The sequence below is a fragment of the Paracoccus pantotrophus genome (assembly GCF_008824185.1).
Lineage (GTDB): Bacteria > Pseudomonadota > Alphaproteobacteria > Rhodobacterales > Rhodobacteraceae > Paracoccus > Paracoccus pantotrophus.
The window spans coordinates 137501-251652 of record NZ_CP044423.1; the positions used below are offsets into that span (position 1 = coordinate 137501).

At 65.3% G+C, this 114152-nt stretch carries 96 protein-coding genes, 1 tRNA gene, 2 rRNA genes, 6 pseudogenes and 1 riboswitch (2 of these 106 running past the window's edge); of the genes and pseudogenes, 72 read left to right on the forward strand and 33 right to left on the reverse strand.

Annotated features, from left to right (window positions below; translation table 11 throughout):
- The 23 genes and pseudogenes from ESD82_RS00675 to hypE all read left to right on the forward strand — a co-directional run.
- Positions 1-2752, forward strand: a 23S ribosomal RNA gene (locus ESD82_RS00675) (it extends 85 nt beyond the left edge of the window).
- Between the two features lie 99 nt (positions 2753-2851).
- Positions 2852-2966: ribosomal RNA gene (gene rrf / locus ESD82_RS00680) — 5S ribosomal RNA — on the forward strand.
- A gap of 59 nt (positions 2967-3025) precedes the next feature.
- Positions 3026-3102, forward strand: a tRNA-Met gene (locus ESD82_RS00685).
- Between the two features lie 331 nt (positions 3103-3433).
- Complete coding sequence (locus ESD82_RS00690; protein ID WP_147428532.1) at positions 3434-4768, forward strand: PAS domain-containing sensor histidine kinase; 1335 nt, start codon at positions 3434-3436, stop codon at positions 4766-4768.
- On the forward strand, positions 4765-5754 hold the full coding sequence (locus ESD82_RS00695; RefSeq protein ID WP_147428530.1) for an NADH-quinone oxidoreductase subunit B family protein: 990 nt from the start codon (positions 4765-4767) through the stop codon (positions 5752-5754). Before ESD82_RS00690 ends, ESD82_RS00695 begins: the two co-directional genes overlap by 4 nt.
- 23 nt (positions 5755-5777) lie before the next feature.
- A complete protein-coding gene (locus ESD82_RS00700; RefSeq protein WP_167521709.1) occupies positions 5778-7211 on the forward strand; it encodes a nickel-dependent hydrogenase large subunit in 1434 nt (477 codons plus the stop codon).
- 20 nt (positions 7212-7231) lie between these two features.
- Complete coding sequence (gene hypF, locus ESD82_RS00705; protein WP_407672797.1) at positions 7232-9478, forward strand: carbamoyltransferase HypF; 2247 nt, start codon at positions 7232-7234, stop codon at positions 9476-9478.
- A gap of 202 nt (positions 9479-9680) precedes the next feature.
- Positions 9681-10765: pseudogene (locus ESD82_RS00710) on the forward strand (hydrogenase small subunit).
- Between the two features lie 3 nt (positions 10766-10768).
- Positions 10769-12562: a nickel-dependent hydrogenase large subunit gene (locus ESD82_RS00715; RefSeq protein WP_147428523.1), complete on the forward strand. Its 1794-nt coding sequence runs from the start codon at positions 10769-10771 to the stop codon at positions 12560-12562.
- A gap of 15 nt (positions 12563-12577) precedes the next feature.
- Positions 12578-13162 carry a HupE/UreJ family protein gene (locus ESD82_RS00720; RefSeq protein ID WP_147428520.1) on the forward strand — a complete coding sequence of 195 codons (585 nt, stop codon included), beginning with the start codon at positions 12578-12580 and terminating at the stop codon, positions 13160-13162.
- Between the two features lie 4 nt (positions 13163-13166).
- Positions 13167-13913, forward strand: coding sequence for a Ni/Fe-hydrogenase, b-type cytochrome subunit (gene cybH / locus ESD82_RS00725; RefSeq protein WP_147428518.1), 747 nt, complete (start codon positions 13167-13169; stop codon positions 13911-13913).
- 247 nt (positions 13914-14160) lie between these two features.
- Positions 14161-14778, forward strand: coding sequence for a HyaD/HybD family hydrogenase maturation endopeptidase (locus tag ESD82_RS00730; RefSeq protein ID WP_147428516.1), 618 nt, complete (start codon positions 14161-14163; stop codon positions 14776-14778).
- Positions 14778-15089: a HypC/HybG/HupF family hydrogenase formation chaperone gene (locus tag ESD82_RS00735; protein WP_147428514.1), complete on the forward strand. Its 312-nt coding sequence runs from the start codon at positions 14778-14780 to the stop codon at positions 15087-15089. Before ESD82_RS00730 ends, ESD82_RS00735 begins: the two co-directional genes overlap by 1 nt.
- 3 nt (positions 15090-15092) lie before the next feature.
- Complete coding sequence (locus ESD82_RS00740) at positions 15093-15512, forward strand: thioredoxin domain-containing protein (RefSeq protein WP_147428512.1); 420 nt, start codon at positions 15093-15095, stop codon at positions 15510-15512.
- 12 nt (positions 15513-15524) lie between these two features.
- Positions 15525-16358, forward strand: a complete 834-nt coding sequence (locus ESD82_RS00745; protein WP_147428510.1) for a hydrogenase expression/formation protein — start codon at positions 15525-15527, stop codon at positions 16356-16358.
- Entirely contained in the window at positions 16355-17218 is an 864-nt protein-coding gene (hybE, locus tag ESD82_RS00750) for a [NiFe]-hydrogenase assembly chaperone HybE (RefSeq protein WP_147428508.1), read from the forward strand. Before ESD82_RS00745 ends, hybE begins: the two co-directional genes overlap by 4 nt.
- Positions 17215-18117: a hydrogenase expression/formation protein HupK gene (locus tag ESD82_RS00755; RefSeq protein ID WP_147428506.1), complete on the forward strand. Its 903-nt coding sequence runs from the start codon at positions 17215-17217 to the stop codon at positions 18115-18117. The genes hybE and ESD82_RS00755 overlap by 4 nt, the downstream gene beginning before the upstream one ends.
- Positions 18110-18451, forward strand: a complete 342-nt coding sequence (gene hypA, locus ESD82_RS00760) for a hydrogenase maturation nickel metallochaperone HypA (protein WP_147428504.1) — start codon at positions 18110-18112, stop codon at positions 18449-18451. Before ESD82_RS00755 ends, hypA begins: the two co-directional genes overlap by 8 nt.
- Positions 18451-19380: a hydrogenase nickel incorporation protein HypB gene (hypB, locus tag ESD82_RS00765; protein WP_147428502.1), complete on the forward strand. Its 930-nt coding sequence runs from the start codon at positions 18451-18453 to the stop codon at positions 19378-19380. The genes hypA and hypB overlap by 1 nt, the downstream gene beginning before the upstream one ends.
- 3 nt (positions 19381-19383) lie before the next feature.
- Positions 19384-20865: a sigma-54-dependent transcriptional regulator gene (locus ESD82_RS00770; protein WP_147428501.1), complete on the forward strand. Its 1482-nt coding sequence runs from the start codon at positions 19384-19386 to the stop codon at positions 20863-20865.
- Positions 20866-20867: 2 nt separating this feature from the next.
- Positions 20868-21152, forward strand: coding sequence for a HypC/HybG/HupF family hydrogenase formation chaperone (gene hypC, locus ESD82_RS00775; RefSeq protein WP_147428500.1), 285 nt, complete (start codon positions 20868-20870; stop codon positions 21150-21152).
- On the forward strand, positions 21149-22285 hold the full coding sequence (gene hypD, locus ESD82_RS00780) for a hydrogenase formation protein HypD (RefSeq protein ID WP_147428499.1): 1137 nt from the start codon (positions 21149-21151) through the stop codon (positions 22283-22285). Before hypC ends, hypD begins: the two co-directional genes overlap by 4 nt.
- 15 nt (positions 22286-22300) lie before the next feature.
- Positions 22301-23356 (forward strand): hydrogenase expression/formation protein HypE, encoded by a 1056-nt coding sequence (gene hypE, locus ESD82_RS00785; RefSeq protein ID WP_147428498.1) that lies wholly within the window; start codon positions 22301-22303, stop codon positions 23354-23356.
- Positions 23357-23957: 601 nt separating this feature from the next.
- Here hypE and ESD82_RS00790 read toward each other — a convergent pair.
- Complete coding sequence (locus ESD82_RS00790; protein ID WP_208852039.1) at positions 23958-24491, reverse strand: IS110 family RNA-guided transposase; 534 nt, start codon at positions 24489-24491, stop codon at positions 23958-23960.
- 11 nt (positions 24492-24502) lie between these two features.
- Here ESD82_RS00790 and ESD82_RS00795 point away from each other — a divergent pair.
- The 9 genes and pseudogenes from ESD82_RS00795 to ESD82_RS00835 all read left to right on the forward strand — a co-directional run bounded on the left by ESD82_RS00795 (position 24503) and on the right by ESD82_RS00835 (position 32427).
- Positions 24503-25545 (forward strand): annotated as a pseudogene (locus ESD82_RS00795) (IS5 family transposase).
- Positions 25546-25937: 392 nt separating this feature from the next.
- Positions 25938-27896: a methyltransferase domain-containing protein gene (locus ESD82_RS00800; protein WP_147428497.1), complete on the forward strand. Its 1959-nt coding sequence runs from the start codon at positions 25938-25940 to the stop codon at positions 27894-27896.
- Entirely contained in the window at positions 27896-28573 is a 678-nt protein-coding gene (locus ESD82_RS00805; RefSeq protein ID WP_147428495.1) for an AzlC family ABC transporter permease, read from the forward strand. The genes ESD82_RS00800 and ESD82_RS00805 overlap by 1 nt, the downstream gene beginning before the upstream one ends.
- Positions 28574-28596: 23 nt before the next feature.
- Positions 28597-28887 (forward strand): AzlD domain-containing protein, encoded by a 291-nt coding sequence (locus tag ESD82_RS22530; protein ID WP_083539366.1) that lies wholly within the window; start codon positions 28597-28599, stop codon positions 28885-28887.
- A gap of 434 nt (positions 28888-29321) precedes the next feature.
- On the forward strand, positions 29322-29750 hold the full coding sequence (gene tnpA / locus ESD82_RS00815; RefSeq protein WP_197029475.1) for an IS66-like element accessory protein TnpA: 429 nt from the start codon (positions 29322-29324) through the stop codon (positions 29748-29750).
- The gene (gene tnpB / locus ESD82_RS00820) at positions 29747-30094 is read left to right on the forward strand and encodes an IS66 family insertion sequence element accessory protein TnpB (protein WP_011746417.1); all 348 of its coding nucleotides are present in this window, start codon (positions 29747-29749) and stop codon (positions 30092-30094) included. Before tnpA ends, tnpB begins: the two co-directional genes overlap by 4 nt.
- Before the next feature lie 62 nt (positions 30095-30156).
- A complete protein-coding gene (locus ESD82_RS00825; RefSeq protein WP_011746418.1) occupies positions 30157-31785 on the forward strand; it encodes an IS66-like element ISPpa5 family transposase in 1629 nt (542 codons plus the stop codon).
- The gene (locus ESD82_RS00830; protein ID WP_011746419.1) at positions 31785-32081 is read left to right on the forward strand and encodes a hypothetical protein; all 297 of its coding nucleotides are present in this window, start codon (positions 31785-31787) and stop codon (positions 32079-32081) included. Before ESD82_RS00825 ends, ESD82_RS00830 begins: the two co-directional genes overlap by 1 nt.
- A 52-nt stretch (positions 32082-32133) precedes the next feature.
- On the forward strand, positions 32134-32427 hold the full coding sequence (locus ESD82_RS00835; protein WP_167521680.1) for an HNH endonuclease family protein: 294 nt from the start codon (positions 32134-32136) through the stop codon (positions 32425-32427).
- A 65-nt stretch (positions 32428-32492) separates the two neighbouring features.
- On the opposite strand, the gene ESD82_RS00840 is transcribed toward ESD82_RS00835, so the two are convergent.
- The 3 genes from ESD82_RS00840 to ESD82_RS00850 all read right to left on the reverse strand — a co-directional run bounded on the left by ESD82_RS00840 (position 32493) and on the right by ESD82_RS00850 (position 37056).
- Complete coding sequence (locus ESD82_RS00840) at positions 32493-33833, reverse strand: tyrosine-type recombinase/integrase (RefSeq protein WP_147428491.1); 1341 nt, start codon at positions 33831-33833, stop codon at positions 32493-32495.
- Positions 33834-33979: 146 nt separating this feature from the next.
- The gene (gene nrdD / locus ESD82_RS00845; RefSeq protein WP_244314473.1) at positions 33980-34318 is read right to left on the reverse strand and encodes an anaerobic ribonucleoside-triphosphate reductase; all 339 of its coding nucleotides are present in this window, start codon (positions 34316-34318) and stop codon (positions 33980-33982) included.
- A 200-nt stretch (positions 34319-34518) separates the two neighbouring features.
- Positions 34519-34731, reverse strand: a riboswitch (cobalamin riboswitch).
- 246 nt (positions 34732-34977) lie between these two features.
- A complete protein-coding gene (locus ESD82_RS00850; RefSeq protein ID WP_147428489.1) occupies positions 34978-37056 on the reverse strand; it encodes a TonB-dependent receptor in 2079 nt (692 codons plus the stop codon).
- Between the two features lie 358 nt (positions 37057-37414).
- On the opposite strand from ESD82_RS00850, the gene ESD82_RS00855 reads away from it, so the two are divergent.
- Positions 37415-39082 (forward strand): (2,3-dihydroxybenzoyl)adenylate synthase, encoded by a 1668-nt coding sequence (locus ESD82_RS00855; protein ID WP_147428487.1) that lies wholly within the window; start codon positions 37415-37417, stop codon positions 39080-39082.
- Complete coding sequence (locus ESD82_RS00860; RefSeq protein WP_147428486.1) at positions 39079-39531, forward strand: chorismate mutase; 453 nt, start codon at positions 39079-39081, stop codon at positions 39529-39531. Before ESD82_RS00855 ends, ESD82_RS00860 begins: the two co-directional genes overlap by 4 nt.
- Here ESD82_RS00860 and ESD82_RS00865 read toward each other — a convergent pair.
- From ESD82_RS00865 to ESD82_RS00880, 4 genes are read right to left on the reverse strand one after another with little or no spacing between them, the layout of a single operon-like run.
- The gene (locus tag ESD82_RS00865; protein ID WP_147428484.1) at positions 39466-40443 is read right to left on the reverse strand and encodes an ABC transporter substrate-binding protein; all 978 of its coding nucleotides are present in this window, start codon (positions 40441-40443) and stop codon (positions 39466-39468) included. The two genes, ESD82_RS00860 and ESD82_RS00865, sit on opposite strands and share 66 nt — an antisense overlap.
- Positions 40444-40456: 13 nt before the next feature.
- Positions 40457-41491 carry an iron ABC transporter permease gene (locus ESD82_RS00870; protein WP_147428482.1) on the reverse strand — a complete coding sequence of 345 codons (1035 nt, stop codon included), beginning with the start codon at positions 41489-41491 and terminating at the stop codon, positions 40457-40459.
- Complete coding sequence (locus ESD82_RS00875) at positions 41488-42486, reverse strand: FecCD family ABC transporter permease (protein WP_024845256.1); 999 nt, start codon at positions 42484-42486, stop codon at positions 41488-41490. Before ESD82_RS00875 ends, ESD82_RS00870 begins: the two co-directional genes overlap by 4 nt.
- Positions 42483-43262, reverse strand: coding sequence for an ABC transporter ATP-binding protein (locus tag ESD82_RS00880; protein WP_024845257.1), 780 nt, complete (start codon positions 43260-43262; stop codon positions 42483-42485). The genes ESD82_RS00875 and ESD82_RS00880 overlap by 4 nt, the downstream gene beginning before the upstream one ends.
- A gap of 88 nt (positions 43263-43350) precedes the next feature.
- Between ESD82_RS00880 and ESD82_RS00885 the strand changes: the two genes are divergently transcribed.
- The gene (locus ESD82_RS00885) at positions 43351-44592 is read left to right on the forward strand and encodes an NtaA/DmoA family FMN-dependent monooxygenase (RefSeq protein ID WP_072462914.1); all 1242 of its coding nucleotides are present in this window, start codon (positions 43351-43353) and stop codon (positions 44590-44592) included.
- On the opposite strand, the gene ESD82_RS00890 is transcribed toward ESD82_RS00885, so the two are convergent.
- A complete protein-coding gene (locus ESD82_RS00890; protein ID WP_167521681.1) occupies positions 44532-50246 on the reverse strand; it encodes a non-ribosomal peptide synthetase in 5715 nt (1904 codons plus the stop codon). The two genes, ESD82_RS00885 and ESD82_RS00890, sit on opposite strands and share 61 nt — an antisense overlap.
- Positions 50247-50345: 99 nt before the next feature.
- On the opposite strand from ESD82_RS00890, the gene ESD82_RS00895 reads away from it, so the two are divergent.
- From ESD82_RS00895 to ESD82_RS00910, 4 genes are all read left to right on the forward strand, one after another.
- On the forward strand, positions 50346-50594 hold the full coding sequence (locus ESD82_RS00895) for a phosphopantetheine-binding protein (RefSeq protein ID WP_036697886.1): 249 nt from the start codon (positions 50346-50348) through the stop codon (positions 50592-50594).
- 250 nt (positions 50595-50844) lie between these two features.
- Positions 50845-52647 (forward strand): ABC transporter ATP-binding protein, encoded by a 1803-nt coding sequence (locus ESD82_RS00900; RefSeq protein ID WP_083413869.1) that lies wholly within the window; start codon positions 50845-50847, stop codon positions 52645-52647.
- On the forward strand, positions 52644-54431 hold the full coding sequence (locus ESD82_RS00905) for an ABC transporter ATP-binding protein (RefSeq protein ID WP_147428478.1): 1788 nt from the start codon (positions 52644-52646) through the stop codon (positions 54429-54431). Before ESD82_RS00900 ends, ESD82_RS00905 begins: the two co-directional genes overlap by 4 nt.
- Positions 54432-54815: 384 nt before the next feature.
- The gene (locus ESD82_RS00910) at positions 54816-54980 is read left to right on the forward strand and encodes a DUF2274 domain-containing protein (RefSeq protein ID WP_456152424.1); all 165 of its coding nucleotides are present in this window, start codon (positions 54816-54818) and stop codon (positions 54978-54980) included.
- On the opposite strand, the gene ESD82_RS00915 is transcribed toward ESD82_RS00910, so the two are convergent.
- From ESD82_RS00915 to ESD82_RS00945, 7 genes are all read right to left on the reverse strand, one after another.
- Positions 54937-56448 (reverse strand): FAD-dependent oxidoreductase, encoded by a 1512-nt coding sequence (locus ESD82_RS00915; protein ID WP_147428474.1) that lies wholly within the window; start codon positions 56446-56448, stop codon positions 54937-54939. The genes ESD82_RS00910 and ESD82_RS00915 overlap by 44 nt on opposite strands.
- 7 nt (positions 56449-56455) lie before the next feature.
- Positions 56456-57553, reverse strand: a complete 1098-nt coding sequence (locus tag ESD82_RS00920) for an ABC transporter ATP-binding protein (RefSeq protein WP_074991250.1) — start codon at positions 57551-57553, stop codon at positions 56456-56458.
- Between the two features lie 5 nt (positions 57554-57558).
- Complete coding sequence (locus ESD82_RS00925; protein ID WP_074991252.1) at positions 57559-58437, reverse strand: carbohydrate ABC transporter permease; 879 nt, start codon at positions 58435-58437, stop codon at positions 57559-57561.
- On the reverse strand, positions 58427-59323 hold the full coding sequence (locus ESD82_RS00930) for a carbohydrate ABC transporter permease (RefSeq protein ID WP_147428472.1): 897 nt from the start codon (positions 59321-59323) through the stop codon (positions 58427-58429). The genes ESD82_RS00925 and ESD82_RS00930 overlap by 11 nt, the downstream gene beginning before the upstream one ends.
- Positions 59324-59408: 85 nt before the next feature.
- Positions 59409-60683 (reverse strand): ABC transporter substrate-binding protein, encoded by a 1275-nt coding sequence (locus tag ESD82_RS00935; RefSeq protein ID WP_322789426.1) that lies wholly within the window; start codon positions 60681-60683, stop codon positions 59409-59411.
- A 48-nt stretch (positions 60684-60731) separates the two neighbouring features.
- Positions 60732-62039, reverse strand: a complete 1308-nt coding sequence (gene hisD / locus ESD82_RS00940) for a histidinol dehydrogenase (RefSeq protein ID WP_147429165.1) — start codon at positions 62037-62039, stop codon at positions 60732-60734.
- Between the two features lie 105 nt (positions 62040-62144).
- Positions 62145-63947 carry a thiamine pyrophosphate-binding protein gene (locus ESD82_RS00945; RefSeq protein ID WP_147428468.1) on the reverse strand — a complete coding sequence of 601 codons (1803 nt, stop codon included), beginning with the start codon at positions 63945-63947 and terminating at the stop codon, positions 62145-62147.
- Positions 63948-64099: 152 nt separating this feature from the next.
- Here ESD82_RS00945 and ESD82_RS00950 point away from each other — a divergent pair, with 152 nt between their 5' ends.
- The 4 genes from ESD82_RS00950 (at position 64100) to ESD82_RS00965 (ending at position 68174) form a co-directional block, all read left to right on the forward strand.
- Positions 64100-64942: a helix-turn-helix domain-containing protein gene (locus ESD82_RS00950; RefSeq protein WP_104494057.1), complete on the forward strand. Its 843-nt coding sequence runs from the start codon at positions 64100-64102 to the stop codon at positions 64940-64942.
- Positions 64943-65065: 123 nt separating this feature from the next.
- Positions 65066-65761, forward strand: a complete 696-nt coding sequence (locus ESD82_RS00955) for a hypothetical protein (RefSeq protein ID WP_147428466.1) — start codon at positions 65066-65068, stop codon at positions 65759-65761.
- Positions 65762-65780: 19 nt separating this feature from the next.
- The gene (locus ESD82_RS00960; protein WP_147428464.1) at positions 65781-67148 is read left to right on the forward strand and encodes an aspartate ammonia-lyase; all 1368 of its coding nucleotides are present in this window, start codon (positions 65781-65783) and stop codon (positions 67146-67148) included.
- Between the two features lie 24 nt (positions 67149-67172).
- Positions 67173-68174 (forward strand): glycoside hydrolase family 3 N-terminal domain-containing protein, encoded by a 1002-nt coding sequence (locus ESD82_RS00965; RefSeq protein ID WP_074991146.1) that lies wholly within the window; start codon positions 67173-67175, stop codon positions 68172-68174.
- Positions 68175-68492: 318 nt separating this feature from the next.
- Here the strand turns inward: ESD82_RS00965 and ESD82_RS00970 are convergent, their stop codons facing one another.
- Positions 68493-70082: a GMC family oxidoreductase gene (locus ESD82_RS00970; protein ID WP_085502670.1), complete on the reverse strand. Its 1590-nt coding sequence runs from the start codon at positions 70080-70082 to the stop codon at positions 68493-68495.
- 191 nt (positions 70083-70273) lie between these two features.
- Between ESD82_RS00970 and ESD82_RS00975 the strand changes: the two genes are divergently transcribed.
- Together ESD82_RS00975 and ESD82_RS00980 are read left to right on the forward strand one after the other, a co-directional pair.
- Complete coding sequence (locus ESD82_RS00975) at positions 70274-71155, forward strand: sugar phosphate isomerase/epimerase family protein (RefSeq protein ID WP_085502671.1); 882 nt, start codon at positions 70274-70276, stop codon at positions 71153-71155.
- Positions 71156-71218: 63 nt separating this feature from the next.
- A protein-coding gene (locus tag ESD82_RS00980) for an IS5-like element IS1248A family transposase (protein ID WP_114669439.1) occupies positions 71219-71976 on the forward strand; the annotation gives its coding sequence in 2 pieces (ribosomal slippage) (positions 71219-71540 and positions 71540-71976; 759 coding nt in all).
- Between the two features lie 2 nt (positions 71977-71978).
- Here ESD82_RS00980 and ESD82_RS00985 read toward each other — a convergent pair.
- From ESD82_RS00985 to ESD82_RS01015, 7 genes and pseudogenes are all read right to left on the reverse strand, one after another.
- Positions 71979-72283 (reverse strand): annotated as a pseudogene (locus ESD82_RS00985) (transposase); the annotation flags it as partial.
- A 142-nt stretch (positions 72284-72425) separates the two neighbouring features.
- Positions 72426-75137, reverse strand: coding sequence for a CoA-binding protein (locus tag ESD82_RS00990; RefSeq protein ID WP_147428462.1), 2712 nt, complete (start codon positions 75135-75137; stop codon positions 72426-72428).
- 11 nt (positions 75138-75148) lie between these two features.
- Positions 75149-76423, reverse strand: coding sequence for an ATP-grasp domain-containing protein (locus ESD82_RS00995; RefSeq protein WP_147428460.1), 1275 nt, complete (start codon positions 76421-76423; stop codon positions 75149-75151).
- 76 nt (positions 76424-76499) lie between these two features.
- Positions 76500-78005, reverse strand: coding sequence for a tripartite tricarboxylate transporter permease (locus ESD82_RS01000; RefSeq protein ID WP_074991326.1), 1506 nt, complete (start codon positions 78003-78005; stop codon positions 76500-76502).
- A gap of 1 nt (position 78006) precedes the next feature.
- Positions 78007-78564 (reverse strand): tripartite tricarboxylate transporter TctB family protein, encoded by a 558-nt coding sequence (locus ESD82_RS01005; protein ID WP_147428458.1) that lies wholly within the window; start codon positions 78562-78564, stop codon positions 78007-78009.
- Positions 78565-78567: 3 nt separating this feature from the next.
- Positions 78568-79539, reverse strand: coding sequence for a Bug family tripartite tricarboxylate transporter substrate binding protein (locus tag ESD82_RS01010; protein ID WP_244314475.1), 972 nt, complete (start codon positions 79537-79539; stop codon positions 78568-78570).
- 62 nt (positions 79540-79601) lie between these two features.
- A complete protein-coding gene (locus ESD82_RS01015) occupies positions 79602-80675 on the reverse strand; it encodes a 4-oxalomesaconate tautomerase (RefSeq protein WP_074991330.1) in 1074 nt (357 codons plus the stop codon).
- A 46-nt stretch (positions 80676-80721) separates the two neighbouring features.
- Between ESD82_RS01015 and ESD82_RS01020 the strand changes: the two genes are divergently transcribed.
- Together ESD82_RS01020 and ESD82_RS01025 are read left to right on the forward strand one after the other, a co-directional pair.
- Positions 80722-81678, forward strand: a complete 957-nt coding sequence (locus ESD82_RS01020) for a LysR family transcriptional regulator (RefSeq protein ID WP_244314476.1) — start codon at positions 80722-80724, stop codon at positions 81676-81678.
- A gap of 99 nt (positions 81679-81777) precedes the next feature.
- On the forward strand, positions 81778-82047 hold the full coding sequence (locus tag ESD82_RS01025; protein ID WP_244314477.1) for a universal stress protein: 270 nt from the start codon (positions 81778-81780) through the stop codon (positions 82045-82047).
- Between the two features lie 49 nt (positions 82048-82096).
- On the opposite strand, the gene ESD82_RS01030 is transcribed toward ESD82_RS01025, so the two are convergent.
- The gene (locus tag ESD82_RS01030; RefSeq protein ID WP_147428456.1) at positions 82097-82561 is read right to left on the reverse strand and encodes a serine hydrolase; all 465 of its coding nucleotides are present in this window, start codon (positions 82559-82561) and stop codon (positions 82097-82099) included.
- On the opposite strand from ESD82_RS01030, the pseudogene ESD82_RS01035 reads away from it, so the two are divergent.
- The 3 genes and pseudogenes from ESD82_RS01035 to ESD82_RS01050 all read left to right on the forward strand — a co-directional run.
- Positions 82560-82805, forward strand: a pseudogene (locus tag ESD82_RS01035) (IS21 family transposase); the annotation flags it as partial. The gene ESD82_RS01030 and the pseudogene ESD82_RS01035 overlap by 2 nt on opposite strands.
- A complete protein-coding gene (gene istB, locus ESD82_RS01040) occupies positions 82802-83566 on the forward strand; it encodes an IS21-like element ISPve1 family helper ATPase IstB (protein WP_114669629.1) in 765 nt (254 codons plus the stop codon). The pseudogene ESD82_RS01035 and the gene istB, both read left to right, overlap by 4 nt.
- Before the next feature lie 444 nt (positions 83567-84010).
- The gene (locus ESD82_RS01050) at positions 84011-85276 is read left to right on the forward strand and encodes a LysR family transcriptional regulator (protein WP_147428452.1); all 1266 of its coding nucleotides are present in this window, start codon (positions 84011-84013) and stop codon (positions 85274-85276) included.
- A gap of 50 nt (positions 85277-85326) precedes the next feature.
- Here the strand turns inward: ESD82_RS01050 and ESD82_RS01055 are convergent, their stop codons facing one another.
- Positions 85327-86178 carry an HpcH/HpaI aldolase family protein gene (locus ESD82_RS01055; RefSeq protein ID WP_011749535.1) on the reverse strand — a complete coding sequence of 284 codons (852 nt, stop codon included), beginning with the start codon at positions 86176-86178 and terminating at the stop codon, positions 85327-85329.
- Between the two features lie 26 nt (positions 86179-86204).
- On the reverse strand, positions 86205-87179 hold the full coding sequence (locus ESD82_RS01060; RefSeq protein WP_147428450.1) for an ABC transporter substrate-binding protein: 975 nt from the start codon (positions 87177-87179) through the stop codon (positions 86205-86207).
- Positions 87180-87437: 258 nt separating this feature from the next.
- On the opposite strand from ESD82_RS01060, the gene ESD82_RS01065 reads away from it, so the two are divergent.
- The 6 genes from ESD82_RS01065 (at position 87438) to ESD82_RS01090 (ending at position 94271) form a co-directional block, all read left to right on the forward strand.
- Positions 87438-88195, forward strand: a protein-coding gene (locus ESD82_RS01065; RefSeq protein WP_147427659.1) for an IS5-like element ISPso2 family transposase whose coding sequence is annotated in 2 segments (ribosomal slippage) — positions 87438-87762 and positions 87762-88195 — 759 coding nt in all. Because the reading frame shifts where the segments join, the coding sequence is not laid out codon by codon here.
- A 70-nt stretch (positions 88196-88265) separates the two neighbouring features.
- Complete coding sequence (locus ESD82_RS01070; protein WP_147428448.1) at positions 88266-89297, forward strand: amidohydrolase family protein; 1032 nt, start codon at positions 88266-88268, stop codon at positions 89295-89297.
- Complete coding sequence (locus tag ESD82_RS01075; RefSeq protein ID WP_147428446.1) at positions 89294-90967, forward strand: thiamine pyrophosphate-binding protein; 1674 nt, start codon at positions 89294-89296, stop codon at positions 90965-90967. Before ESD82_RS01070 ends, ESD82_RS01075 begins: the two co-directional genes overlap by 4 nt.
- A 326-nt stretch (positions 90968-91293) precedes the next feature.
- Complete coding sequence (locus ESD82_RS01080) at positions 91294-92175, forward strand: amidohydrolase family protein (protein ID WP_147428444.1); 882 nt, start codon at positions 91294-91296, stop codon at positions 92173-92175.
- Positions 92103-93089, forward strand: coding sequence for a substrate-binding domain-containing protein (locus ESD82_RS01085; RefSeq protein WP_244314478.1), 987 nt, complete (start codon positions 92103-92105; stop codon positions 93087-93089). Before ESD82_RS01080 ends, ESD82_RS01085 begins: the two co-directional genes overlap by 73 nt.
- A gap of 240 nt (positions 93090-93329) precedes the next feature.
- Positions 93330-94271: a porin gene (locus ESD82_RS01090; RefSeq protein ID WP_151208806.1), complete on the forward strand. Its 942-nt coding sequence runs from the start codon at positions 93330-93332 to the stop codon at positions 94269-94271.
- On the opposite strand, the pseudogene ESD82_RS01095 reads toward ESD82_RS01090, so the two are convergent.
- A pseudogene (locus tag ESD82_RS01095) lies at positions 94223-95052 on the reverse strand (IS5 family transposase). The gene ESD82_RS01090 and the pseudogene ESD82_RS01095 overlap by 49 nt on opposite strands.
- Positions 95053-95140: 88 nt before the next feature.
- Positions 95141-95293, reverse strand: coding sequence for a hypothetical protein (locus tag ESD82_RS21665; protein ID WP_167521679.1), 153 nt, complete (start codon positions 95291-95293; stop codon positions 95141-95143).
- A 30-nt stretch (positions 95294-95323) separates the two neighbouring features.
- On the opposite strand from ESD82_RS21665, the pseudogene ESD82_RS01100 reads away from it, so the two are divergent.
- The 3 genes and pseudogenes from ESD82_RS01100 (at position 95324) to ESD82_RS01110 (ending at position 97730) form a co-directional block, all read left to right on the forward strand.
- Positions 95324-96266 (forward strand): annotated as a pseudogene (locus tag ESD82_RS01100) (IS5 family transposase).
- A complete protein-coding gene (locus ESD82_RS01105) occupies positions 96263-96487 on the forward strand; it encodes a DNA methyltransferase (protein ID WP_028710700.1) in 225 nt (74 codons plus the stop codon). Before ESD82_RS01100 ends, ESD82_RS01105 begins: the two are co-directional and overlap by 4 nt.
- 331 nt (positions 96488-96818) lie before the next feature.
- Positions 96819-97730, forward strand: a complete 912-nt coding sequence (locus ESD82_RS01110) for a GNAT family N-acetyltransferase (protein WP_167521682.1) — start codon at positions 96819-96821, stop codon at positions 97728-97730.
- Between the two features lie 19 nt (positions 97731-97749).
- On the opposite strand, the gene ESD82_RS01115 is transcribed toward ESD82_RS01110, so the two are convergent.
- The gene (locus tag ESD82_RS01115) at positions 97750-99033 is read right to left on the reverse strand and encodes an NAD(P)/FAD-dependent oxidoreductase (protein WP_147428440.1); all 1284 of its coding nucleotides are present in this window, start codon (positions 99031-99033) and stop codon (positions 97750-97752) included.
- Positions 99030-99695, reverse strand: a complete 666-nt coding sequence (locus tag ESD82_RS01120; protein ID WP_147428438.1) for a haloacid dehalogenase type II — start codon at positions 99693-99695, stop codon at positions 99030-99032. Before ESD82_RS01120 ends, ESD82_RS01115 begins: the two co-directional genes overlap by 4 nt.
- A gap of 194 nt (positions 99696-99889) precedes the next feature.
- Between ESD82_RS01120 and ESD82_RS01125 the strand changes: the two genes are divergently transcribed.
- From ESD82_RS01125 to ESD82_RS01170, 11 genes are all read left to right on the forward strand, one after another.
- On the forward strand, positions 99890-100252 hold the full coding sequence (locus ESD82_RS01125) for a cupin domain-containing protein (RefSeq protein WP_147428436.1): 363 nt from the start codon (positions 99890-99892) through the stop codon (positions 100250-100252).
- Positions 100236-101342 (forward strand): acetylornithine deacetylase, encoded by a 1107-nt coding sequence (gene argE, locus ESD82_RS01130; protein WP_147428434.1) that lies wholly within the window; start codon positions 100236-100238, stop codon positions 101340-101342. The genes ESD82_RS01125 and argE overlap by 17 nt, the downstream gene beginning before the upstream one ends.
- 115 nt (positions 101343-101457) lie before the next feature.
- Entirely contained in the window at positions 101458-102261 is an 804-nt protein-coding gene (locus tag ESD82_RS01135) for a GNAT family N-acetyltransferase (RefSeq protein ID WP_028710694.1), read from the forward strand.
- Positions 102262-102275: 14 nt separating this feature from the next.
- Positions 102276-102752 (forward strand): aminotransferase class III-fold pyridoxal phosphate-dependent enzyme, encoded by a 477-nt coding sequence (locus tag ESD82_RS22385; RefSeq protein WP_276510794.1) that lies wholly within the window; start codon positions 102276-102278, stop codon positions 102750-102752.
- Positions 102753-102784: 32 nt separating this feature from the next.
- Positions 102785-103648, forward strand: coding sequence for an aminotransferase class III-fold pyridoxal phosphate-dependent enzyme (locus ESD82_RS22390; RefSeq protein ID WP_276510795.1), 864 nt, complete (start codon positions 102785-102787; stop codon positions 103646-103648).
- Complete coding sequence (locus ESD82_RS01145; protein ID WP_147428431.1) at positions 103648-104559, forward strand: 2-hydroxyacid dehydrogenase; 912 nt, start codon at positions 103648-103650, stop codon at positions 104557-104559. Before ESD82_RS22390 ends, ESD82_RS01145 begins: the two co-directional genes overlap by 1 nt.
- A gap of 178 nt (positions 104560-104737) precedes the next feature.
- Positions 104738-105469, forward strand: a complete 732-nt coding sequence (locus tag ESD82_RS01150; RefSeq protein ID WP_147428429.1) for an HAD-IA family hydrolase — start codon at positions 104738-104740, stop codon at positions 105467-105469.
- Positions 105470-105524: 55 nt separating this feature from the next.
- Entirely contained in the window at positions 105525-107138 is a 1614-nt protein-coding gene (locus tag ESD82_RS01155; RefSeq protein ID WP_147428428.1) for an ABC transporter substrate-binding protein, read from the forward strand.
- 64 nt (positions 107139-107202) lie between these two features.
- Entirely contained in the window at positions 107203-108162 is a 960-nt protein-coding gene (locus ESD82_RS01160; RefSeq protein ID WP_147428427.1) for an ABC transporter permease, read from the forward strand.
- Positions 108162-109010, forward strand: coding sequence for an ABC transporter permease (locus tag ESD82_RS01165; protein ID WP_028710688.1), 849 nt, complete (start codon positions 108162-108164; stop codon positions 109008-109010). Before ESD82_RS01160 ends, ESD82_RS01165 begins: the two co-directional genes overlap by 1 nt.
- Positions 109007-110665: an ABC transporter ATP-binding protein gene (locus ESD82_RS01170; RefSeq protein WP_322789427.1), complete on the forward strand. Its 1659-nt coding sequence runs from the start codon at positions 109007-109009 to the stop codon at positions 110663-110665. The genes ESD82_RS01165 and ESD82_RS01170 overlap by 4 nt, the downstream gene beginning before the upstream one ends.
- 106 nt (positions 110666-110771) lie before the next feature.
- Here ESD82_RS01170 and ESD82_RS01175 read toward each other — a convergent pair whose 3' ends face one another.
- Positions 110772-111266, reverse strand: coding sequence for an Lrp/AsnC family transcriptional regulator (locus ESD82_RS01175; RefSeq protein WP_197029447.1), 495 nt, complete (start codon positions 111264-111266; stop codon positions 110772-110774).
- 155 nt (positions 111267-111421) lie between these two features.
- Between ESD82_RS01175 and ESD82_RS01180 the strand changes: the two genes are divergently transcribed.
- Positions 111422-112747, forward strand: coding sequence for an NAD(P)/FAD-dependent oxidoreductase (locus ESD82_RS01180; RefSeq protein WP_147428426.1), 1326 nt, complete (start codon positions 111422-111424; stop codon positions 112745-112747).
- Between the two features lie 2 nt (positions 112748-112749).
- Here the strand turns inward: ESD82_RS01180 and ESD82_RS01185 are convergent, their stop codons facing one another.
- On the reverse strand, positions 112750-113844 hold the full coding sequence (locus tag ESD82_RS01185; RefSeq protein ID WP_147428425.1) for an NAD(P)/FAD-dependent oxidoreductase: 1095 nt from the start codon (positions 113842-113844) through the stop codon (positions 112750-112752).
- Between the two features lie 100 nt (positions 113845-113944).
- On the opposite strand from ESD82_RS01185, the gene ESD82_RS01190 reads away from it, so the two are divergent.
- Positions 113945-114152, forward strand: the start of a protein-coding gene (locus ESD82_RS01190) for a LysR family transcriptional regulator (RefSeq protein ID WP_147428424.1). The gene runs 674 nt beyond the window's last position; the window shows 208 of its 882 coding nt (coding positions 1-208); it begins with the start codon at positions 113945-113947; its stop codon lies beyond the right edge, outside the window.

Here is a 114152-nt window from a genome sequence, read left to right on the forward strand (position 1 = left end):
GCTGAGAATAAGCTTTGATCCATGGATCTCCGAATGGGGAAACCCACCTGAAACTCGATTGTTGTTACCCTTGGGTATCAACAATTGGGTTAACCAGGTACTTATCACCTGAATACATAGGGTTTTAAGAGCGAACCCGGGGAACTGAAACATCTAAGTACCCGGAGGAAAGGAAATCAACAGATACTCCCCCAGTAGTGGCGAGCGAACGGGGACCAGCCGAGCCGTGAGAATGACCAGAATGGCCTGGAAAGGCCAGCCATAGCGGGTGACAGCCCCGTATGGGAAGTTTGATCGGACGCATTAAGTAGGGCGGGACACGTGAAATCCTGTCTGAAGATCGGGGGACCACCCTCGAAGGCTAAGTACTCCTTGCTGACCGATAGCGAACCAGTACCGTGAGGGAAAGGTGAAAAGCACCCCGACGAGGGGAGTGAAACAGTTTCTGAAACCGGACGCCTACAAGCAGTCGGAGGGGCCTTGCGCCCTGACGGCGTACCTTTTGTATAATGGGTCAACGACTTGGTCTATCTAGCAAGCTTAAGCCGTTAGGTGTAGGCGCAGCGAAAGCGAGTCTTAAAAGGGCGCATGAGTTAGATGGATCAGACCCGAAACCAGATGATCTAGGCATGAGCAGGCTGAAGGTTGGGTAACACCAACTGGAGGGCCGAACCCACACCTGTTGAAAAAGGTCGGGATGACTTGTGCCTAGGGGTGAAAGGCCAATCAAATCTGGAGATAGCTGGTTCTCCGCGAAAGCTATTTAGGTAGCGCGTCAGACGAATTCTCCCGGGGGTAGAGCACTGCATGGATGATGGGGGCCCACAGCCTTACTGAGTCTAAGCAAACTCCGAATACCGGGAAGAACTATCTGGCAGACACACGGCGGGTGCTAACGTCCGTCGTGGAGAGGGAAACAACCCTGACCAACAGCTAAGGCCCCCAATTCGTGGCTAAGTGGGAAAGCATGTGAGACTTCCAAAACAACCAGGAGGTTGGCTTAGAAGCAGCCATCCTTTAAAGATAGCGTAACAGCTCACTGGTCTAGTCAAGAGGTCTTGCGGCGAAGATGTAACGGGGCTCAAGCCACGAGCCGAAGCTTTGGGTGTGCATTTATGCACGCGGTAGCGGAGCGTTCCGTGATATAACGCCATCCGACTTCAGCTTTCCCTTGGGAAAGCCTTGGTCGGACAGGCGTTTACTGTGAAGCCGGGCCGTAAGGCATCCGGTGGAGTGATCGGAAGCGAGAATGTTGACATGAGTAGCGACAAACAGGGTGAGAGACCCTGTCGCCGAAAGTCCAAGGGTTCCTGCTTAAAGCTAATCTGAGCAGGGTAAGCCGGCCCCTAAGGCGAGGCCGAAAGGCGTAGTCGATGGGAACCAGGTTAATATTCCTGGGCCAGGAGATGGTGACGGATCGCAGGTGTAGTTCCTCCTTATCGGATTGGAGGGGCTGCTGAGCGGTTCCTGGAAATAGCCCTCCACAAGACCGTACCCTAAACCGACACAGGTGGACTGGTAGAGAATACCAAGGCGCTTGAGAGAACCACATTTAAGGAACTCGGCAAAATACCTCCGTAAGTTCGCGAGAAGGAGGCCCCGTTGGCAGGCAACTGTCGGCGGGGGGCACAAACCAGGGGGTGGCGACTGTTTACTAAAAACACAGGGCTCTGCGAAGCCGTAAGGCGACGTATAGGGTCTGACGCCTGCCCGGTGCCGGAAGGTTAAAAGGAGAGGTGCAAGCCTTGAATTGAAGCCCCGGTAAACGGCGGCCGTAACTATAACGGTCCTAAGGTAGCGAAATTCCTTGTCGGGTAAGTTCCGACCTGCACGAATGGCGTAACGACTTCCCCGCTGTCTCAAATGTGGACTCAGCGAAATTGAATTGTCTGTGAAGATGCAGACTTCCCGCGGTTAGACGGAAAGACCCCATGCACCTTTACTATAGCTTCGCACTGGCATCAGGATTGCGATGTGCAGGATAGGTGGTAGGCATCGAAGCGGGGACGCCAGTTCCCGTGGAGCCATCCTTGAGATACCACCCTTCGCACTCTTGATGTCTAACCGCGGCCCGTTATCCGGGTCCGGGACCCTGCGTGGTGGGTAGTTTGACTGGGGCGGTCGCCTCCCAAAGAGTAACGGAGGCGCGCGAAGGTTGGCTCAGAGCGGTCGGAAATCGCTCGTCGAGTGCAATGGCAGAAGCCAGCCTGACTGCAAGACTGACAAGTCGAGCAGAGACGAAAGTCGGCCATAGTGATCCGGTGGTCCCGAGTGGAAGGGCCATCGCTCAACGGATAAAAGGTACGCTGGGGATAACAGGCTGATGATGCCCAAGAGTCCATATCGACGGCATCGTTTGGCACCTCGATGTCGGCTCATCTCATCCTGGGGCTGGAGCAGGTCCCAAGGGTATGGCTGTTCGCCATTTAAAGAGGTACGTGAGCTGGGTTTAGAACGTCGTGAGACAGTTCGGTCCCTATCTGCCGTGGGTGTAGGATACTTGAGAGGAGTTGCCCCTAGTACGAGAGGACCGGGGTGAACGTTCCACTGGTGGACCAGTTATCGTGCCAACGGTAGTGCTGGGTAGCTATGAACGGACAGGATAAACGCTGAAGGCATCTAAGCGTGAAGCCCCCCTCAAAACAAGGTATCCCTTGAGAGCCGTGGAAGACCACCACGTCGATAGGCCGGAGATGTAAGCGCAGCAATGCGTTCAGTTGACCGGTACTAATCGCTCGATAGGCTTGATTTGATCCGGAAGAAGACAGACCTTCTTCCAAAAGCATCCTTGGACAATGTCTTTCCAGGTTCCCAAAAGAACCGGAAAACGCCGATCTCGCTCCTTTTCCGGTCTGGTGGCCAAAGCACGAGCAAAACACCCGATCCCATCCCGAACTCGGCCGTTAAGTGCCGTCGCGCCAATGGTACTGCGTCAAAAGACGTGGGAGAGTAGGTCACCGCCAGACCTGAAAAGAAGCGAGCATCTCTCAGAACGAGAAGCACCGCAAAACCGCGATGCAAATGGCGCGGGGTAGAGCAGCCCGGTAGCTCGTCAGGCTCATAACCTGAAGGTCGTAGGTTCAAATCCTACCCCCGCAACCAAAATTACTGATAGATATCAGTGCATTAGGCCTCCTTCGGGAGGTCTTTTGCATTTGAGCAAAAAACACTCCGGAAGCATATCGGAAGCAGTTGCGCGGAAACCACGACGCAAGATCGGCGGGGTCACATTAACGTGATGGAAGTCGTCGACGGGTAATTGATGACCCCACTTCATTGAATTGATGGGTTCCTGACGCTTGATGCGTCCGCGAGAAGGCCAGCGAGCGCAGATAAGTCGTAGTCCGCCGCCCGGGTGCAGCATAGGCTTGGGATACTACCAGGCTTGACATGCAGGATGGAAAGATGCGCAAGGAGGGGAAGAGGATTGCAGATGCCACGGGCAATGGACGCAAAGGACGACAGGGCGGGTGCTGCGCTGACGGATGCGGCCTGGTCCGATGTGCTGATTGCGGTGGATCGCACCTATGCCGAGCTGATCGAACATCAGGAGCGGCTTGAGGCCCAGAACCGCGAGCTTGAGGCGCTGCGTCAGTTCCTGTCCTCGGTCATCACCTCGGTTTCCGATGTGCTGATCGTGCTGGATCGCGACGGGCGGGTGGATGAGGTCAATGCCTCGACCTGTGTCTGCACCGGGCTGCCTGTCGCGGCCCTGGTCGGCCGGAGCGTGGCGGATCTGGTGCGCGAAGAGGATCGCGCGGGTCTTTCGGCCCTGATTGCGGAGATTGCGCGCACGCGGGCGCCGGGGCGGATGGAGCTTTCGCTTGTGAGTTCGCGTGAGCCGGCCCCGGTCGAGGCGGTCCTGTCGCCGCGCCTCGATGATCGCGGCCGGATCGAGGGGCTGGTGCTGACGGGGCGTCCGGTGGGGGAATTGCGCCGCGCCTATGCCCAGCTTGAACGCAGCCATGCCGAGATGAAGGCCGCTCAGGCGCAGCTGGTCCATGGCGAGAAGCTGGCCTCATTGGGGCGTTTGCTGGCCGGGGTGGCGCATGAGCTGAACAATCCGATCAGCTTTGTCTATGCCAATGCCCATGCGCTGGAACGCTATGCCGCCAAGTTCGAGACCTATTTCGAGCGGGTTCAGGCCGGGGCAGACAGGGATGAACTGGTCCGCCTGCGGGAGGAATTGCGGCTGGACCGCGAGTTGCGCAACCTGCGCGAGGCGGTGCAGGGCGCGCGCGAGGGGGCCGAAAGAGTGCGCGATATCGTCGAGGATCTGCGCCGCCTGTCCTCGGACGGGGGCGGAGAGATGGCGGCCTTCGACCTGGTCGAGACCGCCCGCACCGCCGCCTTCTGGATCATGCGCGGGGCCGGCCACAGCACCGTGCCCGAGATCCATGCCGAAGGGCCGGTGATGGTTCTGGGGCATACGGGCCATATTCAGCAGGTGGTGATGAATCTGGTGCAGAACGCGCTGGATGCGGTTTCGGAAACCGCAGCCCCGCAGATCGCCCTGCGGATCATGCGCGAGGAAGGCCGTGGCGTGCTGGACATCCACGACAACGGTCCGGGCATCGACGAGGCGACGGCCGCGATGATCTTTGACCCGTTCTTCACCACGAAACCCGTGGGAAAAGGCACCGGACTTGGCCTGTCGATCAGCCTCAAGATCGCCGAGGATCATGGCGGCAGGCTGAGTTACAGCCCCGCCTCCGGTGGTGGCGCGCTGTTTCGGCTGGAGCTGCCGCTGGCAGGAGAGGACGCATGAACATTCTGTGGCTGCAAAGCGCCGGTTGCGGTGGCTGCACCATGTCGCTGCTGTGTGCCGAGGGGCCGAATGTCTTTGACCTGCTTGCCGGGGCGGGGCTGACCTTTCTGTGGCATCCGGCGCTGAGCCTTGAAAGCGGCGCCGAGGTGCGCGGGATTCTGGCCAGCCTTGTTTCGGGCGAGGTGCCACTGGATATTCTCTGCGTCGAGGGCGCGATCGCGCGCGGGCCGCGTGGTACCGGACGCTATCAGATCCTGTCGGGCACCGGGCGTCCGTTGCTGGACTGGTTGCGGGACCTGGCGCCGCTGGCGGCCCATGTGGTGGCGGTGGGCACCTGTGCGACCTATGGCGGCGTGACCACGGCAGGGGGCAACCCCTCGGATGCGGTGGGGGTGCAATATGACGGCGCCCATCCCGGCGGCGCCCTGCCGGCCACGTTCCGCGCCCGTGCCGGTCTGCCGGTCATCAACATCGCCGGCTGCCCGACCCATCCCGATTGGGTGACCGAGACGCTTTTGATGCTGGCGGCGGGCAGGCTGGGGGCCTCGGATCTGGATGCGCTTGGCCGGCCCCGGTTCTATGCCGATCATCTGGTCCATCATGCCTGCCCGAAGAACGAGTTCTACGAATACAAGGCCAGCGCGCGCGCATTGTCGGAAATGGGCTGCATGATGGAGCATCTGGGCTGTATCGGCACACAGGCGGTGGGCGATTGCAATATCCGGCCCTGGAATGGTCAGGGCAGTTGCACGCGCGGCGGATATCCCTGCATCAACTGCACCGCGCCGGAATTTGAAGAGCCGCGCCACCTGTTCACCGCCACGCCGAAGATCGCCGGCATTCCGGTTGGCCTGCCGACCGATATGCCCAAGGCTTGGTTCATGGCGCTGGCCTCGCTGTCCAAGGCCGCCACGCCCGAACGGATCGCGAAGAATGCCGTGGCTGATCGTATCGTCACCCCGCCGACGCTGAGAAAACCCCGATGAGCGGGGCAGGGGGCGAAACGGGGTTGGGGCAGTTGATCGTCGGTCCGTTCAACCGGGTCGAGGGCGATCTGGAGATCCGGCTGGACATCGCAGAGGGGCGGGTCAGCGCGGCGCGGATCAACTCGCCGCTTTATCGCGGGTTCGAGCGTATGCTGCCCGGCAAGGATCCGCGCGACGCGCTGACCATCGTGCCGCGGATTTGCGGTATCTGCTCGATCAGCCAGTCGGCGGCGGCGGCGCGGGCTCTGGCCATGGCAGTGGGCGAGGTCCCCGAACCGCAAGGAGAGCGGATGGCTGCGCTGATCCACGCGGTCGAGAATGTCTCGGACCATCTGACGCATTTCAACCTGTTCTTCATGCCTGATTTCACCAGACCCCAATATCAGGCGCGGGGCTGGTATGATCGGGCGGTGGCCCGGTTCACGGCGATGGAGGGATCGGCCCTGAAACGCGCGGTCGAGGCGCGGGCCGGGTTGATGCATGTTCTTGGGCTGATGGCCGGGAAATGGCCGCATACCCTGGCGATCCAGCCCGGTGGTGTCACGCGCGCCCCGTCCGAACGCGACCGGCTGCGTATTCTGGCCAGCCTGACGGCCTTTCGCCGCTATCTGGAAGATACGGTCTTCGGGGCAGCGGTCGAGGATTTCGCGGCCCTTTCCTCGGTCCCGGCGCTGATGGGATGGCAAGGGGGCGATGCCGGCCTGTTCCTGCGCATCGCCGCCGATCTGGATCTGGCGGATCTGGGGCGCGGCTCGGGGCGCTATCTGTCCTTTGGCGCCTATCCGCTGGAGGGCGGCCACGGTTTTGCCCCCGGCATCTGGGATGGCGGGGCGCAGCCTCTTGACATCGCGGCGATCAGCGAGGATTTATCGCATAGCTGGATGCTGGGGCCTGCGGCGCATCCGGCCCAGGGTGTGACCGATCCCGACGAGGATATGCGTGACACCGCCTATAGCTGGTGCAAGGCCCCCAGACTGGCCGGACGCACCATGGAAACCGGCGCGCTGGCCCGGCAGGTGATCGACGGTCATCCGCTGGCGCTGGATCTGGTCCGCGATGGTAACGGCGGCGGCGGGGTGCTGGCGCGGGTGGCGGGGCGTCTGCTGGAACTGGCGCGCAGTCAGGTTCTGATGGAGGATCTGGCGCGCGGGATCGTGCCCGAGGCCCGCTTCATGGCCGGCCCCCTGAAAATCAGCGACGGGATCGGCGAAGGGCTGGTCGAGGCCGCGCGCGGTGCGCTTGGCCATTGGCTGAGGATCGAGGGCGGGCGGATCGCCTCGTATCAGATCGTCGCTCCGACCACCTGGAACTTCAGTCCGCGCGATGCCGGTGGCGTGCCCGGCCCGGTCGAGGCAGCGCTTGAGGGGCTTGTGGTCCAGCCGGGCGAGACGACCCCGCTCAGCGTGCAGCATGTGGTGCGCAGCTTTGACCCGTGCATGGTGTGCACCGTGCATTGAGGAAGGAGTGCCTGCCGGATATGACTTTGCCGACCATGGAACAAGGCTTCGCCATCCGGGTGCGCGGGCAGGTGCAGGGGGTCGGCTTCCGGCCCTTTGTCTGGCGGCTGGCGCGGGCGGCGGGGTTGCGCGGCGACGTTCTGAACGATGCCGAAGGGGTTCTGATCCGTCTGGTCGCGCAGGATTGCGGCGATTTCATCGCGGCCTTGCGCGCGGATAGGCCGCCTCTGGCCAGAATCGACGCGATCGAGGCCGTGCCACAGGTTTTTGCCGCGATGCCCGAGGGGTTTTCCATCGCGGCCAGCGCGGGCACAGGCGCCGAAACGCGGGTCACGCCCGATGCCGCGACCTGCCCGGAATGCCGGGCCGAGATCTTTGCGCCCGGCAGGCGGCAGGGCTATGCCTTTACCAACTGCACCCATTGCGGGCCGCGCTATACGATCCTGCGCGAACTGCCCTATGACCGGGCGCGAACCACGATGGCGGGCTTTGGTCTTTGCCCCGATTGTGCCGCCGAATATGCCGATCCCGCCGACCGCCGCTTTCACGCGCAACCCATCGCCTGCCCGGCCTGCGGCCCAAACCTGTGGTATGAGGCCGGGGGAAAAGAGGTCGCGGGCGATCCGGTCGCATTGGCGGTGGCGGCGCTGAAGGCGGGGCAGGTCGTCGCGGTCAAGGGGCTGGGCGGTTTTCACCTTGCCTGCGATGCGGCCAATGCCAGGGCCGTGGCGCTGTTGCGGGCGCGCAAAAGGCGGCCGTCGAAGCCCTTTGCCCTGATGGGGACCGAGGCGATGATCCGCGCCCATGCGACGCCGTCCGAGGCTTGCTGGCGATTGTTGCGCGACCCGGCGGCGCCGGTGGTGCTGGTGCCCGCCCGGGGCACATTGCCCGAGGATGTGGCGCCGGGGATGCGCGCGCTTGGCGTCATGCTGCCCTATACGCCCCTGCATCACCTGCTGATTGCCGCTTTCGGGGGGATGCTGGTGATGACCTCGGGCAATCTTTCGGGCGCCCCGCAGGTCATCGGAAATGACGAGGCGCGCAAGGCGCTGGCGCGCTTTGCCGACGGTTTCCTGATGCACAACCGCGAGATTGCGCGGCGGCTGGATGACGGGGTCGAGCGCGCCGAGCCGCCGATGGTGATCCGCCGCGCCCGTGGGCGGGTGCCGGGCACGCTGCCCCTGCCGCCGGGGTTTGACGCAGCGCCGCGGGTGCTGGCCTTTGGTGGTCAGATGAAGGCGGCGATCTGCCTGACCAAGAACGGTCAGGCGATGGTGTCGCAGCATCTGGGCGATCTGGACGATGCCGAGACCGCGCTGGAATACGACCGCACGCTGCGCGATCTGGCGGCCCTGTTCGACCATGCCCCCGAACTGGCTGCCTGCGACCCGCATCCGGGCTATCGCGCGACGGTCACCGCCGAAGGCGCAGGTCAGCCGCTGATGCGGGTCTGGCATCATCATGCGCATCTGGCCTCGTGCCTTGGCGATAATCTGTGGCCGCTGGACGGGGGCAGGGTGGCCGGAATCGTGATGGACGGGCTTGGCCTTGGACCGGATGGCACGATCTGGGGCGGAGAGCTGTTGCTGGGCGATTACACCGGGTTCGAGCGCCTCGCCCATCTGGCCCCCGCCCCCCTGCCGGGCGGCGACCGCGCCAGCCGAGAGCCCTGGCGCAATGCGCTGGCCCGTCTGGATCAGGCGGGGCTTTCCGCCGTGGCGGACCGGCTGTTCCCCGACGCGCCCCGCGCCCTTCTGCGGCAGGCGGTCGGTGCGGGGGTGAATGCGCCGCGATCATCCTCGGCCGGGCGGCTGTTCGATGCCTTTGCGGCGCTGGCGGGCTTTGCCGGGGCGCAGAGTTACGAGGGCGAGGCCGCGATGCGGCTGGAGGCCATGGCGCGCCCTGCTGCGCCCTATCCCTTTGACTGCCGGGATGGGATCATCGACCCCGCGCCGATGTTTCGCGCCGCCGCGGCCGATCTGGCGGCCGGGCGCGATCGAGGCGACATGGCGGGGGCCTTTCACGCCGGGCTGGCGCGTGCCTTCTGTGCGCCGGCCCGCGCGCTGGTCCAGGGCGGCCGGGCGCGGGCGGTGGCCCTGTCGGGCGGCGTGTTGCAGAACGCATTCCTGTTGCGCGAATGTCTGGCGGCGCTGGACGGTCTGCCGGTCCTGCTGCATCGCCAGATCCCCGCCAATGACGGCGGGCTTGCTTTCGGTCAGGCGCTGGTTGCTGCGGCGCAGCGCATGGCTGCGGCGAAAAGCTTGTAATCGGCGGGCGCGCCCTCTGGCTGAATCCTGACCATCCGGGCGACGCGGGATTTGTGGCAGTTGATTGAAAAGACGCCATAAAATGCGATTTCCCATCTGCGACATTCTGTCATTGCCCTGCGCCCCCCTGCCTTGGCATGCCTTGAAAGACCACGCGAAGGTCCGCGCTGCCGGGCCGCCAGGCTGAGAGGAGGAGGACGTCTTGTCGCAAATCGAGACTTTCTACGATGTCATGCGCCGGCAGGGGATCACCCGCCGCAGTTTCATGAAATATTGCTCGCTGACCGCGGCGGCGCTTGGCCTCGGCCCGGCCTTCGTGCCCAAAATCGCCCATGCGATGGAAACCAAGCCCCGCACGCCGGTGATCTGGGTGCATGGTCTGGAATGCACCTGCTGTTCGGAAAGCTTCATCCGCTCGGCCCATCCTCTGGCCAAGGATGTCGTGCTGTCGATGATCAGCCTTGATTACGATGATACGCTGATGGCCGCCGCCGGCCATGCCGCCGAGGCCGCCTTCGAGGACACCATCCAGAAATACAAGGGCCAGTATATCCTTGCCGTCGAGGGTAACCCGCCGCTGAACGAAGACGGGATGTATTGCATCACCGGCGGCAAGCCCTTCGTCGAAAAGCTGCGCCATGCGGCCAGGGACGCCAAGGCGATCATTTCATGGGGGCCTGCGCGTCCTATGGCTGCGTTCAGGCCGCCGCGCCGAATCCGACGCGGGCGACGCCGGTCCACAAGGTCATTCTGGACAAACCGATCATCAAGGTGCCGGGCTGCCCGCCCATCGCCGAGGTGATGACCGGCGTCATCACCTATATGCTGACCTTCGACCGCATGCCCGAGCTTGACCGCCAGGGCCGGCCAAAGATGTTCTACAGCCAGCGCATCCACGATAAATGCTATCGCCGCCCGCATTTCGATGCCGGCCAGTTCGTCGAGCATTGGGACGATGAAAACGCCAAGAAGGGCTATTGCCTTTACAAGATGGGGTGCAAGGGCCCGACCACCTATAACGCCTGCTCGACCGTGCGCTGGAACGAGGGTGTCTCGTTCCCGATCCAGTCGGGCCATGGCTGCATCGGCTGCTCGGAAGACGGGTTCTGGGATCAGGGTTCGTTCTATGACCGGCTGACCAATATCAAGGCTTTCGGGGTCGAGGCCAATGCCGACAAGCTGGGCGGCGTTGCGGCGGGTGCGGTCGGTGGGGCCGTTGCGGTCCATGCCGCGATTTCGGCGCTGAAACGGGCGCAGAAAAAGACCCAGGACAAGGTGGAGGCCTAGACCATGACGATCAACACGCCGAATGGCTTTACCCTCGACAATTCCGGGCGCCGGATCGTGGTGGATCCGGTCACCCGGATCGAAGGGCACATGCGCTGCGAGGTCAACGTGGATGATCAGGGGGTTATCCGCAATGCGGTCTCGACCGGCACGATGTGGCGCGGACTGGAGGTGATCCTGAAAGGGCGCGATCCGCGTGACGCCTGGGCCTTTGTCGAACGGATCTGCGGCGTCTGCACCGGCACCCATGCGCTGACCTCGGTGCGTGCGGTCGAGGATGCGCTTGGGATCATGATCCCCGACAATGCCAATTCGATCCGCAACATGATGCAGCTGGCGCTGGAGATCCACGATCATGTCGTGCATTTCTATCACCTGCATGCGCTGGACTGGGTGAACCCGGTCAATGCCCTGCGCGCCGACCCCAAGGCGACCAGCGAATTGCAGCAGATGGTCTCGCCCTCGCATCCGATGTCATCGCCGGGCTATTTCCGCGATGTGCAGAACCGGCTGAAGAAATTCGTCGAATCCGGGCAGCTGGGGCTGTTCAAGAACGGCTATTGGGACAATCCGGCCTATCTTCTGCCGCCTGAAGCCGATCTGATGGCGACGACGCATTATCTGGAAGCACTTGATCTGCAAAAGGAAATCGTCAAGGTCCACACGATCTTTGGCGGCAAGAACCCGCATCCGAACTGGCTGGTGGGCGGGGTGCCCTGTCCGATCAATATCGACGGCACCGGATCGGTCGGCGCGATCAATATGGAGCGGCTGAACCTCGTTTCCTCGATCATCGACCTGTGCGACCAGTTCAACAAGAACGTCTATATTCCCGATGTGATCGCCATTGGCGGCTTTTACAAAAGCTGGCTTTACGGGGGTGGGCTGTCGTCGCAGGCGGTCATGGCCTATGGCGACATCCCCGAAAACCCGAACGACTTTTCGCCCGAGCAGCTGCACCTGCCGCGCGGCGCGATCATCAACGGCAACCTCAATGAGGTGCATGACGTCGATCCGCGCGATCCCGAGCAGGTGCAGGAATTCGTCGATCATTCCTGGTATTCCTATGGCGAGCCGGGGCGCGGCCTGCATCCCTGGGACGGGGAAACCAATCCGAAATTCGAGCTGGGGCCGAACCACAAGGGCACGAAAACCCGCATCGAACAACTGGATGAATCCGCGAAATATTCCTGGATCAAGGCGCCGCGCTGGCGGGGGCACGCGATGGAGGTCGGCCCGCTTGCGCGCTATATCGTCGGCTATGCCAAGGGACACGAGGATATCCGGGATCAGGTCGATGGCCTGCTGCGCACCATGGATCTGCCCTTCGAGGCGCTGTTCTCGACTTTGGGGCGCACGGCGGCGCGGGCGCTGGAATCGGAATATTGCGGGCGCCTGCAGCGGCATTTCTTCGACAAGATGGTGCAGAATATCAAGAATGGCGATCAAAGCACCGCCAATGTCGAGAAATGGGACCCCTCGACATGGCCGAAAGAGGCCAAGGGTGTCGGCATGACCGAGGCGCCGCGGGGCGCGCTTGGCCACTGGATCCGCATCAAGGATGGCCGGATCGAGAATTATCAATGCGTGGTGCCGACCACCTGGAACGGCTCGCCCCGCGACAGTCAGGGCAATATCGGGGCCTTCGAGGCCAGCCTGATGAACACGCCGATGGAGCGCCCGGACGAGCCGGTCGAAATCCTGCGCACGCTGCACAGTTTCGACCCCTGCCTTGCCTGCTCGACCCATGTCATGTCACCGGATGGCGACGAGCTTGCCACCGTCAAAATTCGCTGAGAAAGGGACGATCCAATGAAAAAACTGACGCTGGCCGCGCTGGCCGCACTCATGGGCTCACCCGTTCTGGCCCATACCGGGGTCGGAGAGACCTCGGGCTTCATGGCCGGGCTCTCGCATCCGATCTTTGGGCCGGATCACCTTCTGGCGATGCTGGCGGTGGGGCTGTGGTCGGGCTTTGTCCTGCCGCTTCGCTTCTGGCTGGGGGCGGCGACCTTCATGGGCGCGATGGCCGTGGGGGCGTTGATGTCATGGGCCGGGCTCCCGATTCCGATGGTGGAAACCTGGATCGTGCTGTCGGTCGTGGCGTTCGGTCTGTTGACGGCGCTTTCGCGCCGCGGGCAATCCGACCAGATCACCTTTGCCTCGCTGGCCGCGATCGCCCTGTTCGCCATGTGCCACGGCCATGCTCATGCGACCGAGGCGCATGGCAATGCGGCAGGCTATATGCTTGGCTTCCTGATCTCGACGGCGGCGCTGCATATCGTCGGCATTTTCATCGCCCGCACGATCTCGAACGCCACGGCGGCCAGAATGGTGCAGGCGGCAACCGGCACCGGGATCGCCATGGCGGGCCTTGCCCTGATGGCCGCCGGGTGATGCCATGAGCGACATCCATTCCGGCGATGATCCTGTCTTCGAGGGCCGCCCCCTGGGCGCCCCCGATCGGGCCAGCCGGCAAACCTCGGTCTATGTCTACGAGGCGCCGGTCCGCATCTGGCACTGGATCAACGCGGCCTGCATCATGGTCCTGTGCGTGACCGGCTGGCTGATCGGCAGCCCGCCGCCCTCGATGCAGATCGCCGAAGCCTATGACCAGTTTGTCTTCGGCTATATCCGCTTTGCCCATTTCGCGGCCGCGATGATCCTGACGGTCGGCTTTTTCGGCCGTCTCTACTGGGCGTTGATCGGCAGCCACCATGCAAAGCAGCTTTTCTATGTGCCGATCTTCTCGCGCCGGTTCTGGGCAGAGCTGCTGTTCGAGCTGCGCTGGTATTTCTTTCTGGAAAAAGAGCCAAAGAAATATGTCGGCCACAACCCGCTGGCGCAGCTTGCGATGTTTCTGTTCATGACGGTCGGTCTGACCTTCATGATCGTCACCGGATTTGCGCTGTATGCCGAAGGGGCGGGCAAGGACAGCATGTTCCATGCCGTCTTCGGCTGGGTTCAGGACCTTGTTCAGAACACCCAGCGCCTGCACACGCTGCACCATATCGGCATGTGGTGGATCGTGATCTTCATGATCATCCATATCTATGTGGCGATCCGCGAAGACATCATGTCGCGCCAGTCGATGGTCTCGACGATGATCTCGGGACACCGCACCTTCAAGGATGATCGCCCCGACTGAACGCGGCTGGCAGCAACTGGAAGGATCATTTCCGGTTTCAGAGCCAGACGGCAGGTCACTTGCCGCACCATATCCCGAAATCCCGCCCGCATTGGCGGGATTTCGTTTTTATATCATTATCTTGCAAGGAATTTCGAGGGTTGCGACTTTTTGTCTCTGCTTTCGGAACTGGTGGCTATACTTTCGGCCCATAGGGGTGGGGCACATGACCGCACCGCCTGCCAGCAATGCTTCGGGGAGGGGGCAGATGCCAGCGGAAGCGCCTGCAAATATCCTTGTTCTGGGGATCGGCAATGTGCTTTGGGCCGATGAGGGCTTCGGGGTGCGCTGCGTCGAAGAGATGGCCGCGCGCCATGCCTTGCCCGAACGGGTGAGGCTGCTTGATGGCGGCACGCAGGGGCTGTATCTGCTGCCCTTTCTGGAAGAAGCCGACGCGCTGATCGTCTTTGACGCGGTGGATTACGGACTGCCCCCCGGCACGCTGAAGCTGGTCGAAGGGGCCGAGGTTCCGGCCTTTCTGGGCGCCAAAAAAATGAGCCTGCACCAGACCGGCTTTCAAGAGGTGATCGCCACCGCCCAGCTGCTGGGGCGTTGCCCGGCGCAGCTGATGCTGATCGGCTGCCAGCCGGTCGAACTGGAGGATTACGGAGGAGGGCTCCGCCCCGAAGTGGCCGCGCAGATCGGCCCTGCCATTAAGATTGTGCTGGCGAAGCTGGCCGAATGGGGCGTTCAGGCCGGCGAGGGCGCGACCTCGGGCCAGCTTGCGGATCCGGCGATCCGGCGCGAGGCCTATGAGACGGGCCGCCCCGCCGCCTCTGATGCCTGCCGCGAGGGCGATGCGCGCTTTTTCCCGGGGGCCGGCTGATGTGCATGGGCATCCCGATGCGGCTGGCGCAGGTCGACGGCATCGCCGGGCAAAGCGAGGGCGGCGATCTGATCGACCTCAGCCTGACCGCCGATGCGCAAGCCGGCGACTGGGTGCTGACCTTCCTCGGCACGGCGCATGAGGTGATCGACGCTGACCGCGCCGCACGGATCGCGGCGGCATTGCAGGGGTTGCGGGCGGTCATGGCGGGGGGCGACGCTTCGGGCGCCTTTGCCGATCTCGAGGGTCGCACCCCGGCGCTTCCGTCCCATCTTCAGGTGGCGCTGGCCGCAGGCCACAAAACGGGTTGACCCATGCATGACCATTCCCACCACATTCTGCACAGCCCCGGCGGGGGCGCCCTGCACCCGCTGCTGGCGCGGCTGGAGGCCGAATTCGGCTGGCCACGCCTGCATTCGCTGCATGACGTCGCAGAGTTTACCACCCGTCCCGGTCTGCATTGCCTGTTCGTTCCGGGCGACCCCGCCCGCAATTTGGAGACGGTGGACGCGGCGGTGATCCTGCCGGAACTGCGCATGGCCTTTCAGAACGCCTTTGATTGCGCCGTGGTGGATGACGCCATCGAAGCAACGGTCCGCGAAACCCACAGGGCACTGAAAACGCCTGGGTTTCTGTTCTTCCGCGATGCCTCTTATCTTGGCTCGATCGAGAAGATCCGCGACTGGGACGATTACATCGTCCGCACCAGCCACATCCTCTCGCTGCCGGGTTGAAAGGCAAAGACAATGGCCCAGAATTTTCACCTGCCCCCTGTTGGTTTCGGCCCCGGATCGCAGCCCGACGATGGCGAGGGGCTGGAGTGGCTGCCGCTGCCCTCCGGGATGCGCACCTATGACATGCATCTGCCCGAGGTCGGGAATGTCGCGCCTCTGGCGCCCGCGCTGGCGATGCTGGCCGAGATCGCCGCGGCCTGCGATCGTGTGGCCCAGGGGGCGGCGCCGGTGTCGTTCGATCTGTCCGCGCTGGATGCGGCCAACCGGGCGCTGATGGCGGAAACGCTGGGTCAGGGCGAGGTGTCGCTGCGCGCGCGCGGCGTGCCGGCGGTGGCCGTGCAGGAAAGCGTCTTTGCCGGGGTCTGGGTGCTGAAGGCCGAGGGGATCGACCGGGTCGAGGTCGCGCCCGTGCCGCAGCTTGCCCTGACGCGGGCGTTCCACGCGCAGCGCCCGGCGATCGGGGCCTTGGCCCCGCGCGCGCCGGGGGTGGTGAACGCCCCTGCCTTGCTGGCTGAACTGATGGACAAATCCCTGTCCTGGCGCGGCCCCGGTGATCTGCATGTGGTGAACCTGACCCTGCTTCCGCATACCGAAGAGGATCTGCTCTGGCTCGATCAGGCTCTGGGCGAGGGGTCGGTGACCATCCTGTCGCGCGGCTATGGCAATTGCCGCATCACCGCGACCGCGCAGGATCGTCTGTGGCGGGTGCAGTTCTTCAACTCGATGGATGTGCTGATCCTCGATACCTTCGAGGTGACCGCCATGCCCGAGGTGGTGCTGGCCGCGCCTGAGGATCTGGCGGACAGCGCGGGCCGCATTCGTGAAGTGCTGGGGGCGATCCGATGAGCGTCGAGACCGCACGGGGCGGGTTCGAGGGGTCTTATCTGGGCGCCAATGACCGGATCAGCCCGCAGGCGATCATGGAATGCAAGATCTGCTGGACCAGCTATGACCCGGCCGAGGGGGATGAATACCGGCAGGTTCTGCCCGGCACGCCGTTCGCGGCCTTGCCCGCCGACTGGAAATGTCCCGGCTGCGACGCGCCGAAGGAACAGTTCATCGTGCGCGAGGATCCCGGCTCTGACGAGATGCGGATCGCGGCCGAGATCGAGCGGCGCTGCGCCCGGCTGGTCGCCGACTTCCGCGAGGTCTTCAACGCAAAGATGCGCGACGTGCCGATCATCAATCAGGCGCTGCATGTCGAGGCGCTGGCCTTTCGTCCCTGGCAGGGCGGCTTTCTGGGGGTGCTGATCGCGCCCTGGTTCATGAACCTGATCTGGCTGCCGGGCGAGGATCAGGACTGGTCGGCCCTGAAGGCGGGCGAGAAAGAGGTGGTCGCCTTTCCCTCGGGCGAATATGAATTCATCCATAACAGCCGTGAGATGACCGGCCCTTACAAGGCCTGTTCGCTGTTCTCGCCGATGGCGGATTTCACCAGCCAGCTGCAGGCCGTCGAGGTGGCGCGCGCGGTGATGGTTGAGCTGTTCAAACCCGAAAACCGTGACGGGACCGACCGCGCCGCCGAGATTCGCGCCGCCCGCGAGGCCGAGCTTGCGCCGCCGTCCGAGGTCGCATCCGAGGCCGGACCGGCGTCAGATGCGCCGATCCCCGATCCGCGCCCCACGCGCCGGGCGCTGCTGACTGGCGGGCTGGCCGCTGCTCCGGCAGAGGGCGACGATCCGGGGATATCCGGGGGCGCGGAATGATCTCTGCCGCTGTCAGCTTTCGCCTTTTGCCCCGCGACGGAGGGCTTGCCCTTGCGCCGGGGGCGCAGGCGGGGCTGGCGGTGGATGCGCTGATGACGGGGCGCAGGGTGGATGAGGTCAGGCAGATGCTGCCTGCCCTGTTCGGCCTGTGCCGGTCCGTGCAGGAATGGGCTATGGCGCTGGCGCTTGGGCTGCCGCTGCCGCCCCTGGACGATCTGCGCCGCGACATGATTCGCGACCATCTGGCCAGGCTGTGCCTGCATCTTCCGCCGCAGCTTGGGCTAGCGCCCCTGGCGTTGCCGCAGGGCTGGCAGGCGGGGGCGCGCGCGCTGCGGGTGGCGCTTTTCGGGCAGGATGGCCTGCCCGGACCCGGTGATCTGGCCGCATGGAGCGCGGGCCCCGCGCCGTTTGCGCGCCTTGTCGCGGCGGTTCAGGGGCATTTCGCGCCGGGTGAGGCGGTCAGCGATCTGCCGGCGATGACGGATCCGTTCGGCGACGGCCCTGTCGAGAACAGCCTTGCCACCCGCCATGCCGGACATCCGCTGCTGATGGCGGTGCGGGGCGCATATGGTCACGGGCCTCTGGTGCATCTGTTGGCCCGGCTGGTCGATCTCGACGCCCTGTCGCGCGGGGCTTTCCCGCCGCCCCGCCGGATCGCGCAAGGGGCGGCGCTGGTGCCCTGTTCGCGTGGTCTCTGCGCGCTTGAGCTGCGGGCGGTCGGCGGCATCGTGACCCGCTTTTCGCGCCGCACGCCCACCGATCACCTGCTGATGTCGGGCGGGCTGCTGGCGGCCAGCCTTGCGACACTTCCGCCGCACAAGGCGGACCGGGCGCCTTTGCTTGCCATGATCCTTGATCCCTGTATCCCTCTGCATCTGGAGGCCGGACCCCATGCATGAGATGTCGCTTTGCGAAGGGATCCGCGGCATTGTCGAGGATCAGGCCCGCCGCCACGGTTTTTCCCGCGTGACCCGGATGCGGCTGGAAATCGGGCGCTTTGCCGGGGTGGAAAAGGCCGCGCTGAGCTTTGCCTTTGACGTGGTCATGCGCGGCAGCCCGGCCGAGGGCGCGGCCCTGGAAATGATCGACCTGCCGGGCCGGGCAATGTGTTTCGACTGTGCCGAACAGGTGGAATTGGACGACCGCCTGTCGCCCTGCCCCCTCTGTGGCGGTGGCAGGCTGATGCCCGAGACGGGGGACGAAATGCGGATCAGGGATATGGAGGTGATCTGATGTGTGGGATTTGCGGTTGCGGCAGCACGGTGACGGTGGACGGGCGCGAGATCAGCCATGACGAGGCGCACCGGCTGGGCCTGGCCCATGAGCACGCGCGGGATCACAGCCATGGCCACGGGCACAGCCATGCCGCGAATGGTCACGCGCATGACCATGGTTCCGGCGATCACCACCACCATCATCATCATCATCACGACCATGCTCCGGGCCATGGTCACCATCACGACTACGGCGCGGGCGCGGCGGGTCTGTCGGTGCCGGGCCTGACCCAGCAGCGGCTGATCGAGGTCGAGACCTCGCTTCTGGCCCGCAATGACGGGTTGGCTGCGGGTAACCGGCGGGTGCTTTCGGCGCTGCGGGCCTTTGCGGTCAACCTTGTCTCATCGCCCGGTTCGGGCAAGACCACGTTGCTGTGCCGGACCATCTCGATGCTGGAAGGCCAACCGCTGGCGGTGATCGAGGGCGACCAGCAGACCGAGAACGATGCCGACCGGATCCGCGCCACCGGCGCGCGAGCGATGCAGGTCAATACCGGCAAGGGCTGCCATCTGGATGCGCAGATGGTGGGCGGTGCGATGGATGCGCTGCGGCTGGAACCGGCCTCGCTGCTGTTCATCGAAAATGTCGGCAATCTGGTCTGTCCTGCGGCTTTTGATCTGGGCGAGGATGCCAAGGTCGCGATCCTGTCGGTGACCGAGGGTGAAGACAAGCCATTGAAATACCCGGATATGTTTACGGCCGCAAGGCTTGCCATCCTGAACAAGATCGACCTTACCCCCCATTGCGATGCCGATCCCGAGGTCTATGAGGCCAATCTGCGGCGGGTGAATCCCGGCATTGACATCCTGCGCCTTTCGGCCCGCACCGGCGAGGGGATGCAGGCCTGGATCGACTGGCTGCGCGCCGGTCTGGCGACAAAGGCCTGAGCCATGCCCACTCCGCGCCCCTTTGTCCTGCTGGTGGATGACGAGCCGCATTCGCTTTCGGCGATGCGCATGGCGCTTGAGGATGAGTTTGAAATCCTGACCGCCCCGGATGCCGCCGCCGCCGCCCGGATGATGGAAGAGGAATGGGTGCAGGTGGTGGTCTGCGACCAGCGGATGCCCGGCCAGACCGGGGTGGAGTTCCTGACCGGGCTGCGCGAGCGCTGGCCGGAAACGGTGCGGCTTCTGATAACCGGCTATACCGATCCCTCGGCCATCGTCGATGCGATCAATCTTGCCGGCATCCATCAGTTCATCGCCAAGCCCTGGCATCCCGACCAGTTGCTGATGGCGGTGCGCAATGCGGCGCAGCTTTTCCATCTTGCGCGCGAGAATGAGCGTCTGGCGCTGGAGATGCGCCGGCTTGCCTCGACCTCCGAAACCCGGCTGGAAAAGCGCCGGCGGGCGCTGCGTCAGGGGCAGGGCTTCGACAGCGTGCTGCGTGCGCCCAACTCGCCCATGAACGCCACGGTTGATGCGGCGCGGCATTATGCGGCCTTCGATGTGCCGGTGCTGCTGACGGGCGAGCAGGGCACCGGCAAGGAACAGCTTGCGCAGGCGATGCATCTGGCCTCGCTGAGGGCGGACCGGCCCTTTTACGCGCTGGATCTGACCGGAATGCCCGATGAGCTGGTCATGGTCGAGCTGCTGGGCGCGCGGCGCGGGGCGGTGGCCGGGGGAACCAGCCGGATCGGCCTGATTCAAAAGGCGGATCGCGGGACGCTGTATCTGTCGGGGATCGAGACCATCACGCCCGAATTGCAGCTTGTGCTTTTGCGCATCCTGTCCGGGCGCGGCTTCACGCCGGTCGGCGGGCAAGAGACGCTGACCAGCAATCTGCGCCTGATCGCCGGCGCCGGCACGGATTTGGCGGCTCTGGTGACCGAAGGGCGGTTTCGCGCCGACCTCTATTACGCTCTGGCGGTGGCCGAAATTGCGGTGCCGCCCCTGCGCGCGCGGCGCGGCGATATCGCCATGCTGGCCCAGCACATGCTGGCCGAGCTGGCGGCCCGTCATGGCAAGCTGGTGCATGGTTTTGACGGGCCCGCGCTGGAATTTCTGGAAAGTTACGACTGGCCCGGCAATCTGCGCGAATTGTCGAACGAGATCACCCGGATGCTGATCCTTGCGCAAGACAGCGTTCTGGGCGCCGATCTGATCTCTCGCCCGATCCTGCAGGGTCCGCCGGGTGAGGATGGCGCCGGCCGTCTGACCCAGGCGGTGCTTGCCGGCGCCGGCAGCCTGAAAGAGCGGGTCGAACTGATCGAAATGCGTATCCTGCGCGAGACGCTGACCCGCCATCGCTGGAACAAAAGCCGCGCGGCGGCCGAGCTGGGTGTGTCGCGGGTGGGCCTGCGCGCCAAGCTGGACCGCTATGGCGTCAAGGACCCGGCCGAGCGTCAGGCCACCCCGGAAGAGGAGGAATAGCCATGTGTCTGGGAATTCCCGGTCGCATCATCGCCATGACCGATCCCGCGCGGATGATGGCCATGGCCGAGGTCTCGGGCGTGCGCCGCGAGGTCAATATCGCCTGCGTGGCCGAGGGGCCGCCCGAGGGGCTGATCGGCCGCTGGGTGCTGATCCATGTCGGTTTCGCCATGAGCCTGATCGACGAGGACGAGGCGGCGCGCACGCTGGCCGCGCTGCAGGAACTGGGCGAGGCGCAGGAGGCGCTTGAACAGATGGCCGAAGCCGACCGGGAGATGGCACGATGAAATTCGCTTCGGAATTCCGCGATCCCAAGGCGGCGCGCGCACTGCTGGCCGCGATTGCCCGCCGCGCCGAGCAGATCGGCGCCAGCCGCGAAAAGCCGGTGCATATCATGGAGATCTGCGGCGGCCACACCCATTCGATCTTTCGCTATGGTCTGGACAAGCTGGTGCATGAAGGCGTGGAATTCATCCACGGCCCCGGCTGTCCGGTTTGCGTTCTGCCGCGTGCGCGGATCGACGAATCCATCCAGATTGCCAGGCGTCCGGGCGTCATCTTCACCACCTTTGGCGATGCGATGCGGGTGCCGGGCCGGTCGCAATCGCTGTTGCAGGCGCGGGCGGCGGGGGCGGATATCCGCATGGTCTATTCGCCGCTGGATGCCCTGGCTCTGGCCCGGAAATACCCCGAACGCGACGTGGTGTTCTTTGGTCTGGGCTTCGAGACGACGACCCCTTCGACCGCGCTGGCCATCCAGCAGGCCGCGCGGGAGGGGTTGGGCAATTTCAGCGTCTTCTGCAACCATATCACCGTGCCCGAACCCATCCACGCCCTGCTGAAGGATCCGCATATGGTGCTGGACGGGTTCATCGGGCCGGGTCATGTCTCGATGGTCATCGGCGTGCATCCCTATGATTTCATTGCCCGGGACTTCCAGAAACCGCTTGTCGTCGCAGGGTTCGAGCCGACCGATCTTCTGCAATCGGTGCTGATGGTGCTGGACCAGATCGCCGAGGGGCGCGCCGAGGTCGAAAACCAATATGCCCGCGTGGTCCCCGAGGAGGGCAATCCGGTCAGTCTGGCCGCCATTGCCGATGTTTATGAACGGCGCCCCAGCTTTGAATGGCGCGGTCTGGGTGAGATCGACGCCAGCGGATTGCGCATCCGCCCGAAATACGCAGCCTTCGACGCCGAGGAAAAATTCGGCATCGGCTATGCGGTGGCGCGCAACCCGGCGCCGGAACCCGAGGGCTGCGCCTGTGGCGCGGTCATGACGGGGCGGCTCAAACCGACGGCCTGCCCGCATTTCGGCAAGGGCTGCACGCCGGACATGCCGCTGGGGGCGCTGATGGTCAGCTCGGAAGGGGCTTGCGCGGCCTATTGGCAATATGGCGGCGCGCGGGTCGCGGCGGAATAGGGGGCGGGCCAGACCATGAACGCAATTGCTTTCGGAGTGCTGCGCGACAGCCATGTGACCCTGTCGCATGGCGGTGGCGGCAAGGCGATGGCCGATCTGATCGAGACCGTCTTTTTTCCCGCCTTCGGCCCCGGTTCGGGCGAAGATCAGGCGCGGCTGACGGCGGATGCGCTGTGTGAACCCGGCGCGCGGCTGGCCTTGACCACCGACAGTTTCGTGGTCACGCCGCTGGAATTTCCCGGCGGCGATATCGGCAAGCTGGCGGTCTGCGGCGCGGTGAACGATCTGGCCGTCGGCGGGGCACGACCGCTGTGGCTGTCGGCGGCGTTCATTATCGAGGAAGGCTGCGAGATCGCGCTGTTGCAGCGCGTGGTCGCCTCGATGGCGCGTGAGGCGGCGCTGGCCGGGGTGCGGATCGTGACCGGCGACACCAAGGTCGTCGGGCGCGGATCGGCGGACGGGCTGTTCGTCACCACCTCGGGCGTCGGCGTGATCCCGGCGGGGCGCGATCTGGCTGCGGCGCGGATCAGGCCGGGCGATGTCGTGCTGGTCAATGGCGTGCTGGGCGATCATGGCGCGGCCATTCTGGCGGCGCGCGGCGATCTGGCGCTGTCGACGGATCTGGTCTCGGACTGTCAGGGGCTTGGGCATCTGATGGAGGCGGTGCTGGCCGTCGCCCCCGGCACCCGCGCCGCTCGCGATGCGACCCGCGGGGGGCTTGCCGCGGCGCTGAATGAAATGGCGCTGGCGGCAGGGTGCGGCATCGAGATCAGGGAAGAGGCGCTGCCCTTGCGCCCCGAGGTGCGCGGGGTCTGCGAAATTCTTGGCCTTGATCCGCTCTATCTTGCCAATGAGGGAACCCTGGTCCTGTTCGTGCCCGAGGCCGAGGCTGAGGCCGCGCTGACTGCGATGCGTTCCCGCCCCGAAGGGCAGGGCGCCGCAATCATCGGCCGCGCCGTCGCCGCATCCGAGGGGGGCGCCCATACGGCCCGTGTGCAGATGGTGACCTCCTTCGGCGGGTGCCGCATCGTCGACCGCCTCGTGGGCGAACAACTGCCGCGGATCTGCTGAAACGGACCCTTGCCGCCCTTGCGCGACCTCGGCAGCCCGGACGGGGTGCAGTGAGCCTGTTTCGTCATATTTGGCCGCTTTTGCACCGAGGAGAAAACCCTGCACCAACATAGGCGTAAAACCGTATGTCCTTTTTCGGCTGAACTGTGGCGGGTGGTCGCCCTGCATTGGCTGCTTTCAAAGAGAGCTACTCGATAGGCTCCGCCTCAAGCCAGGAGGATTAACCATGCAGGGGAATAGCGAACATTCCATCGGATTGAATGTTTCGAAGAATAACCACGTCATTGCAGTGGCCGAGGGTGGTCGGGGCGTGTATGGATGTATATGGACCTCGCCTGATTGCAACGGTCTGGTTGGCTCTGGTTCAGAACTCGCCATTGCGGACGTATATCCGGCTTCTGTGAACGGCCCGATCCTTCGTCGCCGCGAGCCCCGATGGATTTCCGCGCGCTTCCTCCTCAATGCCCCCGTGACATCGGCCTCCGCCGTGCCGGTCCACACATCAGGTTCTGGAAGCGATGGGAGCGACTCTTTCACCATCTCCAGCCATGTTGCTGCAATGTTCCGTTAGCCTCCGTCCCGTGACGATCGCGCAGCCGGTTCAGCCAGCCGCGGCGACTTGCGCCGGTCGATAGTCTTCGTCACCTGCAAGAAGCGACCACACGACCCGGGCGTTCTTGTTCGCCAAAGCGACAGCCACGATGTTCGGATGCCGCGGTTCCCGCATACGATCAATCCACTGGCTTCTGGGATCGGTCTTGCCATGGGCTTTGCCGAGAACGGCGCGCGCGCCGTGGATCATCAAAGTGCGCAGGTATCGATCACCCCGTTTGCTGATGCCGAACAGGCGAGACTTCCCGCCACTTGATCGCTGTTTCGGAACCAGTCCGAGCCAAGCGGCAAACTGACGCCCGTTCCTGAAGCAGCTCCGGTCGCCGACCGCCGCGACCAGTGCGGTTGCAGTGACCGGCCCGATGCCCTCGACTTGCCCGATACGCTGGCATGCCTTGTCGGTTCGGAAAACAGCGCGGATCCTGCGACTGCAGGACGCGATGCGCCGATCAAGTCTGGCCAGTTCCTCATGAATTTCCCGCGCGAGGTCGCGAATCAGGTGGCTGGTATCACGGGCAATCACGGCGCGTGACAATGGCGCATATGGGTTTCTTTGATCTTTCAGACCGCTACGCAAGCCTGGATGCCAAGCGTGACCCGCTGGTCGAGATCGATGCCATCGTGCCGTGGGAGGAGTTCAGGCCGACGCTTGAAGGTGTCTGGCGCACGCCTGAGGCGGCGCGCAAATCGCGGGCTGAGCGCAAGCCGATGGACGCGGTGGTGATGTCAAGACGCTGCTTCTGGGCGCCCTCTACAACCTGTCCGACGACCAGATCGAGTATCAGGTCCGCGACCGGCTGTCCTTCATGCGGTTCCTTGGTCTGGGGCTGGAGGACCGCGTACCCGATGCCAAGACCGTCTGGCTCTATCGCGAGGGGTTGGCGCAGGCGGGCATGGTCGAGGCGCTGTTTCAGCAGTTCGACGGCTATCTGGCGCGGCAGGGCTACATCGCGCGGGGCGGCCAGATCCTGGATGCCTCCATCGTGCCGGTGCCGAAGAACCACAACACGCGGGATGAAAACCGAGCGATCAAGGCCGACGAGGAGCCCGAGGGCTGGTCCGACAAGCCGGCCAAGCGATCGCAGAAGGACGTGGATGCCCGCTGGACCAAGAAGCACGGGAAATCCCACTACGGCTACAAGAACCATGTCAACGTGGACCGCCAGCACAAGCTGGTGCGGCGTTACCATGTCAGCGATGCGGCCCTGCATGACAGCCAGGCAGTGGATCATCTGCTGATGAAGGGCAACACCGGCGCAGGGGTCTGGGCTGATCCGGCGTATCGGTCCGCAGAGATGGAGGCGAGGCTCCGCGCATCCAGGCTGAAGAGCCACGTCCACCGCAAGGGCAAGCGGGGCAAGCCACTGACCGAACAAGGCATGGCCAGCAACCGGACGAAATCCACCGTGCGTGCCCGGGTCGAGCATGTCTTCGGCGCGCAGACCAACGACATGGGCGGCACGCTGGTGCGCACCATTGGCTTGATGAGGGCGAAGGCCAAGATCGGGATGAAGAACCTCGCCTACAACATGCGTCGCCTCGTCCAGCTGCGCAGTCTGAACCCCTGCCCGGCGTGATCCGGGCGTGGACGTCAGGCCGAGAGGGCCGAAGCACGCCGTGACCGGGCGGAACGGCGGCTGATCACGCCCCCGAACATCCTGACAAGCCGTTCTCGGCAGGTTTCAGGCAGCGAGGCAGGCCTCGATCAGCGGGAAGCGGTGAAAAATCGAGGTGCCCTACAGATACCGGACAGCCTGTCCATATCCGGGGATATCCCCCGGCAGTCACGCCATAGGGATATTCTGCATCACCTGTCCGTGAAGGGGCGGAGGCGCGGGGTCGTAAGAGTTTTCTGTGCTCGTGGTCGCGGCCAGAGAAAACGTCCGACCAGACGAGATTGCTGGGGTTTCATCATACAAGATTTTCCGCCATAATGGAAAAGTGATGATGGTCGCAAGGTCGCGAGGCAATGACGTTTAATCCTTCCTTATCGAGTGCGCTCGGAAGCAAGCTTTCACAACTTCGTCGCAAACGGGGTCTGACCCTTGATGGCCTGGCCGAGCTCAGTCTGGTCAGCCGCGCAGCAATTTCAGCGCTCGAACAGGGTAATGGTAACCCACGTGTGCAAACCCTCTGGAATCTCGCTGATGCACTGGGGGTTAATTTCAGCACGTTGCTTGATGACTCCACCGACACAATTGTTTCCGATGAAGACGGAATCAGAGTTCGTCTGCTCGAACGGCAAACCTCCCCCAAGATGGTGGAAGTCTTCCTGATGGAGCTTCCTCCAGGTGGGGCTCGTTATGCGAAAGCTCATCCCAGGGATGTTCGCGAGCACATCGTCGTGCTGGCAGGAGAAATGCGGGCAGGTCCCAGCGAAGCTCCCAGCCTTCTGAGGTCGGGTCAGTCAATTTCGTTCGCAGCCGACACGCCCCATCTGTATGCCGGAGGCGAGAGCCCGTCGAGGGCTATCGTCACGGTAGTCTATCCGGAGCCGAGCTACGCATCTGGCCCTGATCGCGATCTGGCATGGCCCGGAAATGCGGGAGAATGGGATGCGGTTTCAGCCCTGCTCGCGCGCGCCGCAATCGAGGTGCAGAACGGCCTTGAAGTCAACGTGACCACGTTCGGACCGCCGGTTCCCGAGGCAAAGCGAGCGCATCGCGAGCTTGCTAAAGTCGTCGAAGGGCTTTTTCCATCACCGGTAATCCGACGGTTTGTGACCTGCGAACTTGGCCCTTCCGTTGTGTCGCTCTACCGGCCTGCCCAAATGTCGCATCTCGGCGCGTGTCCTCCCACTTTTTCGAGTAATCTTGCAAGGAGATGCTGGGGTTATGCAGAAAGCGCGCTGGAACCTGCCTCCGCTTCCCGGGTCGAGGAGTGGAGCAAGCTGTCGCTACAGCCGGGACCGATCGTTGAGACCTCATTGCTGGCCGAACTATGCACTCGTGCCGGTCGCGCAACCGTACCTTACGGGGTTGGCAGTTCGTTACATGAAAAGACTGTCAGGGCAGATGCGTCTCAAAGGCTTTTTGAAGCCCGTATCGATGTAGATGCATATGAAAGCTATGAACTGGTCCACCCTGCCTATGCACGGCAAACGCTGGCGGTTGCGGCCCAGCTGCCAGCCGAAACAGAGCAGGCCGGACCTCGGATACTCGACATAGGGACCGGCCCCGGACTGCCGTTAGCTATGTTGCTGGAATTGCGGCCTGATATTCGTGCCGTGGCCGTCGATCCGAGCGACGTTGCGTTCGGCCACCTGTCGAGGCGATTTTCTGGGAATGGCAATGTTGAGGTAATTCACGGCTCCGTCACGGAGTTAGGTGAGCCGGAAAAGCCGTTCGATTGCGCGGTTTCCATCGGAGCATCGCATCACCTCGATACGGCCGCGTTTCTGTGTTCTATCCGAGATCAATTGAAATCAGGCGCACGTTTAATCATTGCCGATGAATTGATTGCGCCTTACAACACGCTCGAGCAGCGTCAGTGCCGATTACTCAGGCATCACCTTTGGTACGTGCTGGATACGCTGGTCAGCCTGCCAAGCGATGCCGATTCCGCCGATGTACGCACGGCCGAGCGGCTAGCGACGGTTCTTCCGCTTGCGTCAGCTTTCGCCCACAAGGGTAATCACGATGCAGCAATGCGCCTGACCCGTGACGTTTATGAGGAGGTCAGCGAGTTGAAGCGGCCTGTGGTCCCTTCGACCCCTCTCGCGGTATTTTCACGTTTCCATCTGCTTGAGTTGCAGGCCCTGATTGCCGGACTGGATTACGAGGTCGAGCAGAAAACCCATCCCGGCCGTTTCATCGCGCTGGCAAATGCCTGCGGTCTGGATCTGGCACACCACCGGAGAATATATGCCACCGATGGCGACGGACATCTGGATGGTGGGACGCATCTTTTCGTATTCGAGGCCCGCTAATGTCTTCGATTTCCTCTTTTCTCAATGGTGTTCGTGCGGCGTTGCCGATAGCAGCTGCCTATGTGCCGGTGGCATTCACACTGGGCGCCGCCTCATCCCAGCTGGGATTTGCGCCCGTAGAGAGTGCGTTGTGGTCTCTGGTGATGTTCTCAGGAGCGAATCAAGCGCTTCTGCTGAGTTCTCTGGTAGCAGGGACCCCGCTTGTTCTGGTCGCCTTCTTATGTGCAATTGCCAGCTTCAGGCACATTCTCTACGGAATTGTGCTGGCGGACCGCGTACCAGAGGAATCAGCCGTCAGGTTCCTGTTCGGCTATGGACTGACAGATGAAGTATTTGCTACTGTAGTCGGCACGGATCGCGATTCATCCCGAAAACTGGCGGTTAACTGGCTTATTGGTCTGGCGCTGACCGCACTTGTAGTCTGGGTGATCGGCACAGGAGTTGGCAGTACCGTTGGCGACGCGCTTGAGGCTGCCTCACCGAAGGTCCAGGGTGCCCTGAACTTTGCTCTTCCTGCCCTGTTTCTTGCGCTTGTTTGGTCAATGGCAAGTCGCAGCACCCTGGTCCGAATGATGATGGCAAGTGCCATTGCCATTGGCTTCGTCAGCTTCGGCCACCCGCAGTTGGCGATCCCGGCTGGCGCTGTTGCGGCCCTTTTTCCGGTGCGTTCCCAATGATTATGGAATTGTGGGTCGCTATCATGGCAATCGGGGTTTGCACGGGCGCAACCCGCATCGCGCCATTGTTTTTTGCTGGACGCAGGAAGGAAAATGACGTCCGGCGTCCAGCGTGGCTGAATTCCCTGGGCCCGTGTTTGCTCGCTGCTATGGCCGTCGTGGTTATCCTGCCTGCAGTTCAGTCTTCGGTGCGAGAAGAATCGATAACGCCCACTGCCATATCCTTTGCGGTTGTGGCGGCAGTTATGATTATTCGCCGTGACCCCGGACTGGCGACAATCGGAGGGATGCTCGCATATTTCCTGCTAAGTTAGACCTATGCACCGCCGCCAGATGCACGGCACAAGTGTCACGCTGACTTGCGGATAAAATCCAGTAGCAATTTCAGTGCGCTAGCTTTCGTCTATGGGAATCGAACTCGACAAGCTGGATTAAAAGACCGACCTGATGCTCAAGCATCATGGCGGACGCGACCCTTATCGTGCTGATGCCGGCTCTGGAGTAGAGGACGCATGCGCTCTTGGCGTGTGGTGTCTGATGACGGTCAGGCCTTCCTGATGCACTGGTGTTTTCGGTGGGTGAAATCAGCGGCGCAGGTCGTTGGAGATCGGCCCGGCGCGCTGGCCAGTCCAACGGCTGATTGTGGAGGTAGCAGACGGCCTCTTCAAAGGGGGAAACCGATGGAGCAGGAATAGTAACGGCCCGATTGTTACCGCCTGCCTGAGTTTGGGCTGATGGATTAAGGCACGTGCATAGTGACGTCGTTAATGACGTGTCTTATGCGGGTGTGGGGATGCGGGGCGATATTCTTGGACTGGAGCGGCGGCGGCGGTGGAGCGACGAGGAGAAGCTCGAGATCGTTTTGTCGGTCGGCGTGGACGGGGCGACGGTGACGCAGGTTGCACAGCGGCACGATGTGACGCGGCAGCAAATCTATGCCTGGCGGCACCAACTGAAGAAGAAGGGCGTGGTTTCGGCGTCTCCGGAGACGCTGTTTCTGCCGGTTGGATTGGACCGGCCCACGGAATTGGTGATGCAGACAGCGGCCATCTGCACAGGAGCGCCTCGGCCTGCCCAGATCGAGTTGCAGTTGGCGAATGGTCGCTGCCTGCGCTTCGATCCGGCTCTGGATACCGTGACGCTGACACATGTGATCCGTGCGGTGGAAGGGGCATGATCGGGCCGGGAACCGGCGTTCGTGTCTATCTGGCCTGCGGCGTGACCGACATGAGGAAGGGAATCTCCGGGCTGGCTGCACTTGCCCAGGATGTTCTGCGCCAGAAGCCGGCCGGCGGTGCGGTTTTTGCATTCCGCGGGCGTCGCGGCGACAGGTTGAAATTGCTTCATTGGGATGGTCAGGGCTTCTGCCTGTATTACAAGGTGCTGGAGAAGGGGCGCTTTCCCTGGCCGATGCGCGGGGATGGTGCGGTTCGCCTGACCTCGGCGCAGCTGGCCATGCTGTGGGAAGGCATTGACTGGCGCAGGCCGGATTGGGGCGCGCCACCGGCCCGGGTGGGCTGATTTACCCTGCTAAAACGCCTTGTTTTTATGGCAATTTTGCCTGCCTTGTGGTAGGTGGGCGCATGTCGAATGCGGCCCAGACCCTTCCTGATGATCCGGCGCTTCTGAAGTCGCTGATCGCGGCGTTGCAGGCGGAAAACGCGAAGATCTCGGCCACGTTGCGCGCCCATGACCAGTTGATCCAGTCCCTGCGGCTGCGCATTGCCAGGCTGAAGAAGCAGGTCTTCGGCCAGTCCTCGGAAAAGATCGAGCGCGAGATCGAACAGCTGGAGCTGGCGCTCGAGGATCTCATGATCGCAGCGGCCGAAGGCCAGCCTGACGTCGTGAACGACGGCCAAAACGATGATGGGTTGGAAACGGCACCTGCCGATGAAGCTGCCGAGCGCCCATCCCGCCGACGTCCCCGGGTCTCGGACAGCACGCCGCGCGAGCGGCGGGAGCTCGACCCCGGCAGTTGCTGCCCCGATTGCGGCGGCGATTTGCGCCTGGTGGGCGAAGATGTCAGCGAGATGCTGGATCTGATCGCGGCACAATTGAAGGTTGTCCAGATCGCCCGCCTGAAAAAGTCCTGCCGCCGCTGTGAACGCATGGTGCAGATGCCGGCCCCCAGCCGGCCGATCCCCGGCAGCATGGCCGGTGCGAACCTGCTCGCCCACATCCTCGTCTCCAAGTTTGACGACCACCTTCCGCTTTATCGCCAGCATGAGATCTTCACCCGGATGGGCGCCGACATCCCGGACAGTACCTTGGTCGACTGGTGCGGTCGCGCCATGAAGGTGCTGGCACCGCTGATCGAGCGGATCGAGGTGGATGTGATGGCCAGCGACCTCCTTCATGCCGATGACACACCGATCCGGGTGCTGGATCGCGCGGGCCGCGACAAGGGGGTGGGCAAGGGTGTGAAGAAGGGCCGGATCTGGGCCTATGTCCGCGATCAGCGCCCTTGGGCAGGCGCCTCACCGCCCGGCGCGGTCTATGCCTTCGCGCCCGACTGGAAGGAAGAGCACGTCCACGGCCATCTCGCCAACACCCGCGGCATTCTCCAGGCCGATGGCTACAAGGGTTATGCCAAGCTCTATGAACCGGAACCCGACGGGAAGCCCCGCCTTCGGGAGGCCGCGTGTTGGGCTCACCTGAGGCGTGACTTCCATGATGAATGGACCAAGACCAAATCAACGATCGCCCGCGAGGCACTCGACCGTATCGGCGCGCTCTATGACATCGAGCGGGAGATCACCGGCCATCCCGCCGATATCCGCCTTGCCGCGCGCCGGAAACACAGCGTTCCGAAGGTCGAGGTCTTCTTCGCCTGGTCAGAGCAGCAGCTCTCGCGGATCCCCGGCAAGGGCGATCTGGCCAAGGCCTTTCGTTACGGGCTGAGCCGCCGGGACGCTTTCAGCCTGTTCCTTGAGGACGGCCGGGTGGCGATCGACAACAATCCTGCCGAGCGCGCGCTGCGCCCGATCGGTGTCGGGCGCCGCAACTGGCTCTTCGCCGGTGCGGATACCGGAGCCGAAACGCTGGCCCGCGCCATGACCATCGTTGAAACCGCCAAGATGAACGGCCTGGACCCCCAAGCCTATCTGGCCGACATCCTGGCCCGCATCCATGATCACAAGATCAATCGGCTCGACGATCTGTTGCCCTGGAACTGGTCGCCGCTGCCCTCCGCCCTGCACGAGGCCGCCTGATGGCAACCGTCACCCACGTCTGCACCCTCGACTACATCGCAAAGATGCTGGGCGAAGACCCCGAGCTTCTCAAAGCCATCGTCTACAACGACGACAACCTGACCTATGGCTCGATCATCAGCGTCTATACCGGCCCGGATGACACCGTCACCGCCCTGACCGATGACGGTATCGATGAACTGAAAGACATGCTCAGGGACGCGCGCATCACCACCGAAACCTGGCACGCGTTCCTCGACGACTTTGTCGATGACGCGGAACTCGTCGCCCGCATCAAGGCTCAGTCGCCGCGGTAACAATCGGCCGGTTACGAAAGGCACGCCGGTTTGCAAGGACAAAACTCGGGTGTTGGATATCGCAAACACCACCTTGGAGCATATTTATCCGCAGAAGCTCGATGCTAAGGACCGTGTCGCAGAGCTAGAACCGGTCAAGCATGCGCTCGGAAATCTGACCATCCTCGGTCCGGGCGAGAATGATGCGGCCGCGAACAAAAGCTTCCCCGACAAGCGTAAGGCGTTCGAGGAGTCCAACCTTCGCATCAACCGGCAGATCGCGAAGAATATGACCTGGACGAAAGCGGATGTCGATAAGCGCACAGGGTTGCTGGCCGAGATCGCGGAGAAGATCTTTGTACCTTAGCGGCACGTTACTCACGCCATAGTAGTGCGGGTCGCACGCTGGCGGCTGTTGGATTCAGTTAAATGCTACGCCTCGAGTGAAAGGTAAGCACGTGAGTTCGATTCCGTGAGTAGTTGCTTAATCGCATTGCGTCGCGTTTGACGATCCAGCGTGTAGGTGTTCCGCCTGAACTCGATCCCTTCGAGTAGGGCCTTCACGTATCCAGATACCATGTCCGCAGCCATGATCAGCGTGGAGTCGAGCGTGTGGACGTACTTACTCGTGACCGATCCCTTTGCATGTCCAATCAGTGCGGCGATCGTGATCTCTGTGAAGCCAAGGTCGTTCGCGATGCTCGCGAAGCTGTGCCGCAGAACGTGTGGGGTCACGTCCCAAAGCTGCGTGTCTTTGAACATCTTCCTCCAGCTCTGCGGGAAGTTCCCGACGGCGTTGTCCAACCCCTTGCCGGGAAAAACATACGTGCCCGTGCGTCGCTTCCGTTCGTTCTCGAGATACTCAACAACAGGCAGTCCCACAGGACGAACAGAGGAACCCTCCTTGCTATCGACCAGCCGTAGGCAGCTACCCTCAAGATCGACCTCGCTCCATTTGAGATTTATGATTTCTCCGCGACGGCAGCCAGTAAGCGCGATCAGCCTGAGGATATCAGCGTGTATGCGGTAGTGCTCGCTCTCCTGGGCCTCCCGAAGAATGCCGCCTAAAATCCGGTATTCTGCTTCGCTGAGCCGACGGTCGCGAACCTGATATTTCGGTTTGCGGAGACCATGCGTCGGGTTGTGCTCAATCACGCCGGCCTCGACGGCATAAGAGAAGATTCCGCCAAGCAGACCCATTGTCCGGATGGCGGTGCCGCGGCCGCCGCGGACGATGGCCTTGCCGCGAAGCTTTTCGGTTTTCATTGTTACGCGTGTCTTGCCGGCGATGATGTCCTTCATCAGATTGTTCATGTCCGGCTTGGTGATGTCCCGCACACGTCGTGTCCCCAGAAGGGGAATGATGTGTCTGCGGATACGACCAACATCGGTGGCGATGGTAGTCTCCTTCTTCGGCCTGCCACCTTTTCCGAGAATGAGGCCGGCTTCCATGTCGGCTATGTACTGCTCGCAGAGTTGCTTGATAGTGACTGCCTTGCGATCTTCTTCTCGTTCTTCTGCGGGATCCTCACCTTGAGCAACCCGGCCGAGTTGCGCTTTCGCCTCACGACGCGCGGTCTCGGGTGTCCACACGCCATGAAGGCCGATCGTGTAGCGGCGCGAGCGGCCACGAGACCGGTACTGAATCACATAGCTCCGCTTCCCTGACGCGAAGATGCGAAGGCCAAATCCTGGGAGTTCATCGTCCCATATGACGTAGTCCTTGCTGCCTATCTCGGCCGTATCGACGAGCCGCTTAGTGATCTTTGCCATGCTCCAAGTCCCTGCCGAACCCGACATTCGCGTAAGCACCACGTAAGCACTTGGCGGCAAATTCGGGCGTATTCTCGGATAGGGACTTCGGAGACATGATCCTGAAAATCAATGCATCTCAGATAGTTATCGTGTTCCGGCGTGCCCTATCGCGCAATTCGGATAGGGCAATGAACCAGCTCGGTCAGCAAGGTGCGCAGCGACCAGCCGGCGCAGTAGCCGGCCAGCATGTCGAGGTCGTGGATATGCAGGTCGCCCCGGCGATGCGCCTCGCCCACGGCGGGCGGATAGACATGCGACAGCCAGTAATTGGCCACCACCTTGCCCGAGACGTTCAGGATCAGCCCGCCGAGCGAATAGTCCTGATTGGCATTGGCATTCACTCGCCAATCGGCGCGGTCCAGGTATTCGTTGACCGACGAGGCGACATCGACGGCGACATCCCTTGCCGGCGCGATGGGCGGGGGCGTAAGCGGCGCCGGCATCAACGCGCCCTCCCTTGCCTGCGGCTTGCTGCCGCCCTTGCGGTGCTGCGGACGGCGGCGCCGGCCTCGGCAGGTCTGGTGGTGAAGGATGGCCGCATCTGTTCCCCGTGCTGCTGTGGGCGGGGCAGGCCAGGACGCATGGAGCCCTGCGGCGACAAGGCCGCATTGCCAGGCGCACCGCCGGGACACCCCGCCCGTGGTTCATCGTCATCGTCACGGCAGGTCTCCTGGCTCGCAGGTCGCGGCCCTTGCCGGCCTTCCCAATGCCGTGCGGCACCAGTGGCGTGATCCGGCGCAGGCTCGCTGCTTACAGTTGCGGGGGCAGCGCCGGCCTTGCTCCGAAAGGCGCACCGGCTTCCCTCTTCGCTTTCGGGCCGGATCGACCCGAAAGAACCGTGATGCCTACATATAGGGATTAAGGCGCCGTATCCGTCAAGATGTTGTATTGACCTGCGACACTTTGTCCAAGAGAGGAAGTCAGACCGCTCACAACAACGGGTGCAGCGGACCTGAAGCAGGCCGATACGGTTTTGTACATGCAAATTTTCTGCTTGTGGTAGAGCGTCGTACAATTCGGAACCGGCCAGTCCAGGCCCGATGGATCAGCAGGCTCTTAGAGAAGATGAATGCCCCGATCCTTGTCGGGGCATTCGTTCGCATCAGAAGGTCATCTTCAGGCCGATACCCAGCTCGCGTGGCTCGACCACGGTGGCCTCGAAGCCGCCGATCGAGCGGCTGGCCCGCAGATAGGTCACCGAGCGGTCGTCGAACAGGTTGTTGACATAGGCGAAGGCCTGCAGGTTCTCGCGCGGTTGCCAGGTCAGCCGGGCATTGGCCACGGTATAGGAATCGACCCAGGTGTCGCGGTCCTCGTTGTCGTCGGAATAATAGCCGTCGGTATGGCGCAGCTGGCCGCTGAGCCGCCATTCCGGGGTGATGTCCCAATCGGCCGCCAGCGAAAGCGTATAGTCCGGGGACCGGCCGAAGCGATGGCCCTGGTAATCCGCCGCCGCGCTGGTGAAGCGGCTGATCTCGGTATGCAACAGGCCCAGCCCCGCCTTGACCCGCAGATTGTCGCGCAGCAGATAGTCCATCCCCAGTTCCAGGCCATAGGACTTGGCGCGCTCGGCATTGACGGTGATCGAACTGCCGATGTTCTCGGGCAGGCTGGTCACGACATAGCGCTGCGCATCATGGAGCTGGGTGTAGAACAGGTTGCCGGTCAGTTCCAGCCGGTCGTCGAGCAACCGGGTGCGGCCGAAGATCTCGTAGTTCCACGAGGTCTCGGCGTCGAAGGGCACGTATTCCCCGCTGGTCAGGTTCAGCGTCACCCCGCCTGGGTTGTAACCCTTGCTGATCATGGCGCCGATGCGGGTCGATGCGTCCAGGTCATAGGCCAGCGCGATCCTGGGCAGCCAGGCGTCGAAGCTTTCGTCGTAATCCAGCACGTTCGGGGTAAAGCTCGACACGCCGCGCCGGGTGATGTCGTCGCGCTGATAGCGCAGCCCGCCGGTCAGGCTCCAGCGGTCGGCAAGGCGCCAGGTGGTTTCGGCGAATATCCCCAGGCTGTCCTTGCGGTCGTCATAGGTGGTGGTGCCGCGGTAATCCAGAAGCTCGTCCGAATCGGTGCGCGAGACGAACAGTCCCGCTACGCCGCTGAACTGGTCTTCGGGCGTCCCGAAGGTTACGCGCGTCTCGTTCGAGGTCACGTCCTGATCCAGGATCGCTGTGCCCGCGCTGACCGGCTCGGTCGAGCGTTTGACCCAGATGTCGGAATATTGCAGCTGGTTGAACAACGTCCAGCCATTGCCGAATTCATAGCTGACATCAAGGATGGTGGTGTTCGTGCGCAGCCGCCAGCTGGGATTCGAGGCGGTGGCGCTTTCCAGATCCTCATAGGGCTCGGTCGCGGCTTCCCAGTTCGGCCGGTTGGTCAGGCTGTGCGAGAAGGTCAGCTTGCCCTCGAGCCCCGGGATCTCCTGCGGCTGCCACAGCAGCTTGGCGCGGATGGTGCGGGATTCATGGTCCTGGTCGGTCGAGCCGACGGCGAAATCCGGGTTGGTATAGTCGATGTAATTGTCGCGCGCCCAGTAGTCGACGGCGATGCGCCCGGCCAGATCCTCGGACAAGGGCCCCGAGGCCATCAGGCTGGCGCGGCGGCGGTTGTGGCTGCCATATTCCAGCTGCGCGGCGCCCTCGGGCTGGAAAGTCGGATCCTTGGTCTTGACGATGATCGCCCCGGCGATCGAGTTCGCGCCTTGGGTCGCGGTCTGCGGGCCGCGAAAGACCTCGATCGACTCGACGTCCCAAAGCGCCTGGCTGCCCCAGACGATCTCGTTATAGCCCAGGTAATGCCCGTCCAGATTGAAGGCCAGCCGCGGGGCCGTGCCGCCGAAGAAGGCCACCGCGCCGGAATTCGGACCCTCGCTGTCCTGCCCGCGGATGGTGGGGGCGCCGCCTTGGCCGCCCGAGGCGACATAGGTCACGTTGGCGATGCCCGTCGCCGCATCGGCGGTGCTGTCCTGCCCGCCGCTCTCCTCAAGGTCGCGCGTGGTCAGGACGGCCACCGAAGAGGCGGTATCCTTGATGCTGCGCGCCTGCTTTTCGCCGGTCAGGACGATTTCGTCCAGCCGCACCGCCTCGGCCATGCCCTGATTGTCCTGAGCCAGCGCGGGGGCCGTGGCCAATGCCAGCATGGCGACCGTGCCAAGCAGCACCGGGATTTTATGTCCATTCATCTCCAAACCCTATCCAGATCTACTGCGGGCTGGCGAATGCTGGCTGCCATTTGCGATTCCGTTCCCCCGGCGGGAAACCGCCGAGCGACAGCGCCGGGTTAACCGATTGACAAGGCTTGGGGCAAGGGCGGCGGCGCCTGGGAATCCAGGGCGTGACCCCTGCGCCACAACCTGCGCCGCAGGATCACTTTACACCCATCTGCAGTTGTGCGACAGTAATCCGATAAAAAAGATAAGATACCGTGCGTTCAGCCCTCCGCCAGTCGTCACGGTCGGGATTTCGGCGGAGCGGACATGGTCCTCCCTATCAAGGAAGATTTGCCCACCCTTCGCCAGCGGATTGCGAAAGGAGATTGCTGTGGCAGATCACGCTCTGGACTGGCAGGCCCGCTGCCCGTTCTGGCCCCGGGACGTTGCTGACCGTTACCGCGAGGCCGGGATCTGGCGATACGAGACATTCTTCGACCTTCTGGCGCGGCAAGCCGGGCGGCTGGGTCGGCGGATCGCCCTGATCGACGGAGAGCGGCAGATCGGTTACGACCGGTTGCACCGCGATGCGCTGGCATTGGCGGGCGGGCTTTCGGCGCTGGGACTGGTCCGCGGCGACCGGGTGGTGGTGCAATTCCCCAATTGCGGGGAATTCGTCACGCTGTTCTTCGCGCTTTGCCGGCTGGGCGTCGTGCCGGTGCTGGCCTTGCCCGGGCATCGCGACCTTGAGCTTGGCCAGTTTGCCGATTTCACCGGCGCCCGCGCGATCCTGACGGCGCAGGAGCCCGAGGGGTATGACATGGTGGCGCTGGCCCGGCGGGTGCAGGCCAAGGTTCCCTCGGTCCGGCATGTGGTGGTGCTGGGCGACAGCCGGGACGCGACGCCCTTCGACAGCCTGTTCCGTCCCGATCTCCCGTTGCCGGCCGGTCCCAATGCCGAGGACGTGGCCTGCTTCCAGATCTCGGGCGGGACGACCGGCGTGCCCAAGCTGATCCCGCGCCGGCACATGGAATATCTTTACAACATCCGCATGGCGGTGGCGGCCAGCGGGCTGGACGGCGATACGCGCTATCTGTGCGTGCTGCCGATGATGCACAACTTCCCGATGGCCTGCCCGGGTTTCCTGGGCACGCTGCAGGCCGGGGGCACGGTGGTCGTCGCACCCGAACCCGAGGCCGGGATCTGCTTCGACCTGATCGCCCGCCATCGCGTCACGATGACCGCGCTGGTGCCGCCGCTGGCGCTGCTGTGGCTGGATGCGCAGGCCGGGCTGGGGGCGGACCTGTCGTCGCTGCAACTGCTGCAGGTCGGCGGCGCCAAGCTGAACCCGTCCAGCGCCCGGCGCATCCGGCCGGAGCTGGGCTGCCAGCTGCAGCAGGTCTTCGGCATGGCCGAGGGGCTGGTCTGCTTCACCGCGCTGACCGACAGCGAGGAGCGTATCGTGAACACCCAGGGCCGGCCCATGTCACCCTGGGACGAGCTGCGCATCATCCGCCCGGATGGGCGCGAGGCCGCCATCGGCGAGCCGGGCGAGCTGCAGGTCCGCGGCCCCTACACGATCCGCGGCTATTACGACATGGCCGGGCACAATGCCCAGGCCTTCACCGCCGACGGGTTCTATCGCTCGGGCGACATCGCGCGGCGCGATGCCGACGGCGCGATCACCGTCGAGGGGCGGGCCAAGGACCAGGTGAACCGGGGCGGCGAAAAGATCGGCGTGGACGAGGTCGAGGATCTGCTGGTCGCCCATGCCTCGGTGCTGGATGCGGCGGTGGTGGGGCGGCCCGATGCGCTGATGGGCGAAAGGCTTTGCGCCTTCGTGCTGGCCGCGCCGGGCACCACGCCCCGGCCAGGGGCGTTGCGCCGCCATCTGGCCGAGGCCGGGCTTGCCGCCTTCAAGATCCCCGAAGAGGTGATCGTGCTGGATCGCTTTCCGCAAACCGGCGTCGGCAAGGTCAACAAGCGCCAGCTGCGCGAGCAACTGCGCGAGGCGCATTTCCCCGATCCCGTCGCCGCGCGGCAGGAGGAGCGTGCATGAGCCCGGCCGTCGTGGCGCCCGAGGATCTGGCGCCGGACCTGGTCCCGCCGGAAGCGGTGGCGGGGCTGGGCGACGTCCGGCGCGGCATCGACCTGATCGACGCCCGCATCGTCGGGCTGCTGGGGCTGCGGCTGCGCTATGTGCTAGCCGCGGCGGACTTCAAGCCCGACATCGCCTCGATCCCCGCGCCGGAGCGGGTGCGGCAGATGCTGGACGAACGCGCGGCCTGGGCCGCCGAGGCGGGCCTCGCCCCCGATTTCATCGGCCCCCTGTTCGGGCAGGTGGCGGAATGGTTCATCCGCCAGCAGGTGGCGCATTGGCGGGCCTGCCGCGCAGAGCGGCCGGCCGCAGACCGCCGGTCGTCGGCCCCGGCGCCCTCGCCGTCAGCGCGGCCCGCCGGCCAGCCAGCCCTCGACCGCGTCGAGCGTGTGCATGGCGCTGGCGACTGAAGGGCTGGTGATCCTGGCGGAATCCAGGAACACCATCCGCCCCTCGCGCGCCGGGGCCATGAAACGGTCCCAGCCGGGCGAAAGGCGGTCCAGCGCCGCGCGCGCGGCCGCCTCGTCCCGCGCCGGGGCGGCGAAGCTGGTCATCACCAGCAGCAGGTCGGGGTTCAGGCCGGCCAGGCTTTCGGCCCCGATGGGCAGGATCAGCATCGAGCGCGACTGCCGGGTCGAGCCCTCGCCGGCGATCTCGGCCCGGCGATAGCCCAGGTCCTCCAGGGCCTGCACCGCGCCGGACATGCCGGCCACGACATTGGCCTGGTCGGTCAGCATGACGATGAGATAGGTCTTTTCCCCCGGCGCCTTGGGCAGGCGGTCGGGAAACCGGCCGCGCAATCCGTCAAGCCGGGCCTGATAGGCGGTCCTGAGTTCGCGAAAGCGGTCCTCGCGATGCAGGACGCGCGCCAGCTCCTCCTGCACGCTGAAGCCGTGGGCGGTCGCGGCGCTGCTGTTCTGCAGATAGACCGGCGCCGCCTGGGACAGGGCCTTGGCCTTGCCGGTATCGTAATCGGTGCCGATGATCAGGTCGGGCCGCAGCGCGCGCAGCTTTTCCAGGTTGATGCTGCCCACCGGGCCGATCCCGGGGATCGGGTCGGCATCCTTGGAACGTCCCAGCATCTCGTGCAGGAAATCCACCGCGGTCAGGCTGGAGCCGTCGTCGCCCCGGCCGTAGATTCCGACGACCGGCACGCCCAGTTCGATCAGCGGCACCGCCAGCACCGGCTCGTGCAGCGCCACGACGCGCTGCGGGTCGTCGGGGATCCGCACCTGCCGCCCCGTATCGTCGGTCACCTCGGCGGCCTGTCCCGTCCCGATGGCGGCCAGCGCCACAAGGGCGGTCATCAGCAATCGGCGCATCTCGTCCTCCTTTTCAGCTTGAACTCATCCGCAGGAACAGCCGCATCCGCATCGCCAGCACGAAAAGCGGCGCGCCCAGCGTCACCAGGACCAGCCCGACCGGCAGGCCGATATCGGTGCCGGCGTTGCGCGCCAGCATGTCGGCCGCCGTGACCACCAGCCCGCCGGTCAGCGCCGCCAGCACCAGACGCGCCCGGCCCGAGGCGGGCGACAGCGCCGCCGCCAGCTGCGGCGCCATGACCCCGAGGAACATCAGCGGCCCCACCGCCGTCAAGGCGGCCGAGCTCAGCAGCACCGCGACGATCAGGACCGCCACCCGCGCCCGTACCGCATCCAGCCCCAGCGCCATCGCCATGGGCGTGCCGAGGTCGACCAGCCGCAGCGCCCGGCCAAGCAGCAGGATGGCGATCGGGCTGGCGGCGAACCATGGCGCCAGCATCGTCACCCGCGGCCAGTCGGCCAGCGCCAGCGACCCGGCCATCCAGCCGGCCAGCGCATGCGAGGTCTCGGGCGGGGTATAGAGGACCAGCACCGCCGTCACCGCCGAAAGCGTCGATTCCAGCGCAATGCCCATCAGCAGCACGGCCAGCCCCCCGGCATGGCCGCGGACCAGCGCCAGCAGCAGCGCCGCGACCGCAAGGCCGCCCAGCAGCGCCGCGCCCGGCAGCCATGCCGGCGGCAGGCCGGGGGCCAGCACGGTCAGGACCATGATCGCCACCATCGCGCCCTGCGACAGGCCCAGCAGGCCCGGATCGGCCAGCGGATTGCGGGCCAGCGATTGCAGCATGGCGCCGGCCAGCGCCACCGACCAGCCCGCCATGAAGCCCAGAAGCAGGCGCGGCAGCCGCACCTGATAAAGCGCAAAGGCCTGATCGGCATCCAGCGGCGCCAGCAGGTCCAGCCGCGTCTCGCCCCAGGACAGCGAAACCGCCCCCAGCCCCAGGCTCGCCAGCGTCATGGCCAGCGCGGCGGCCAGATTCGCCAGTCCGATCTGCATCCCGCCCGGCAGGCGCAGCACGCGGCGGCCGTCCAGGGCGCGACTGCTCATGCCTCGGCTCCGCGCAGGTAGAAGCGGCGCACCATCAGCATGAAGGCGATGCCGCCCAGAAGCTCCAGCACGACGCCGGTATGCAGCGCCAGGGGGGCAAGCGCCATGCGCGCGATCAGGTCGGCCAGCAGGCACAGGCAGGCCCCGGCCAGGGCGCAGCCCGGCAGCAGCGCCCCGAAGCGCGCGCCGGTCAGCGGCCGCACCAGATGCGGCACCACCAGTCCCAGAAACCCCAGCGGTCCGCAGATCGCCACCGCCGAGGCCGAGGCCAGCACCGCCGCCCCCAGCGCCAGAAGTTGCGTGCGCGCCACGTCGATGCCCAGCGAGGCGGCCTTCTCGGCCCCCAGCGCCAGCAGCGACAGCCGGCGGGCCAGCAGCAGCATCGCCGCCATGCCAAGCGCCGCCAGCCCCCAGAAATCCGCCAGCCTTTCGGCATGGACATGGCTGACATTGCCGCCCAGCCAGCCCAGGTAATCCTGCCGCAGCGCCGGATCGGACAGCAGCAGCGCCTGCGTCAGCCCGCCCAGGAACATCGAGACGATCGCGCCGGACAGGATCAGCGCCAGCCCGCGCGGATCATGCGCATGGCCGGCCAGCCGCGCGACGCCGAGGCTGGCCAGAAAGCCCAGGCCACCGCCCGCCAGCGCGGCCGATCCCTGCGCCCGCGGCTCCAGCCCCAGCAGGAAGGCGCCGGCCACCACCGCCAGCGCCGCCCCGGCATTGATCCCGACCAGCGAGGGCGAGGCCAAGGGATTGCGCAGCACGCCCTGCAGGACCGCCCCCGACATGGACAGCGCTGCCCCGGCCAGCATGGCGATCAGCGCGCGCGGCAGGCGCTGGTAGATCACGATGACATCCGCCTGCCGCGTCTCGTCAAAGCGGGCCAGTGCGGCCCATATCCCCGAGGGCGGGATCCAGCTTTCGCCCGCCGACAGCGCCAGCAGCAGGCAAAGCGCCAGCGCCAGCGCCGCAAGGACCGGAAAGCCGCGCCTCATGCGCTGGACTCCGGCAGGGCGGGCAGGCAGATCCGCCGCCCCTCGTGGCGGATGACCTGCGCGTCGAGGTCGAAGACCTCGCGCAGGTTCGCGGCGTTCAGGACCTCGGCCACCGGCCCCGAGGCGCGGGCCTCTCCCCCCGACATCATCACCACCTCGTCGGCGAAGCTCAGCGCCAGGTTCAGGTCGTGCAGGACCGAGACCACCGTGCGGCCATGGCGCCGCGTCAGGTCGCGCACCAGCCCCAGCAGGGCATATTGATAGGTGACGTCCAGGTGGTTCACCGGCTCGTCCATCAGCACGACGGGCGTGTCCTGCGCCAGCACCATGGCGATGAAGGCGCGCTGCCGCTGGCCGCCGGACAGGGCGTTGACCGGCAGATGCGCCTGATCCTGCAGCCCGACAGTGCGCAGCGCCTCGCGAAACAGCAGCCGGTCGCGGTCGTCCGGCCCGGCGAAAAGCCCCTGCCGGGCATGGCCGCCCATCTCGACCAACTCGCCCAGGGTCAGGTAGTCGGGGCAATGGTTCTCTTGCGGCAGCCAGGCGATGCGCCGTGCCAGCGCCCGGCGCGGGATGCGCGCCATGGGCACGCCGTCCAGCGTGACGCGGCCGGCCTGGGGACGCAGAAAGCCCATCACCGCCTTCAGCAGCGTCGATTTGCCGCAGCCGTTCGGCCCGACCAGCGCGGTGAAGCGCCCCGGCGCGAAGCTGGCGTCCAGCCCGCGAATGACCGGCTTTCGGCCATAGCCGACCGTCAGGCCCTGGATGCGGATCACGTTTTCACTCCGGCTGGCAATCGCGTCCTCCGGTTCGTAAAGTAAAACACTCGGAATTATCCAGACGCAATTTCACGAGGAGCATGCGATGGCGCGGATGCTGCATATCGGTCTGGCCCTTGCCCGGACCTGGGGGCCGCCGCCGGCCCCGGACCAGGCGCTGGCGCTGGATTGCGCGCTGGCGGTCCGGGCCGAGGCCGCGCATCTGGACTTCGTCTTCAAGCCAGACAGCCTTTACATCGACCCGAAGGGGGCGGGGCCGCGCATCGCGCGGGCGGCGCTGGATCCGACGCTGGTGCTGACCGCCGTGGCCGGGGCGACGCGGCGGATCGGGCTGGTCACGACGGTCTCGACCAGTTTCAATCCGCCCTATGTCGCCGCGCGGCAATTGCAGACGCTGAACTGGCTCAGCAACGGCCGGGCGGGCTGGAACATCGTCACCGCGCTGGATGGAGAGCGGAATTTCGGCCTTGCCGCCATGCCCTCGGCGGCCGAGCGTTACGCCCGCGCGGCCGAGTTCACCGATGTCGTGCGCCGCCTTTGGGACAGCCACGGTGCCGAAGGGCTGGCGGCCATCGACCATTGCGGCGCCTTCTATCAGGTCGAGGGGCCGCTGAACGTGCCGCGCCATCCCGCGCGCGTCGCGCTGTTCCAGGCCGGCGCCTCGGCCGAGGGCCGCGGCTTCGCCGCCTCGGTCGCCGATGCGATCTTCGCCTCGGTCCCCGACCCTGCCGCGGGGCAAGAGCTGCGGTCGGACCTGCAGCGCCGGGCCCGCGCCGCCGGCCGCGACGACGCGCCGCGGCTGCTGCCGGGCTTTCACGCCTATCTGGCGCCCAGCCGGAGCGAGGCGCAGGAGATGTTCCGCGAGGCGCAGGCCCGCCGCGATCCTGCCGCGCTGCGGGCCAAGCTGGGGGCGCTGGTCGGCCGCGACCTGGGCGACTGGCCCGAGGACCGCCCCCTGACCCCCGCGGACCTGCCGGCCGGGGACGCGGCGCTGCGCAGCCGCACCCATTCGGGGCTGCTGCAGCGGCTGATCCGGCAGGAAAGCCCGCCCCTGCGCGACCTGCTGCTGCGCCCCGAGGTCGCCAATTCCGGGCACTGGACCTTCGTCGGCACCCCGGCCGAGGCCTTGGCCGAGATCGCCGCCTGGTCGGATGCCGGGGCCATGGACGGCTTCATCGCCCTGCCGGGCGGCAGCGGGGAATCGCTGGACCTGCTGCTGTCCGAACTGATCCCGGCGCTGGCCGAGGCGCGGCGCTTTCGCCACGCCTATGCCGGAGAGACGCTGGCCGCGCATCTGGGGCTTGCCTCGCCGGCGTCCAGCGGCTGATCGTCCTGCGGCTGTGCAAAGCGGGCCAGCATCGCCTCGACCGCTTGGGTGATCCGGCGGATTTCGGCGGGGCCGTAGCGGTCGGCGCGATGGCTTAGCATGATGCGCAGGCCGGCGGTCTCGTCCGCCACGTCCTCGACGATCTCGAATTGCAGGCCCAGCAGCGATTCCGCCTTGTCCGGGTCGATCTGCCGGTATTCGACGCGGCTGCCGTCCATCAGCGCGATGGCGCCGTTCATCCGGTTCCGGGCGTGGATCTGGATGAAGACCTCGAACATCTCGTCCAGCCGGGTGACGGGATTGCCGGTCAGCGCCTCGCCCACCAGGTCCAGCGGGACCTCGGAATGCGGCAGCGAGCGGGCGATGCGGTCGCGGACCTGCGCGATCAGCGCGGCGGGCGTGTCCTGCGCCCCCAGCGCCAGCCGATGCGCGGTCATGGTGGTGAAATAGCCCACCGTGTCGAACCAGGCCGGATCGTTGCGCCCCGAGGCCGAGGTGCCGATCACCAGGTCGCCGATGCCGCCCAGCCGCCCCAGCGCCGCGCCGATCGCCGCATAGGCCGTCGCGAAAAGCGAGGCCGCGTTGCGCCGCGCCGTGGCGTAAAGCCCGCGTGCGACCTCGGCCGGCAGGTCGATCCGGGTCCAGCCGCCCTGCGGGTCCTGCCCGCCCGGCGCAGCGCCGAGGATCGGGCGGGCACGCGGTGCGCCGCGCAGGTGATCCAGCCAGTAGTCCAGATGCGCGCGGTCCGTATCCGCCGCCCTTTGCGCGGCGGCGAAGCGGTGGAAGCCCGGCGGCTGGTCGGGCCAATCCGGCGCCAGCCCCGCCGCGCGCTGGCGATAGGCGTGGCCAAGCTGGTCCATCAGCAGGTTCAGCGACCATTCGTCCAGCACGATATGGTGGAACAGCATGGACAGCACCTGCTCGTCCCCCTCGCGGAAGAAGCGCAGCCGCAGCGGCAATTCGCGGGCAAGGTCGAAGACATGGCCGGCCTCGGTCCGGCGGTTTGCCTCGCCCGCCTCGGCGCTGATCCAGAACCAGCGATAATCGCCCAGCCGCTCGACCGGGACCACGTCTTGCAGCGGCTGGCCGTTTTCCTCGCGGAAATGGCTGCGCAGCACGGGATGGCGGCGGATCAGGTCGCCGAAGGCCAGCCCGAAGACCGCTTCGTCCACCGGGGTCGGGAAACGCAGGGCAAAGGGCAGATTGAAGATGCCGCCATAGCCGAAGGCGGCATAGGCCTTCCACAGCGATTGCTGCGCCAGCGACAGGGGCGCCGCCTGGGGTTCGGCCGCGTCGTCCCCGGCTGCGGGCATCGGCGCGGCCGGCGCGCTGCGGGTGGCGATCCCGGCCAGCGCGAGGGCGGTCGGATGGCGGAAGATGTCGGTGAAGCGCAGGGCGATGCCATGCTCGGCCTGCAGCCTGCCGATGATCCGGGTCGCGACCAGAGAATGCCCGCCATGGTCGAAGAAATCGTCCTCGGGCCCCATTCCGGGCGCACCGAGCGCCTCGCGGAAGGCGGCGAGGATCAGGCCCGTCAGCGCGTCCGCCGGCTCGGCACCTGGCGCTTCTGGCGGTGCGGTTGGCTCGGGGCCGGGCTGGCCCGCGATCTGGCGCGCGCGGCGGCGGTCGGGCTTGCCGTTGGCCGACAGCGGCAGCGCCGGGATTGCAAGGATGCGGTCGGGAAGGTGCGATTGCGGCAGCCGTTCGCGCAGGAAGGCGCGCAGCGCGGCCGGTTCGGGCAGGTCGCGACCGGCGACCAGCGCGGCCAGCACCGTCTCGCCCCGCGCGTCGGGAATGTCCACGACCAGGGCCTGCGCGACGGCGGGATGGGCGGCCAGCTCGGCCTCGACATCGGCCAGCGAGATGCGCACGCCGCGCACCTTGACATAGCCGTTCACCCGGCTGTCGAACAGGATGGTGCCGTCGCCGCGCAGCCGCCCCAGGTCGCCGCTGCGAAAGGCGCGGATGCCACCGACCTCGGTGAAGTCGGTCTGTTCCAGCGCGCCGTCGCGCAGATAGCCGAGCGCCAGGTTCACGCCCGTGGTGTGGATGCGGCCGGCCACGCCCTCGGGGCAGGGTTCGCCCTGCGGGTTCAGCAGCAGGTAGCGGTTGCCGGGCAGGGCGCGGCCATAGGGGATGATGCGGTCGTCCTCGGGGCCGATCCGGTGCCAGATGCTCCAGATCGTGGTCTCGGTCGGGCCGCCCAGCGACCACAGCGCCGCATCGGGCCGCAGCCGGCGCAGCCGGTCGATCACCGCCGGCTTGATGTAGTCGCCGCCCTGCGCCACCAGCCGCAGCGAGGCCAGCCCGTCATCCGGCGCGCAGGCCAGCAGCATCTCGACGATGGCGGGGACCGAGCACCAGACGGTCACGCCGTGGTCGCGCACCAGACGGTTCCAGGCAAGGGCGTCCTTTTCCTCGGCCGGCGCGGGCATCACCAGCCGCGCGCCGGCGGCCAGGGTGCCGAACAGGTCGAAGACCGACATGTCGTGATGCAGCGGCGTGACCGAGATCACCGCGTCCTCGGCACCGATCCCCCAGGCATCCAGCGTATGGCCGATGACATTCGCGGTGGCGCGATTGTTCAGCACCACGCATTTCGGCCGCCCGGTGGTGCCCGAGGTGTAAAGGTAATAGGCGGCCGCTTCGGAACGGGACAGCGCGGCCAGTCCCTGCGGGATCGGGGCCGGGTCATGCGCTTCGAGGGTGCGGGGCGAGGCCAGCGGCCAGCCGGGCAGGTCGGTTGCGGCCACGACCAGCCGCGGCGCGGAATTGCGCAGCAGGTAGTCGCGCCGCTCGGGCGGCGCGGCGGCGTCGATGGGCACCCAGACCAGCCCCGAGAAGGCGCAGGCCAGCGTCAGCACCAGATGCTCGGGCCCGCGCGGCAGGCAGATCGCGACCATGTCGCCCGGCGCGAGCCCGCGCGCGGCCAGCCCGGCCATCACGCGCCGCACCCGCAGGCCAAGCGCGCCGTAGCTGGTGCTGCGGGTGTCGCAGATCAGGGCCGTGCGGTCGGGATCGCCGTCGAACAGCTGCGCCGCGATGCGCTCCAGATGGCCGGGGCCGGCATGTTCCGCCCCGGCGGGGGCCGCGGGTGGCGGCGGCAGGAAATCGGCGCCGGCCAGGGTCAGCTCGTCCCGCCCGGCCAGCGCGGCGAAGGCGCGGGCGGCGGCGTCCAGCAACGCGCCGACGACCGCAGGCTCCAGCGCCTGCTCGACGTGATCGGCTTGCAGCAGCAGCGCACCCTCCGCATCCAGCGCCAGCCGCAGGTCCAGCGCGACCTGCGGGGTCTGCACCAGCCCGTCCACCAGCCGCAGCCCGGCATCGGCGGGCACCCGGTCCCAGCCCATGCCGTTGGTCAGCACCACCGGCAGCGCGATCCGACCGCCGTTCTGCGCCAGCAGCAGCCGGCTGAGGCCGACCCCCGACAGACCGGGATGCGCCATGCCCTCCAGCAGGTCCTCCTGCAACCGGCGGGCATGGTCCAGGAAGCCGCCCCGGTCGGCGCGATAGTCGACGGCGATGAAGGACGAGCGGTTGGCCAGCGCCCCGCCCGGCGGTGGCGCCACCGGCACCGCGACACAGGGCGCCAGGTCCGGGGTCCAGCGCGCCAGCACCTCCAGCACCACGGCCATGGCGATGCTGTTGCGGGTCAGTTTCTGCGCCGCCGCCAGCCGGGCCAGGCGCGCCAGCTGATCGCGCGGGATGCGGCGGCTGTCGCGGCGCCAGCGCGGGCGGTCGATGCCCTCCGGCGGTTGCCGCCAGGGCAGGCGCGGCGGCCCTTCGACCCCGGCCAGACGCGCGCGCCACCAGTCGGCATCGGCGGCGCGGTCGGATTGTTCGGGCGGCGGCTCGGGCAGGGCGGAGGCCGGCGGCAACCCGGGCGCCAGCAGTTCGGCGATCACCTGCGCGATCCCGGCGCCGTCCAGCGCCAGCGCGTCCATCTTGACCAGCAATGCCTGTTCCCGGGGCCGGGGCAATTGCACCAGCATCAGCCGCCACAGCAACCCGTCCAGCGGCAGCGATGCGCGGGCGAACTCGTCCTGCAGGGCAGAGAGCTGCGCCTCGGCCTCATCGACGGCCAGTCCCGAAAGGTCGATCCGTTCCAGCGGCGGCTCGGCTTCGTCCAGCACGCGCAGCGCGGAATGGGCAGGGTCGAGCCGGCAGCGCAGCGCCTCGTGCCGCTCGATCAGCGCCTTGGCCCGAAGCGCCAGGGCTTCGGCATCCAGCGGGCCGCGATAGCAGCGATATTCCTGCATGGCGGTGCGGCCCAGCGGCAGCTCGGCCTCGCGGCCCAGCAGATAGGCCTTTTGCAGCTCGCCCAGCCGCCGCATCCGCATCGGTGCCGGCAGCCAGTCCGACAGCGGCGCCGCCGCCAGATCGGGCGCATCGGCCAGCCGGCACAGCGCCGCGTGGCAGGCATCGAAACCGGTGCGGACCCAGTCGCCGGGCAGCGCGTCAAGCCGCAGGTCCCAGTTCAGCAGCACGCCCTCGGCCAGCGATGCGACCTGCACGTCCAGCGCAACCTGCGGCGCCTGCGAGACGCTCCAGACCAGTCGCCCGAACAGCCGGCCGACGCGGGGGCTCAACAGCTGGCGCTGCGCCCCGTCCAGGTCGAGCCCGCTGGTAAAGACCACCGGCGCGGATTCCACGCCCTGGCCGCCGCGTGACATCTCGCGCAGCACGGCGACGCCGGGGCAGGCCTGATGCGACAGCGCCTCGGCGATCTCGCGCCCTGCCTCGCGCGCCAGTCCGGCCAGCGTGGCCTCGGGCCCGACCCGCAGGCCGAGCGGCAGGATATTGGTGAAATCCCCGACCAGCCGCGAGGCGCCGCGCATCACCGGGGCGCGGAAGAAGCCCGGCAGCGTCAGGCGAAAGGCCCGGTCGCCCGTCGCCCGCGCCAGCACGGCGGCAAAGACCGCCAGGTAAAGCGCGGTCTGCGTGACCCGCAATTCACGCGCAAGCCCCCGCAGCGCCGCGGCCTGCGCCGGCGGCAGCAGGGCCGAGATCCGGCTGCTTTCCGGCGCGGCCGCCCCGTCGCGCAGCGGCAGCGAGGGCGCCGGCGGCATGTCGCGCAGCCGCGCCCGCCACCAGTCCCGATCCGCCGCCTCGGCCGCCGGGTCGGGGGGCAGCCGGGCCAGGTAGTCGAAATAGCAGCCTTCGGGTTCCTCGACCGCAGCGATCCCGGCCGGATCCTCGTAAAGCCGGGCCAGGTCGTCCATGACCAGCCCGAAGCAGGAGGGATCGGCCGCGATCATGTCCAGGTCGACATGCAGTCGCTGTTCGCCGCCCGGCAGCAGGCTGAGCAGGAATTCCGCCGCCTCGCCCGAGGCGATGTCCAGCCGCTGATGCGTCATCCGCCGCCGCGTCGCGGCCAGCCGCGCCTGCGCCTGATCCGGCGCCAGCGCCCGCAGATCCTCGACCCGCAGGGCGTGGCGGTCGTCCAGCGGCTGGATCACCTGCTGGCCTGCGGCCGTGACCCGCAGCCGCAGCATGGGGTGCCGGCGGAACAGCCCGCGCACCGCGCGGTCCAGCCGCTGCGGCTCCAGCCCTTGCGGCTGGAATTCGGTATGCAGATGCGCGGATACGCCGCCACCCGGCCCCTTCCAATCGCGCCCGGTCCAATAGGCTGCCTGCATGGCGGTCAGGTCCATGTTCATCCCCTTGCGTCTGGCGATAGTGGTTGATAAAAATACTCAACTAATGGCGGTGTCAAGGAAAGGCTTGGCCGCGCAGGACAGGACGGGATCGAAATGAACGACATCGGATCTATCGAAACGCTCGGCCGGGCATGGCTGGAAACGCGTGTGCAGGCGCTTGTCCCCGACGAGGCGGAGATTGGTTCCGATGAAAACCTGCTGTTCCTGGGGCTGGATTCGCTGTCGGTGCTGAAGCTGGTCGCCGAACTGAAGCAGGCGGGCATCACGGTCAGCGCGCGGGAACTGCTTCAGGAGCCCAGCATCGAGGGCTGGTGGCGCCTGATCCAGGCGCGGCGACCCTAGATCACGACCTGCGATCGGGTTGACCGTTCGCTCGGACGGACGGCCCCGACGCCCGCCTGACCTGAACGGCATCGAACAGGATGGAGTCCATGGCTGTGCCCACAACCTTGTCGACGAACGCCCCCCGATATCGCAGGACGGTCAACCGTCGGGTCCGCGGAAGCGATCCGGCGACGGGCTCTGACCTGTCTGCCCCAAGGGCCGGGATAGCCCTCATCCGGCCCCTCTGCATGCCAAGGGAGCAGGGCGCATGAGAGCTGCCAGCCATGCCGCAAGGCCAGAGCGCGGGGATGACGACGACCGGGCCTGGGCCATCATGGAACCCGTAGGTCGCCAGATCCGCCTTGCCATGGGGTTGGGCGCGGTCTCGGGGCTGGCGGTCCTCGCTACGATGATCTGCCTGGCGATGACGGTGCTGGCGCTGCGCGATCATCCGGGCCAGGTGCCGTGGGTCTGGATGCTGGGTGCTTTGGTGGGGACGGTCGCCAGCTATCTGACCCGGCTGGGTGCGTTCAACCAATCCCACTATGCCGCCTTCCGGCTGGAGCGTATCCTGCGAAGCCGTCTGGCCGAGCGGATGGCGGAGGTTCCCCTGGGCTATATCCAGGCCCAGGGTGCCGGCGGGCTGACCAAGGTAGTCCATGACGACGTCAAGGCTTTGCACGTCTTCGTCGCTGACAGCACGCCGCTTTATGCCCGCGCCTATGTCACGCCGCTGGCCACGGCGGCGATCCTGTTCTGGCTCGACTGGCGGATGGCGCTCGCGGTGCTGGCGGTTCTGGGCCTGGGCATCCTGTCGATGCGTGGCGCGCAGAAGCGCCGACGCAACATGGCGCGGCTTTACAACGAAGCGCGCGAGAAGGTCAGCGCGGCGGTGGTCGAGTTTGTCCAGGCGATGCCGGTGGTCCGCAATTTCGACACCGGCCACTCCAGCTTTGGCCGGTATCAGCAGGCGCTTGACGCCTATCTGGCGGTGCTGGCGCGGTGGTATCGCGATTCCGGCCGTTCGGTCCGCATGACCTGGGCAATCCTCAGCCCGCTTCCGACGCTGGCCGTCGTGCTGTGGCTGGGGCTCTGGCGGGTCCGGGAGGGCGACCTCGACGCGGTGCGGTGGCTGGCAATTCTTCTGCTATGCACCGGGATGGCCGAGTCGGTCATGCCTATGATGATGCTGCGCCACATGATCGACAAGGTGCGGCTGTCGATCGCGCGCATCCATGATGTGCTGGCCGCGCCGCTGCTGCCGGTCCCGGCGCAGGGCCACTTGCGCCGGCCGGCGGATTCCAGCGTGGTCTTCGACGACGTGAGCTTTCGCTATGGCCCCGACGAGACCGAGGTGCTGCGCCATGTCAGTTTCGTTGCCGCACCCGGCAGCGTGACGGCGCTGGTCGGACCGTCCGGCGCGGGCAAAAGCACCGTTGCGCGGCTGATCCCGCGGTTCTGGGACGTGACCGGCGGCCGCATCCTGATCGGCGGGGTCGATATTCGCGACATGGGCGCCGACGACCTCATGCGGCAGGTGGCCTTCGTCTTTCAGGATACCTTCCTGTTTTCCGACAGCATCGCCGAGAATATCAGGCTCGGTCGTCCCGATGCGACCGATGAAGAGGTGATCGCCGCGGCCCGCGCCGCGCAGGCGCATGATTTCATCGCGGCACTGCCCCAAGGTTACGACACGCCGGCCGCCGAGCGGGGCGCGCTGCTGTCGGGCGGCCAGCGACAGCGCATCACCATCGCACGTGCGATTCTGCAGAACCGGCCCGTCCTCGTTCTGGACGAAGCGACGGCCTTTGCAGATCCGGAAAACGAGGCCGCGCTGATCCGTGCGCTTGGCGAACTCACCCGTGGCAAGACGGTGATCACGGTCACCCACCGCCTGCAAAGCATCGTCCATGCCGACCAGATCCTGGTCTTCGATGCGGGCCGGCTTGTCCAGACGGGTCGCCACCACGACCTGCTGGCGCAGCCGGGGCGCTATGCACGGCTTTGGGCCAGCCATGCCGAGGCGCAGGCATGGACCCTGGGACACATGAGGAAGGGAGCCGCCGAATGACCGGGCGCACCATCCCGGCCGGCCGCCCCGGCCCAACCGCGATCCGCGAGACTTGGCGCCAGTTGCAGGACAGCGTGGGCGAGGACGCCCCGCGCTTGCGGGCGGCCATTCTCGGCCTCTTGCTTGCCGCAGCGCTGCAGGGGCTGGCGCTGGCGGCCATCGCGCCGGTCATTGTCGCCGCCTTCGACGGCAGGGACTGGCCGGGTGCACTGCGCTGGCTGGGGATCTGCACGATCCTCATGATCGCGGCGACGGCGACAAGGTGGTGGGCGCAGGGCTTCGACTTCAACGGCCGCATGGCCGCGGCCACGCATCGTGTCCGGCTGCGGTTGGGCGAGCAGATGCGGCGCATGCCGCTGGAGACGCTGCACGGCCACCGCACCGGCGAGCTGAACTCGATGGTCATCAACAACGTCGATGAAAACCTTCTGACCACGCTGACCATTCTCAACCTGATCTTCATCTCGGTCGTCACGCCGCTGGTGACGGGGCTGGCGCTGTTGGCGTTGGACTGGCGGGCGGGGCTGCTGATCCTGGTCGTGTTTCCCGCCATCCTGCCTTTGTATCGCTGGCGCCGGCCCGCGATCGGACGCGGCAAGCGCATTCTGGGCGCCGCCCACCAGCAGGCGAATGCGGATGTGCTGGAATACACGCAGGGCTTGCCCGTGTTGCGCGCCGCGTTGCAGGCCGGAGCGCGCGCCGGCAGGCTTGAACGGACATTCCGCAAGCTCGAGGAGATCCAGATCTACGGGCATCGCAAGGGAGAAAAGCCGAATCTCATCGTCTCGACCGTCGTCGAGGTCGGGCTGGTCCTGATGCTTGGGCTCGGCGTGGCCTACGTGGTCGCGGGGACGATGGATCTCGCGCTTTTCGCCGCGCTTCTGGTGATCGTGGTGCGGCTGTCCGAGCCGCTGGCGACCTTCATCCTCTATACCGCGATCCTGGAACTGGTCGAGGCAGCCCTGGACCGGATCAAGGCGCTGCTTGCCATTGCCCCCCTGGATCAGGCATTGCCCGCGCGAACGCCGGCACACTGCGGCATCAGATTCGAAGCTGCCAGCTTTGCCTATGCAGGGGCCGATGCCCCGGCCCTGCGCGATGTCGATCTGACGATCCCCGAGGGCAGCCTGACCGCACTCGTCGGTCCCTCGGGATCGGGCAAGACCACGCTGGCGCGACTGATCCTGCGCCATGCCGATCCCCAGAAGGGCCGCATCCTGATCGGCGGGGCGGATCTGCGCCAGATCCCCGAGAGCACCCTGCGCGGGATGCTGTCCGTGGTGTTCCAAGACGTGCATCTGTTCAACGACACCGTCATGGCCAATATCCGCATGGCCCGCCCGGATGCGACCGAGGCCGAGGTCCGCGAGGCTGCCCGTGCCGCGCAATGCCTCGATTTCATCGAGCGACTTCCGCTGGGCTGGGACACGCCCCTGGGCGAGATCGGCAGCCGCCTGTCAGGCGGGGAGCGTCAGCGCATCTCGATCGCGCGCGCGCTTTTGAAGGACGCGCCGATCCTGATCCTGGACGAGCCGACCGCGGCGCTGGATACCGAAAGCGAACGTGCCGTTCAGCGCGCCATCGATGCCGTCGTGCGCGACCGCACGGTCATCGTGATCGCCCATCGGCTGTCGACCATCGCAGGCGCGGATCAGATCGCCGTCGTGGATGACGGGCGCATCGTCCAGCTCGGCACGCATTCCGCGCTGCTCGCACAGCCGGGCCGCTATCTCGCGATGTGGGAGGCGCAGCAGGCGGCGAAGATCTGGTCGGGTCGGGCGTGATTCCAACACCCCCCGATCATGCAATGATGCGTCGTCAGGAGCCGGAGGTCGCCGCGTCAGGGCGCTGGGGAAGACTCGATCATGCCGGTGCTGCAGCCCCTGCCTGCGCTGATTACTGCTCCGGTGCCGGTTTGCGGGCGATCATCGCCGGACGACTGATGCAAGGGAACAGGCCGATCGAGGCAAGGGCGGATCACGCGGCGGGTGTCGGCATCGCTGAACAGGGCGTCCAGTTCGCGGCCTTACCGCCCTTGCTTAGACCAAGGTCATATCAAGGTTTGCCTTGGCCGTGATTTGAGTATGATCAGGTCATACCGAAGGCTGCATCATTACTGTCAAGTGAAGCTGACCGTCGAACTTCCCGCCGGCCTGCACAGGGATCTGATGCTTTATGGCGAGTTGCGTATTGGAGAGCATGGGCCGGTCCCGCCGCAGAAGCTCGTGGTGCCGAGGCTGGAGCGGTTTCTCGCCTCGGATCGTGGCTTTGCCAAGGCGCGCCGGAGTGTCAGAGCTGGGCATCGAGCTGGCGCATCGCCTCGCCTGCCTTGAGGGCTAGCGCGGCGATCGTAAGGGCCGGGTTTACCGCGGCCGAAGTGGGAAGGACCGAGGCGTCGGTGATCCATAGATTGGGAATGTCGTGGCTCCGGCAGTCCAGATCGACGACGGAAGCACGCGGATCGGCACCGAGGCGCGCGGTGCCGCATTGATGTGAGGTGGTCTTGTTGCCGAATATCCGCACCATCACCACCGGGAATCCCGCCCGCTTCATCACCTGCCTGGTGCGCTTGATCAACAGGTGATGCGCATCCATGTTGGAGCGCTGCCAGTCCATGACGATATCCTCGCCCCGAACCAGGACACGACTGTTCGGATTGGGCAGGTCCTCGCTGGTCAGAAACCAGCCGAAGGCGCGGTCGGCCATCAGCCTTGCCAGGAAACGCGGCATGGCCGGCACCTGCGCCTTGAGGATATTGCCGGTGATCCGTCCCAGAAGCTGCACATTGCCAAGCGGCGCATGAACCTGCGGATCGTCGTTGTAGAAATCGTTGAAGAACAGCGTTTTCTGATAGATCGAGTCATTTCGCAGAAACGGGTTCAGCGTGATCATCGCGCTGGTGTTATGATTCATGAAGTTCCGGCCAAGCTGGTCCGAGCGGTTGCCCAGCCCAGTCGGATGCGCCGCGTTGGCCGAGCGCAGCAGCAGTGCCGCCGATTGCACCGCCCCCGCCGCCACGGCGAAATGCCGCGCGGTCAGGCGCTCCTCTCGCCCGTTGCGGCGAAGGACCGCCGCAACCACCTCGTGCCCATCCGCGTCGGTTTCCAACCGCATTACCTGCGCGCCGGTGATCAGCCGCACGTTGGGATACTTCAGCGCATCGGCCAGCGGTCCAACCTCGGCATCGATCTTGCCGGCGCCGCCGGTATTGGGGAAGGCGTCCCATCCGGTCCGGCCGCGCTTCAGCCAGGCATCGATGTCGATGGCCAGCGGCAGGCTGGCGGGATGGACGCCCGCCCGCTTCAGCCGCTCGCGCACCAGTTGTAGCGCCGGCTCGTCCGGGACCGGCGGAAAGGGAAACGGACCCGACCGGGGAGGCTCGGTCGGGTCCTGCCCGGTCGCGCCGCGCACCTTGAAGAGCGCCTCGGCCCGGGCATACCACGGCTCCATGTCGTCATAGGACATATCCCAGCCGGGCGAGGTGCCCTGCAGATGCGGTCGCGCCCTGAAATCCTCGACGCGGTAGCGATACATCACCGCGCCGTAGAATTTCGAGTTGCCGCCGACGTAGTAATAGTTCCCCGGCAGGAATTTCTTGCCGTCGGAGCCGATCCATTCCTCGTCCGAGCGATAGAAGCCCCGCTCGAAGATCGCCACATCGTCGCGCGCCTCGGCCGTGTCGGCCAGATGCTCGCCGCGTTCCAGGATCAGGATACGCGCACCCGTTGGAGCCAGCGCCGAAGCGAGCGTGGCGCCCCCGATGCCCGAACCGATGATGATGACATCGCTGTCCGTGCTCATGGTCACCTCAGTCGATGCGGATTTCGGTCTGCGGATCGAACAGAACCACCTTGGCCATCTCGACCGCAAGCCGGGCGGTCTGGCCCGCTTGCGCGGTGCGCGGTGCAAGCCGGGCGATCACCTCGACACCGCCCAGGGTGAACATGGCAAGCGTATCGGGACCGGTGGGCTCGACCACCTCGATGGCGGCCTGCACGGCCTGCTGGCCCGGCTCGGCGACGGAAAAACCCTCGGGTCGGATGCCGACCAGCACCGGCTTGCCGGCATATTGCCGTCGCGCGGCCTCGCTGAGCGCCACGCCGGAAATGCGCGACCTGCCGCCATCGGGCTGGTCCATCTCCAGCTCCGGCCCCGCGGCACCCTCGATCAGGCGGCCCGGGATGATGTTCATCGCCGGCGAGCCCACGAAACGCGCCACATAGACATTGGCCGGCCGGTCATAGACCACCTGCGGCTCGTCCAGATGCTGCACGATGCCGTCCTTCATCACCGCGACGCGGGTGGCGAGCGTCATCGCCTCGATCTGGTCATGCGTCACATAGACGATGGTGGTGCCCAGCCGCTGGTGCAGGCGCTTGATCTCGGTGCGCATGTCCACGCGCAGCTTGGCGTCCAGGTTCGACAGCGGCTCGTCGAACAGGAACAGCTTGGGATGACGGACCAGCGCGCGGCCCATGGCGACCCGCTGTCGCTGCCCGCCCGACAGTTGCGAGGGGCGGCGATCCAGAAGGTGCGCCATCTGCAACAGCTCGGCCGCCTCGCGGGTGGCCTTGTCGCGCTCGGCTGGCGGCACGCCGCGGATCTTCATGCCGAACTCGATGTTCTGGCGCACCGTCATGGTGGGGTAGAGCGCATAGGACTGGAACACCATGGCGATGTCGCGGTCCTTGGGCGAGAGGTCGTTCACCACATCGCCGTCGATGCGGATCTGGCCGGCGGTGATGCCCTCAAGGCCCGCGATCATGTTGAGCAGCGTGGACTTGCCGCAGCCCGAGGGGCCGAGCAACACCAGGAAGTCCCCGCTGCCGATCGAGATGCTGACCTCCTTGAGCACCTCCATGCTGCCATAGGCCTTGCGGACGCGATCGATTTCAAGAGTAGCCATATCGGTCAGCCTTTCACTGCGCCGGCGGTCAGCCCACGGACGAAATAGCGGCCCGCGACGACATAGACGACAAGGGTGGGAAGAGCGGCGATCATGGCGGCGGCCATGTCGACGTTATACTGTTTGCGGCCCATGGTGACGTTCACCACGTTGTTCAGCGCCACGGTGACGGGCGAGGATTCCCCGGCGGTGAAGGACACGCCGAACAGGAAATCGTTCCAGATCTGGGTGAACTGCCAGATGCACGAGACGACCATGATCGGCAGCGCCGCCGGCAGCATGATCGAGAAGAAGATGCGGAAGAAGCCCGCACCGTCGATCTGCGCCGCCTTGGTCAGCTCGTCCGGGATGGTGACGAAATAGTTGCGGAAGAACAGCGTGGTGAAGCAGATGCCATAGACGGTATGCACCAGCACCAGGCCCGGGATCGTGCCCGACAGCCCAAGCTTGCCCAGCACCTGCGCCATCGGCAGCAAGACCGCCTGGAAGGGCAGGAAGCAGCCGAACAGGATCAACCCGAAGACCAGGTTGGCGCCGCGAAAGCGCCATTTCGTCAGCACATAGCCGTTCAGCGCCCCGATGCCCGTGGACAGCAGGACCGCCGGGACGACCATCATCAACGAGTTGATGAAATAGGGCTTCAACCCCGTGCAGGCGGTGCCGATGCAAGCCTGGCTCCAGGCCTTGCCCCAGGCCTCGAACGTGACCGCCTCGGGCAGGCCGATGAACGAGCCGCCATAGATCTCGTCCAGCGATTTGAGCGAGGTGGTGATCATCACCCAGAGCGGCATCAGGTAAAGCGCGGCCAACAGCGCCAGGCTGCCATAGATGAAGGTCCGCCCGATCATGCGCGAGCGCGGGGCAGAGCCGTATTCACTGGCCATGGCGACCCTCCTTCAGCTCGGAATAGAGATAGGGGATGATGATCGCCGCGACGGTCATCAGCATCATCATGGCGCTGGCCGCGCCGACGCCCATCTGGTTGCGCCGGAACGTGGCCGAGAACATGAAGGTCGAGGGCACCTCGGTCGCATTGCCCGGCCCCCCGTTGGTCATGGCCAGCACGAGGTCGAAGTTCTTGATGGCGATATAGCTCAGCAGCACGATCACCGACAGGAAGGCGGGGCGCAGCATCGGCACGATGATGCTGGCATAGATACGGGGCAGCGTGGCGCCCTCGATCTGCGCGGCCTTGATCACCGAATTGTCGATGCCGCGCAGCCCGGCCAGGAAAATGGCCATGGCGAAGCCCGAGGATTGCCAGACCGCGGCGATGACGATGGTGTAGATGGCGAATTTCGGCTGGGTGATCCAGTTGAAGACGAAGCTTTCCCAGCCAAGCCCGTTGACCACCTTCTGGATGCCGAGGTCCGGGTTCAGGATCCATTTCCAGGCCGTACCGGTGACGATGAACGAGAGTGCCATCGGGTAGAGATAGACGGCGCGCAACGCGCCCTCGGCCCGGATGTTCTGGTCCAGGAGGATCGCCATGACCAGCCCGACACCGATGGTCACGACCAGGAACAGCGCCGAGAAGATGAACAGGTTCGCCACCGCCGTGTGCCAGCGCGGCGTGGCCCACAGCCGGTAATACTGCTCCAGCCCGACGAAATCGTATTGCGGCACCATCCGGGACGAAGACAGCGAGATCCAGCCGGTCCAGGCGATGAACAGATAGACGCCGACAAGGATCACCAGCAGGCTTGGCGCCATGACCAGGCGCGGGAGCCAATCGGCCAGCCGATCGGAAATGCTTTTCTTTCGGGTCATGACGATCCTCTCCAGAAAAAAGGGGTATGGTGCGGCAGGACCCGCCGGATCGAGGATATCCGGCAGGCCCGGTCCGCAGGCGGGATCAGCGGGCGTTGTCGATCCCGCTGACCAGCATCTGCACCGCGTCCTCCGAGGCCATATCGGTCACGAAGAACTGCGCGACGACATCGCCGAATACGGTGGAGAAATGCGGCTGGCTGGCAAAGCCATGGGTCGAGGCACCGAGCATGGCGCCGTTCTCGATCGCGACGGCGCGATCCTCGAAGCCCTTCTTCGCGCAATCGTCGAAATCGTCCACTGGCAGGTCGGTGCGGGCCGGGATCGAGCCCTTGATCAGGTTGAAGTCATGCTGCACCTTGGGGTCCATGACCACCTCGGCCAAGGCATCCTGCGCCTTTGTCACCTCTGGATCGCTCACCTCGAACATGCCGAAACTGTCGATCAGCCATTGGAAGGACGGGGTTTCCGAAGGCGTGGCGAAGCACAGGAAATCCTCGCCCGGCTTGAGGCCCTTGGCAAGGAACTCGCCCTTGGCCCAGTCGCCCATGATCTGCATGGCGGCCTGGCCATCGATCACCATACCAGAAGCTACGGCCCAGTCGCGCCCAGTAAACCCATTGTCGACCAGCCCGCGGACCTGCCGCAAGGTATCGAAAACCTGCTTCATGGTATCCGATGAGAGTGCCTCGGGGTCCAGATCGACCAGCGCCTTGTTATAGAACTCGGGACCGCCGATATCGGCGACCAGGGCATCAAAGATCACCTGAATCTGCCAGGGCTCGTCGCCCATGGCCAGCGGGATGACGCCGGCCTCCCTCAGCCTCGCCCCGTCCTCGATCAGTTCGGCCCAGGTGCCGGGCTGGTCAATGCCGGCCTTGTCGAATGCGGCCTTGTTCGCCCAAACCCAGTTCTGACGGTGCATGTTGATCGGCACCGCGATCAGATCGTCACCGTTCTTGACGAAGGGCAACACTTGCGGGGCGATCGTGGCTTCCCAGCCATTCGCCTCGGCAAGTGCGTTCAGATCGCGCATCACGCCCTCGGCCGACCAGTCGATACCTTCCCAACCGATAAACTGCATCGAGCCGGGCGGGTTTCCCGAAGCAAGGCGGCTGCGCAATGCCTGCTGCATGTTGCCACCGGATTGCCCCCCAACCGCACTGTCCTGCCAACCGAAGCCTTTCGCAGCGAGAGCTTCGCGAACGACATTCAGGGCAGCGGCTTCACTTTCGGCGACCCAGTGGTGCATGACCTCCAACCTTGTCTCGGCCTGGGCGGGCATCGCGGCCATCAGCGCGAGAGAGCTTGCGAGGAAAGATGAATAAAGGCTCTTCATTGGGAATCTCCCTGATTTCATGAGGAATGGAAGTCCGGCGGCGTTCTGCTCTTCTCGGACCGTTTAAGTTCAGGCCTCGACAGCGGCGCCGTACTCCACGTTTCGGCCGCCATAGCGGCGGACGCGGATATTTGCTTGCTCGGCATGACCGACGAAGCCTTCCATGTGGCACAGGCGCGACGCATACGCGCCGATCATGGTTGAGGCTTCGTCGGTCAGGACTTTCTGGTAGGTGCAGGTCTTGAGGAACTTCCCGACCCACAGCCCGCCGGTATAGCGCGCGGCCCGCAATGTCGGCAGCGTGTGGTTGGTGCCGATCACCTTGTCCCCGAAGGCGACATTGGTGCGCGCGCCAAGAAACAGCGCGCCATAGTTCGTCATGTTGTTCAGGAAATAGTCGGGATCGGCGGTCATCACCTGCACATGTTCCGAGGCCACGCGATCACCCTCGGCCACCATCTCGTCCAGCGTGTCGCAGAGGATGATCTCGCCGTAATCCTCCCATGCCTTGCGTGCGATCTCAGCGGTGGGCAAGATCGTCAGCAGGCGCTCGATCTCGCGCAGCGTGTCACGGGCCAGCTTTTCGGAATTGGTGATCATCACTGCCGGCGAGTTCGCGCCGTGCTCGGCCTGACCCAACAGATCGGTGGCGCAGATCTCGCCGTCCACGCTGTCGTCGGCGATGACCAGCGTCTCGGTCGGGCCGGCGAAGAGGTCGATGCCGACCTTGCCGAAGAGCAACCGCTTGGCCTCGGCGACATAGGCGTTGCCGGGACCGGCCAGCATGTCCACTGGGGCTATGCTTTCGGTGCCGTAGCCCATGGCGGCGATTGCCTGCACGCCGCCGAGGCAATAGATCTCTTCCGCGCCGGCCAGCGCCTGTGCCGCGACGATCTTTTCGGCGATCCGGCCCTTGAAGGGCGGGGCGCAGGTGATGACGCGCTGGCATCCGGCGACCTTGGCAGTCAGCACGGTCATATGAGCCGAGGCCAGCAGCGGATATTTCCCGCCCGGCACATAACAGCCGACATTCTGGATTGGCACGTTCTTGTGGCCGAGGATGACGCCTGGCAGGGTCTCGACCTCGAGGTCCAACATGGTATCCCGCTGGGCCTGGGCGAAATTGCGGATCTGTTCCTGCGCGAAATCCAGATCGTGGCGTTCCTGTTTGGTCAGTCCGTTGACGCAACCCGCGATTTCGGCCTCGGTCAAGCGATAGCTGTCCCGATCGAGCCCGTCGAATTTGATGCTGAGTGCGCGCACGGCCTTGTCACCACCTTCGGCGACCTGTGCCAGAAGGGCGCGGACGGCCTCGGTGACGGAGGGATCGGTCTGGTCGCCTTGCGTGAGGCGCGCGGTCTTCACATGCCGGATCATGGCAAATCTACCTCTGGGGGTGGAAACCTTGCGGCCACCCAAGCTGATTTCTGGAATAGGATGAAAGGCAGGGGGCGGGGGCGGCCGGGGTCACCCCCAGCAAGATCAGAGCATTTGCTCTTTAGCGCGCATTTCGGCGTAGGCCGCTTGCTCCTTCTCGTAATAAGCGGGCGAAGGAAAGTCCCACCAGCCAGTGGCGAAGGGGCCCGCCGCATCGCGCGACACCATCACCTCAACCAGCGTCGGGCCATCTGTGTTCAGTGCGGCCTCTAGGGCGGGTTCCAGATCCTCGTCCTTCTCCACTTTCCACGCGTCGAGGCCGAAAGCGCGGGCGGTGGCGGCGATGTCAGCGGAATATGGTTCGCCGTTGCCGGCATGGTGGTTAAATTCGGACGCGATGTGACGACCCATGAACTTGCGCTGGCCGCCGCGGATCGACATGTAGCCCTGGTTGTTCAGCACCAGGAAGACCACGTTGATGCCGTTCATCACGGCGGTGCCCATTTCGGGCAGCGACATCATGAAGTCGCCGTCGCCGACGATGGCCACGACCTTCTTGTCGGGGCAGGCCAGCTTGGCGCCCATGGCGGCCGGAACTGCCCAGCCCATCGGCGAGAACGAGCCCGAGGTAAGATGGGTGCGCGGCTCGTAGACCGGGAAGCTCTGCTTCACTGCGCCCTGCGTGTTGCCCGAGCCGACCACGACGATCCCGTCGCGCGGCAGCACCTTGCGCAGCGCGACCAGCGGCCGCTGCGAGGTAAAAGGGGTCTCGCGGCTGTTCTCGCGCGGTTCGACCTGTGCGTGCCAGTCGGCCTTGGCCTTTTGCACCTCGGCGTGGAAATCGGCGTTGCGGTCGCGCAGCGCAGTGGCGTCGGCATCGCTGATCGCCTCCAGCAGCTGGCCAAGCGCGATCTTCGCGTCCGAGACGATGCCGACCTCGGTCGGATAGGTCTTGCCGATCTCGCGCGGGTCCAGGTCGATATGGATCAGCTTGCCGGGCGGGAAGCTGAAGGACACGCCCTTGGCATAGGACGAGGCCGACCAGTCGGTGAAGCGGCAGCCCACCGAGACCACCACATCGGCCGAGGCGGTGATCTGGTTGCCGCAGGTGGTGCCGGTCTGGCCGACGGCGCCGATGAACAACTCGTTGTCCTCGGCGATGGCACCCTTGCCGTTCCAGGTGATGGACACGGCTGCGCCCAGCTTTTCGGCCAGCGCGGTCAGTTCGGCCGACGCATCGGCGGTGATCGCCCCGCCGCCGGCGACGATCACCGGGCGGCGGGCCGACAGCAGGACCTTGGCGGCCGCCTCGATCGCCTTGGGATCGGGATAAGCGACTCCGACGGGCAGGCGCTTGTCCAGCGGGTGGATGGTGACCTCCTCGGCCTCGACCTGAACATCCATCGGGACTTCGACATGAACCGGGCCGGGGCGGCCGGTCAGCATCTCGCTGAAGGCGCGGTGCATGATCGAGGGCAGCGTCCTGACCGAATGGGCCTGCCAGGCGCGCTTGGTCACCTGTTCGGTGATGCGCGGGAAGGCGTTGTCCTGCTGACGCTCGATCTCCTGCATGGTGCCGTGGCCCTGCATGTAGGTCTGCGGCGAGCCGGAGACATAGAACACCGCCGTCGAATCGGTATAGGCGGTCGCCAGGCCGATGATCGTGTTCGCCGCCCCCGGCCCGACCGAGGTCGAGCAGGCCATCGGCTTGCCGCAGGCGCGATAATAGCCATCCGCCATATGGACGGCACTCTGCTCGTGCATGACCTGGATGAAGGGGATCTCGGAGCCTTCCTGCAGGAAGGCGTCGAACAGCGACCAGATGCCGTGGCCCGGCACGCCCGCGACATATTCGACGCCGTATTCCTTCAGCGCACGCGCTACGACTTGTCCACCGGTAAGCTTCATGAGATTCCCCGTCTGGTTGCTGCACCCTTGGCATGGCGGTGCAAATCTGCGTTCAACTGCCAGCATGCTGCGGCCTTGACGAATTTGTCGCAATTTCGCATTCATTCGTTTCATGACGCAGACTGACGCACGGTCTGCGCAAGGATCTGGAGATGACCCGGTCAGACCTTACCCACGACCCCGCCGACCGCATGGCGAATTTCGCCGCAAACCTGCGCCTGCTTTGCGACCGGCAGGGCTCGATCTCGCAGATCTGCCGCAAGCTCGGCATCAATCGGCAGCAGTTCAACAAATACCTGTCGGGCCGCCACATGCCCTCGTCGGGCAACACACGCCTGATCGCGAATTTCTTCGGCCTCGGCCCCGACATCCTGTTCAGCGAACATGAGCGTTTCCGCGCTCTGGTCGACGGCAACTTCTTCGACGTGCTGGACCATCTGCGCCGGGCGCCGCAGGTCGCGCGCTTTCTCGATACGGTGGCGGTCTCGACCAAGATCGACATGGGGGAATATGTCGGCTGCTATGACCGCTACCAGTATTCCTCGATCTACGCGCGCAAGATCCTGCGCTCGGCCTTCTGCATCTTCCAAAGCGGGGATTTCCTGAACCACTATTACGTCGAGCGTTTTCCCAGCTACGACGACCCGTCGCGCACCGAATACATCTTCAAGTATCACGGCTTCACCTTCCCGGTAGAGGACCGCGTCTTCACCATCGACTTCGAGACGGTGCAGCGCAACGAATTCACCTTTGGCATCTTCTCGACCGTGCAGCGCAGCGCCAAGCGCTTCATGTTCGGCATCGTCAGCGGTGTCGCGGCGACGATGTTTCGCCAGCCCTTCTCGACCCGCGCGGTGCTGCATTACCGCCGCCCCGGTTTGCTGAGCCGGGCGGAGCTGCAGGCGACCACGACGCTGGACATGAACGATGCCTCGATCCCCCGCGAGGCGCGCGAATATCTGGGCGAAAGCCCCGACATGATCAAGCCGGTCTGAACCGACGCACGCGATGCCTGGAACTGCGCCAGTCTGCGTCAGTTTTGCGGTGGTCGCGCAATGGTCTGGAAGGTCTTTCCGTGCTGTCCTTGCGCCATATCCAGCATCCTCGGGGACATCACCATGCACAACCAGATCCGCGACCTTGCCTTTGCCGACGAGTTCATTAAGGCGCAGCTCGTTGAAAATCCTAAGGATTACCTGGTCGAGGACGCCGTCGTCGTCAACCTGTCGCCCGAACCGCTGGTGACCGGCACCGATCATCCCGCCATCGTCCCGGCGTGGAAGTCGACCTGGCTCAGGGGCGGGACGATTCGCTCGGGCGAGCGGGCCGCGATCATCAAGGTGCTCAAGCCCACAAACCTCGGTGGCTGCATGTTCCGCGGCTGGGACTGGCTCGGCAACCGGATCAAGAGCTTTCCGCGCGACACGCCGCTGTTCATCTCGGCCCAGGACAGCATCGGCCTGGTCACGACCGACCCCCATGTCTTTACCAACGAACGCCGCACGGCCGAGGAACCGCAGGAGTTCGAGCTGAAGCTGAACCTGTGGTGGTCGCCGGGCGATACGGATTGCTTCATCCATAACGAGCATCCCTTTCTTGAGGTGCATACCCAGATCCACGGCCTCGGCCGGATGCAGAAATTCGCCGAACGCGACGAGAATACCCTCTACGAGGATGTGATCATGCCGACCGGCTATTCGCATGATCCGTTCTGCCGCGTGACCGGCCCGAACCAATGGACCTATCCATGGCACCGCTACTACGCCGACACCGATTCCGTCTGGCTGGCGGTCGAGCTGCACCCCAAGGGCTGACAGGCACCAAGGAGGCGCAATGATTTCCGGCGAATCCTGGATCCGCATCGAAAGCGATGAACTGGGCAGCCGCCGGCTGCCGGGCGAGGCGCTCTATGGCATCAACACGCTGCGCGCGGCCGAGAACTTCCCGGTCTCGGGCATGAAGATCGGGTCGCTGGCGCCGCTGATCCGCGCCATGGCGCTGACGAAAAAGGCGGCAGCAGCGGCGAATTACCGGCTGGGCAAGCTGTCGGCGCGCAAGGCCGAGGTGATCGGCCGGGTTTGCGACGAATTGATGGCCGGCCAGCATGCCGGTCATTTCGTCATCGATGTGTTCCAGGGCGGCGGCGGCACCTCCAGCCACATGAACCTGAACGAGGTGATCGCCAATCGCGGGCTGGAGCTGATGGGCCGCGCCTGCGGCCAGTATGAGCACCTGCATCCGATCCGCGACGTCAACCGCTCGCAATCCACCACCGACGTCCATGCCACGGCGCTGCGCATCGCGCTGATGCAGGGCGCGCCTGGGCTGGAACGGGCGCTGCTGGCGCTGGCCGAAGCCTTTGCCGGAAAGGCGCAGGAATTCGGCGGCATCCTCAAGCTGGCGCGCACCCATCTGCAGGACGCGGCGCCGATGACCCTGGGCGAAGAGTTCCACGCCTTCTCGACCGCGCTGCGGCACGAGGCGGCACGGATCTGGCCGGCCTCGCAAGGCCTGGCGGGGCTGAACCTGGGCGGCACCATGGTCGGCACCGGCCTGGCCGCGCAGCCGGATTTCGCCGAGACGGTGATCGCCGAGTTGCAGCGCCTGACCGAACTGCCCCTGCGCCGCGACGACGATCTGGTCTGTGCGGCCTGGAACAGCGCTGGCCTGGTGCAGTTCTCATCGCTCTTGCGCGGCATCGCGGTGACGCTTTCCAAGATCGCCAACGACCTGCGCCTGCTGTCCAGCGGTCCGCGCGGCGGCATCGGCGAGATCGCCCTTCCCGCCGTCCAGCCCGGGTCGCCGCTGATCGCGGGCAAGGTCAATCCCGTGATCCCGGAAATGGTCAGCCAGGTTGCCTTTCACGTTGCCGGGGCCGATGTCGCCGTTGGTATGGCGGCCGAGGCCGGGCAGTTGCAACGCAACGCCTTCGTGCCGCTGATGGCGCATTGCCTGTTGACCAGCCTGGGCATGATCGAGAGCGCCGCCCGCATCTTTGCCGAACGCTGCGTGCAGGACATTCGGGCGGTGCCCGAGGCTTGCGCCGGCAATCTGTCGGCACCCGGCACCCTTGCCGCCGGGCTGGTGCCCCTGGTCGGGCACGAGGCCGCCGCCGATATCGCCGAGGCGGTCGCCAGAGGCGAGGATCTGGACGCGCTCTTGCGCGCGCGAGGCTTGGCGCCGGGCGATCCGGCCGACTGAATTCAACCCGCAAAGAAACCTGAGATGTGCCTGGAGGCCGATGCCCATGCCGTGCTGTTGCCGGCGATTGACGACCTGATGCTGACCGATCCGATGGCGCGTTTCCTGGATCAGGGCGGCCGCGCCCTTCTGATCGGTGAAACGCGGGCGGAATATGTCGCGCGACGCATGTCGGATGCCCGCTGCCGGGGTGAAAGCGCCGACAAGTTGCGCGCACTGACCGACCGGATCACCGGCCTTGCCGGCCCGGCGCTGGTGGCGCTGGATCAGGAGCCCTCGGGCATCCGCCGGCTGCACGGGCTGGTGCCGCAACTGCCCGACAACCAGGTGCTGTACGCCATGGCCTCGGAGGAGATCGAGCGGGTCGCGTTCCGCATGGCCCAGGCGGCGCGCGGAATGGGCGTGACCATGTTCCTGTCGCCGGTCATCGACGTGGTGACCGGGCGCAATCCCTGGCTGCAGGGCCGGACATTGGGCACCGATGCGGCCGAGGTGGCGCGGATCGGCTGCGCCTTTATCCGCGGCGTCGAGGCGGCGGGCGTCGTCGCCACCGCCAAGCACTTCCCCGGCCATCACGACATCGACGGCGATCCGGCGGTGGATGCGGCCACGGTCAGCGGCGGAGCCGACGCATTGGCGCCCGGCATGGTTCCCTTTCGCGCGGCCATCGCCGCGGGTGTGCGCGCGGCGATGACCGGGCCGTCGCTGGTGCCGGGGATGGACGCCGTAATGCCCTCGTCGCTTTCTGCCACCACCATCGCCGCGCTGCGGGGGCTGGGTTTCACCGGGATGGTGGTCAGCGACGACCTCGACGCCATCGGCACCCTGCGCGGCCAGCGCGACGTCCCGACGGCGGCGGTCGAGGCCTTGCGCGCAGGGTCCGACCTGCTGCTTTTGTCGGCGGCGAACGATCTGGAACAGGTCCGCACTCGCATCCTGTCGGCCGTCGCCGAAGGCAGCCTGCCCGAGGAACGCCTGACGGAAGCCGCCGTCCGCGTTCGCGCGCTTGCCGGCAGCATGGGTTAAAGGCAGGATGCGACGGCGGGCAGGGCGACGCCAGCCGCCACCGGGTTACAGGTTGGTTCTGAACCCTTCGACGGTTGCCGGAGATGGGCTGCGGGGTGACGATGGTTTCCTTCGGCCCACGATGACGCGCAACTGTCCCGGGCAGGAGGCAATGGCCTCCGCCGCCGACATCAGTGGCAGTTCGTGAAAGAAGCCGCCGTTCAGCGTGGTCCGGCCGCCCCAGGAAAGATCGGCAATGATCGCCTCGTCCTTGCCCGTGGCCAGGTCGGCGAGGGTGCCGGAAATCTCTCCTCGGGGAGGCGCCGAGAAACGCCGCCGTCAGCGGCGGCGCATCATGTCCGACAGCTTCTCGCCGATCATGATGCAGACAGCGTTCGGGTTGCCCGAGATCAGCGTTGGCATGATCGAGGCATCGGCGACCCTCAGCCCCTCGATGCCATGGACGCGCAATTGCGGATCGACGACCGCCATGTCATCCACTCCGGCCCGGCAGGTGCCCGCCGGGTGCAAAGCCGCATGGGCCGTGGTCTGGCAGAAGCGCCGGATCTGATCGCGGGTGACAGGTCCGGCCTCGGGCAATTGGCGGCGCTCGACATAGCGGCTGATCGCGGATTGCTCCATCACCTGCAGCGCGAACATGGTGCCGTCGGTGATGGTTTCCAGGTCATGGGGATCGCTGAAATAATTCGGGATCACACGGGGGAAGGCGGCGGGATCCGCGCTGGTCAGCCGCACCTCGCCGCGCGAACGCGGGCGGATCTGGCCAAGGTTGATCGTGCAGCCATTGCCGCCTGGGACGGCCTCGACCCCTTCCTCGACCCCCGCGCCGACGACCATGAAATATTGCACGTCGGGATGCCTTTCCGCCCGGTCGGCCCACCAGAAGGCGCCGCCCTCGATCAGGTTGGAGGAAGCCGGGCCACCCTTGAACAGCAGGTAGTTCAGTCCCGCCAGCGCCTTCCAGTGCAGCTTCTTGTACTTGTCATAGCTATGGGGGCCATTGAGCTGATAGATCAGCGAAATCTCGATATGGTCCTGAAGGTTCTGCCCGACGCCCGGCAGGTCGTGGACGACTTCGATTCCATGGCGGCGCAGTTCGTCCGCCGGACCGATGCCGGACAGCATCAGGAGCTTGGGCGTGTTGATTCCGCCCGCCGACAGGATGACCTCGCGCCGGGCGCGGATCGTCCGGGTCCGACCCTTGGCGACATATTCGACACCCGTCGCGCGACCGTTCTCGACCAGCACGCGCAGCACCCGCGCCCCGGTGCGCACCGAAAGGTTCCTGCGTTTGCGCGCGGGCTTCAGATAGGCGACCGCCGCGCTGCTGCGGCGTCCGTTCCGCGCGGTGATCTGGTAGAGCCCGCAGCCGGCCTGATCGCCCGAGTTGAAATCCGGGTTCAGCGGCAGCCCCTGCTGCTGGCAAGCTTGCAGCCAGGCGCGGGTCAGCGGATGGATATGGTCGATGTCCGAGACCCCCAAGGGCCCGTCGATGCCGTGGGCCTCGTTGCAGAAGCGGTTGTTGTTCTCCGCCTTGCGGAAATAAGGCAGGACGTCCTGATAACCCCAGCCGGACGCCCCCAGGGTTTCCCATGTCGCGTAGTCGTCTGGATTGCCCCGGATATAGATCATCGCATTGACCGAAGAGCCGCCGCCCAACACGCTGGCCTGCACCATCGTCGGCTGCTCCTGGCGGCTCTGGCCGTCCGTCGGCTCCCAGGGGAAGCGCTTGAGCAGCGGGCCCTGCGCGGTTTTGTAATAGGCGCCGGGGATATGGATATAGGGGCTGAGGTCGCGCGGCCCTTCCTCCAGCAGGACGACCTGCGCGTCTGCGTCCTCGCTGAGGCGTGCCGCCATGACGCAGCCGGTCGATCCTCCACCGACGATGACATAGTCCGCCCAGTCCATCCCGTATCTCCTTCCGGCCTGTTGACGCAGTAAGCCGGGAGGCGGTGGGGTTGGCAATTTCGCAAGCATGACGCCAATGACGCAACAGCGCGTGGCGATTGCGTCAGGTTGCGCAAGAATTCGTCGGACTGCGCAATTGCCGGGGCGGCGGCTCGCGCGGAAACTCCGTATATCCTAGGAAAGGAAAACCCATGTCCGCCGAACGCCAGACAATCGTCCTCCATTCCCTGATCGCCAAGGACGCACCCATGGCGATGGACCTGAAGATCGCCGCCGATCTGGGCTATGACGGCATCGAGATCTCCGCCGCCAAGATGCGCGCCTTCCTTGCCGCCGGATGGACCGAGGCCGACCTGGCCGAGCGCCTGCGCGGTTACGACATTCCGGGCACCGGCTTCCTGATGGATATCGAGCGGCATGGCGGGGCCGAAGAATCGCTGTGGCGGGATGCCGCCGAGCTTTTCCATCTGGCGCAGATCGCGGGGGCGAAGGCCGTGCAGGCGATCACCGGTCCGGTCTCGGTCGCCACGGTCAGGGCGCATGCCGCTGGCCGGCCGGTGACCGGCTATTCCGGCGTCCTTGGCCTGTCCCGTGACGAGCAGATGCGGATCACCGCCCGCAACTTGGCCCGGCTGGCCGACATGGCCGCCGAGAGGGGGCTGATCCTTTACTTCGAGGCGCTTGGCTGGTGTCCGCTGAACACCGTCTCGGACCAGCTGGAGCTGATCGACCGGGCGGGGCGGAGCAATATGAAGATAGTGGTGGATTTCTGGCATTGCTATGTCTCGGGGGATACGCCCGAGCGGATCGCGCGGATCGAAAGGAATGCGATCTATGGCGTGCATGTCTGCGATTCGCTGCGCCACGACGGCGGCATCCCGGACGAGGCGGTGCTGCGCGACGTGCCCACCGGCGGTGGCGTGCTGAACCTTCAGGAATGGGTGGATGCGGTGAAGGCGACGGGCTATGTGGGCTGGTGGAGCGGCGAGTTGTTCTGCCGCAAGCAGCATCAGGACGACAGTTTCAAGGTCGCGGCAGGGATGAAGGCGCGTCTGGAACGCCTTATTCTCTAGGGTCAGGATGCATTGATTTTCAGTGTGCTACGTGATTCACGGCTCGGAAAACGGAGCGGTGACATGAGCGACCTGTACTGGCTGACCGACGAGCAGATGACCAAGCTTGCCCCTTTCTTCCCGAAGTCGCACGGCAAGCCACGCGTCGATGACAAGCGTGTTCTAAGCGGGATTATCTTCATCAATCGCAATGGTTTGCGCTGGCGAGATGCCCCCAGGGAGTATGGGCCGCACAAGACGCTCTACAGCCGGTGGAAGCGTTGGAGCGAGAAAGGCATTTTCGCCAGGATGATGATCGGGCTGGCCGCCGACCACGGCGAGGAAAAGACCGTGATGATCGACGCGACCTATCTGAAAGCGCACCGCACCGCGACCAGCTTGGCCGTGAAAAAGGGGGGCGTGGACGCCTCGTCGGCCGGACCAAGGGCGGCATGAACACGAAGCTGCATGCCATCTGTGACAGCCAGGGCCGACCGCTCGACCTGTTCGTCACCGCAGGGCAGGTCAGCGACTACATCGGGGCGCGGGCGTTGCTCAGCAGCCTCCCAAAGGTCGATTGGCTGCTCGGGGATCGCGGCTATGACGCCGACTGGTTCCGGGAAGCCTTGCAGGACAAGGGGATACGAGCCTGCATCCCCGGCCGAAAGCAGCGCAAGACACCGGTCAAATACGACAAGCGCCGATACAAGCGGCGCAACCGCATCGAGATCATGTTTGGCAGGCTCAAGGACTGGCGGCGCGTGGCAACCCGATACGACAGATGCCCGAAGGTCTTCCTCTCGGCCATCGCGCTCGCGGCAACCGTCATTTATTGGTTATGAATCCTGACCCTAGGCGGGATGCAGGGGCGGATGCCGCGATCCTTGAGGTCGTCGTGCAGCCAGTCGGCATCATAAGCCTTGTCACCCAGAAAGCGCCTGGCTGTCGGCAGATGGCGCATTAGCACGAGGACACCCCGGCTGTCGGCCATCTGGCCAGGGGAGAGGAAGAAGTCTAGTGGGCGTCCTTTGCCGTCGCTGAGCATGTGCAGTTTGGAGTTCAGGCCACCTTTCGTGCGCCTGATCGCCCGCGGACGATCCCCCTTTTTCGAAGGCTGGTCGCGGTGCGGTGCGCCTTCATGAAGGTGCTTGCCCATCAGTTCGTCCACAGAGTCAACCTTGATGCCGCCCTCGATCCCGACCTTCGGAGCGAAGGCCACCCGCACCCACCCCCTCAAAATCACACCGAATTCTTACACTACCGGAGGATGCGGTATGCCCGCCTCCCGTTGCTACACGACGTGCTTGCAACCTGATGCCGGGGTGCGGGTGTCCATGTTGCGGCCGCGGTTCAGATGATCGTCGATCTCGGCCGCAGCGCCGATCATCCGTCCGAACAGGAAGATGGTGAAGGCCGCAGTCTCCAGATTGGCGTCGGTCATCCTGCCGGCCTGGTAGTCCTTCCACAGCACTGCCAGCAGCAGCGCCGCGATGATCGCATCGACATTGACGCAGAAGACATAACGGCTGGCCCCCACATCATAAAGCTGGCGCACCAGCTCGCGATAGAAGTGGTGAAAAATGTTGTATTCGCCGCGTTCTTCCATGAACTGCGCGATGAAACGTTCGCGCGGGTCGAAATTCTCGGGCTTGCCCTTGAAGATCGGGTGATGGACCCCCGGCAAGGCGCGAACCTCGGTCCCCAGTTCCTTGGCCGTCGCCTTGTCGCGCTTATAGGCCAGGGCGAAGTCGCGTGCCATCCCGGTCAGGTCCAGCCCGTGGTTCGGATCGGTCGGATCCTTCAGCCCCTTGTCGCGGAATTGATCCAGCAGGAAGGCCATGCCCTCGAATCCGTTGCCGCCGTGGCTGTAGCCGGAATGGGTCAGAAAACCGGCCATGGCCTTGTTGATCTGGACCCGGTCCGGCGTCTGCGGCCCATCGGCCGAAACCGCGCCCTTGGCGCCCTGCGCCGTGATCGACCCTGGCCCGTTTGAGATCAGCAAGCCGATCAGGATCTGCACATAAAGCGCCTCGGTCGGGTCAGGCTTCTTGCCGGTCATGGCGAGACAGCAGATATCAGCCATGGTCCAGCGCGAGAAACGCTCTTCGCGCGGGATGCCCCACAGGCTGCCCGGCTGGTGATGCCTGCCCGGAATGGTCGCGCCGACCATGACGCCGTAAAGCCGCATATACCAGGGCAGGGTCTCGGCGGTCAGGCGGCTGATGCGCTTTCTGGCAAGTGGCCCCCAGGCGATGGTCGTGGTGATCGCGGCCAGGATCGCGTCGCGCGACAACCTTTCGCCAAAGCCCAGCAGGAATCGCAGGAAGACCGACTTGCCGCCACGCGCCTCGATCGCGGCCAGCATGGCCTCGGGACGGGGGTCGTCGGCCTCGTCCGGAGTGGCCAGGAACAGGGCACGGGTCTGGTCGTCGACTTCGATCTTCGACAGGTCGAAGCTCTCGTCCCGCCCATCGCGCAGGCCGGACTGCGCGAACAGCGCAATCAGCGCACGGGCACAGGCCAAGGCCCGCTCGACCCGCTTTGGCCCGGTGATGGCTGCGGCGACCGACATCACGGTGTTGGGCGAGTTTCCGGCGTCCCGCGCGGCATCGGCTGCCAGCAGGATCGGATCGCCGATCAGGTTCACCTCGGCCGCGACGGCCACATCCAGCATGGCGCGATCATGGGCATCGGCAAGCTCATGCACCAGCGGCAGGGCGAACATCGCCTCCAGCGGCTGCAACGCAAGGTCCAGCACGCGGTGGCCATGCACACTGGTCACCTGGGTCTTGGGGTCCATCTGCGAGGCACCCGAGGTGTCCTTCATCGACTGCCGTGCGATCACCGCGCCGATCTGGTCCGACAGCGCCGCGATCTGCGCGTCATAGGGCGCGGGCGCCGTGACGACCGGCTGCGCCAGGTCTGGAGGCAGCTGCAGCCCCTGATCGTTAGCAATCCATGGCTTGAGCGACAGAGAGCCGCGCGGCGCAAAATCGGGCTGGATATCGTTCAACGCCATCACCGCCGTCAGCGCCGCCGGAATATCGGCGATATTGGTGACCAGCGCGCCCTTGGCCGAGACATGCGGCGTCTCAGACGTATAGATCCCGTCCACGTCAAAGGCTTCCATGAACCAGAGTTCCTTGTCCTCGGCACTGTCGCCCGAGCCCGCCATGGCGCCCGCGTGGCCCACGGCGCGGGTCAGCTTGGCCTTCCAGCGGCCGACGACGCAGGCCACCACCGGCTTTTGCCAGTCGATGTCCTTTTCGTAATAACCGCCCGGCTCGACATACAGGACGCCCGCCTTGCTGCGGTCGTCCTTGGCGAAAGCCAGTGCGAAATCCCGCGCCGCATACTGGATATAGACGTCCTTGCCCGACGAGATCAGCGTGGTGGTGCCCCAACCCGCCGTGGTCAGGTATTGCGCGATGGTGGTGGTGAAGCCACCCGAGTTCGAGAACACCGCGACCGAGCCCTTGACCAGCGATTCCTCGGGGTGATCGCCGCCCAGCGCGCCGCCGATACGGACCTTGTTCCAGCTGTCGGCGACGCCAAGGCAGTTGCCGCCGATGATGTCGATGCCATTGGCCTGCGCCATGGCCCGGATTTCGCGCGCGTCATGAACGGCGATCTTTTCGGTGATGATGACGATCTTTTTCAACTCGGGGTTCACGCGGATCAGTTCCGCCACCCCATCGCGCACACCCGAAGGCGGCAGATAGACCACGCCGGTGTTGAAATCGTGCCCGGCGCGGATGCCTTCCAGCACGGTGTTGAAGACCGGGATGCCGCCCGCCGGCGTCTTCAGCACCTGCCCCGAACGGCCGGGCGAAGTGCCGAAGACCACGTTGCCGCCGGAAAAGGCATGGCTGACGGGCGTGACGGTGCGGCTTTCGCCGCCCAGGATGTTCAGGACGCAGACCCGATCCTCGGGCGAGGCGACGGCATCCAGCCGGTCGACGCCAAGGAAATAGGGCAGGCCGGAAATCGGTTTCTGTCTCATGTCTGCCTCCTTCAGGCCGCGATATTCATCGAGCAGGCGATCTGCTCGCGCCCGCCGGTGCGCATCCACTCGTCGATGCGCTTGGCATAGTTCACCACCTCGGAAATCGCGCTGTCGAAGCCGAAGAAGCGATAGGGCACGCCCAGGCTGTCCAGCGTATCGGCAAGGTTGCCCATGCCGCGCACGAGGTTCGGCCCGCCGCGCCCGACGACGACGTAAAGCGGCACCGGGCCATGCTTGGCGAAGTGTTCGCGCAGCGCGTCGCCCATGCCGCGGAAGGTCTCGTGAATGTCGGTGTTGTTCGACTTGCCGCCGATGATGAACAGCACGTTGGTCTGCGCCAGGAAATGCCGATAGCAGATCGCCGCGACCGATTTCATCTTCTCATAGGGCGGGTTGCCGCCGAAATCCGACGAGATGATCGCAGCTTCGCCCAGAACCTCGGTGACAAGGCTGTTCGCGCCCCCGCCGAAGGTCGGGGCCAGGATGGTGCCGAATTCGTTGACGACGAAGACATCCGACTGGCCCTGATGGGTGCGAAGCTGGTTCACCTCCTGCTCGAATTCGGAAAGGTCGGCGGCGAACAGATGCTGCGGCAGGCCCAGACGCGCGACGCGCGGATCGTCGCGGTCGAAGCCGCATTTGAAGTCGCAGGCCACGGGCGTCAGCCGCCCATCCTTGCCCGGCCGCATGCGGATCGGGTTCAATTCCAGCGTGGTCATGCCGTAATGGTGCATCAGTTCCCAGAGCTTCGGCAGATGCTGGACGAGCGGCGAGATCACCTCTTTCGGGGCGCCGATATCGGTCAGCGCGTTCGCCACGACAAAGGCCTTCAGCCCGGTCAGCGCGTCGAAGGGGATCGAGGCGATCTCGGATCTGTCCAGTTCCTCGATATCGACGCCGCCGCGGTGGGTGATGGTCATGGTCGGCGCGCGATAGCGCGTGTCGTCGGTGATCGAGAAATAGATCTCGTGTTCAGCCGGAATGCCCGCCTCGAAGGTGACGCCATTGGCCTTGGCGGTGGCGTTGCCGTGGCGATGCTCGGCGAAGTAAAGCCGCTCCTTTTCCGCCAGCGCGGTGCGCAGGTCGCGCGCCTTGCCGATCAGCCCGGCCTTGCCTTTCTTGCCGACGCCGCCGCGAAACACGGGCTTGACGAAGACCAGCCCATGCCGGTCGATCAGCGCCTGGATGTCGTCCTCGGACGCATCAGGGCCAAGCACTTCGGTCGTAGGGAAACCGACATGAGCCAGCAGACGCGAACCCGTGAGCATTCCGGTCACCTCCATGAGGTTCCTCCTGTCATTCTGAATTGTCTGGGACGGGGGATACGGAAACGCGGCCCGAAGGCCGCGCTTCAAGAGTTCAGGCGTCGGTAAAGATCTCGTCGCGCGACTTGCGCATCGAGGGCAGGACGGCGACGGCCAGCGCCATCAGGGCGACCAGCAGCAGGGCGGCGGACAAGGGCGAGGTCACGAAGGTGCTCATGCCGCCGTCCGAGATGATCAGCGCCTGGCGCAGCTTTTCTTCCAGCAGGCGGCCCAGCACGAAGCCCAGGGCCAGCGGCGCCGGCTCGAACTGCAGCTTGTAGAGCGCGAAGCCCACCAAGCCCATGACACCCGCCATGATCACCTGCGCGCCGTCGTTCGAGATCGAGAACAGGCCGATGCAGCAGAAGGCGACGATGGCCGGGAACAGCAGGCGATACGGCACCTTCAGCAGCTTCACCCACAGGCCGATCAGCGGCAGGTTGATGACGACCAGCATCAGGTTGCCGATCCACATCGAGGCGACCAGACCCCAGAACAGGTCGGGGCTGTTCTGGATGACCTGCGGGCCCGGAACGATGCCCTGGATCATCATCGCACCGACCATCAGCGCCATGACCGCGTTCGGCGGGATGCCGAGCGTCAACAGCGGGATGAACGAGGTCTGAGCGCCCGAGTTGTTGGCCGATTCAGGCCCCGAAACCGCCTGCGGCACGCCCGTGCCGAAATCCTGCGGCCGGTCCGACAGGCGCTTTTCCAGCGCATAGCTGGCGAAGGGGGCCAGGATCGCGCCATTGCCCGGCAGCACCCCCAGGATCGAACCGAGGCCGGTCCCGCGCAAGATCGCGCCAAGGTTTTCGCGCAATTCGCCCAACGTCGGCAGCAGGCGGCCGATCTTGTTGCGCATCACGTCGCGCTTTTCGGGGTCGGCCAGGTTCTTGAAGATCTCGCCGAAGCCGAAGATGCCCATCGCCAGTACGGTGAACTCGATCCCGTCGGTCAGCATGTAGATGTCGAAGGTCATCCGCTCGCGGCCGGTTTCCATGTCTGCACCGACGCAGGACAGCAGGACGCCCGCGACAATCATCGCCAGCGCCTTGACCAGCGAGCCATGCGCCAGCACGACCGCCAGCACCAGCCCCATGATCATCAGCGAGAAATACTCGGCCGGCCCGAACAGCAGTCCCAGCCTGGTCATCGGGGTCGCCAGCGCAGCGATGACGACGGTGGCCACGGTGCCCGCGATGAACGAGCCGATAGCGGCCAGGCCCAGGGCAAGCCCGGCCTGCCCCTTCTTGGCCATTTCATGCCCGTCGATGGCAGTCACGACCGCCGTGGCCTCGCCGGGGATGTTGACCAGGATCGCCGTAGTCGAGCCGCCGTATTGGGCGCCGTAATAGATGCCCGCCAGCATGATCAGCGCGCCGGTCGGGTCCAGGGACAGGGTGACCGGCAGCAGGATCGAGATCGTTGCCACCGGACCCACGCCCGGAAGCACGCCCACCAGCGTGCCGATCAGGCAGCCGATGAAGCAGAAGAATATGTTTTGCAGGGTGGCGGCGACCGAAAGCCCCAGACCCAGGTGTTCGATGACGGCCATCATGTCAGTATCCGATCAACCAGGGCGCCACGGGCAGCGAAAGCCCCAGCGCATAGCGGAACAAAGCCACGCAGACGACGGTCAGGATGACGGTGAAGGCCAGGAGCTCGCCGATGCGGACATCCTTCGCGGCAAGGCCGGACAGGAAGATCGCCAGCGGCGTCGCCACCGCCATGCCAAGCGCCGGCACCTCGAACGAACCGAAGTGGTGACCGCGAATGGTGATCGCGAACAGGAAGACCCCGGTCAGCACCGGCAGCATGTCACGGATCGGCCAGCGGCCGGTCGATTCCGGCCTGTCCTTCCAGGTGATGGCGATCTGCACCAACCCCAGCACGATCAGGATGATCGACAGCGACCGCGGCAGAAGTCCGGAGCCCACACCGCCCTCGCCCCCAAAGGGCAGGTCGGCGCCGGCATAAAGCGCGAACAGGCCGAGGCCGATCAGGCTGAGCCCGGCGAGCCGCTCCCGGCCCAGCCAGGGGCTGGACGGGGGCGGCAGCGGCGGGGACGGCTCATGGGCCGGAAGATCGACCTGAATTATCTCTGGGGCTTGGCTCATGGCTTATTCCACCTTGATGTCGGCCGCCTTGACCACCTCGCCCCAGCGGGCACGTTCGGCGGCCATGAAATCGGCGAAGTCCTGCCCGACCAGGTGCGAGGGCACGCCGCCATCCTTCTTCAGGCTCTCGATGAAGGCCGGATCGGCCAGGGTTTCCTGCGTGGCGGCGGCCAGCTTGTCGCGCACGTCCTGCGGCAGGCCTTTCGGACCCAGCAGGCCATACCAGGCCGTTGCGCTATAGGTCGGCAGCGCGGCTTCGGCGACGGTCGGCACGTCTGGCAGGCCCGGGAAGCGCTCCTTGCCGGTCACCGCCAGCGCCTTCAGCGTGCCGTCCTGGATCAGCCCGATCACCGAGGGAACGGTGGTCACCATGAAATCGACGTGCCCGCCCAAGAGGTCGTTGATTGCCGGACCCGCACCCTTATAGGGAACGTGCTTCAGCTTCACGTCCGCGGTCTGGCCCAAAAGCAGGGTCGCGACATGGCTGGCCGAGGCATTGCCGGCCGAACCATAGACAAGCTGGCCCTCCTTGGCCTTGTCCAGCAACGCCTGCATGGTGTCGACCTGCAGGTTGGGCCCCGCCACGACGACCAGTTGCGCATCGGCGATCATGGCGATCGGGTCCAGCGTCTCTACCGGATCGTTGCGCAGCTTGAAGATATGCGGGTTCACGACCATCGGCCCCTGGTTGCCGATCAGCAGGGTATAGCCGTCGGGCTGGGCCTTGGCGGCGACATCGGTGCCCAGGTTGGCCGCGGCGCCGGGACGGTTCTCGACGATCACCCGCCCGCCCAGCGATTTCTCCAGGCGCGAGGCGAAGATGCGTGCGATGGCGTCGGTGCCGCCGCCGGCCGCATAGGACACGACTATGGTGACCGGCTTTGACGGATAATCCTGCGCCATGGCCGGAAGTGCGGTCAGCGTCATGGTTGCCGCGGCAACGCCAAGCATGAAGCGGCGTGTGTAGTTCATCATGTTGAATTCCTCCCTAGGGGTTTGAATGGGCCGCGGACGCCTCCTCGACGCCGCAGAGAGTGTCAGTTTTTGCGGTGCACCAGCGCGGCGCCTTCGAAAAGGCGGCGGCAGGTCCGGGTCACGAAGACGATCGGCCCGCCGCCCGCCGCCTCATCCAGTTCGACGCGAACGTCCATGCGGCCGGTCGGGTGTTCAAACGTCAGGTCCGCCGGATAACGCAGATCGGATAGCGCCGTGCCCACGATACTGTCGGGCAGGGTGGCCGCGATCGCGACCGAGACCGCGCCGGTCGTCGCCAGCGAGCTGTGGCAAGTGTGCGGCGTGAAATAGCGCACGGCCAGGCTGCCGCCGTTCTTCGGCGCGCCGATCAGCACCGGCTTCGGCAGGACCGAGCCGCGCACACCGCCCAAGCCCATGCGGCGCCCGGCCTCGATGCGGATCTCCTCCAGCTTCGTCATGAAATCGCGGTTCGCGTCCAGCTCGACCGCGCTTTCCGAACCGGTCAGGCCAAAGGCCTCGGCCCGCGCGATCACCACCGGCGTCGCGCCGTCGATCAGCGACACTGGGATGCCGTCGATGATCTCATGCGGGGTGCCGGAGGGCAGCATCATTCCGGTCTTCGCGCCTATGGCTTCCAGGAACGCCAGATAGACCGGCGCGGCCGTGCCTGGCACGCCGTCGATCTGCGCATCGCCTTGATAGCGCAATTCGCCTCCCGGAGTCTGGATCCGAGCCTCGATAATCTTGCCAGTGTTCACGTTGTGAACCTTCACCCGGGTCTCACCGTTCTCGGCTGCGACCAAGCCCTGCTCGATGGCGAAGGCGCCGACAGCCGACAGCATGTTGCCGCAGTTCGGCCCCGTGTCCACCAGCCGCTCCAGCACGTTCACCTGCGCGAAGAGATAGTCGACATCGGCCCCCTCCCGCGTGGCGGGTCCGACGATCGCCACCTTCGAGCTCAGTGTGTTGCCGCCGCCAATGCCGTCGATCTGCAGCGGATGGCCCGAACCCATGATCTCGATCAGCAACTGATCGCGCTGCTGCGGGTCGCTGGGCAGGTCACTGCGCAGGAAGAACGGGCCCTTCGAGGTGCCGCCGCGCATCATGACGCAAGGAATGCGGATCTGATCGTCCACGTCGATTCTCCTCCGAGGTCTCTCCATCGACCTCATGAGATTGCAAATGCTACAATCGAACTGTGTTGTGAATTGCAAAGAGTTGCAGTATTGTTGCGATATGCGGAACAATTTCGAGTTCTTGGACCTGCGTGCCTTTCTGGCCGTGCTGGAATTTGCCTCGTTCAGCGAGGCAGCAAGGCACCTGAACCTATCAACGCCGGCGCTTTCGCGCAGGATCAAATCCTTCGAGGAAGCCGTCGGAGCACAGCTGATCGAACGCACAACCAGACGTGTCGCGCCCACACAGATCGGGCGTGAACTGATGCCTCTTGTCAGGCGACTGGTGGATGAATTCGAGGAATCGATCCTGTCGATCAGCGATCTGCGCGGCCGTCATCGCGCGCAAGTGACGCTCGCATCAGTCCCGACCGCAGCGTTTTACTTCCTGCCGCGTGTGATCGAGACCTTCAATCAGCGTTTTCCCGGGATCAGGTTTCGCATCATGGACCTATCCGCAAACGAAGGCCTGGATGCCGTCGCGAACGGCGAGGTGGAGTTCGGCATAAACATTATCGGTGCTTCGCGGGAGGAACTGGTATTTACACCGTTGATGGAGGATCCGTTTGTCTTGGCCTGCCGCCGCGATCATCCTCTAGCGGCAACGTCGACATTGCCTTGGTCCGCTCTTCAGGGCCATCCCCTGATCGGGGTCTCGAAGAAATCGGGGAATCGGGCGGTGCTCGATCACGCTCTGGCGGTTGCAAATCAACAACTTGCGTTAAACTGGTTCTATGAGGTGAACCATCTTTCGACCTCCTTGGGGCTAGTCGAGGCGGGGTTGGGAATATCGGTCCTGCCGAAGCTGGCCACTCCGCAGCGGGAACATCCGTTGATCGCAACGATCAAGCTTGTCGATCCAATCGTCACGCGATCCATTGGGGTTGTCGAACGACGCGGCGCGAGGTTGTCGCCGTCCGCCATGCGTTTCAGGGAAATGCTGGTGACCGAATGGCGGGGCTAGACCGCGAGAGCAACCTTCTCCTCGAGGCGCTGGCCAAGATCGAGGCCGATTTCCAGGGTGCCGGTCGCCCATGACGGCGGGGTTTCGGCGGTAAAGGCCGTGGATCACATCGCCCGCAGCCCGCTGTTCCAGGGGCTGGACATCCATGTGGTCACGGTCGGCAGCGCCACGTCCGAAGCACTGAAGGGGTTGGCGCATGCCAAGGCTTCCCTGCAGGCCGCCGGGATCAGGGCCGAGACCGCGATCCTGCCGGGGCGGCCGGAAACCGCGCTTGGCAAGCTGGTGGATGAGGCGCAGTTCGGCATGCTGGTCATGGGGGCCTACGGCCATTCGCGCAAGCTCGACCTCGACGTTGCATGCTCCGACTGATATGCCCTGCCTTCGATACGGTCCGAAGGGTGGCAAGGCCAAGAACACATCAAGGCTGGTTTCGCTGTCCCGTTTCCAGAACGGCCCCGATCAGGGCCAGCCCGGCATCCACGCGGGCGGGATTGGGGAAGTTGCGATTGGCCAGGATGACCAGACCCAGATCCTCGTCCGGGATGAAGGCGACATAGCCGCCGAAACCGTTCGTCGATCCGGTCTTGCCGAACAGCACCGCATGATCGGAGGCATCGGGCGGGTCCAGCGGCGTGGCGGGCTGGCTTTCCATGACCATCTCGGCCGCGTTCCCGGCCAGCAGTTGGTCGCGGGAAACCGGCCAGGGATAGCGTTCCCAGATCATCGCCTGCTGGAAATGCCGCGTCCCCGTCTGGCCGGCATGGGTCTGCGCCACGGCCGCGCGCAGATCGGGCGCGACATCCGCATCGCCCAGATTGATCCGCAGGAAGCGCAGCATGTCCCGCAGGTCCGATTTCAGGCCATAGGCCTCGTCGTCGAGCATCCAGGTCCTGCGGTTGCTCGAGACCTTCGATCTGGCTGACCTGCATGCCGCGGTAAAGCAGGCGCTTCAGATGGGCGCGATCGGCTTTGACGCCGTAAAGCACCTGCTGCTTTGCCGTGTTGAACACCGTCCGCCCCGGCTGGACCTGGACTGCTATCCCTATCTGCCGCGGACGACAGTCGATAAGACCAGGCCCGGGTCCTATATGCGGCTGCTGTCGAGCGATGCAGAGGACGCGGCATGAACGACGCCCCGGAAATCCTGCTCACCCATCACCTCAAGGCCCTGAAGCTGCCAACATTCCTGCGCGAACATCAGAAGCTGGCCCGGCAATGCGCGGCCGAAGGCATGGACCATGTCCGCTACCTTGCCCGCCTCGTCGAACTGGAGCTGATTGACCGGGAGCGGCGGATGGTCGAGCGCCGCATCAAGGCCGCCAAATTCCCCGCGGTCAAAAGCCTCGACAGCTTCGACTTCAGCGCCATTCCGAAGCTCAACAAGATGCAGGTGCTGGAACTGGCCCGCTGCGAATGGATCGACCGTCGCGAGAACGTCATTGCCCTCGGCCCAAGTGGCACGGGCAAGACGCATATCGCCCTTGGCCTCGGACTGGCGGCTTGTCAGAAGGGGCTCTCCGTGGGCTTCACCACCGCCGCGAGCCTGGTCAGTGAGATGATGGAGGCCCGCGACGAGCGCCGTCTGCTTCGCTTTCAGAAGCAAATGGCCGGTTACAAGTTGCTGATCATCGACGAACTGGGCTTTGTGCCGCTGTCCAAGACCGGCGCCGAATTGTTGTTCGAGCTGATCTCGCAACGTTACGAGCGCGGCGCGACCTTGATTACCAGCAATCTGCCCTTCGATGAATGGACCGAGACCTTCGGCTCCGAGCGCCTCACCGGCGCACTGCTCGACAGGCTGACCCATCACGTCAGCATCCTCGAGATGAACGGCGAGAGTTATCGTCTCGCCAACAGCACTGCCCGAAAGCAGCAACAAAAGTCCTGAAATCAGATGGTGCTGTTTTGGCCCAAGGGGCCAATGCGCCATGGCACGCGCCAGCTATCTGGTAAGCGCGCGCGCCATGGCGCCGGTCACCGCCGCGTGGCCGGATTTTACTCCGCCGCGTGGCCGGATATTGCACCGCCGTTGACATGCCGGTCAGGACGCGCAACGAGGTGGGGATCTGGCCTGTCCTGTTCATCACCGTGTCGCAGAGCGGGAAAGTTATGGAATTCTCTTGGCGAATTTTGCCCGTATTGGGGCTGGGCACCATCCGCGAGCGCGAATTTCTTATGGGCTGGGCGCAGTTTCTATTGGTCCCCCTTCGGTCCAGCCGCTAGCCTTGTCAGCAGAGAGGAGGGCGCCCGCCGGATCGCGGATCCAGCACGGGCGCGCCGGCGCGTGTTTCCGCAGCGCGGAATAGCCGCATCGAAGACAAGGGAGGAAAACATGTTTCACCTCGCGGACGTTCCGAACCTGCGCCATCTGCGCATGGTCCAGGTCATCGGCAAACTCGGTGGAGTAAGCTGCGCCTCGCGCGAATTGAGCACCTCGCAGCCAGCCGTGACCCAGGCTGTGGCCAATATCGAGGCCGAGATCGGGCTGCCCATCTTCGAACGTTGCGCTACCGGCACCTATCCCACCACGATCGGGAAGCAATTCCTGCTTCGTATCGACCGTTTCTTCGACACGCTCGATACGGCGCTGGCACAGGTTCTCGGCCGGCCCGATGGTGCGGCGGACCGCATCCCGCCCCGGATAGAGCGACTTGTGACGGGAACCCAGCTCCGCGCGCTGATCGTGACCTGCGAGCAGGGCCGCGTCAGCGAGATCGCCGATTCACTGGGCCTGTCGCCGGCCTCGCTTTTCCGCTCGGCGCGGAGCTTCGAGCGAGCGCTCGGCAAGCAGCTTTTCGACCGGACGGCGCAGGGTCCGATCCCGAACCGCACTGGAAACTACCTGGCCCGCGAATTCCGCCGCGCGGTGCGCGAATTGGAGCTGGCACGGGGCGAGGTGCTGCTGGCCGCCGGGACCGAGAGTCTCGAGCTGGTCATAGGCACGCTTCCCATGGCGGGATCGCACGATCTCGCCGAGGCGACGCGGCGGTTCATGTCCGCCTATCCCTCCACAAAGGTGCGGCTCGTCACCGGCGAATATCACAAGCTTCTCAATGATCTTTCAAACAGCCGGATCGACATGATCTTCGGCATGCTGCGCCGTCCCGAATGGGCCGACGATGTAAGCGAGGAAGTGCTTTTCACCGACAACTACTGCCTGGTTGCTCGTGTCGGGCACGCGTTGACGCGGCTTGAGGACGTCACCCCCTCGGATCTGGCCGGCTATGAATGGGTGGTCCCGCAGAAGGGCACGCCGCGGCGCAACCGGATCGAGCAGATCTTCGCAGATGAGCCGGTGCGGCCGAAATTTCATCTCGAAACCTCGTCCCTGACGATGATCCGCTCGCTGCTGCTGAATTCAGATACGGTTACCCTGATGACCCGGTCAGAGTTGCAGAACGATGTCGAACTGGGCGTTCTCAAGGTTCTGCCCTGCAGGTTTCTTGACAATGTGTTGCTGAAGGGCGTGACGACGCGCAGCGACTGGCTGCCGACCGCGGCGCATAACGCGTTTCTCGACTGCCTGCGCGAGGTGACAGGAAAGGCCAACCACGCGGGAAAGCCGGATTCGGGATCTGACATCCGAATGGCCTCCTGACGAGGCCTTATCGAAAGGCAAGGCCCGGAGCTTATGCTCCGGGCCCTTTTTCACATCAGCGATTTCGCCTTTTCCAGCGTGGCATAGCTGCGCGACGGACTGGTGAACAGGATGTCGTAGCCCTCGGCAATCACTTCGCCCGCATTGGCCAGGGTGACATGCGGATGGGCGACACGCATTCCCGCGGCCTTGGCGGCGGCCAGGATGCTGCGCTTGGCCTCGGCGACGACCGGGTGCTCGTACTGGCGCGGATAGCCCAGTTGCTGGCTCAGGTCGCCCTCTCCGATCATGATCGCGCCGATACCGGGGACCGCAAGGATATCCTGCAGGTTCTCCATCGCCTCGACGCTTTCGATCATGACGATGACCATGATCTCGCCTTCGGGGACCAGGGGCCAGACATCTGCGCGCGCGTAATATTCCGGCACAGTCAGTCCCCAATAGCGCGAGGCCGTATTGGGCGCATCGCCGCGCAGTCCTTTGGGCTCGTAGTTCGGTGCATCCTTGGGGCGGGCATATCGGCAGGCGGCGACCGCGTTGCGGGCCTGCTCGGCCGTCGCGATATGCGGGAACACGACGCCGTAAACGCCCTGGTCCAGGACCTGCTTGGCCATCCAGGTGTTCATCTCGGCCCCGTTCGCGGGAATGCGGACAAAGGGGGTCACGCTGGGACGCAGGCTGGCGCCCTCGATCATGCGCCGCCGGTTCAGCATGAACTGCAGCGCGTCCCGCAGTTCGGAGGGCGAATAGGGCGTGTGCTCCATCTCGAAAAGCACGCCGTCGAGTTGTGACATCCCCAGCTGGATTGCTTCCTCGCGCTCGGCGCGGGCAAAGGCCATGGTCGGTTTGCGGCCCTCTTCCAGTGCCGCGATGATGCCGTTCAGACGTCCGGTCTTGTCCATATCTTTCTTATCTCTCTTTCGTGGGTTCAGAACGGCAGGAACATGTCTTCGGCCTTGTAGGGCCGGGGGATCAGGCCTTGCTGGTGGCCGTAGCGGATCAGCGCCTCGATCGAGGCTCGGTTTGCCTCCAGCCCATAGGGCAGCGGGTCGTCACCGACGATCTGCATCAGCTTGCGGTCCTTCTCGGCCTGCTTGCCCGTTGCGGTGCCGGCGCGAAGCGCCTCCAGATAGGGGGCCTTGGCTTCGACAAAGGCATCATAGAGCGAACGGGCAAGCCCGGGATTTGCCTGCAGCACCTCTTCCTTGATCGCCAGCGTGCCGTGGATCGGATAGACGCCGTTTCGGGCATAGACTTCGCGGTCAAGTTCTGCGGCATTGGGGAAAAGCTGACGCAGGTCGTCGGGCAGGGCAGGGCCGCTCTCGTTCCAGCCCGCGCCGGGCTTGCCGGCACGCCCGATTCCGGCATCCCCGGTGCAGGCGGCATCCAGCTTGCCCTCGGCCATCATCGCGACCAGCGAGGAATCCTCGGCAACGTGGCGGACGTTCGCGGGCAGCTTCAGCGCCGCGACATGCTCCTCGTCGTCAACCCACCAGTTCACCTTGTCGATGTCGACGCCGTATTCGTTTTGCAGCAGGCCGCGTTTCCAGACGCCGGTAGTTACCGAATAGGCGCGGACGCCGAAATTCTTGCCCTCCAGATCCTTCGGCGCTTCGATGCCTGCGCCCGGCCGCACGACCAGGCCTTCGTGATGAAAGCGGCGAACGAAGAAAACTGGCAAGGCGATGATGGGCACGCCATAGGCGCGTGCGATGATATAGGTCGTGGGGGCGATTTCGCAGGCATCGAAAGCCAGGTCGCGCACCATCCGGCGGAAGGCGGCGATATGGGGCTTCACCTCCTCGAATTCGAGCTTGGCGCCGGATACGGCGACCGTGCCGGATTTCAGCGCCTCGGTATAGGGATAGGTGCGCAAGGCCACCTTCAGGGTGGGCGTGGACATGCGGATTCCTCTCTGATCGGAAACTGTCATCCCCGTTGCATACGGGGCCGTCCTTCTTCTAATCCCGCGCCACGCCAATTGTTTAATAGGAGATCGCGCCTTTCCCATAGGATTGCCGCTGCGGTCTAAAGCCGACCGGTTTCATATATGCGCGGCACGAATTCCAATTGGCGCCGTGAAGCCCACCGAGGCTAGGGTCAGGATGCATTGATTTCTGTTGCGCTGCGTGATTCACGCCTCCGAAAACGGAGCGGTGACATGAGCGATCTCTTCTGGCTGACCGACGCGCAGATGGCGCGCCTGGCTCCCTTCTTTCCCAGGTCGCACGGGAAGCCCCGGGTTGATGACAGACGGGTGCTGAGCGGGATTATTTTCATCAATCGCAATGGCTTGCGTTGGCGCGATGCGCCCGCCTCGTATGGCCCACATAAGACGCTCTACAGCCGGTGGAAGCGTTGGAGCGAAAAGGGCATCTTCGCGCGGATGATGGCCGGGCTGGCGGCGGAACACGGCGAGAAAACGACCGTGATGATCGACGCAACATACCTCAAGGCCCATCGAACGGCGACCAGCATGGCCGCCAAAAAGGGGGGCGTGGTCGCCTGATCGGTCGAACCAAAGGCGGTATGAACACCAAGCTGCACGCCATCTGCGACAGTCAGGGGCGACCGATCGACCTGTTCGTCACCGCTGGACAGGTCAGCGATTATATCGGCGCTCGGGCCCTGCTGAGTGGTCTGCCAAACGTCAAATGGCTACTCGGGGATCGTGGCTATGACGCTGACTGGTTCAGAGAAGCGTTGCAGGACAAGGGGATACGTGCCTGCATCCCAGGCCGGAAGAAACGCAAGACGCCGATCAAATACGATAAGCGGAGATACAAGCGGCGTAACCGCATCGAGATCATGTTCGGCAGGCTCAAGGACTGGAGGCGCGTCGCGACCCGCTATGACCGATGCCCCAAGGTGTTCCTCTCAGCCATCGCCCTCGCGGCTCTCGTCATCTATTGGTTATGAATCCTGACCCTAGGCAGTTGGCAGGGAGCGATGACGTTCCACGAACTTCCCTTTCAGAGGTGCTGCCGACATGATTATCGACTGCCACGGTCATTTCATCACCGTCCCGGGTTATTTCCGCGACTATCGCAATGCCCAGATCGCCGATTTCAAGGCCGGCAAGACCTCGGATTTCTCGCCCGCCCCGCAAATCTCGGATGACGAACTGTGCGAAGGGCTGGAGAAGAATCAGATCCGCCTGCAGAAGGAACGCGGCATCGACATGACGCTGTTTTCGCCCATCGCCGGGTTGATGGGACATCACCACGGCAATGAGGCGCTGAGCAGGCATTGGTCGCGCACCTGCAACGACCTGATCCATCGGGTCAGCACCCTTTACCCGGACCGGTTCGCTCCCGTCTGCCAGCTGCCGCAGAGCCCCGGCGCGGACCCCCGCGGCTGCATCGAGGAACTGGAGCGTTGCGTCGTCGAGCTGGGCTTTGTCGGCTGCAACCTCAATCCCGATCCGACCGACGGCTACTGGACCGACCCGCCGGTGACGGACAAATGGTGGTATCCGCTTTACGAGAAGCTGGTCGAGCTGGACGTGCCGGCCATGATTCATGTCTCGGGCTCGTGCAACCCGAACTTCCACGGAACGGGGGCGCATTATCTGAACGGCGACACCTCGGTCTTCATGCAGCTTCTGCTGTCGGATCTGTTCAAGGATTTTCCGACCTTGCGGATGGTGATCCCGCATGGCGGCGGCGCGGTGCCTTACCATTGGGGCCGCTATCGCGGCCTTGCCAACGACCTGGGCCGCCCGCCGCTGGCCGAGGCGCTGATGAACAACGTCTTCTTCGACACCTGCGTCTACCACCAGCCCGGCATCGACCTGCTGACCGAGGTGATCCCGGTCCGGAACGTCCTTTTCGGTTCGGAAATGGTGGGCGCGGTGCGCTCGATCGACCCCGAGACCGGCCATGCCTTCGATGACACCCGCCGTTACGTCGAGGCGCTGGAACTGTCACCCGAGGACCGGCACGCGATCTTCGAAGGCAATGTGCGCCGCGTCTATCCGCGCCTCGACGCGCGGCTGAAGGCGATGGGAAAAGCAGCATGAGGGGGCCGCGTACTGCCGCCCGGATCCTCGTCGACCAGCTGCTGCTGCAAGGCGTGGACCGCGTCTTCTGCGTGCCGGGCGAAAGCTTCCTCGCCGTTCTCGACGCGCTGCATGACTGCCCCGAGATCGAGCTGGTGACTTGCCGGCACGAGGGCGGGGCCGCCATGATGGCCGAGGCCTATGGAAAGCTGACCGGCCGGCCGGGCATCGTCTTCTGTTCGCGCGGCCCTGGGGCAACCAATGCCTCCTCGGGGCTGCATGTCGCCTTTCAGGACAGCACGCCGATGATCATGTTCATCGGCCAGAACCCGCGTGGGGTGATGACGCGCGAGGGGTTTCAGGAGATCGACTACCGCTGCACCTTCGGCACGCAGGCCAAGGCGGTGCTGCAGCTCGAAGATGCCGCACGGACGGCGGAACATGTCACCCGCGCCTTTCAATTGGCCATTTCCGGCCGCCCCGGTCCCGTGGTCATTCCACTGCCGGAGGACGTTCTGACCGAAATCGCCGAAACCGCCGATGGCCGCCCTACGGCGCGCTTTGCGAATGAGCCCTCGCCGGAGGCCGTGTCGGCGGTGCGGGCATTGCTGACCGAGGCGCGCCGTCCGGTCGTGATGCTGGGCGGCTCCGGCTGGACCGGCGAGGCGGTCGCCGCCTTCCGTCGCTTTGCCGAGGACAGCGGGCTGCCCGTCACCGCCTCGTTCCGGCGGCAGGATCTGCTCGACAATGACAGCAGCAGCTATATCGGGGAACTCGGCCTCGGCCCCAATCCCAGGCTTGTGCAGACGATGGCGGAGGCGGATCTGATCCTCGTCATCGGGGCGCGGTTGGGCGAGATCGGAACCAATGGCTACACGATCATGGACATTCCCTGTCCCCGGCAGCGATTGATCCATGTCTATCCCGGTCCTGATGAGATCGGCCATGTCTATCAACCCGAACTGGGCATCGTCAGCGATCCGGCAAGCTTTGCCCTGGCGCTCGCCGCGGGCGGTGCTGTCCGCGGTGATTGGGACGACTGGCGCAAGGCCGCACGCGCGGATTTCGAGGCATGGACCGCCCCTCGGACCAGCCCCGGCGCGATCCAGATGTGCGAGATCATGGCCTGGCTGGATGAGAGCCTGCCGGAGGACACGATCTACACCAACGGCGCAGGGAATTTTACCGTCTGGCTGCACCGCTTTCACCGCTATCGCCGCTTTGGCACGCAGGTCGCGCCGATCTGCGGCTCGATGGGCTACGGCATTCCGGCAGCCTTGGCCGCCAAGTTCGCCCGGCCAGAAGCCTCTGTTATTTGCATCGCAGGGGACGGCGATTTCCAGATGACCTGCACCGAGCTGGCGACGGCGGCGGCGCATGGGCTGAAAATCCGTATCCTGATCCTGAACAACGGGATGCTGGGGACGATCCGCATGCATCAGGAACGCCAGTATCCCGCCCGCGTCTCGGGCACCGATCTGTCCAAGGGGAATCCGGACTTCACGGCTCTCGCAAAGTCCTATGGCGCCTATGCCGAGCGGATCGAAAGGACCGAGGACTTCGCGCCAGCCTTTGCCCGCGCGCATGCCCATGACGGGCCGGCGGTGCTGGAGATCATGATAGACCCCGAGGCACTGACCCCGGCGGCATCCCTCAGCCAGATCCGCGCGGCCTCGCCTCGGACGAATTGATCTCAACCCTTCGACAGGTCGACAGGCCGGCCTCGTGTCGAGGCCGGCTTTTTATATGAATATGGGTTGGGATATTGGAATTCGTCTGCCGGCCATCGTATTTCCGTTGTCCCATGTTTTCGAGTGTCACCAGCTCACTTATCCTCTCAACGTAAACAGAACTCGGGGCAAAGCTTAAAGACAGCGCCGGCTTAGATTTTCGGACATAAGGGGAAAGTCGGTGCCGCCAGAACGCAAGGTGCCGTCATCCCCTGTGCCGCAGAATATCCTGCGACGCTGCGTCCGTCTTTACCTCAGTCCCTTCGCCCATCCTTCAGGACACAGCCATGACGCAGAAAATCATCGACATTCACCCGCATATCATTTCGCCCGATACCGCGAAATATCCCTTCAATCCGCTTGGCGGCATCCGGTCTGACTGGTCGGCGGAACGTCCCTTCACATTCGAGCAGTATGTCGAAGAAATGGAAGCCGCCGGCATTGCACAGGCCGCGATGGTACATTCCTCGACCACCTATGGCTATGACAATTCCTATGCGGCCGATAGCGTTTGTCGCGACCTTGCGCGCTTTGTCGGCGTCTATTCCGTGGATATCGCCGCGCCGGATGCCGTGGCGGTCATCGATCAATGGCGGCGCCGAGGCATGGCGGGCCTGCGCTTGTTCGGAGCGGGATCAACCGTGCAAACGGATGGGCGCTGGATGATCGCGCACGAGACTTTTCCGGTCTGGGAGCACATGGCCGACATCAACACGACCGTGGCCATCCAGACCACCGCGATCGGCCTTCCCGTCGTCGAAGAGATTCTTGAGCGCTATCCCGAGGTGAACATCATCCTCGATCACCTGGGCCGCCCCGATCTGACGGATGGTGCGCCCTATGCCCAGGCTGCTCCGCTTTGGAAGCTGGCGCGTTTTGACAACCTTTATCTGAAGATCACGCCGCGCACCTTCGATCTGTCCGAAAAGGCGCCGGCCACGCCGGCCACATTCTTCCCGAAACTGGTCCTGGAATATGGTGCAGACAGGCTGGCTTGGGGATCGAACTTCCCCGCGAACAACGGCACGCTGAAGGATCTGGTCGATCAGGGGCACCGCTGTTTTGCCACGCTGTCAGAGGCCGACCGGGCTGCAATATGGGCGGGTACGGCCGAGAAACTTTATCCGCAACTTGCAAAAGCAACGTTCGACAAGGCAGTCCACGCATGACTTTTCCCGAAAAGACTTATCCCGAAGCCGGTCCCGTCTCGCTGGCGGCCAATATCACCCTTTACGAGCCGACGCGGGCCTTGATAAACGGTGACATCGCCTCGGATCTGGTCAGTTTCGAATTCGCCGGGCTGAAGAACGCGCATAGCGGGTTCAAGGACATGCTGCGTCGCAACAGGTTCGATATCAGCGAAATGGCAATCGCCACCTTTTTGCAGGCGCATGAGTTCGGCAAGCCGTTCTCGCTGCTGCCGGTGGTGGTGCTGGGTCGGTTTCAGCATCATTGCATTGGCTATAATATCGAGCGTCATCCCAACATGACGCCCGCTGACCTGCCGGGCAAGACGGTCGGCGTGCGCTCTTATACCCAGACCACGGGGCTATGGATCAGGGGCATCCTGCAAAACGAATACGGCGTTGATCCCGACAGCGTGACATGGCTGTGTTTCGATCAGCCTCATCTGGAAGAATATACCGACCCACCTTCGGTGATTCGCGGCGATCCCGCGAAGGATCCGGTCAACATGCTGCTTGATGGCGAGGTCGATGCGGCGATCCTCGGCATGAACATGCCCAAGGATCCGCGGGTGCGGACGCTGATCGAGAACCCGCATGAAGCCGCGCTCGACTGGCACAAGCGGGAGCGTTTCGTGCCGCCGAACCATTATGTCATCGTTCCGAACGCGCTTTGCGACCAGAGACCCGACCTGGTGCGCGAGGTCTGGCGGATGCTTGTCAAAAGCCGCGCGGCCGCAACACCCGAGGGCAGCATTGATCCATGGCCGGTGGGGATCGCGGCGAACCGCAAGGCGCTTGAAGCGGCGATCCGGTTTGCGACGCAGCAGCATATGATCACCAAGCCTATCACGGTCGAGGAACTGTTCCATCCGCTGATCCGTGACATTGCGCCGTGAAAATCGGCCCTGCATGGGAAATGAGGAAAGGGGGGACTGCCCCCTTTTTCTTTTTAGATTGCCTGTTTCCAGGCTGACGTGATTGCCGTTCACACAAGTTATGGCCTTTGGGCATTTTACGATTATCTATGACGACTTTCCGCAGGCAATTATGAGGTGGTCGTCGCGAGTTCGGTTTTCAAAAGAATAGCGTCGATTGTACGGTCGGGCGTGGAGGCGTCCGTTTTTTATGGGGGGATAATGAAGTTTTTCAGCATGATTGCAATGACGGCCGCGCTTGCGCCTTGTGCGGCCTTGGCCGATGTGAGCTTGTCCGGCTTTGGCCGATTTGGTCTGACCTATTCGGAGGCGAAGAAACAGGGCGGAGAGAACGGCACGTTCCTCCAGAGTCGATTGCGGCTGGAGATCGATGCATCCGTCGAGACCGATATCGGCTTGAAATTTGGCGCAAAAACCTGGGTTCAGGGCGATCACAACAGCCCTTCCTGGGGCTTCAGTCCCGCGAATTTCTATGTCGAGTATGAAAACTGGTCGCTTGAGATCGGCAATGTGCTTCCGGCTTTCGATGGAGCTTTATTGCTGAAACAGACGCGGCTGGGGGTTCATGCTGTTTCCGTCGGCGGGGATCCGTTGGGGGATTTCTTCATTCTGGCCTATCGCGGATATGGCCGCCTTCCTGATCGGACCGGGGTGGCCTTGAATTATGGCACGCGCAACTTCGACGTGAAGCTGTCCGTGGTGGACCCGGATCAGATCGGCAGCGGCATGGGAGGGGATCTGACCCGAGAGGTTTCCGCCTCGGTTTTCTATCGTCTAAACGACTGGGAGTTTTCTGCTGCAACGGCGCAGAGCGGGGCCGGGGTCAGGGATAACAATCTTTATTTCGTGGGAACGCGTTACAAGGTCAACGATGACCTTCGCATCGGCCTGAACATCAATGACAACGGTTTTGCCGAACTGGGAACGTCTTACGCCCTGTATGGCGACTACAAGTTTAACCGATTTACGTTGGGTTCCTATGTCGTGTATAATGACGGTGATTGGGCGGAAAAGGTGACCGACAGCTCTTATGGTGTCGCCCTCAGATATGATCTGGGTCCAAGTATCTTTCTTGCGGCCTCAGTTCAGCGCGATTACGAGCGCATGACCCTTGCCGATATGGGTGTGCGGTTCGACTTCTGAATAACGCCGCTTTTGTTCACCGACACATATCTCCGCAACCATATGCGGATGGAGGCGAGTTGTACGGATGCGAGGAAATTGCCGTCTCGCTTGTCGTATCGCGTTGCGATGGACCGGAAATGTTTGAGTTTGCCGAAGAACCGTTCGATCTGATTGCGGGCGCGGCAGAGAACCGGATCGAAGGGAGGAAAGCGTTTTCGGGTCGGTATGGGACGGATATTGGCCCGGGCACCGCGTTCGGCGAGCCTATCGCGCAGCCGGTGGCGGTCGTAGCCCCGGCCGGCGAGCAGGATCCGGCCCGCGCCGATGGACCCGACCATATCGTTCCCCGAGCGTCCGTCATGCGCCTGACCTTCGGTCAGGTTCAGGCGGATCGGGCGGCCGCGGGCATCGACCACAGCGTGGATCTTCGCGGTCAGCCCACCGCGCGAGCGCCCCATGCAACGGGATCGCCCCCCTTTTTCGGGCGGTTCGCCCCATGCTGGTGAAGCCGGATCGAGGACGGGTCGATCATCTGGACTTTCCCGTCATAAGCCTTTGACACGGCTTGCAGAATGCGCGCCCAATGGCCCGCCTTGCGCCAGCGGCTGAAGCGGTTCACGCAAGCCGTAAAGGGGCCGTAGCGCGCTGGAATGTCCGCCCATGGCGCCCCCGTCCGCAGCCGCCAGAAGATGCCGTTCAACACCCGCCGGTCATCCACCCGCTTCACGCCGCGCACCTTCGTTGGCAACAAAGGCCGGATCACCTCCCGCTCGAGATCCGTCAGATCGAAGCCTGCCATCCCACCTCCTCATGCATGTGCAGAAGTGAAGCACAACTCAGCCCGCACCGGAATCCCGTCTCCGGAATCCCGTCTATGGGTATGTGACCTAGGGCGCCCCTGACCGGTCCGCGCCCTGCGCCCGCCGCGTGGCAATGCTGCGCCACAGAAAGGCCAGCGTGAACAGCGCCGTCAGCACCAGCACGATGGTCGGTGCCGGGGCGCCGGCATTGTTGCAGCACACTGACCGTGAAGGATTCACCTCGTGAATCCATGCGGTTAGACGGGCTGCATGAGCAAGCCCGAGCCCGCCCGCTACCGCACAACGAGCTGGCCCGCCTACAATGATGCGCTCAGGCAGCGCGGGTCGCTGCTGATCTGGCTGGACAAGGAGATGGCCTGGCACGCGCCGCATGAGGGTCGCCCCGGGCGCCCGCCGGTCTTCTTGAATGCGGCGATCCTGTTCTGCCTGTCGATCAAGGTGCTGTTCACGCTGCCGCTCAGACAGGCCGCCGGAATGGTCTCCAGGCTGTTGCGGCTGGCCGGGCTGGACCGGCCCGTTCCGGACGATTCGACCCTGCGCCGCAGGCAGAAGACCGTGGAGGGGCATATCCCATCGCCGCGCTGCCGGGCCGCTGAACCTGCTGGTGAACAGCACAGGGATCAAGTTCCTCGGCGACGGGGAATAGCGGGCGCGCAAGCATGGTGTTCAGAGCCGTCGCCAATGGTGCAAGGTCCATCTGGCCATGGACACCGCCACATCCGACATCCGCGCGGTGAAGTTCACCCCCCAGCCGGGAAGGCGACAGCCCCGTCCTGCCGGACCTTCTGGGCCAGATCCCCGAAGATGCGGAGATCGGCACCGTGACCGCAGACGGCGCCTACGACAGCCGCCGCTGCCACAGCGCCATCATCGCGTGCGGTGGCACGGCAATCATCCCGATCCGCAAGACTGGTCGAGCGTGGAAGGAGGACAGCCCAGCCGCCCGGCCCCGGAACAAAACCCTGCGCGCCACGCACCACTCCGGCCGCGCGTTCTGGAAACGATGGACAAGATACCATGCCCGCAGCCGAGCCGAGGCAAGGATGCGCTGCCTCAAGGCATTCGGCGAGCGCATCGCCGCAAGAGACCCAGGCCGCCAAACCGCCGAAATCGAGGTGAGCTCCGCGTCGCACTCATGAACCGCTTCAATGCACTCGGCACCGCCGAGATCGTCCGCGGGGTCCGAACATGAAGGGAGAAGGGGAAGTCACGCCTCAGTCCGACTTTCTGAAAATAATGCCTATGCACGGCAAAACGACGGGTGTTGTGCTGGATCCCTTCGCCGGGTCAGGCACCATGCTGGTGGCGGCCCAAAGGCTCGGCTGGGACGGGATCGGCATCGAGATCGATGAAGTACATGCCGAAACCGCAAGGATGCGTATCGCCAAAGCACAGGGAGCAGGCGAACCCTGATCGTTCAAAGACGGGTTTACCTGGTTGGTCTCGCTGGTCATGCTGGCTGGTCGCGCCTGAACCATTGCCGTGCTGTGGAGCTGGCCGAGGCGGTCGGATGCGAGATGATCGAGATGCCGATGGGCACCAGATCAAGACAGCTATGCCAGCACACTGAGCAGCGCGTTCCCCGGGCACTGGGACAGAAGATTTCAGCACGACCGATGCGGGCGCACCCGATCAGGAGACCAGGCCCGGCGGCACGATCTTTGCCTTGCGGCCGGTGATACAGCATCAAATGGCGAAGGACAGCGGGCATACTGCCCGGGGAATAATCTTGAAGCGGGGCAACATGGGTCAGAACGAAGCGGGTTTGGCGGCAGGCGATCGCGACCTCCTGCCGCATTTGCGCATCGACGCCTATGATGCCAGCGCCAAGCCCTTGCGCATGGCGCAGCGGCAGTTGCTGCACGAGTTGACGGTGGGGGTGCTGTGGCCGCATCGTCCCCGCGACCTGGATCTGTTCCTGTCGCTGGGGCAGGGCTACCTGGCGGTCGATGAGATCGGCCGTCCCCTTGGGTCGGCCATGTATTTCCCGACGGGCGACGATTTCGCCATGCTGGGGATGATGGTCACGGTGCCGCGGTTGCAGGCGCGGGGGGCGGGCAAGTGGCTGCTGCAGCGGGTGATGGCCGATTGCGCGGGCCGGGATCTGCGGCTCAGCGCGACGCATTCGGGGTATCGCCTTTATGCGGCGGCGGGGTTCCGGCCGGTGGGCATCATCCGCCAGCAGCAGGGCATGGCGCGGGATATCGGGCCCGTTGACGCGCCCGGCATCCTGGTCCGCGATCTGCGGGCAGAGGATGATGCGAGCCTTCGGGCCCTGGACGCGAACGCCTATGGCGCAAAGCGAACGCGGGTTCTGGACGCGCTGCTGCCCCTGTCGACCGGCACGGTTGCGCTGCGTGGCGGTGCCGTTTGCGGCTTTGCGCTGCAGCGCGATTTCGGCAAGGGCACGGTGATCGGTCCCGTCGTGGCCGAGGGGGACGCCATGGCACAGGCCCTGATCGCCCCGCTGATCCGGGCAAATGCCGGCCGTTTCACGCGCCTCGACACGCCGGTGGACAGCGACGGCTTCCTGTCCTTCCTGACCGATGCCGGGCTGGTGGCTTTCGACACGGTTACGGAAATGTGCATCGGCCCCCACCGCCGCGCCGCGGAAGGGGCGGTCACCTACGGCCTGGCATCGCATTCGCTGGGATAGCGTTTCCATCCCCGCGCGATCAGGACAGCCGGTCCTTCAGCCCGAACCACAACCCCACCAGCGGCAGGAACCAGGGCTTGCCGCTATGCGCCGGGATCGCGGGCCAGGCGAGGCCCTCCAGCGGGTTCGTGCCGCGCCGGCCCAGGGCGATGTCCGCCAGGACCTGCCCGACCAGCGTGGACATCTGCGCGCCATGGCCGGAATAGCCCATGCCATAGATCATGCCGTCCACTTCTCCGGCGCGGGGGAAGCGGTCCTTGGTCATGTCCACCAGCCCGCCCCAGCAATAATCGATGGGAATATCCGCCAGATGCGGAAAGATCGCGGCCATGGACCGGCGCAGGATCGTCCCAGATTTCGCGTCCGAGGTCTGGTCCGACCGGGCCGAGAACCGTGCCCGTCCGCCGAAAATCAGCCGCCGGTCGGGCGACAGGCGGAAATAGTTGCCGATGTTCATCGAGGTCACGCAGGTCCGGTCGCCGGGCAGGGTGGCGGCGACCTCGGCATCCGACAGGGGCCGCGTGGCGATGATGAACGACCCGACCGAGATGATGCGTCGCCGGAAGTGCCGCAAGGGCGCCGTCGTACCATAGGCGCCGGTCGCCGCGATCACCCGGCCCGCGGCCAGGCTGCCGCGCGGGGTCTGCAGCTGCCAGCCATCGGCCAGCCTTGTCCGGCCGGTCACGGGCGCGCCTTGCCAGATCCGCGCGCCATGGCGATGCGCCGCCGTGGCAAGCCCCTGGGCATAGCGGCCCATGTGGATCATCGCGGATTTTTCATACAGCATCCCGCCGTGGAAGCTGTCGGACCCGACCTCGCTTCGCACCTGGTCGCGGTCCAGCCAGCGGGTGTCGGGATCGACCTCGGCATGGATCAGGTCGAAATTCGCGCGCAGCCCCGCGACATGGCTGGGCTTGGAGGCCAGCTTCAGCTTGCCGGACCGGCGGAAATCGCAGGCGATGCCTTCCTCGGCCACGATCTGCTCGATCATGTCGATGGACCGGTCATAGGCGCGATACAGGGCATGGGCGCGCTCTGCCCCCAGATGCGCCTTGGCATCGGCATAGCCATGGGCGATGCCGTTGTTCAGATGCCCGCCATTGCGGCCCGACGCGCCCCAGCCGACATGCTCGGCCTCCAGCAGCGCCACGCGCACCCCGGCTTTCGCCAGGCTGCGGGCGGCGTTCAGCCCGGTGAAGCCGCCGCCGATCACGGCCACGTCGAAGCGCCCCTCGATCGGGCCGGCCTCGGCGCCCGCAAAGGGGGGCACGCCATCATGCCAATAGGATGCGTATTTCGTCACAGCCCCACCACCTCGGCCAGGCCCGAGATGTCCCGGACCTCGGTATAGCCGTAATGGGGATTGGCCGGCTCATGGCCGCGATTGACCCAGACCTTGTTGCGGATCCCCAGGTCATGCGCGGTCATCAGGTCATAGCGGAACGACGACGACACATGCAGCACGTCCTCGGGGCCGCAGCCAAGCTGGTCGAACATGTATTCGAAGGCCCGCATCTGCGGCTTGTAGGCGCCCGCGCTTTCGGCGGTGAAGACATGGTCGATGGGCGCGCCCAGCTTGGCGATGTTATGCGGGATCTGGTCGTTCATCGAATTGGTCAGCGCGACCAGCGGGATCTTCCCGGCAATGCGGCTAAGCCCCGCGGGCACGTCGAGGTTCGGTCCCCAGGTCGGCACGCGGTTATAGATATCCTCCGCCACCGCGGGATCGAAGGCGATGCCGTTGCGCTTGCAGGTGCGTTCCAGCGCGTTGTGGACGACCTCGGCATAGGGTTTCCAGGCGCCCAGCACCTCGTCCAGGCGGTAGGCCGCGAAATTGGCGATGAATTTCTCCATCTGCGGGCCGCTGAGCTGCGCGCCGTAATGGTCGCGCGCGGCGCCCGCCATGTCGAAGAAGATCATCGTGCCGTGGCAGTCGAAGGTAATGAATTTCGGGCGCAGCGCCATGGGGGCCTCCTGTTGGTCCGTTTGACCCATCATTGGCGCGGTCTTGCGACAGCGCATGCGGCAGTCGGGCGCCTGACGGCAGGAGATTGCGAAATTCCGGCAATGGACGGCAGGCCGTGCCGCCCATGACCCGACAACGGTGCCCGACCCTGCGCGGATCGGGCCAGGCTGGCGGCGTAACGGAAAGGAACCCCATGACCCTGCTGACCCCCATCGACATCGCCCCGGCCTTTGCCCCGCGCGAAGACGTGGCCGCCCCTGAGAAACTGATCGAGGGCGCCCCCGCCTTCAAGACCTGGGCGCTGGACGAGGTGCCCCTGGGCAACTGGTCGAAGATCCGCACCGGCATCTGGGAAGCGACGCCCGGCACCACGCGTTCCGCCAAGGGCGAGGCGCTGGAATTCTGCCATATCCTCTCCGGGGTGGTCGATCTGACCGAGGAAGGCGGCGAGACGCGCCGCTTTACCGCGGGCGACAGCTTCCTGATGAAGCCCGGTTTCAAGGGCACCTGGAAAACCATCGAAACCGTGCGCAAGATCTATGTCTTCGCCGACTGATCTTCTGGCCCGGCTGGTCGGGTTTCCCAGCGTCGTGGGCGGCCCGAACGGCGACATCATCGGCTTCGTGGCGGATTACCTGCGCGGGCATGGAATCGAGCCGGCGCTGGTCCCCGGACCCGAGGGCGACCGCTGGAACCTGTTCGCCAGCATCGGCGATGCCTCGCGCCCCGGCTATGTCCTGTCGGGCCATCTCGACGTGGTTCCGGCGGGCGAACCGGATTGGCGGGCCGATCCCTTCGTCTTGCGCCGCGACGGCGACCGGCTGATCGGGCGCGGGGCCTGCGACATGAAGGGCTTTGTCGCCGCCGCCCTGGCGATGGTGCCCGAACTGGTCGCGATGCCGCTGTCCGCGCCGGTCCATATCGCGCTTTCCTATGACGAGGAGGCGGGTTGCCGGGGCGTGCCGCATCTGCTGGCGGCCCTGCCCGGGCTTTGCGCGCCGCCTCTGGGGGCGATCATCGGCGAGCCGTCCGGCCTGGTGCCGGTGCTGGCGCACAAGGGCAAGGCGGCGCTGCGGCTGGTGGCGACGGGGGTGGCGGGGCATTCCTCGCGCCCCGACCTGGGCGCGAACGCGATCCACGCGCTGCTGCCGGCGCTGAGTGCCGCCGCGGCGCAGGCCGTGGCGCTGCAATCCGGGCCGCAGGATCCGCGCTTCGCGCCGCCCTGGTCCAGCCTGCAGATCGGCACCGTCGCGGGCGGGCAGGCTGTCAACATCATCCCCGACCGCGCCGAGGCGCAGATCGAGGCCCGCGCGATCCACGGCGTCGATCCCCGGGCGATCCTGGAGCCGGTGGTCGCGGCGGCAGCGGGGCTGGCCGTGGACTGGCTGTCCTCTTATCCGGCGCTTGCGCTTGACGGCGATCACCCGCTGGCGCGGCTGTTGGCCGAGCTGACGGGCGCGACGCCCCTGGGCGCGGTCAGCTATGGCACCGAGGCCGGGCTTTACCAGCAGGCCGGGATCCCCGCGATCATCTGCGGCCCCGGCGACATCGCCCGCGCGCACCGCCCCGAGGAATACCTGACGATGGCCGAATTGCAGGACGCCTGCGCCCTGATCCGTCGCCTGGGGCGGCGGCTCTGCCTGTGACAGCATTTTCTGCGGCGGCAGTCCTGCCATCCGCAGGACATGCCGCGCGCCCTGGCCAGATCGGCAATCCTGCGGGCGCGCCCGTGGCAGGATGGTGCCAAGAAGGACAAACCGCATGACCACGACCACTGCTCTTACTGCCTTTACCCCCGCCCATCTGCCGCAGGCGCTGCGCCTGTCGCAGCAGGCCGGCTGGCCCCACCGGGCCGAGGACTGGGCGCTGACCCTGTCGGTATCCCAGGGCGTCGTGGCGCTGGACGAAGGCCGGGTGGTCGGCACCGCGCTGTGTTCGCCCTTCGGCCCGGTCGCCACGCTGAACATGATCATCGTCGATGCGGCGATGCGCGGGCGGGGCCTGGGCCGCGCACTGATGGAGGCGATCATCGCCCTGGCCGGCGACCGCGAAATGCGCCTGATCGCCACCACGGACGGGCTGCCGCTTTACGAAAAACTCGGCTTCCGGGCCAGCGGCCAGATCGTTCAGCATCAGGGCCTTGCTGTCGCAACCGCGCCGGAACGGCCCGTCGCCACCGGCCGTCCCGCCGATATCGACCGGCTCGCCGATGCCGACCGCGCCGCCAGCGGCATGGACCGCGCATCCCTTTTGCGCGACATCGCCGCCGGCGGCGAGATCCTGACCTGCAATGCCGGCTTTGCCCTGCTGCGCGATTTCGGGCGCGGCCGCGTGGTCGGGCCGGTTGTCGCCCCCGACACCGCCACTGCCCGCGCATTGCTGGCCGAGGCCGCGCGCCGCTGCGAAGGCAGCTTCCTGCGTGTCGACCTGCGCGCGGAACAGGGCCTTGGCGGCTTCGCGGCGATGCTGGGCCTTGCCCATGCCGGCGGTGGCACCGCCATGACCCGCAATCCGCGCACCCCCGCACCCACGACCCAGGCCCTGATCTCGCAAGCCCTGGGCTGAACCCGGAGACCCCCATGCTGAGCAATTCCCTGGCCGAGCTTGACCGCCGGCACCTGATCCACCCGGTTTCGTCCTTTCGCGGGCATGAACAGCGCGGCGTGCGCATCCTGACCGGCGGGCAGGGCGCGACCGTCACCGATAGCGAGGGGCGCACCCTGATCGACGGCTTCGCGGGCCTGTGGTGCGTGAACGCGGGCTATGGCCACGAAAGCATCGTCGAGGCCGCCGCCGAGCAGATGCGCAAGCTGCCCTATGCCACCGGCTATTTCGACCTGGGCGCCGAGGCGCCGATCCGCCTGGCCGCCGCCCTGGCCGAACGCGCCCCGGGCGATCTGAACCACGTCTATTTCACGCTGGGCGGATCGGACGCGGTGGACAGCACCATCCGCTTCATCCGCTATTACTGGCACGCCAAGGGCCAGCCGGGGCGCGACCAGTTCATCTCGGTCGCCAACGGCTATCATGGGTCCACGACCATGGGGCGGGGCTGACGGCGCTGCCGGGCTTTCACGACGGCTTCGGGGTGCCCTATGACTGGCAGCACAAGATTTCGTCGCATGACCTGTATCGCCACCCGGCGGCCCGCGATCCGCAGGCCGTGACCGAGGCCTCGGTCGCGGAACTGCGGGCGAAGATCGAATCGCTCGGCCCCGACCGCGTTGCCGCCTTCTATGTCGAGCCGATCCAGGGCTCGGGCGGCGTGCTGGTGCCGCCCAAGGGCTGGATCAGGGCGATGCGCGATCTGTGTGCCGAATACGGCGTGCTGTTCGTCGCCGACGAGGTGATCACCGGCTTTGGCCGCACCGGCCCGCTATTCGCCTGCGAGGACGAGGGCATCGTTCCCGACCTGATGACCACGGCCAAGGGGCTGACCTCGGGCTATGTGCCGATGGGCGCGGTCTTCATGCGCGACCATGTCTATGAGACCATCGCCGACGGTGCGGGGGCCAAGGCCGTGGGCCATGGCTTCACCTATTCCGCGCATCCGGTCAGCGCCGCCGTGGCGCTGGAGGTGCTGGCGCTCTACGAAGGCGGGTTGCTGGAAAACGGCCGCCGTGCGGGCGCGCGGTTGCAGGCCGGGCTGGAAAGCCTGCGCGATCATCCGCTGGTGGGCGATGTGCGGGGCAGGGGGATGCTGGCGGCGGTCGAGCTGGTCGTGGACAAGGAGGCCAGGACTCCCCTGCCGCCCGAGGTCCAGCCCGCCACGCGGCTGTTCGACCGGGCCTGGGAACAGGGGCTGATCGTGCGGTCCTTTGCGCAAGGCATCTTCGGCTATGCGCCGCCCCTGTGCTGCACCGAGGACCAGATCGACCAGATCGTCGCCCGCACACGCAAGGTGCTGGATCTGACGCTGGAAGACCCGGAAATCCGCGCGGTCCTGCGCTGATGGCGCTGCTGCTGCATTCCACCCCCGAACGCGGCGCCGTCTGGGGGCACATCTTCGCCGAGGCGGGCGAGGGCTTTATCCCCGACGAGGCCAGCGTGACCGACCCCGCGCAGGTCACGCATCTGGCCTGCTGGACGCCGCCCGCCGATTTGTCGCGCTATCCGAACCTGCGCACGGTGATCTGCGTCGGGGCGGGCACCGACCATTTCCCGGCCTTGCCGGAGGGGGTGGCGCTCTCGCGCACCATCGCGCCGGGGATCGAGGCCATGGTGCGCGACTGGGTGGTCATGGCCACGCTGGCACTGCACCGGGATCTGCCGTTCTATCTGGATCATGCCGCGCGCGGCGAATGGCAGCCCCGCCCGGCGCGGCTGGCGCGCACGCGGCGCGTGGGCATCATGGGCATGGGCCGGATCGGGCGTCTGGCCGCCGCAAGCCTGCAAGCCCTGGGCTTTGCCGTTTCGGGATACAGCCGCTCGGGCAGGCCGGTCGAGGGGGTCGAGATCTTTGGCGCGAATCGGCTGGACGCCTTTCTGGCCGGGACCGATATCCTGGTCTGCCTGCTGCCGCTGACGGACGAAACCCGCGGCCTGATGGGCAGCGCCTTCTTCGACCGGCTGCCGCAGGGCGCGGGACTGGTCCATGCCGGGCGCGGCGCGCAGCTGGACATGGCGGCGCTGCGCTGGGCGCTGGACAGCGGGCGGCTTTCTGCCGCCATGCTGGACGTGACCGACCCCGAGCCCTTGCCGGCGGATCACTGGGCCTGGCGCGATCCGCGCGTGCTGATCACCCCGCATATCGCTGCCCATACCGATGCCAAGGAAGGCGCGCGCCACGCCCTGGCCGTCATCCGCGCCGACCGCGACGGACAGCCGGTGCCGGGCCTAGTGGACCGCAGCCGGGGATACTAGGGCGCTCGCGATATGCCGCGCCCCCGCCCAATACGAAAGAATCTGCTGCGCCGGCCGCCCGTTTCGGCGTTTTGCAGCCCCGGAATGGCGCAATCTGGATGTGACGGGACATGACGATCCGCGCGTCCGCCGATCTGACCGCCGCGGCCCGCGGCATCTGCGAAAGGAAGCTCACCCCATGGCCACCCTGACGGCGGCAAGACCCCTGGACCGCTTTTCCTATGTCACCTTCGATGTGGTCGGCACGCTGATCGACTTCGAGGGTGCGATCACCGGCGCGCTGGCGACGATCGCGGCCGATGCCGGCATGACCGTCGATGGCGAGGAGGCGCTGGCCATCTACCGCGCTGCCCGCTATCAGCCGGACGCGCTGCGCTTCCCGGACGACCTGGGCCGCTGCTACGGTCGGATCGCGGCGGCGACCGGCCTGCCCGACACGCCGGAAAACCGCCGGTTCATGATCGACGCCGTGGGCGAGGCGCAGCCCTTTGCCGACAGCGTCGAGGCGATGGCCCGGCTGAAGGCGCGCTACAAGCTGATCGCCATGACCAATGCCCGCCGCTGGGCCTTCGAGAAATACGAGGAAAAGCTGGGCAATCCCTTCTGGGCCAGCTTCACCACCGACGATACCGGCACCGAAAAGCCCGATTCGGCCTTTTTCCAGCAGGTCTTCGACTTCGTTGGCAAGAATGGCGGGACCAAGGACGACATCCTGCATACCGCGCAAAGCCAGCACCACGATATCGGCATCTCGCGCGCCTTGGGCATGACGAATGCCTGGATCCAGCGCCGCCATGCCCAGAAAGGCTATGGCGGGACCATCGAACCCGCGGAATTCACCGAACCCGACTACCACTTCCACGCACTGATCGACCTGGCCGAGGCCGCCGACAAGGCCTTCGACAACTGACTTCACCCGCCCGAGCGGACACGAGAGCCGCCGGGCAAGCAACAGGGATGACGACATGAAAGACCTCAAGCCGAACAACTGGACGGGCCGCGACGACGCGATGGTCGAGGCCGCAATCCGCCGCGGCGCCTCGCGCCGGGATCTGCTCAAGATGCTGATGGCGTCGGGCGTGGCGCTGTCCGCGGGCGGGTCGCTGCTGCTGCGCGCCGGTCAGGCCGTCGCGCAAACCCCGGTCACGGGCGGGCACCTGAAGGCAGCGGGCTGGTCGGCCTCGACCGCCGACACGCTGGACCCGGCCAAGGCGTCCCTGTCCACCGACTATACCCGCTGCTGCGCCTTCTATAACCGCCTCACCTTCCTCGAGGAGGGCAGCGAGGTGAAGATGGAACTGGCCGAGTCCATCGAGACGACGGACGGCAAGACCTGGCAGATCAGGCTGAAGCCCGACGTGACCTTCCACGATGGCAAGACCTTGACGGCGTCGGACGTGGTCTGGTCGCTCAAGCGCCATCAGGATCCGGCCGTGGGGTCCAAGGCCGCCGCCATTGCCGGACAGATGGCCGAGATCACCGCCGTCGACGACCGCACCGTCAGCATCGTGCTGGCGGCGGCCAATGCCGACCTGCCCACGATCCTGTCGCTGCACCATTTCATGATCCTGGCCGAAGGCACCAGCGATTTCAGCAAGGCCAACGGCACCGGCGCCTTCCTCTGCGAAACCTTCGAACCCGGCGTGCGCTCCATCGGCACGCGCAACCCGAACTATTTCAAGGGCACCGGGCCCTATCTGGACAGCTTCGAATATTTTGCCATCTCGGACAACAATGCCCGCGTCAACGCCGTGCTGTCGGGCGACATCCACCTGGCCGCCGCGATCAACCCGCGGTCCATGCGCATGATCGAGGGGCAGGACCATGTCGTCAGCGCGATCTCGACCGCTGGCAACTATACCAACCTCAACATCCGCCTGGACATGGCGCCGGGCGACAAGGCCGATTTCATCAAGGGCATGAAATACCTGATGAACCGCGACGCCATCGTGAACGGCGTGCTGCGCGGATTGGGCGAGGTCGCCAACGACCAGCCCGTCTCGGCCATGGACCGCTATCACAACCCGAACCTGAAGCCGCGCGAATTTGACCCCGAGCGCGCCAAGGCGCTGTTCGAAAAGGCCGGTGTGCTGGGCCAGGCGATCCCCATCGTCACCTCGGACGCGGCGAATTCGGCCATCGACTATGCCATGGTCGTCCAGCAGGCCGGCGCCCAGGCCGGCATGCCCTTCAAGATCGAGCGCGTGCCGTCCGACGGATACTGGTCGAACTACTGGCTGAAGGCACCGATCCATTTCGGCAACATCAACCCGCGGCCGACGCCGGACATCCTGTTCTCGCTGCTCTACGCCTCCGACGCGCCCTGGAACGAAAGCCACTACAAGTCCGAGAAGTTCGACGCCATGCTGGTCGAGGCGCGCGGCTTGCTGGACGAGGAAAAGCGCAAGGCGATCTATTGGGAGATGCAGGAAATGATCGCGGCCGAGGCAGGCACCATCATTCCTGCCTATATTTCCAACGTCGATGCGCATTCGTCGAAGATGAAGGGCATGCGCCCCAATCCCCTCGGCGGCCAGATGGGCTATGCCTTCGCCGAATATGTCTGGCTGGAGGGCTGACATCCCCACGCCCCGCGCCCCTGCGCAATGCGCGCAGGGGCATCCCCATTTATGGAGGTGTGACATGCTGCGTTCCGCAACCACCTGGATCCTGGTCGGCCAGCGCCTGGGCATTGCGCTCATCACGCTGCTGATCGTGTCCTTCGCGGTCTTCTTCGCGACCGAACTGCTGCCCGGCGACGTGGCCGAGGTGCTGCTGGGTCAGGCCGCAACCCCCGAGGCCGTGGCCGGGCTGCGCACCGCCATGGGCCTGGACGAGCCGGCGATCTGGCGCTTCCTGTCCTGGCTGGGCGGGCTTGCCACGGGTGATCTGGGGATGTCCTATGCCAACAAGATGGCCGTGGCCGACCTTCTGTCGGGGCGGTTGATGAACACGCTGCGCCTGGCGGGCATCGTCACGCTGGTCTGCGTGCCCGTCGCGCTGACCCTGGGCATCGCCGCCGCCATGTGGCGCGGATCCTGGCTGGACCGCCTGGTCTCGGTGCTGACCATTTCCGTCATCTCGGTGCCCGAATTCATGGTGGCGACGCTGGCGGTGCTGGTCTTCGCCGTCTGGCTGGACTGGCTGCCCGCGCTGTCCTTCGGGGTCAATGTGACCAGCATCGGCGACATGCTGCGCGCCTATGCGATGCCCGTCATCTCGCTGTCCTTCGTCGTCTCGGCCCAGATGATCCGCATGACGCGGGCCGCGGTGATCGAGACGATCAACACCCCCTATGTGGAGATGGCGTTGCTGAAGGGCGCGTCGCGCACGCGAATGGTGCTGCGCCATGCCCTGCCCAACGCGCTTGGCCCCATTGCCAACGCGGTGGCGCTGTCCCTGTCCTATCTGGTCGGCGGCGTGATCATCGTCGAGACCGTCTTCAACTATCCCGGTGTCGCCAAGCTGATGGTCGACGCGGTGTCCACCCGGGACCTGCCCCTGATCCAGAGCTGCGCGATGATCTTCTGCATCAGCTATCTGCTGCTGATCACGCTGGCCGATATGATCGCCATTCTCTCCAACCCGAGGTTGCGCCGTTGATGTCCCTTGCTTTGCGCCTTCCGACCCCGGCCCGGCTGGGATATTCCTTCAACTGGATGGGCCGCATCGGTCTGGCCGTGATCCTGTTCTGGGCGGTGATCGCCATCATCGGCCCCTGGATCGCGCCCTATCCCCCCGGCGACATGGTCGATTTCGACTATTTCGGCCCGATGAGCAGCCAGTTCTGGATGGGCAGCGACTATCTGGGCCGCGACATCCTGTCCCGGATCATCATGGGCACGCGCTATACCGTCGGCATCGCGCTGGCCGCGGTGATCCTGGCCTGCGCGGGCGGCGTGCTGCTGGGCATGATCGCGGCCGTGGTCGGCGGCTGGTTCGACATGCTGCTGTCGCGCTTTCTGGACGCCTTCAACGGCATTCCGCACCTGCTGTTCGGCCTGGTCGTGGTGGCTGCCGTCGGATCGTCGATCCCGATCCTGATCGTGACGCTGGCGGCCATGTACCTGCCGGGCTCCTATCGCTTTGCCCGCGCGCTGGCGGTCAACGTCAATACCATGGATTTCGTCACCGTGGCCCGCGCCCGGGGCGAGGGCTTCGGCCATATCATCCTGCGCGAGATCTTTCCCAACATCCTGGGCCCCGTCCTGGCCGATCTGGGCCTGCGCTTCGTCTTCATCGTGCTGGTGCTGTCGGGCCTGTCCTTCCTGGGCCTTGGCGTGCAGCCGCCCAATGCCGACTGGGGCGCCCTGGTGCGCGAGAATATCGAGGGCCTCAGCCTCGGGGCGCCGGCGGTGATCTTTCCCTCGATCGCCATCGCCTCGCTGACCATCTCGGTCAACATGTTCATCGACAACCTGCCCACCCGCATCCGCGACAGGAGCGAATGATGGATCAGCCGCTTGTTTCCGTGCGCGACCTGAAGATCGGCGCCAGGACCGACTCGGGCCGCGAGGTCGAGATCATCAAGGGCGTCAGCTTCGACATCGCCCCGGGCGAGATCGTGGCCCTGATCGGCGAAAGCGGGTCGGGCAAGACCACCATCGCCCTGTCGCTGATGGGCCATGCGCGGCCCGGCTGCGCCATCCAGGGCGGCACCATCCGCGTGGGCCGCCGCGACGTGACGGCGATGCCCGAACGCCAGCGCGCCGCCATGCGCGGGACCGAGGTGTCCTATGTTCCGCAATCGGCGGCGGCGGCCTTCAACCCGGCCAAGCGCATCATGGACCAGGTGGTCGAGATCACCGCCATCCACCAGCTGATGCCGCGCGAGCAGGCCGAGGCCAAGGCGCGGCAGCTGTTCCGCGCCCTGGCGCTGCCCGATCCCGACACCATCGGCAGCCGCTATCCGCACCAGGTCTCGGGCGGGCAGTTGCAGCGCCTGTCGGCGGCCATGGCGCTGATCGGCGATCCGGCGCTGGTGATCTTCGACGAACCGACGACCGCGCTGGACGTGACCACCCAGATCGAGGTGCTGCGCGCCTTCAAGTCGGTCATGGACAAGGGCGCCATGGCGGGGGTCTATGTCAGCCACGACCTGGCCGTGGTCGCCCAGATCGCCGACCGCATCATCGTGCTGAAAAACGGCGTGGTGCAGGAGGAAGGCGCGACCGAGCAGATCCTGCACGCGCCGAAGCACCCCTATACCCGCCAGCTGCTGGATGCCTTCGAGCCGGTGCCGCATGTTCCCGTGGCCCGGCCCGACGCGGCCGAGCCGATCCTTGCGGTGCAGAATCTCTGCGCGGGCTATGGCGCGATGCGTGATGGCGTGCCGGCGGCGAAGATCCTGCAGGATGTCAGCTTCCGGCTGGAACGCGGCCGCAACCTGGGCGTGATCGGCGAATCCGGGTCGGGCAAGTCGACGCTCGCCCGCGCCATTGCCGGCATTCTGCCCGCCTATCGCGGCAACCTGCTGCTGGACGGCAAGGAACTGGCGCCCGCGCTGCAACAGCGCAGCAAGGACGAATTGCGCCGCGTCCAGATCGTCTTCCAGCTGGCCGATACCGCGCTGAACCCCGCGCAGTCGATCGAGACGATCCTGGCCCGGCCCCTGACCTTCTATCACGGCATGACCGGGGCCGCGCGCAATGCCCGGGTGATCGAGCTTCTGGACATGGTGCGCCTGCCCGGCCACCTGCGCCACCGCCTGCCCTCGGAATTGTCGGGCGGGCAGAAACAGCGCGTGAACCTGGCCCGCGCCCTGGCCGCCGAGCCCGAGCTGATCCTGTGCGACGAGATCACCTCGGCCCTGGACACCGTCGTCGCGGCGGCCATCCTGGACCTGCTGAAGGAACTGCAGCGCGAGCTGAACCTGTCCTACATGTTCATCAGCCACGACCTGTCCACGGTCGAGGCGATCTGCGACGAGGTTCTGGTGATGCTGAAGGGCCGCGTGGTCGAGGCGCTGCCCGCCGCGCGCATGTCGACCGAGGCCGCGCATCCCTATTCGCGGCTGCTGATCGGGTCGATCCCGCAGCTGGATACCGGCTGGCTGAAGGGGCTGGAGCAGGATCCCGCCCTGATGGCGCAGTTCGCGGGACGGTAGCTGCGACGGGCAAGGGCCCAAGCCTTCGCGACCAGCTGTCCTGTCCACGGCTGCCGCCGGGCCGCAAAGGCCCGGCGGGGGCCGGCCTCTTTCGTTCGGTCCGGCGTCAGGACCGTTCCGCGAATAGCCTGGTCAGCGGGATCTGCGTCTTGACGAAGGGCGTCTTGATCACGACGAAGCTGAAATACTTGTCCACGCCCACGTCGCGGTCGATCAGCGATTCGATGATGTTCTGGTAGTCCACGATCCCCGAGGTCACGAATTTCGCCAGATAGTCGTATCCGCCCGACACCAGGTGGCATTCGATGCAGCTGTCGATCTTTTCCAGCGCCTCCTGGAAGCGCGCGAAGTCCGGCGGGCGGTGGTTCTTCAGGGTGAACTCGGTAAAGACGGTCAGCGTCTCGCCCAGCTTCGCCACGTTGATCTGGGCGCTATAGCCGGTGATGTATCCGGCCTGCTGCAGCTTCTTGACCCGCATCAGGCAGGGCGAGGGGGACAGCGCGACCAGATCGGCCAGCTCGACATTGGTGATGCGGCCGTTCTTCTGCAGCTCGGCCAGGATCTTCACGTCGATGCGGTCCAGTTTCAGCGGCGGTGTCATGCGATCTTCCTTCCCGTTCCGGATCTCTTCTGCTGCAATTCGGCCTCGCTGCCAACCGGCTGCAATTCGACAGGAAATGCCGCTGCCGCCGCGAGATGCGGCAGAAGCGGCTGGCCCCCCGCCGCTAGCCTGCGGTGACACGACCGGAGAACCCCATGCCCGCACCGCTTTTGCCCATCGAGACCGCCGGAAACCTGCCCGCCCGCGCCGATTGCGTCGTGATCGGCGGCGGCATTGTCGGGGTCTCGGCCGCCTATTGGCTGGCCCGCGCCGAGCAAAGCGTGGTGCTGCTGGAAAAGGGCCGCGTCGGGGCGGAACAGTCCAGCCGCAACTGGGGCTGGTGCCGGCAGCAGAATCGCGACGCCCGCGAATTGCCCTTGTCCACGCGCAGCCTGGACCTGTGGGAGCAGATGGCCGCCGACCTGGGCCCCGGCATCGGCTTTCGCCGCTGCGGGCTCTTGTATCTGACCGATGACCCGGCCGAGCTGGAAGGCTGGGCCGCCTGGGGCCGCTTCGCGCAAGGTGAAGGCGTCGACACCCGGATGCTGTCGGGCCCCGAGGCTGCCGAGCGCGGCCGCGCCACCGGCAAATCCTGGCTGGGCGGCGTCTGGTCGCCCACGGACGGCATTGCCGACCCCGCCAGCGCCGCGCCGCTGATCGCGCAGGGCATCATCAAGCATGGCGGCCATGTGATCCAGTCCTGCGCCGCCCGCGGGCTGGCGCTTGAGGCCGGCCGCGTCGCGGGCGTCGTGACCGAGCGCGGCACGATCCGCACCGGCACGGTGGTGATGGCCGGCGGGGCCTGGGCCGGCAGTTTCCTGCACCAGCTGGGGATCGGCTTCCCGCAAGCCTCGGTGCGCAGTTCGATCCTGTCGGTGATGCCGGGGGCCGAGGGGCTGCCCGATGCCCTGCACACCGCTGCCGTATCGGCCACGCGCCGGGGTGACGGCGGCTATACGCTGGCGATCTCGGGCCGGGCCAATGTGGATCCGACGCCGCGGATGATCGCCGGAGCCGGGCATTTCCTGCCGATGTTCGCGAAACGCTGGCGCGCCCTGCGCCCCGGCGGGTTGCAGGGCTGGGCTGCGGGGTTCGAGACCCGCGCCCGCTGGTCCCTGGATCGTGAAACGCCCATGGAGCGGGTGCGGATTCTCGACCCGCATCCGTCGAAGGCCCTGGTCAGGGAAACGCTGGCCCGCGCCCGCCGCCTGCTGCCCGCGTTGCGGGACATTCCCGTGCAGGCCAGCTGGGCGGGCTTCATCGACAGCACGCCCGACGGGGTGCCGGTCATCGACGCGGATTGCGGCCTGCCGGGCCTGGTCCTGGCGGCGGGCCTGTCGGGCCATGGCTTCGGGATCGGGCCGGGGGTCGGGCATCTGGTGGCCGACATGATCCTGGGCCGGACGCCGATCACCGAGATCGCGCAATACCGGCTGGACCGCTTCAAGGGCAGCCAATGGGGCAAGGTGGCGAAGTTCTGAGCTCATGCCGCAAAACGCCCGATGTGGAAATCCTCCAGCGGCGTTTCGCAGCGGCCTGTTGCGACCAGTTCCGCCATCGCATCGCCCACGCCGGGGCCCAGCTGGAAGCCGTGGCCGCAGAAACCGAAGGCATGGAACAGCCCCGCCGTGGTCCCCGAGGCGCCCATGACCGGCAGGCCGTCGCGGACATAGCCCTCGGCCCCCGACCATTGCCGGATAACCGCAACATGACGCAGGGCCGGGCACAGGCGCACCACCGCGCGCAATTGCGCGGGCAGGCGGGCGGGGTCGGCATGGGCACGGCCATCCGCGCCGACCGTCCCCCGGTCCACCGCGCCGCCAAAGACCACGTTGCCGCGTTCCACCTGCCGCAGATAGGCGCCGTGCTCGGCGGACCAGACCCCGACGACCGGCAGGATGCGATGCGGCAGGGGCTCGGTCACGGCCATCTGCGGGCCGCGAACCTCGATCGGCACGGGTTCGCCGAACTGCGCCGCCAGAGCCGCGCCGTGATGGCCCGTGCAGTTGACCAACCGATCGGCATGGAAGGTTCCGCGCGAGGTCTCGACGGTAAAGCCGGGCTTGACGGACAGCACCTGCGCCTGGTCCACCACCTGCACCCCAGCCCGCGCCGCGGCATCGGCAAAGGCCGGCGCGATCAGGCGCGGGTTGGCCGAGCCGTCGCGGGGCGAGAACGACGCGGCGATGGCATCCGGCCCAAGCCCCGGAAAGCGCCGCCGGATCTGGTCCGGGCCAAGCTCCTCGAGATCCAAGCCCCAGGGCCGGGCGTCTTCGGCAAAGCGGCGCATCAGGGCCAGGCCCTCGGGGTCGAAGATCAGCCGCAGATGGCCCGTCGCGCGAAACTCCACGTCGCGGCCCAGCAGCGTCTCCAGCCGGTGCCACAGGGCAAGCGAGCGATGCGCCAGCGGCAATTGCGGCAGGTAGCGCCCGCTGCGCCGGATATTGCCGAAGGATGCGACGGTCGCCCCGGCGCCGATGCGGCCGGTGTCGATCAGGGTCGTGGCGATGCCCCGGCGCGCCAGGAAGAACGCCGTTGCGCTGCCCATCAAGCCGCCACCCAGAACGATCGCCGACATCCGCGTTCCCCCGAAAACCTTGCCCAAGGGAACGCCCTGGGCCATGAAGGGTCAAGGACGGGTTCTTGGGTGAGCCATAAGTCGAACCTATGGGGTGGTGATGCGGGCCAGGCAGCTTGAGGTGTTCGTGGCGGTGATGCGCGCAGGCTCGATCACCGCCGCGGCACGGATGCTGAACATCTCGCAACCCGCCCTCAGCCAGGTGCTGCTGCATGCCGAGGACGAATTGGGTTTCGCCCTGTTCACCCGCGAAAAGGGCCGCCTGCACCCCACGCCCGAGGCGCTGGAGCTGTTGCCCGATGCCGAGC

What these genes read in the sequence shown, in the direction of transcription:
- ESD82_RS00690 (WP_147428532.1), top strand. Translation starts at nt 3,434, where the DNA reads ATGCCACGGGCAATGGACGCAAAGGACGACAGGGCGGGTGCTGCGCTG.
- ESD82_RS00695 (WP_147428530.1), top strand. Translation starts at nt 4,765, where the DNA reads ATGAACATTCTGTGGCTGCAAAGCGCCGGTTGCGGTGGCTGCACCATG.
- hypF (WP_407672797.1), top strand. Translation starts at nt 7,232, where the DNA reads ATGACTTTGCCGACCATGGAACAAGGCTTCGCCATCCGGGTGCGCGGG.
- ESD82_RS00715 (WP_147428523.1), top strand. Translation starts at nt 10,769, where the DNA reads ATGACGATCAACACGCCGAATGGCTTTACCCTCGACAATTCCGGGCGC.
- ESD82_RS00720 (WP_147428520.1), top strand. Translation starts at nt 12,578, where the DNA reads ATGAAAAAACTGACGCTGGCCGCGCTGGCCGCACTCATGGGCTCACCC.
- cybH (WP_147428518.1), top strand. Translation starts at nt 13,167, where the DNA reads ATGAGCGACATCCATTCCGGCGATGATCCTGTCTTCGAGGGCCGCCCC.
- ESD82_RS00730 (WP_147428516.1), top strand. Translation starts at nt 14,161, where the DNA reads ATGCCAGCGGAAGCGCCTGCAAATATCCTTGTTCTGGGGATCGGCAAT.
- ESD82_RS00735 (WP_147428514.1), top strand. Translation starts at nt 14,778, where the DNA reads ATGTGCATGGGCATCCCGATGCGGCTGGCGCAGGTCGACGGCATCGCC.
- ESD82_RS00740 (WP_147428512.1), top strand. Translation starts at nt 15,093, where the DNA reads ATGCATGACCATTCCCACCACATTCTGCACAGCCCCGGCGGGGGCGCC.
- ESD82_RS00745 (WP_147428510.1), top strand. Translation starts at nt 15,525, where the DNA reads ATGGCCCAGAATTTTCACCTGCCCCCTGTTGGTTTCGGCCCCGGATCG.
- hybE (WP_147428508.1), top strand. Translation starts at nt 16,355, where the DNA reads ATGAGCGTCGAGACCGCACGGGGCGGGTTCGAGGGGTCTTATCTGGGC.
- ESD82_RS00755 (WP_147428506.1), top strand. Translation starts at nt 17,215, where the DNA reads ATGATCTCTGCCGCTGTCAGCTTTCGCCTTTTGCCCCGCGACGGAGGG.
- hypA (WP_147428504.1), top strand. Translation starts at nt 18,110, where the DNA reads ATGCATGAGATGTCGCTTTGCGAAGGGATCCGCGGCATTGTCGAGGAT.
- hypB (WP_147428502.1), top strand. Translation starts at nt 18,451, where the DNA reads ATGTGTGGGATTTGCGGTTGCGGCAGCACGGTGACGGTGGACGGGCGC.
- ESD82_RS00770 (WP_147428501.1), top strand. Translation starts at nt 19,384, where the DNA reads ATGCCCACTCCGCGCCCCTTTGTCCTGCTGGTGGATGACGAGCCGCAT.
- hypC (WP_147428500.1), top strand. Translation starts at nt 20,868, where the DNA reads ATGTGTCTGGGAATTCCCGGTCGCATCATCGCCATGACCGATCCCGCG.
- hypD (WP_147428499.1), top strand. Translation starts at nt 21,149, where the DNA reads ATGAAATTCGCTTCGGAATTCCGCGATCCCAAGGCGGCGCGCGCACTG.
- hypE (WP_147428498.1), top strand. Translation starts at nt 22,301, where the DNA reads ATGAACGCAATTGCTTTCGGAGTGCTGCGCGACAGCCATGTGACCCTG.
- ESD82_RS00800 (WP_147428497.1), top strand. Translation starts at nt 25,938, where the DNA reads ATGACGTTTAATCCTTCCTTATCGAGTGCGCTCGGAAGCAAGCTTTCA.
- ESD82_RS00805 (WP_147428495.1), top strand. Translation starts at nt 27,896, where the DNA reads ATGTCTTCGATTTCCTCTTTTCTCAATGGTGTTCGTGCGGCGTTGCCG.
- ESD82_RS22530 (WP_083539366.1), top strand. Translation starts at nt 28,597, where the DNA reads ATGGCAATCGGGGTTTGCACGGGCGCAACCCGCATCGCGCCATTGTTT.
- tnpB (WP_011746417.1), top strand. Translation starts at nt 29,747, where the DNA reads ATGATCGGGCCGGGAACCGGCGTTCGTGTCTATCTGGCCTGCGGCGTG.
- ESD82_RS00825 (WP_011746418.1), top strand. Translation starts at nt 30,157, where the DNA reads ATGTCGAATGCGGCCCAGACCCTTCCTGATGATCCGGCGCTTCTGAAG.
- ESD82_RS00830 (WP_011746419.1), top strand. Translation starts at nt 31,785, where the DNA reads ATGGCAACCGTCACCCACGTCTGCACCCTCGACTACATCGCAAAGATG.
- ESD82_RS00840 (WP_147428491.1), bottom strand. Translation starts at nt 33,833, where the DNA reads ATGGCAAAGATCACTAAGCGGCTCGTCGATACGGCCGAGATAGGCAGC.
- nrdD (WP_244314473.1), bottom strand. Translation starts at nt 34,318, where the DNA reads ATGCCGGCGCCGCTTACGCCCCCGCCCATCGCGCCGGCAAGGGATGTC.
- ESD82_RS00850 (WP_147428489.1), bottom strand. Translation starts at nt 37,056, where the DNA reads ATGAATGGACATAAAATCCCGGTGCTGCTTGGCACGGTCGCCATGCTG.
- ESD82_RS00860 (WP_147428486.1), top strand. Translation starts at nt 39,079, where the DNA reads ATGAGCCCGGCCGTCGTGGCGCCCGAGGATCTGGCGCCGGACCTGGTC.
- ESD82_RS00865 (WP_147428484.1), bottom strand. Translation starts at nt 40,443, where the DNA reads ATGCGCCGATTGCTGATGACCGCCCTTGTGGCGCTGGCCGCCATCGGG.
- ESD82_RS00870 (WP_147428482.1), bottom strand. Translation starts at nt 41,491, where the DNA reads ATGAGCAGTCGCGCCCTGGACGGCCGCCGCGTGCTGCGCCTGCCGGGC.
- ESD82_RS00875 (WP_024845256.1), bottom strand. Translation starts at nt 42,486, where the DNA reads ATGAGGCGCGGCTTTCCGGTCCTTGCGGCGCTGGCGCTGGCGCTTTGC.
- ESD82_RS00885 (WP_072462914.1), top strand. Translation starts at nt 43,351, where the DNA reads ATGGCGCGGATGCTGCATATCGGTCTGGCCCTTGCCCGGACCTGGGGG.
- ESD82_RS00890 (WP_167521681.1), bottom strand. Translation starts at nt 50,246, where the DNA reads ATGGACCTGACCGCCATGCAGGCAGCCTATTGGACCGGGCGCGATTGG.
- ESD82_RS00895 (WP_036697886.1), top strand. Translation starts at nt 50,346, where the DNA reads ATGAACGACATCGGATCTATCGAAACGCTCGGCCGGGCATGGCTGGAA.
- ESD82_RS00900 (WP_083413869.1), top strand. Translation starts at nt 50,845, where the DNA reads ATGAGAGCTGCCAGCCATGCCGCAAGGCCAGAGCGCGGGGATGACGAC.
- ESD82_RS00905 (WP_147428478.1), top strand. Translation starts at nt 52,644, where the DNA reads ATGACCGGGCGCACCATCCCGGCCGGCCGCCCCGGCCCAACCGCGATC.
- ESD82_RS00910 (WP_456152424.1), top strand. Translation starts at nt 54,816, where the DNA reads ATGCTTTATGGCGAGTTGCGTATTGGAGAGCATGGGCCGGTCCCGCCG.
- ESD82_RS00915 (WP_147428474.1), bottom strand. Translation starts at nt 56,448, where the DNA reads ATGAGCACGGACAGCGATGTCATCATCATCGGTTCGGGCATCGGGGGC.
- ESD82_RS00920 (WP_074991250.1), bottom strand. Translation starts at nt 57,553, where the DNA reads ATGGCTACTCTTGAAATCGATCGCGTCCGCAAGGCCTATGGCAGCATG.
- ESD82_RS00925 (WP_074991252.1), bottom strand. Translation starts at nt 58,437, where the DNA reads ATGGCCAGTGAATACGGCTCTGCCCCGCGCTCGCGCATGATCGGGCGG.
- ESD82_RS00930 (WP_147428472.1), bottom strand. Translation starts at nt 59,323, where the DNA reads ATGACCCGAAAGAAAAGCATTTCCGATCGGCTGGCCGATTGGCTCCCG.
- ESD82_RS00935 (WP_322789426.1), bottom strand. Translation starts at nt 60,683, where the DNA reads ATGAAATCAGGGAGATTCCCAATGAAGAGCCTTTATTCATCTTTCCTC.
- hisD (WP_147429165.1), bottom strand. Translation starts at nt 62,039, where the DNA reads ATGATCCGGCATGTGAAGACCGCGCGCCTCACGCAAGGCGACCAGACC.
- ESD82_RS00945 (WP_147428468.1), bottom strand. Translation starts at nt 63,947, where the DNA reads ATGAAGCTTACCGGTGGACAAGTCGTAGCGCGTGCGCTGAAGGAATAC.
- ESD82_RS00950 (WP_104494057.1), top strand. Translation starts at nt 64,100, where the DNA reads ATGACCCGGTCAGACCTTACCCACGACCCCGCCGACCGCATGGCGAAT.
- ESD82_RS00955 (WP_147428466.1), top strand. Translation starts at nt 65,066, where the DNA reads ATGCACAACCAGATCCGCGACCTTGCCTTTGCCGACGAGTTCATTAAG.
- ESD82_RS00960 (WP_147428464.1), top strand. Translation starts at nt 65,781, where the DNA reads ATGATTTCCGGCGAATCCTGGATCCGCATCGAAAGCGATGAACTGGGC.
- ESD82_RS00965 (WP_074991146.1), top strand. Translation starts at nt 67,173, where the DNA reads ATGTGCCTGGAGGCCGATGCCCATGCCGTGCTGTTGCCGGCGATTGAC.
- ESD82_RS00970 (WP_085502670.1), bottom strand. Translation starts at nt 70,082, where the DNA reads ATGGACTGGGCGGACTATGTCATCGTCGGTGGAGGATCGACCGGCTGC.
- ESD82_RS00975 (WP_085502671.1), top strand. Translation starts at nt 70,274, where the DNA reads ATGTCCGCCGAACGCCAGACAATCGTCCTCCATTCCCTGATCGCCAAG.
- ESD82_RS00990 (WP_147428462.1), bottom strand. Translation starts at nt 75,137, where the DNA reads ATGAGACAGAAACCGATTTCCGGCCTGCCCTATTTCCTTGGCGTCGAC.
- ESD82_RS00995 (WP_147428460.1), bottom strand. Translation starts at nt 76,423, where the DNA reads ATGGAGGTGACCGGAATGCTCACGGGTTCGCGTCTGCTGGCTCATGTC.
- ESD82_RS01000 (WP_074991326.1), bottom strand. Translation starts at nt 78,005, where the DNA reads ATGATGGCCGTCATCGAACACCTGGGTCTGGGGCTTTCGGTCGCCGCC.
- ESD82_RS01005 (WP_147428458.1), bottom strand. Translation starts at nt 78,564, where the DNA reads ATGAGCCAAGCCCCAGAGATAATTCAGGTCGATCTTCCGGCCCATGAG.
- ESD82_RS01010 (WP_244314475.1), bottom strand. Translation starts at nt 79,539, where the DNA reads ATGATGAACTACACACGCCGCTTCATGCTTGGCGTTGCCGCGGCAACC.
- ESD82_RS01020 (WP_244314476.1), top strand. Translation starts at nt 80,722, where the DNA reads ATGCTACAATCGAACTGTGTTGTGAATTGCAAAGAGTTGCAGTATTGT.
- ESD82_RS01030 (WP_147428456.1), bottom strand. Translation starts at nt 82,561, where the DNA reads ATGCTCGACGACGAGGCCTATGGCCTGAAATCGGACCTGCGGGACATG.
- istB (WP_114669629.1), top strand. Translation starts at nt 82,802, where the DNA reads ATGAACGACGCCCCGGAAATCCTGCTCACCCATCACCTCAAGGCCCTG.
- ESD82_RS01050 (WP_147428452.1), top strand. Translation starts at nt 84,011, where the DNA reads ATGTTTCACCTCGCGGACGTTCCGAACCTGCGCCATCTGCGCATGGTC.
- ESD82_RS01055 (WP_011749535.1), bottom strand. Translation starts at nt 86,178, where the DNA reads ATGGACAAGACCGGACGTCTGAACGGCATCATCGCGGCACTGGAAGAG.
- ESD82_RS01060 (WP_147428450.1), bottom strand. Translation starts at nt 87,179, where the DNA reads ATGTCCACGCCCACCCTGAAGGTGGCCTTGCGCACCTATCCCTATACC.
- ESD82_RS01070 (WP_147428448.1), top strand. Translation starts at nt 88,266, where the DNA reads ATGATTATCGACTGCCACGGTCATTTCATCACCGTCCCGGGTTATTTC.
- ESD82_RS01075 (WP_147428446.1), top strand. Translation starts at nt 89,294, where the DNA reads ATGAGGGGGCCGCGTACTGCCGCCCGGATCCTCGTCGACCAGCTGCTG.
- ESD82_RS01080 (WP_147428444.1), top strand. Translation starts at nt 91,294, where the DNA reads ATGACGCAGAAAATCATCGACATTCACCCGCATATCATTTCGCCCGAT.
- ESD82_RS01085 (WP_244314478.1), top strand. Translation starts at nt 92,103, where the DNA reads ATGGGCGGGTACGGCCGAGAAACTTTATCCGCAACTTGCAAAAGCAAC.
- ESD82_RS01090 (WP_151208806.1), top strand. Translation starts at nt 93,330, where the DNA reads ATGAAGTTTTTCAGCATGATTGCAATGACGGCCGCGCTTGCGCCTTGT.
- ESD82_RS01105 (WP_028710700.1), top strand. Translation starts at nt 96,263, where the DNA reads ATGAAGGGAGAAGGGGAAGTCACGCCTCAGTCCGACTTTCTGAAAATA.
- ESD82_RS01110 (WP_167521682.1), top strand. Translation starts at nt 96,819, where the DNA reads ATGGGTCAGAACGAAGCGGGTTTGGCGGCAGGCGATCGCGACCTCCTG.
- ESD82_RS01120 (WP_147428438.1), bottom strand. Translation starts at nt 99,695, where the DNA reads ATGGCGCTGCGCCCGAAATTCATTACCTTCGACTGCCACGGCACGATG.
- ESD82_RS01125 (WP_147428436.1), top strand. Translation starts at nt 99,890, where the DNA reads ATGACCCTGCTGACCCCCATCGACATCGCCCCGGCCTTTGCCCCGCGC.
- argE (WP_147428434.1), top strand. Translation starts at nt 100,236, where the DNA reads ATGTCTTCGCCGACTGATCTTCTGGCCCGGCTGGTCGGGTTTCCCAGC.
- ESD82_RS01135 (WP_028710694.1), top strand. Translation starts at nt 101,458, where the DNA reads ATGACCACGACCACTGCTCTTACTGCCTTTACCCCCGCCCATCTGCCG.
- ESD82_RS22385 (WP_276510794.1), top strand. Translation starts at nt 102,276, where the DNA reads ATGCTGAGCAATTCCCTGGCCGAGCTTGACCGCCGGCACCTGATCCAC.
- ESD82_RS01145 (WP_147428431.1), top strand. Translation starts at nt 103,648, where the DNA reads ATGGCGCTGCTGCTGCATTCCACCCCCGAACGCGGCGCCGTCTGGGGG.
- ESD82_RS01150 (WP_147428429.1), top strand. Translation starts at nt 104,738, where the DNA reads ATGGCCACCCTGACGGCGGCAAGACCCCTGGACCGCTTTTCCTATGTC.
- ESD82_RS01155 (WP_147428428.1), top strand. Translation starts at nt 105,525, where the DNA reads ATGAAAGACCTCAAGCCGAACAACTGGACGGGCCGCGACGACGCGATG.
- ESD82_RS01160 (WP_147428427.1), top strand. Translation starts at nt 107,203, where the DNA reads ATGCTGCGTTCCGCAACCACCTGGATCCTGGTCGGCCAGCGCCTGGGC.
- ESD82_RS01165 (WP_028710688.1), top strand. Translation starts at nt 108,162, where the DNA reads ATGTCCCTTGCTTTGCGCCTTCCGACCCCGGCCCGGCTGGGATATTCC.
- ESD82_RS01170 (WP_322789427.1), top strand. Translation starts at nt 109,007, where the DNA reads ATGATGGATCAGCCGCTTGTTTCCGTGCGCGACCTGAAGATCGGCGCC.
- ESD82_RS01175 (WP_197029447.1), bottom strand. Translation starts at nt 111,266, where the DNA reads ATGACACCGCCGCTGAAACTGGACCGCATCGACGTGAAGATCCTGGCC.
- ESD82_RS01180 (WP_147428426.1), top strand. Translation starts at nt 111,422, where the DNA reads ATGCCCGCACCGCTTTTGCCCATCGAGACCGCCGGAAACCTGCCCGCC.
- ESD82_RS01185 (WP_147428425.1), bottom strand. Translation starts at nt 113,844, where the DNA reads ATGTCGGCGATCGTTCTGGGTGGCGGCTTGATGGGCAGCGCAACGGCG.